At 64.5% G+C, this 115,343-nt stretch carries 91 protein-coding genes and 3 pseudogenes (2 of these 94 only partly in view); 47 read left to right on the forward strand and 47 right to left on the reverse strand.

Going from position 1 to position 115,343, the window contains the following annotated elements; translation table 11 throughout:
* Both GA0061099_RS00770 and GA0061099_RS00775 read left to right on the forward strand, forming a co-directional pair.
* Positions 1 to 1,563, forward strand: the 3' portion of a protein-coding gene (locus tag GA0061099_RS00770) for a glycosyltransferase family 39 protein (protein WP_074447486.1). The gene continues 87 nt to the left of window position 1, outside the view; 1,563 of the gene's 1,650 nt are visible here — the last part of the coding sequence; the start codon falls outside the window, past its left edge; it ends in the stop codon at positions 1,561 to 1,563.
* A gap of 191 nt (positions 1,564 to 1,754) precedes the next feature.
* Positions 1,755 to 2,534, forward strand: coding sequence for a class II aldolase/adducin family protein (locus GA0061099_RS00775; RefSeq protein ID WP_036023172.1), 780 nt, complete (start codon positions 1,755 to 1,757; stop codon positions 2,532 to 2,534).
* Between the two features lie 202 nt (positions 2,535 to 2,736).
* Here GA0061099_RS00775 and GA0061099_RS00780 read toward each other — a convergent pair whose 3' ends face one another.
* From GA0061099_RS00780 to GA0061099_RS00790, 3 genes are all read right to left on the reverse strand, one after another.
* Positions 2,737 to 4,131: a M20/M25/M40 family metallo-hydrolase gene (locus tag GA0061099_RS00780; RefSeq protein ID WP_036023170.1), complete on the reverse strand. Its 1,395-nt coding sequence runs from the start codon at positions 4,129 to 4,131 to the stop codon at positions 2,737 to 2,739.
* Positions 4,132 to 4,148: 17 nt separating this feature from the next.
* Positions 4,149 to 5,483, reverse strand: a complete 1,335-nt coding sequence (locus GA0061099_RS00785) for a glycosyltransferase family 87 protein (protein WP_036023168.1) — start codon at positions 5,481 to 5,483, stop codon at positions 4,149 to 4,151.
* A gap of 170 nt (positions 5,484 to 5,653) precedes the next feature.
* Positions 5,654 to 7,282 carry a helicase HerA-like domain-containing protein gene (locus tag GA0061099_RS00790; RefSeq protein ID WP_074447487.1) on the reverse strand — a complete coding sequence of 543 codons (1,629 nt, stop codon included), beginning with the start codon at positions 7,280 to 7,282 and terminating at the stop codon, positions 5,654 to 5,656.
* Between the two features lie 339 nt (positions 7,283 to 7,621).
* Between GA0061099_RS00790 and GA0061099_RS00795 the strand changes: the two genes are divergently transcribed.
* The 10 genes from GA0061099_RS00795 (at position 7,622) to GA0061099_RS00840 (ending at position 16,104) form a co-directional block, all read left to right on the forward strand.
* Positions 7,622 to 7,987: a hypothetical protein gene (locus GA0061099_RS00795; protein WP_036005983.1), complete on the forward strand. Its 366-nt coding sequence runs from the start codon at positions 7,622 to 7,624 to the stop codon at positions 7,985 to 7,987.
* A 24-nt stretch (positions 7,988 to 8,011) separates the two neighbouring features.
* Positions 8,012 to 8,419 carry a DUF4332 domain-containing protein gene (locus GA0061099_RS00800; RefSeq protein WP_036005985.1) on the forward strand — a complete coding sequence of 136 codons (408 nt, stop codon included), beginning with the start codon at positions 8,012 to 8,014 and terminating at the stop codon, positions 8,417 to 8,419.
* Between the two features lie 238 nt (positions 8,420 to 8,657).
* Positions 8,658 to 9,518: a dihydropteroate synthase gene (folP, locus tag GA0061099_RS00805; RefSeq protein ID WP_036023162.1), complete on the forward strand. Its 861-nt coding sequence runs from the start codon at positions 8,658 to 8,660 to the stop codon at positions 9,516 to 9,518.
* Positions 9,515 to 9,883 (forward strand): dihydroneopterin aldolase, encoded by a 369-nt coding sequence (gene folB, locus GA0061099_RS00810; RefSeq protein WP_036005989.1) that lies wholly within the window; start codon positions 9,515 to 9,517, stop codon positions 9,881 to 9,883. The genes folP and folB overlap by 4 nt, the downstream gene beginning before the upstream one ends.
* Position 9,884: 1 nt before the next feature.
* Positions 9,885 to 10,376 carry a 2-amino-4-hydroxy-6-hydroxymethyldihydropteridine diphosphokinase gene (folK, locus tag GA0061099_RS00815; RefSeq protein ID WP_036023159.1) on the forward strand — a complete coding sequence of 164 codons (492 nt, stop codon included), beginning with the start codon at positions 9,885 to 9,887 and terminating at the stop codon, positions 10,374 to 10,376.
* A gap of 81 nt (positions 10,377 to 10,457) precedes the next feature.
* On the forward strand, positions 10,458 to 12,329 hold the full coding sequence (locus GA0061099_RS00820; RefSeq protein WP_036023157.1) for a methylmalonyl-CoA mutase family protein: 1,872 nt from the start codon (positions 10,458 to 10,460) through the stop codon (positions 12,327 to 12,329).
* Positions 12,326 to 12,790: a GFA family protein gene (locus GA0061099_RS00825; RefSeq protein ID WP_057027174.1), complete on the forward strand. Its 465-nt coding sequence runs from the start codon at positions 12,326 to 12,328 to the stop codon at positions 12,788 to 12,790. The genes GA0061099_RS00820 and GA0061099_RS00825 overlap by 4 nt, the downstream gene beginning before the upstream one ends.
* Positions 12,791 to 12,813: 23 nt before the next feature.
* Positions 12,814 to 14,970: a methylmalonyl-CoA mutase gene (gene scpA / locus GA0061099_RS00830; protein WP_036023153.1), complete on the forward strand. Its 2,157-nt coding sequence runs from the start codon at positions 12,814 to 12,816 to the stop codon at positions 14,968 to 14,970.
* Between the two features lie 35 nt (positions 14,971 to 15,005).
* Positions 15,006 to 15,302 (forward strand): nucleotidyltransferase family protein, encoded by a 297-nt coding sequence (locus tag GA0061099_RS00835; protein WP_074447488.1) that lies wholly within the window; start codon positions 15,006 to 15,008, stop codon positions 15,300 to 15,302.
* Between the two features lie 31 nt (positions 15,303 to 15,333).
* Positions 15,334 to 16,104: an RsiV family protein gene (locus tag GA0061099_RS00840; RefSeq protein WP_085972059.1), complete on the forward strand. Its 771-nt coding sequence runs from the start codon at positions 15,334 to 15,336 to the stop codon at positions 16,102 to 16,104.
* A 7-nt stretch (positions 16,105 to 16,111) separates the two neighbouring features.
* Here the strand turns inward: GA0061099_RS00840 and GA0061099_RS00845 are convergent, their stop codons facing one another.
* Complete coding sequence (locus GA0061099_RS00845; protein WP_036023151.1) at positions 16,112 to 16,591, reverse strand: SRPBCC family protein; 480 nt, start codon at positions 16,589 to 16,591, stop codon at positions 16,112 to 16,114.
* Positions 16,592 to 16,808: 217 nt separating this feature from the next.
* On the opposite strand from GA0061099_RS00845, the gene GA0061099_RS00850 reads away from it, so the two are divergent.
* From GA0061099_RS00850 to GA0061099_RS00885, 8 genes are all read left to right on the forward strand, one after another.
* Positions 16,809 to 17,801 carry a tripartite tricarboxylate transporter substrate binding protein gene (locus GA0061099_RS00850; RefSeq protein ID WP_074447489.1) on the forward strand — a complete coding sequence of 331 codons (993 nt, stop codon included), beginning with the start codon at positions 16,809 to 16,811 and terminating at the stop codon, positions 17,799 to 17,801.
* Positions 17,802 to 17,941: 140 nt separating this feature from the next.
* Entirely contained in the window at positions 17,942 to 18,433 is a 492-nt protein-coding gene (locus tag GA0061099_RS00855) for a tripartite tricarboxylate transporter TctB family protein (protein ID WP_074447490.1), read from the forward strand.
* Between the two features lie 3 nt (positions 18,434 to 18,436).
* Entirely contained in the window at positions 18,437 to 19,948 is a 1,512-nt protein-coding gene (locus tag GA0061099_RS00860) for a tripartite tricarboxylate transporter permease (protein ID WP_036023147.1), read from the forward strand.
* A 94-nt stretch (positions 19,949 to 20,042) separates the two neighbouring features.
* Positions 20,043 to 20,357 carry a nucleotidyltransferase family protein gene (locus tag GA0061099_RS00865; RefSeq protein ID WP_036023146.1) on the forward strand — a complete coding sequence of 105 codons (315 nt, stop codon included), beginning with the start codon at positions 20,043 to 20,045 and terminating at the stop codon, positions 20,355 to 20,357.
* Positions 20,358 to 20,699 carry a HepT-like ribonuclease domain-containing protein gene (locus GA0061099_RS00870; RefSeq protein WP_074447491.1) on the forward strand — a complete coding sequence of 114 codons (342 nt, stop codon included), beginning with the start codon at positions 20,358 to 20,360 and terminating at the stop codon, positions 20,697 to 20,699.
* Positions 20,700 to 20,726: 27 nt separating this feature from the next.
* On the forward strand, positions 20,727 to 21,713 hold the full coding sequence (meaB, locus tag GA0061099_RS00875; RefSeq protein WP_036023142.1) for a methylmalonyl Co-A mutase-associated GTPase MeaB: 987 nt from the start codon (positions 20,727 to 20,729) through the stop codon (positions 21,711 to 21,713).
* Positions 21,710 to 22,357, forward strand: a complete 648-nt coding sequence (locus GA0061099_RS00880) for a pyroglutamyl-peptidase I (protein WP_074447492.1) — start codon at positions 21,710 to 21,712, stop codon at positions 22,355 to 22,357. The genes meaB and GA0061099_RS00880 overlap by 4 nt, the downstream gene beginning before the upstream one ends.
* Before the next feature lie 207 nt (positions 22,358 to 22,564).
* Complete coding sequence (locus tag GA0061099_RS00885) at positions 22,565 to 23,935, forward strand: TIGR03808 family TAT-translocated repetitive protein (RefSeq protein WP_036023139.1); 1,371 nt, start codon at positions 22,565 to 22,567, stop codon at positions 23,933 to 23,935.
* On the opposite strand, the gene GA0061099_RS00890 is transcribed toward GA0061099_RS00885, so the two are convergent.
* From GA0061099_RS00890 to GA0061099_RS00905, 4 genes are all read right to left on the reverse strand, one after another.
* Complete coding sequence (locus GA0061099_RS00890; protein WP_050995884.1) at positions 23,932 to 24,693, reverse strand: TIGR03809 family protein; 762 nt, start codon at positions 24,691 to 24,693, stop codon at positions 23,932 to 23,934. The two genes, GA0061099_RS00885 and GA0061099_RS00890, sit on opposite strands and share 4 nt — an antisense overlap.
* A gap of 546 nt (positions 24,694 to 25,239) precedes the next feature.
* Entirely contained in the window at positions 25,240 to 26,949 is a 1,710-nt protein-coding gene (locus tag GA0061099_RS00895) for a S8 family serine peptidase (RefSeq protein ID WP_036023137.1), read from the reverse strand.
* A 16-nt stretch (positions 26,950 to 26,965) separates the two neighbouring features.
* On the reverse strand, positions 26,966 to 27,661 hold the full coding sequence (locus GA0061099_RS00900; RefSeq protein ID WP_036023136.1) for a hypothetical protein: 696 nt from the start codon (positions 27,659 to 27,661) through the stop codon (positions 26,966 to 26,968).
* Positions 27,658 to 28,227 carry a sigma-70 family RNA polymerase sigma factor gene (locus tag GA0061099_RS00905; RefSeq protein WP_036006024.1) on the reverse strand — a complete coding sequence of 190 codons (570 nt, stop codon included), beginning with the start codon at positions 28,225 to 28,227 and terminating at the stop codon, positions 27,658 to 27,660. Before GA0061099_RS00905 ends, GA0061099_RS00900 begins: the two co-directional genes overlap by 4 nt.
* A gap of 437 nt (positions 28,228 to 28,664) precedes the next feature.
* On the opposite strand from GA0061099_RS00905, the gene GA0061099_RS00910 reads away from it, so the two are divergent.
* Entirely contained in the window at positions 28,665 to 29,822 is a 1,158-nt protein-coding gene (locus tag GA0061099_RS00910; protein ID WP_036023134.1) for a GGDEF domain-containing protein, read from the forward strand.
* A gap of 63 nt (positions 29,823 to 29,885) precedes the next feature.
* Positions 29,886 to 30,989 carry a DUF2336 domain-containing protein gene (locus GA0061099_RS00915; RefSeq protein ID WP_036023133.1) on the forward strand — a complete coding sequence of 368 codons (1,104 nt, stop codon included), beginning with the start codon at positions 29,886 to 29,888 and terminating at the stop codon, positions 30,987 to 30,989.
* A 112-nt stretch (positions 30,990 to 31,101) separates the two neighbouring features.
* Here GA0061099_RS00915 and GA0061099_RS00920 read toward each other — a convergent pair whose 3' ends face one another.
* Both GA0061099_RS00920 and GA0061099_RS00925 read right to left on the reverse strand, forming a co-directional pair.
* Positions 31,102 to 31,740: an NrsF family protein gene (locus GA0061099_RS00920; protein ID WP_036023131.1), complete on the reverse strand. Its 639-nt coding sequence runs from the start codon at positions 31,738 to 31,740 to the stop codon at positions 31,102 to 31,104.
* 2 nt (positions 31,741 to 31,742) lie between these two features.
* Positions 31,743 to 32,288 carry a sigma-70 family RNA polymerase sigma factor gene (locus GA0061099_RS00925; RefSeq protein WP_036006032.1) on the reverse strand — a complete coding sequence of 182 codons (546 nt, stop codon included), beginning with the start codon at positions 32,286 to 32,288 and terminating at the stop codon, positions 31,743 to 31,745.
* Between the two features lie 290 nt (positions 32,289 to 32,578).
* Between GA0061099_RS00925 and GA0061099_RS00930 the strand changes: the two genes are divergently transcribed.
* The 5 genes from GA0061099_RS00930 to GA0061099_RS00950 all read left to right on the forward strand — a co-directional run bounded on the left by GA0061099_RS00930 (position 32,579) and on the right by GA0061099_RS00950 (position 37,340).
* Positions 32,579 to 33,235 (forward strand): hypothetical protein, encoded by a 657-nt coding sequence (locus GA0061099_RS00930; protein WP_036023130.1) that lies wholly within the window; start codon positions 32,579 to 32,581, stop codon positions 33,233 to 33,235.
* A 109-nt stretch (positions 33,236 to 33,344) separates the two neighbouring features.
* Positions 33,345 to 34,124 (forward strand): enoyl-CoA hydratase, encoded by a 780-nt coding sequence (locus GA0061099_RS00935; RefSeq protein ID WP_036006037.1) that lies wholly within the window; start codon positions 33,345 to 33,347, stop codon positions 34,122 to 34,124.
* Positions 34,125 to 34,311: 187 nt separating this feature from the next.
* The gene (locus GA0061099_RS00940) at positions 34,312 to 35,742 is read left to right on the forward strand and encodes a TolC family outer membrane protein (protein ID WP_085972056.1); all 1,431 of its coding nucleotides are present in this window, start codon (positions 34,312 to 34,314) and stop codon (positions 35,740 to 35,742) included.
* 25 nt (positions 35,743 to 35,767) lie between these two features.
* Positions 35,768 to 36,325 (forward strand): P-loop NTPase family protein, encoded by a 558-nt coding sequence (locus tag GA0061099_RS00945; protein WP_036023127.1) that lies wholly within the window; start codon positions 35,768 to 35,770, stop codon positions 36,323 to 36,325.
* A gap of 52 nt (positions 36,326 to 36,377) precedes the next feature.
* Positions 36,378 to 37,340, forward strand: a complete 963-nt coding sequence (locus GA0061099_RS00950) for an amidohydrolase family protein (protein ID WP_036023125.1) — start codon at positions 36,378 to 36,380, stop codon at positions 37,338 to 37,340.
* A 3-nt stretch (positions 37,341 to 37,343) separates the two neighbouring features.
* Here the strand turns inward: GA0061099_RS00950 and GA0061099_RS00955 are convergent, their stop codons facing one another.
* The 3 genes and pseudogenes from GA0061099_RS00955 to GA0061099_RS41990 all read right to left on the reverse strand — a co-directional run.
* Positions 37,344 to 40,460, reverse strand: a complete 3,117-nt coding sequence (locus tag GA0061099_RS00955) for an efflux RND transporter permease subunit (RefSeq protein ID WP_036023123.1) — start codon at positions 40,458 to 40,460, stop codon at positions 37,344 to 37,346.
* Between the two features lie 29 nt (positions 40,461 to 40,489).
* A complete protein-coding gene (locus GA0061099_RS00960) occupies positions 40,490 to 41,740 on the reverse strand; it encodes an efflux RND transporter periplasmic adaptor subunit (RefSeq protein WP_036023122.1) in 1,251 nt (416 codons plus the stop codon).
* A gap of 145 nt (positions 41,741 to 41,885) precedes the next feature.
* A pseudogene (locus GA0061099_RS41990) lies at positions 41,886 to 42,101 on the reverse strand (CoA transferase); the annotation flags it as partial.
* A 90-nt stretch (positions 42,102 to 42,191) separates the two neighbouring features.
* On the opposite strand from GA0061099_RS41990, the gene GA0061099_RS00970 reads away from it, so the two are divergent.
* A complete protein-coding gene (locus GA0061099_RS00970; RefSeq protein WP_036006055.1) occupies positions 42,192 to 42,479 on the forward strand; it encodes a hypothetical protein in 288 nt (95 codons plus the stop codon).
* Positions 42,480 to 42,643: 164 nt separating this feature from the next.
* Positions 42,644 to 43,414, forward strand: a complete 771-nt coding sequence (locus tag GA0061099_RS00975; protein WP_036023120.1) for an SDR family NAD(P)-dependent oxidoreductase — start codon at positions 42,644 to 42,646, stop codon at positions 43,412 to 43,414.
* 165 nt (positions 43,415 to 43,579) lie between these two features.
* On the opposite strand, the gene GA0061099_RS00980 is transcribed toward GA0061099_RS00975, so the two are convergent.
* Genes GA0061099_RS00980 through GA0061099_RS00990 form a run of 3 tightly spaced genes read right to left on the reverse strand, consistent with a single transcriptional unit; the run spans position 43,580 to position 49,321 of the window.
* Entirely contained in the window at positions 43,580 to 47,044 is a 3,465-nt protein-coding gene (locus tag GA0061099_RS00980) for an error-prone DNA polymerase (protein WP_036023119.1), read from the reverse strand.
* Positions 47,041 to 48,636, reverse strand: coding sequence for a Y-family DNA polymerase (locus GA0061099_RS00985; protein ID WP_074447493.1), 1,596 nt, complete (start codon positions 48,634 to 48,636; stop codon positions 47,041 to 47,043). The genes GA0061099_RS00980 and GA0061099_RS00985 overlap by 4 nt, the downstream gene beginning before the upstream one ends.
* Entirely contained in the window at positions 48,533 to 49,321 is a 789-nt protein-coding gene (locus tag GA0061099_RS00990; RefSeq protein ID WP_074447494.1) for an ImuA family protein, read from the reverse strand. Before GA0061099_RS00990 ends, GA0061099_RS00985 begins: the two co-directional genes overlap by 104 nt.
* A 162-nt stretch (positions 49,322 to 49,483) precedes the next feature.
* On the opposite strand from GA0061099_RS00990, the gene GA0061099_RS00995 reads away from it, so the two are divergent.
* Both GA0061099_RS00995 and GA0061099_RS01000 read left to right on the forward strand, forming a co-directional pair.
* Complete coding sequence (locus GA0061099_RS00995; RefSeq protein ID WP_036023108.1) at positions 49,484 to 50,719, forward strand: putative DNA modification/repair radical SAM protein; 1,236 nt, start codon at positions 49,484 to 49,486, stop codon at positions 50,717 to 50,719.
* Positions 50,719 to 52,161 carry a UdgX family uracil-DNA binding protein gene (locus GA0061099_RS01000; protein WP_036023106.1) on the forward strand — a complete coding sequence of 481 codons (1,443 nt, stop codon included), beginning with the start codon at positions 50,719 to 50,721 and terminating at the stop codon, positions 52,159 to 52,161. The genes GA0061099_RS00995 and GA0061099_RS01000 overlap by 1 nt, the downstream gene beginning before the upstream one ends.
* A 104-nt stretch (positions 52,162 to 52,265) precedes the next feature.
* Here the strand turns inward: GA0061099_RS01000 and GA0061099_RS01005 are convergent, their stop codons facing one another.
* Positions 52,266 to 53,438, reverse strand: a complete 1,173-nt coding sequence (locus GA0061099_RS01005) for a M20 aminoacylase family protein (protein ID WP_036023104.1) — start codon at positions 53,436 to 53,438, stop codon at positions 52,266 to 52,268.
* 172 nt (positions 53,439 to 53,610) lie between these two features.
* Between GA0061099_RS01005 and GA0061099_RS01010 the strand changes: the two genes are divergently transcribed.
* Positions 53,611 to 55,230: a GMC family oxidoreductase gene (locus GA0061099_RS01010; RefSeq protein ID WP_036006074.1), complete on the forward strand. Its 1,620-nt coding sequence runs from the start codon at positions 53,611 to 53,613 to the stop codon at positions 55,228 to 55,230.
* Positions 55,231 to 55,243: 13 nt separating this feature from the next.
* On the forward strand, positions 55,244 to 56,125 hold the full coding sequence (locus GA0061099_RS01015) for an alpha/beta fold hydrolase (protein WP_036023102.1): 882 nt from the start codon (positions 55,244 to 55,246) through the stop codon (positions 56,123 to 56,125).
* 38 nt (positions 56,126 to 56,163) lie between these two features.
* On the opposite strand, the gene hpnO is transcribed toward GA0061099_RS01015, so the two are convergent.
* On the reverse strand, positions 56,164 to 57,555 hold the full coding sequence (gene hpnO / locus GA0061099_RS01020) for an aminobacteriohopanetriol synthase HpnO (RefSeq protein ID WP_036006078.1): 1,392 nt from the start codon (positions 57,553 to 57,555) through the stop codon (positions 56,164 to 56,166).
* Positions 57,556 to 57,696: 141 nt separating this feature from the next.
* Here hpnO and GA0061099_RS01025 point away from each other — a divergent pair, with 141 nt between their 5' ends.
* Positions 57,697 to 58,359 (forward strand): DUF2147 domain-containing protein, encoded by a 663-nt coding sequence (locus GA0061099_RS01025; protein ID WP_036006080.1) that lies wholly within the window; start codon positions 57,697 to 57,699, stop codon positions 58,357 to 58,359.
* Here GA0061099_RS01025 and hpnN read toward each other — a convergent pair.
* Positions 58,327 to 60,915 (reverse strand): hopanoid transporter HpnN, encoded by a 2,589-nt coding sequence (hpnN, locus tag GA0061099_RS01030; RefSeq protein WP_036023101.1) that lies wholly within the window; start codon positions 60,913 to 60,915, stop codon positions 58,327 to 58,329. The two genes, GA0061099_RS01025 and hpnN, sit on opposite strands and share 33 nt — an antisense overlap.
* Before the next feature lie 440 nt (positions 60,916 to 61,355).
* Here hpnN and ispH point away from each other — a divergent pair, with 440 nt between their 5' ends.
* Both ispH and hpnH read left to right on the forward strand, forming a co-directional pair.
* Entirely contained in the window at positions 61,356 to 62,282 is a 927-nt protein-coding gene (gene ispH / locus GA0061099_RS01035; protein WP_036023099.1) for a 4-hydroxy-3-methylbut-2-enyl diphosphate reductase, read from the forward strand.
* Between the two features lie 36 nt (positions 62,283 to 62,318).
* On the forward strand, positions 62,319 to 63,479 hold the full coding sequence (hpnH, locus tag GA0061099_RS01040) for an adenosyl-hopene transferase HpnH (RefSeq protein ID WP_036006086.1): 1,161 nt from the start codon (positions 62,319 to 62,321) through the stop codon (positions 63,477 to 63,479).
* A 165-nt stretch (positions 63,480 to 63,644) separates the two neighbouring features.
* On the opposite strand, the gene GA0061099_RS01045 is transcribed toward hpnH, so the two are convergent.
* The 6 genes from GA0061099_RS01045 to GA0061099_RS01070 all read right to left on the reverse strand — a co-directional run bounded on the left by GA0061099_RS01045 (position 63,645) and on the right by GA0061099_RS01070 (position 69,801).
* Positions 63,645 to 64,394 carry a phosphorylase gene (locus GA0061099_RS01045; RefSeq protein ID WP_036006088.1) on the reverse strand — a complete coding sequence of 250 codons (750 nt, stop codon included), beginning with the start codon at positions 64,392 to 64,394 and terminating at the stop codon, positions 63,645 to 63,647.
* Positions 64,391 to 66,343, reverse strand: coding sequence for a squalene--hopene cyclase (shc, locus tag GA0061099_RS01050; protein ID WP_036023097.1), 1,953 nt, complete (start codon positions 66,341 to 66,343; stop codon positions 64,391 to 64,393). The genes GA0061099_RS01045 and shc overlap by 4 nt, the downstream gene beginning before the upstream one ends.
* Positions 66,344 to 66,407: 64 nt before the next feature.
* Positions 66,408 to 67,664: a hydroxysqualene dehydroxylase HpnE gene (gene hpnE, locus GA0061099_RS01055; protein ID WP_036023095.1), complete on the reverse strand. Its 1,257-nt coding sequence runs from the start codon at positions 67,662 to 67,664 to the stop codon at positions 66,408 to 66,410.
* Positions 67,664 to 68,503 (reverse strand): presqualene diphosphate synthase HpnD, encoded by an 840-nt coding sequence (gene hpnD, locus GA0061099_RS01060; protein WP_036023093.1) that lies wholly within the window; start codon positions 68,501 to 68,503, stop codon positions 67,664 to 67,666. Before hpnD ends, hpnE begins: the two co-directional genes overlap by 1 nt.
* Positions 68,493 to 69,377: a squalene synthase HpnC gene (gene hpnC, locus GA0061099_RS01065; RefSeq protein WP_036023092.1), complete on the reverse strand. Its 885-nt coding sequence runs from the start codon at positions 69,375 to 69,377 to the stop codon at positions 68,493 to 68,495. Before hpnC ends, hpnD begins: the two co-directional genes overlap by 11 nt.
* Positions 69,378 to 69,567: 190 nt before the next feature.
* Complete coding sequence (locus tag GA0061099_RS01070; protein ID WP_025035011.1) at positions 69,568 to 69,801, reverse strand: hypothetical protein; 234 nt, start codon at positions 69,799 to 69,801, stop codon at positions 69,568 to 69,570.
* Between the two features lie 458 nt (positions 69,802 to 70,259).
* On the opposite strand from GA0061099_RS01070, the gene GA0061099_RS01080 reads away from it, so the two are divergent.
* Both GA0061099_RS01080 and GA0061099_RS01085 read left to right on the forward strand, forming a co-directional pair.
* The gene (locus GA0061099_RS01080; protein WP_036006098.1) at positions 70,260 to 70,757 is read left to right on the forward strand and encodes a hypothetical protein; all 498 of its coding nucleotides are present in this window, start codon (positions 70,260 to 70,262) and stop codon (positions 70,755 to 70,757) included.
* A 91-nt stretch (positions 70,758 to 70,848) separates the two neighbouring features.
* Complete coding sequence (locus tag GA0061099_RS01085) at positions 70,849 to 71,682, forward strand: hypothetical protein (RefSeq protein WP_036023090.1); 834 nt, start codon at positions 70,849 to 70,851, stop codon at positions 71,680 to 71,682.
* 21 nt (positions 71,683 to 71,703) lie between these two features.
* Here GA0061099_RS01085 and GA0061099_RS01090 read toward each other — a convergent pair whose 3' ends face one another.
* The 4 genes from GA0061099_RS01090 to GA0061099_RS01105 all read right to left on the reverse strand — a co-directional run bounded on the left by GA0061099_RS01090 (position 71,704) and on the right by GA0061099_RS01105 (position 78,188).
* Complete coding sequence (locus tag GA0061099_RS01090; RefSeq protein WP_036023089.1) at positions 71,704 to 74,070, reverse strand: efflux RND transporter permease subunit; 2,367 nt, start codon at positions 74,068 to 74,070, stop codon at positions 71,704 to 71,706.
* Between the two features lie 208 nt (positions 74,071 to 74,278).
* The gene (gene eutC / locus GA0061099_RS01095; RefSeq protein WP_036023087.1) at positions 74,279 to 75,064 is read right to left on the reverse strand and encodes an ethanolamine ammonia-lyase subunit EutC; all 786 of its coding nucleotides are present in this window, start codon (positions 75,062 to 75,064) and stop codon (positions 74,279 to 74,281) included.
* Between the two features lie 6 nt (positions 75,065 to 75,070).
* A complete protein-coding gene (locus tag GA0061099_RS01100; protein WP_036023085.1) occupies positions 75,071 to 76,657 on the reverse strand; it encodes a B12-binding domain-containing radical SAM protein in 1,587 nt (528 codons plus the stop codon).
* 148 nt (positions 76,658 to 76,805) lie between these two features.
* Complete coding sequence (locus GA0061099_RS01105) at positions 76,806 to 78,188, reverse strand: ethanolamine ammonia-lyase subunit EutB (protein ID WP_036023084.1); 1,383 nt, start codon at positions 78,186 to 78,188, stop codon at positions 76,806 to 76,808.
* Positions 78,189 to 78,423: 235 nt separating this feature from the next.
* On the opposite strand from GA0061099_RS01105, the gene GA0061099_RS01110 reads away from it, so the two are divergent.
* Entirely contained in the window at positions 78,424 to 80,163 is a 1,740-nt protein-coding gene (locus tag GA0061099_RS01110; RefSeq protein WP_036023111.1) for a methyl-accepting chemotaxis protein, read from the forward strand.
* Between the two features lie 214 nt (positions 80,164 to 80,377).
* Here the strand turns inward: GA0061099_RS01110 and GA0061099_RS01115 are convergent, their stop codons facing one another.
* Entirely contained in the window at positions 80,378 to 80,671 is a 294-nt protein-coding gene (locus tag GA0061099_RS01115) for a hypothetical protein (RefSeq protein ID WP_225127281.1), read from the reverse strand.
* Positions 80,672 to 80,827: 156 nt separating this feature from the next.
* The gene (locus GA0061099_RS01120) at positions 80,828 to 82,042 is read right to left on the reverse strand and encodes an acyl-CoA dehydrogenase family protein (RefSeq protein WP_036023081.1); all 1,215 of its coding nucleotides are present in this window, start codon (positions 82,040 to 82,042) and stop codon (positions 80,828 to 80,830) included.
* Between the two features lie 537 nt (positions 82,043 to 82,579).
* On the opposite strand from GA0061099_RS01120, the gene GA0061099_RS01125 reads away from it, so the two are divergent.
* Together GA0061099_RS01125 and GA0061099_RS01130 are read left to right on the forward strand one after the other, a co-directional pair.
* On the forward strand, positions 82,580 to 83,536 hold the full coding sequence (locus tag GA0061099_RS01125; RefSeq protein ID WP_141697544.1) for a hypothetical protein: 957 nt from the start codon (positions 82,580 to 82,582) through the stop codon (positions 83,534 to 83,536).
* A gap of 17 nt (positions 83,537 to 83,553) precedes the next feature.
* Entirely contained in the window at positions 83,554 to 84,294 is a 741-nt protein-coding gene (locus GA0061099_RS01130; protein WP_036023078.1) for a hypothetical protein, read from the forward strand.
* Positions 84,295 to 84,323: 29 nt separating this feature from the next.
* On the opposite strand, the gene GA0061099_RS01135 is transcribed toward GA0061099_RS01130, so the two are convergent.
* Together GA0061099_RS01135 and GA0061099_RS41000 are read right to left on the reverse strand one after the other, a co-directional pair.
* Positions 84,324 to 84,998: a DNA methyltransferase gene (locus tag GA0061099_RS01135; RefSeq protein ID WP_225149893.1), complete on the reverse strand. Its 675-nt coding sequence runs from the start codon at positions 84,996 to 84,998 to the stop codon at positions 84,324 to 84,326.
* Entirely contained in the window at positions 84,995 to 85,144 is a 150-nt protein-coding gene (locus GA0061099_RS41000; RefSeq protein ID WP_157785985.1) for a hypothetical protein, read from the reverse strand. Before GA0061099_RS41000 ends, GA0061099_RS01135 begins: the two co-directional genes overlap by 4 nt.
* Before the next feature lie 459 nt (positions 85,145 to 85,603).
* On the opposite strand from GA0061099_RS41000, the gene GA0061099_RS01140 reads away from it, so the two are divergent.
* Positions 85,604 to 86,392 (forward strand): hypothetical protein, encoded by a 789-nt coding sequence (locus GA0061099_RS01140; protein ID WP_141697545.1) that lies wholly within the window; start codon positions 85,604 to 85,606, stop codon positions 86,390 to 86,392.
* A gap of 440 nt (positions 86,393 to 86,832) precedes the next feature.
* Here GA0061099_RS01140 and GA0061099_RS01145 read toward each other — a convergent pair.
* The 6 genes and pseudogenes from GA0061099_RS01145 to GA0061099_RS01170 all read right to left on the reverse strand — a co-directional run bounded on the left by GA0061099_RS01145 (position 86,833) and on the right by GA0061099_RS01170 (position 92,751).
* Positions 86,833 to 88,044, reverse strand: a pseudogene (locus GA0061099_RS01145) (ABC transporter substrate-binding protein).
* A gap of 223 nt (positions 88,045 to 88,267) precedes the next feature.
* Positions 88,268 to 88,843 (reverse strand): HdeD family acid-resistance protein, encoded by a 576-nt coding sequence (locus tag GA0061099_RS01150; protein ID WP_036023073.1) that lies wholly within the window; start codon positions 88,841 to 88,843, stop codon positions 88,268 to 88,270.
* 144 nt (positions 88,844 to 88,987) lie between these two features.
* Complete coding sequence (gene folE, locus GA0061099_RS01155; RefSeq protein ID WP_036023070.1) at positions 88,988 to 89,614, reverse strand: GTP cyclohydrolase I FolE; 627 nt, start codon at positions 89,612 to 89,614, stop codon at positions 88,988 to 88,990.
* Positions 89,615 to 89,785: 171 nt separating this feature from the next.
* Entirely contained in the window at positions 89,786 to 90,679 is an 894-nt protein-coding gene (locus GA0061099_RS01160; protein WP_036023109.1) for an alpha/beta fold hydrolase, read from the reverse strand.
* 134 nt (positions 90,680 to 90,813) lie between these two features.
* Positions 90,814 to 91,641, reverse strand: coding sequence for an HD domain-containing protein (locus GA0061099_RS01165; RefSeq protein WP_036023069.1), 828 nt, complete (start codon positions 91,639 to 91,641; stop codon positions 90,814 to 90,816).
* 210 nt (positions 91,642 to 91,851) lie between these two features.
* On the reverse strand, positions 91,852 to 92,751 hold the full coding sequence (locus tag GA0061099_RS01170; protein ID WP_074447495.1) for a LysR family transcriptional regulator: 900 nt from the start codon (positions 92,749 to 92,751) through the stop codon (positions 91,852 to 91,854).
* Between the two features lie 150 nt (positions 92,752 to 92,901).
* Between GA0061099_RS01170 and GA0061099_RS01175 the strand changes: the two genes are divergently transcribed.
* Genes GA0061099_RS01175 through GA0061099_RS01190 form a run of 4 tightly spaced genes read left to right on the forward strand, consistent with a single transcriptional unit; the run spans position 92,902 to position 97,136 of the window.
* On the forward strand, positions 92,902 to 94,053 hold the full coding sequence (locus GA0061099_RS01175; RefSeq protein WP_036023063.1) for an ABC transporter ATP-binding protein: 1,152 nt from the start codon (positions 92,902 to 92,904) through the stop codon (positions 94,051 to 94,053).
* The gene (locus tag GA0061099_RS01180; RefSeq protein ID WP_036006139.1) at positions 94,046 to 94,993 is read left to right on the forward strand and encodes a carbohydrate ABC transporter permease; all 948 of its coding nucleotides are present in this window, start codon (positions 94,046 to 94,048) and stop codon (positions 94,991 to 94,993) included. The genes GA0061099_RS01175 and GA0061099_RS01180 overlap by 8 nt, the downstream gene beginning before the upstream one ends.
* Positions 94,990 to 95,826, forward strand: a complete 837-nt coding sequence (locus tag GA0061099_RS01185) for a carbohydrate ABC transporter permease (RefSeq protein ID WP_036023062.1) — start codon at positions 94,990 to 94,992, stop codon at positions 95,824 to 95,826. Before GA0061099_RS01180 ends, GA0061099_RS01185 begins: the two co-directional genes overlap by 4 nt.
* A 29-nt stretch (positions 95,827 to 95,855) precedes the next feature.
* Positions 95,856 to 97,136, forward strand: coding sequence for an ABC transporter substrate-binding protein (locus GA0061099_RS01190; protein WP_036023061.1), 1,281 nt, complete (start codon positions 95,856 to 95,858; stop codon positions 97,134 to 97,136).
* A gap of 410 nt (positions 97,137 to 97,546) precedes the next feature.
* Here the strand turns inward: GA0061099_RS01190 and GA0061099_RS01195 are convergent, their stop codons facing one another.
* Together GA0061099_RS01195 and GA0061099_RS01200 are read right to left on the reverse strand one after the other, a co-directional pair.
* Entirely contained in the window at positions 97,547 to 103,090 is a 5,544-nt protein-coding gene (locus GA0061099_RS01195) for a DUF4082 domain-containing protein (RefSeq protein WP_225139529.1), read from the reverse strand.
* 486 nt (positions 103,091 to 103,576) lie between these two features.
* Positions 103,577 to 104,806 (reverse strand): GTP-binding protein, encoded by a 1,230-nt coding sequence (locus tag GA0061099_RS01200; RefSeq protein WP_036023058.1) that lies wholly within the window; start codon positions 104,804 to 104,806, stop codon positions 103,577 to 103,579.
* A 253-nt stretch (positions 104,807 to 105,059) separates the two neighbouring features.
* Here GA0061099_RS01200 and GA0061099_RS41995 point away from each other — a divergent pair.
* Positions 105,060 to 105,332: pseudogene (locus tag GA0061099_RS41995) on the forward strand (caspase family protein); the annotation flags it as partial.
* A 158-nt stretch (positions 105,333 to 105,490) separates the two neighbouring features.
* On the opposite strand, the gene GA0061099_RS01210 reads toward GA0061099_RS41995, so the two are convergent.
* The 6 genes from GA0061099_RS01210 to GA0061099_RS01235 form a co-directional block, all read right to left on the reverse strand.
* Positions 105,491 to 106,369, reverse strand: a complete 879-nt coding sequence (locus tag GA0061099_RS01210) for a transglutaminase family protein (RefSeq protein ID WP_036023057.1) — start codon at positions 106,367 to 106,369, stop codon at positions 105,491 to 105,493.
* Positions 106,366 to 108,879: a circularly permuted type 2 ATP-grasp protein gene (locus tag GA0061099_RS01215; RefSeq protein ID WP_036023056.1), complete on the reverse strand. Its 2,514-nt coding sequence runs from the start codon at positions 108,877 to 108,879 to the stop codon at positions 106,366 to 106,368. The genes GA0061099_RS01210 and GA0061099_RS01215 overlap by 4 nt, the downstream gene beginning before the upstream one ends.
* Positions 108,880 to 108,906: 27 nt before the next feature.
* Positions 108,907 to 112,176, reverse strand: coding sequence for a transglutaminase family protein (locus GA0061099_RS01220; protein WP_074447497.1), 3,270 nt, complete (start codon positions 112,174 to 112,176; stop codon positions 108,907 to 108,909).
* Between the two features lie 272 nt (positions 112,177 to 112,448).
* Complete coding sequence (locus GA0061099_RS01225; protein WP_036023048.1) at positions 112,449 to 113,753, reverse strand: methyl-accepting chemotaxis protein; 1,305 nt, start codon at positions 113,751 to 113,753, stop codon at positions 112,449 to 112,451.
* Positions 113,731 to 114,249: a PAS domain-containing protein gene (locus tag GA0061099_RS01230; RefSeq protein WP_036023046.1), complete on the reverse strand. Its 519-nt coding sequence runs from the start codon at positions 114,247 to 114,249 to the stop codon at positions 113,731 to 113,733. Before GA0061099_RS01230 ends, GA0061099_RS01225 begins: the two co-directional genes overlap by 23 nt.
* A 237-nt stretch (positions 114,250 to 114,486) precedes the next feature.
* A protein-coding gene (locus GA0061099_RS01235) for a UxaA family hydrolase (RefSeq protein WP_036023043.1) crosses the window boundary here: on the reverse strand, positions 114,487 to 115,343 show its 3' portion. The gene runs 667 nt beyond the window's last position; the window shows 857 of its 1,524 coding nt (coding positions 668–1,524); its start codon lies off the right edge, out of view; it ends in the stop codon at positions 114,487 to 114,489.

The following is a 115,343-nucleotide window of genomic DNA, read 5'->3' on the forward strand; positions in this document are numbered from 1 at the left end:
GCCGCGGTCGCCGTCATTGCAGGCTTGACCTTCCGCGACTACGGGCTCGGCTGGGACGACTACACCCACGCCGAATATGCCGACCTGCTGCTGCGCATGTTCGGTTCCGGCTTCAAGGACACCGCGGCGCTCTCCTTCGCCAATCTCTACATGTATGGCGGCGGCTTCGACATGGTCGCGGCCCTGCTGCACAAGGTCATTCCGCTCGAGCTGTTCGAGACCCGCCGTCTGGTCGGCGCCATCGTCGGCGTAATCGGGCTTGCCGTGACATGGCGGCTCGGCCGCCGCATCGGCGGACCGCTTGCCGGTCTGGCTTCCCTCCTCCTGCTTGCGCTCTGCCCGACCTTTTACGGCCACATGTTCATGAACCCGAAGGATGCACCCTTCGCGGTCGCCATGGTCGTCCTGATGCTCGGCCTCGTCCGGCTCGCCGAGGAATATCCGCAGCCATCGCCGCGCACGATCCTGATCGTCGGCTTGGGGGCCGGCCTTTCGCTCGGCTGCCGTGTTCTCGGCGGACTCGCGCTGGTCTACGCCGTGGTCGGCTTCGTGCCGCTGTTCCTGGAGGAATTGCGCACCGAAGGTCCGCGCGAATCCGTTCGCCGCTTCGCCCATGTCGTCTATGTGTTGCTGCCAGGCCTCGTGCTCGGCTACCTCGTGATGGGCCTGATCTGGCCGTGGTCGATCATGGAGCCCGGCAATCCCTTGGCGGCGCTGACCTACTTCTCGCATTTCTTCGAGAAGCCGTGGAAGGAGATGTTCGACGGTGCGATCGTGTCGGTGCCCGACATGCCCTGGTCGTATCTGCCGACGCTGTTCGCCCTGCAGCTGCCCGAGGTGATGCTGGTTCTGATGGGCGGTGCGATCGTCAGCACCTTCGCCATGCTGCCGCGGCGCGAGGTTCCGGCACGCCGCAAGACCATCCTCCTGATGCTGACGCTGGCTGCTACCCTGCCGCTCGCGATCGCGATGGTGAAGCGCCCGGCGCTCTACAACGGCATTCGCCATTTCGTCTTCGTGATCCCGCCGATGGCGGTGCTCGGCGGCGTCGCCTTCGCCTGGACCATGGAGCGCCTGCGGGCCAATCACCGCACCTGGCAGCCGGTCGTGCTCGCCACCTTCTGCTTCGGCCTTGCGCTGTCGCTCGCCGAGATGATCCGGCTGCACCCCTATCAATACACGCACTTCAACCACATTGCCGGCACCGTGCGCGGCGCCGACGACCGCTTCATGCTGGACTATTGGGGCCTCGCCTTGAAGCAGGCCTCCGACGGATTGCGCGAGCAGCTCGTCGAGCGCCAGGAAGTGCCGCCCGGCAACCGCAAATGGAAGGTGGCGGTGTGCGGTCCGCAGCGGCCGGCCCAGGTGGCGCTCGGGCCCGACTTCACCATCGGCTGGGATTCCAACGCGGCCGATTTCGCCATGACGCTCGGCGAGTTCTACTGCAAGGGCCTCACCGCCCCGGTCATGGTCGAAATCAAGCGCGACGACGTGGTGTTCGCGCGCGTCTACGACATCCGCGGCCGCGGCATTTCCAGCCTGCTGTCGATCCCGGCGCCGTAGGATTTCTCCGTATCCGTAGCCCGGATGGAGCGAAGCGTAATCCGGGACCTGCCGTGTCGCGCGAGCGGCCCCGCATTCCCTTCGCTCCATGCGGGCTACGCTGAACTGCCGCGCTCCCGACGCGCCTTGCTGCCAGCGGCGAGCGGTACTACGCTCCTCCTCCGCAACAACGAGGTTCGGAGAGATCAGCCATGTCGCCAGCAGAAGCCCGCCTGAGGGAAGTCCCCTCCAACATGACGGAGGCGGAGTGGCAGCAACGGGTCAATCTCGCCGCATGCTATCGCCTGGTCGCGCTGTACGGCTGGGACGATCTGGTCGACACCCACATCTCCGCGCGCGTGCCCGGTCCCGACCATCACTTCCTGATCAATCCCTACGGGCTGATGTTCGAGGAAATCACGGCCTCCAGCCTCGTCAAGGTCGACCTGCACGGCAATCAGCTCTCCGAGAGCGAGTACAGCATCAATCCTGCCGGCTTCACCATCCATTCGGCGATCCACGAGGTGCGCGAGGACGCGATCTGCGTGCTGCATCTCCACACCCTCGACGGAACCGCGGTGTCGAGCAGCGCGGAAGGGCTCTTACCCCTGAACCAGACCGCCCAGCTCGTCACCCACGACCTCGCCTATCACGACTATGAAGGCATCGCGCTCGACCACGAGGAGCGGCCGCGGCTGCAGAAGGATCTCGGCGACCACAACCACATGCTCCTGCGCAATCACGGCACGCTGACGGTCGGCCGCTCGGTCGCCTCCGCGTTCGAGCGCATGTACCATCTCGAGCGCGCCTGCTCGATGCAGGTGCGCACGCGCGCGCTCGGCACGCCGGTCTATCCGGTCGACGATATCGCGATCGAGAAGAACACCGAGCTGCTCGCCAACCGCGACCGCGCCGAGCTGCGCGCAAACAACCTCGTGTGGCCGCCCTTGCTGCGCAAGCTCGACCGCGTCAATCCCGGCTACCGGTCTTGAGATATTCACGAAATTGAGGTAGTGTTTACGTCGAACTACCTCTGCACGTATTGGAATGAAACGCCGCCCAATTCCGGGCGGCGTTTTTGTTTCGTGAACTTCGTAGGGTGGATTAGCGAAGCGTAATCCACCTCTTCTCTTGGTGCAGCCCGCAAGAGTTGGTGGATTACGCCTTCGGCTAATCCACCCTACCGCACCGCGCCTATTTCACCTCCGCCAGCGCGGCGAGGATCCTTGCCCAGGAGCGGATGCCCTTCTGGAAGCTCTGCAGGTCGTATTTCTCGTTCGGCGAGTGGATGTTGTCGTCGTCGAGGCCAAACCCCACCAGCAGCGAGTCGAGGCCGAGCGTGCGCTTGAAGTCGGCGACGATCGGGATCGAGGCGCCCGAGCCCATCAGCACGGTCTCCTTGCCCCATTCCTCCGCGAGCGCCTTGCTGGCGGCGGCGAGCGGCTTCATGGTCCAGTCGAGCGCGACTGCGGGCGCGGCGGAATGGTCGCCGAACTCGACCTTGCAGTCGCCGGGAATGCGCGCCGTCACGTAATCACGGAAGGCCTTGCGGATCTTTTGCGGGTCCTGGCCCTGAACCAGGCGGAACGAGACCTTGGCCGAGGCATGCGAGGGGATCACGGTCTTTGAGCCCTCGCCGATATAGCCGCCCCAGATGCCGTTGACGTCGCAGGTCGGGCGCGTCGAGGCCTGCTCGACCAGCAGCCTGCCCTTCTCGCCAGCCGGGAGCGACAGCCCGACCGGCTTGAGAAAGGTCTCGGGCGTGAAATCGAGCTTCTTCCACTGCTCCAGGATATCGGGCGGCGTGTCCTTCACGCCGTCATAGAAGCCGGGGATGGTGATGCGGTTGTCGTCGTCGAACAGGCCACCCAGGATCTTCGTGAGCAGGCGGATCGGGTTCATCGCGGTGCCGCCGAACACGCCGGAATGCAGATCGCGATTGGCGGCGGTGATCTTGAGCTCTTCATAGAGCAGGCCGCGCAGCGAGGTCGTGATCGCCGGCGTGTTGCGGTCCCACATGCTGGTGTCGCACACCAGCACGTAATCGGCCTTGAACTCGTCCTTGTTGGCCTCGATGAAGGGCACGAAGTTCTTCGAGCCGACCTCCTCCTCGCCCTCGATCAGGAAGGTGACGTCGACCGGCAGCGAGCCCGTCACCTTCTTCCAGGCGCGGCAGGCCTCGACGAACGTCATCACCTGCCCTTTGTCGTCCTCGGCGCCGCGCGCGACGATGATCTTGCGGCCGTCGGCATGATCGGTGACGACGGGCTCGAACGGCGGACGGTGCCAGAGATCGAGCGGGTCGACCGGCTGCACATCGTAATGGCCGTAGAACAGCACGTGCGGCCGGCCGCCCGCGCCGGTCTTGCCGACGACGGCGGGATGACCCGCGGTCGGCCTCACCTCGGTGGCAACACCGAGGCTGGCGATGTCCTTGGCGAGATGCTCGGCGGCAGCCTTGCAATCATCGGCGAAGGCGGGATCGGCCGAGATCGACTTGATCCGCAACAACGAGAACAGGCGCTGCAGGCTGTTATCGAAATCCTTGTCGATGTGGTCGAGCACGGATTGGAGCTGCGCGTTGGCCATGATTGCTATCCTGATTGTTAAGTCTCAAGAGGTCCGGGTTTTAGCGCCGGTGCAGCCTTAGGGCTAGCCGCAAGCGGCGGATGCCGGATGTGCCAGGCGAGACACCCTGCGAGGATGGCGGTCGCAGCGAGGTTGTTGCCCCAAGCCTGGAAGGCGAGCGGAAACCACGGCAGCGACAACAGCATGAGGATGCCGGCCACACTGAGGGCAAGCCAGGTTCCCAGGCGCACATGCGCTCGCTCGTCGAAGGCGGCCCGATGTATCAACACCGTCACCGGGAAGTACAGCCACATGAAATAGTATTGCCGGGCCAGAGGCGAGGCGACCGTCATGAGACAGAACAAGATGCCGAGCTCTTCGGCATCCGAGCGCGCCGTCCGCCGCGCTTGCCGCGGCATGACCGCAACGAAGCCGAGCCCGAGCAGCGCCGACAGCGCGAGCACGATCCAGTTCGCCGTCCTGTAGTCGACCTCGATCAGATTCATGGTGCGCGGCGGCTTGCTGGGATCGTCCTGATTGTAGTTGATCGGCCGGACCAGCCGATGCGTGACGGCAATGAGGGACTGGTTGACCCACGACCAGTTCTGCTCGTCACGCTGGCCAAAGCCCTTTTCCGAGCTGGTCCCGACCATGCCCTGGTACCAGGTCGCCAGCTCGGCCGCGTTGCGCTCGAAGCCGCGGATCGGTGCCGGCACGACATAGAGAAGAATGCCGGTGAAGACGATCGCGCTGACCAAGGCCGCCCATTTGCGCCGCCAGGCCAGATAGGGCAGCACGGCGATCGGGAACACCTTGATGGCGGCGGCGAGCGCGAACATGAAGCCGGCCAGCCACGATCGCTGATGCCGCAAGCTCCAGAAGCCGTAGAGCATCATCGCCAGCAGGAGGAGGTTCGGCTGGCCGAGGTCGAACATGTCGAACACGAAGGTCACGGTGGCGACGACCGGCAGCGCCTCGAGCCAACGACCCGGCGCGCGGTCCGAGCCGGTCATGACCTGGGAGAACGCCGCGGTGTACCACCACGCCACGGCGTTCAAGATCGACAGGACGACATAGAGCGGGATCTTGCCGAACCAGCTCGGGATCGCCAGCAGGATTGCCGGCAGCGGTGGATAGATGAAATCGAAATGCTCGACGGCCGTGGCAGGATACAGCGGCCCACCCTCCAGGACCTGCTGTCCGGCCCAGTACCAGAGCGAGTAGTCCTTGGTCTTGCCGCGGCCGAAAATCTCGGGGACGAGCACGTCGGCGATCAGGAGGACGCAGCAGAGCAGAAAAAGCAGATCCAGCGGCGCACCCAGCGACGGGCGTCTGGGTGCGTCAGGCTTGGCCAACGGGGCGGGCGGGGTCACGATGTAGTCCTGAGCGGCGACGACACAGGACCTAGCAGACCGGCGAAGGCTTGCAGAGCCCTTCACCTGAATTTGTGCGCCGTGGTAGCTCGGACGAGCAGATATCAGGCGACGGTCAACGTTCTAGAGCTTCACCGGATACGACGACTGCCTCAAACCGGGCGCTCTGCCTAACGCCGTAGCAATCCGCCGAGCGCGCCGCGGACCAGCGTACGGCCGATCGAGCCGCCGAGCTGGCCGCCGAGCGACTTGCCGATATTGGCGGCCATCCCGCCGATCACCTGGTTGGTGACCGATCGCGTCACGTCGCGGGCAATGACCTGGCCGGTCGACAGACGACCTCGCTTGACGTTGGTGCCGAAGATGGTGCCGACGATCGAGCCGATCTGGCCGAGAACGCCGCCGCCTGCGCCGGCTCCACCATCTTGTGCGTCGGCAGGCGCAGCCGTGCCGGCTACGCGCTTCTGCAGCATCTCATTGGCGGACTCACGATCCACCGCGGTATCGTATTTGCCCTTCACCGGGCTCCTGCTCATGATCGCCTTGCGCTCCTCGGGCGTGATCGGCCCGATCCGCGCCGTCGGCGGCCGGATCATCACCCGCTCCACCATCGAAGGCGTGCCGTTGCCCTCGAGGAAGGACACCAGCGCCTCGCCCTTGCCGAGCTCCGTGATCACCTTGGCGGTGTCGAGCTTCGGGTTGGGCCGGAAGGTCTGCGCCGCAGCGGCGACCGCCTTTTGGTCGCGCGGCGTGAAGGCGCGCAGCGCATGCTGCACGCGACCGCCCAATTGGGCCAACACCTTGTCCGGCACGTCAATCGGATTCTGGGTGACGAAATAGACACCGACGCCCTTGGAGCGGATCAGACGAACCACCTGCTCGATCTTGTCCATCAACGCCTTCGGCGCATCGTTGAACAGCAGATGCGCCTCGTCGAAAAAGAACACCAGTTTTGGCTTCGGCAGGTCGCCGGCTTCCGGCAATTCCTCAAACAACTCCGACAGCAACCACAACAGAAAGGTAGCGTAGAGCCTGGGGCTCTCCATCAGCTTGTCGGCAACCAGGATGTTGACGATGCCGCGACCGTCGCTATCGGTCTTCATGAAATCCTTCAGCTCCAGTGCAGGCTCACCGAAGAATTTCGTTCCGCCCTGGTTTTCCAGCACCAGCAGCTGGCGTTGAATGGTTCCAACCGTCGCCTTGCTCACATTGCCGAAGCTCTGCGCGGCCTTCCGGATCTCGGCTAACGGATCTTCCTCAGCATCCGGTCCCTTCTTGCCGCTGGCGGGCACGATCGCATCCAACAGCGATCGCAGATCCTTCATGTCCAACAATGGCAGGCCGTTCTCGTCCGCGACGCGGAATGCGACGTTGAGAACCCCTTCCTGCACCTCGTTCAGGTCGAGCATCCGCGCCAGCAATAGCGGCCCCATTTCGGTGACGGTCGCGCGCACCGGGTGGCCCTGCTCGCCGAACACGTCCCAGAACACGGTCGAGAACTGGTCCGGCTGAAACTTGAGACCCATTTCGCCGGCGCGCTTGAGGATGAAGTCTTTGGCCTCGCCGACTTCCGAGATGCCGGAGAGGTCGCCCTTGATGTCGGCCGCGAAGACCGGAACACCGGCGCGCGCAAATCCTTCCGCCATCACTTGCAGCGACACGGTCTTGCCGGTTCCCGTTGCACCCGTGACGAGGCCGTGGCGATTGGCCAGCGCAAGCGTCAGCCAAGCCTGCTCGTCTCCCTTGCCGACGAAGATCTTGTCGTCGGTATCGCCGAGCTTGCTGTCCTGTGCGGTCATTATTCTCTCTGATCTTTCTGCCGAGTTTCGCGTCGCGAAACCCCAATGCACCAATTCCGCAGTTTAACGCATCTCGTGCGCCGATTAAATCGGTTCAGCGGCTCCTGCGCATGCGACATTGTCGGAAACAGACGGACAACATCGGCCGAAAGTCGGAATGGGGCGTTCGCATAGCGGCAATTTTTTGCCGATTCGTTCTAGGCTCTTGCACGGCGGCAACACTTTTCGCGCGTTCGCGACGGCGCCTGCGTTCATCGCTTGTATTTCACGTCACACCGGCTCAAGATCATTTTCGAAAGCAATATTCCGGCATGCAAACCGGCTGAGGGGCGGGGTCTTATGGACGAGCTGATCGGACGGCTGGCGACAAACGCCAGCATAGATGGTGCTGTCGCTGAAAAGACCGTCGGCATTGTCCTGGCCTTCCTTCGCAACGAGGGCCCTTCCGACAGTGTGCAGGCCCTGATCGACCAGATCCCCGGAGCGGAAGCTGCGATCGAAGCCTCCAAGAGCGGTGGCGGTCTGTCGCGGCTGATGGGCGGCGGCTTGATGGCCGTCGGCACCCGCCTGATGGGCCTGGGGCTCGGCATGTCCGAGATTCAAAACGTCGCCCGTGAACTTTTCCGCTACGGGCGAGACAAAATCGGAGCGGATCAGATGGGCAAGATCATCGCGGGGACGCCGGGCCTCAGCCAGTTCGCCTGAGCGACGCTTTTCATATCGAGCATCATGACATATCCGATTTCCGAGATTGAGGGCCTGCCGGCCTTTGCCGCCAACAAGTTGAAGGCGCAAGGAATCCGCACCACCGACGCGCTGCTCGAGGCGGCGTCCACCGTGAAGGGCCGCAAGGCGCTTTCGGCCAAGACCGGCATCAGCGAGCAGCAATTGCTGGAATGGGCCAACGTCTCCGACTACATGCGCATCCCCGGCATGGGCAGGGCCAAGGTCGGGCTCGTCCGCGCCGCCGGCGTCACGACGGTGCGGGAGCTCGCCTATCGAAATCCGGCAAGGTTGGCGCAGAGCATGCGCGAGGCCAACGAGAAGAAGAAGCTGGTCCGCGTCCTGCCTTCCGAGAAGTCGGTCGGCGACATCATCGCCAAGGCCAAGAAGCTGCCGCCGAAGATTACGTATTAGCGCTGCGGACCAAGCTGGAGAGGTTGGGGTACCACTGCTCCCAGATCGTCATTGCGAGCGCAGCGAAGCAATCCAGAATCTTGCCGCGGTGACAGTCTGGATTGCTTCGCTGCGCTCGCAATGACGGAGGGTGAGCAAGAACATCGCATCCTCTCGGCCGTCTGCACGCATCGGAATGGCCGCGAATGGCCCCAATCCCGTCTTGACTCCCCCTGCCCGACAGCGCAATGCCACGCGCATGAATGCCTCGCCCTCCCCTTCCGTCCCGCCGGCCGGCTCGGCCGGGATCGGCGCACTGCGGACGCTCGTGGGCCGGCGGCTTCCTGCGGTGATGGGCGTGCTCAACATCACCCCGGATTCCTTCTCCGACGGCGGCGAGTTCATCGCGCCAGCGCGCGCGCTGGAGCGGGCGCGGGCGATGGTCGCCGCCGGCGTCGACATCATCGATATCGGCGCCGAATCCACCCGGCCCTACAAGGGCGCCCGGCCGGTCACGGCGGCGGAAGAGCTCGCGCGGCTGAAGCCGGTGTTATCGGACGTCGTGGCGCTCGGTGTGCCCGTCTCGATCGACAGCATGAAGGCGGAGGTGGTGGCCTTCGCGCTCGACCAGGGCGCGGGGATCGCCAACGACGTCTGGGGCCTGCAAAACGACACCGCCATGGCGCCGCTGATCGCCGCGAGGGGCGTGCCCGTCATCGTCATGCACAACCGCGACAGCGTCGATCCCGCCATCGACATCGTCGCTGATATCAAGACATTCTTCCTGCGCTCACTGGATCTTGCCGCAAAAGCCGGCATTGCGCGCGACAAGATCGTGCTCGATCCCGGGATCGGCTTCGGCAAGACGGCCGAGCAGAGCATGACCGCGCTCGCGCGCTTGCGCGAGCTCGACATGTTCGGCCTGCCGATCCTGGTCGGCGCCTCGCGAAAACGCTTCATCGCCTCGGTGTCGCCGTCGGAACCATCGGAGCGGCTCGCCGGCTCGATCGCCGCGCATCTGATCGCCGCGCAGCGCGGCGCCAAGATCATCCGGACCCACGACGTCGCCGAAACCCTGCAGGCCCTGCGGGTGGCGCAGGCCATCGAGAGCAAGCAATGACCGACACGATCTTCGTCACCGGCCTGTCGATCCATGCCCGCCACGGCGTGATGGATCACGAAACCGAGGTCGGCCAGCGTTTCGTCATCGATCTCGAGCTCTATACCGACCTGTCCGAGCCTGCGCGCAGCGACCGGCTCGCGGACACGGTGTCCTACGCCGATGTCGTGGCGACGACGACGGCGGCGTTCAAGAACACCAATTACAAACTCCTGGAGCGCGCGGCCGGCGCGGTGGCCGATGCCATCCTGTCGCACTTTCCGCGCATCCGCGCCGTGAAGGTCACCGTGCACAAGCCGCACGCGCCGATCGCCGCGATCTTCGACGATGTCGGCATCGTGCTGACGCGCTCGCGGCATCCCTAGCATGGCGAGCGTGCTGATCGCACTCGGCGGCAATGTCGGCGATGTCCGCGCGACGTTCAAGAAGGCGATCGCTCATATCTGCGGCATGGCACAGGCGGCGCTGATCGCGCGCTCGTCCGACTATACGACCCCGCCCTGGGGCGACGAGGACCAGGATCCCTTCATCAATGCCTGCATCGAGATCGAGACCAGCCTCGATCCGCATGCGCTATTGTTCGTGCTGCAGAAAGTCGAGCAGAAGTTCGGCCGCGCGCGAACCAAAGGGCGGCGCTGGGGCCCGCGCACGCTCGATCTCGACATGATCGCCTATGACGACGTCTCCTTGCAGAAGCCCGACCTGACGCTGCCGCATCCGCGCCTGTTCGAGCGCGCCTTCGTGCTGGTGCCGCTGGCCGAAATCGCATCTGACCGCGTGATCTCGGGCATTCGTGTGCGTGACGGGCTCGCCAGCGTCTCGGCGCAAGGCATTGAGCGGCTTCCGGATACCGGTTAACCAAAAACAACCGTTTGCAGGAACGGTCCGCCATGGCAATTTCGCCTGCGAATAACAAGACGTTCGGGAGCCCCGCGCCGCATGACCTCCGTGACTGACGACCTGCCGCTGGCGGCGGATTTTCCCAAGGCCACGCGTGAGGACTGGCGCAAGCTGGTCGACGGCGTGCTGAAGGGCGCGCCGTTCGAGAAGCTGGTCGGCAAGACCTATGACGGCATCAAGATCGAACCGCTCTATCCGCGCGCGAAGGGCGTTGCGCCGGTGATGGGCCGGCCGCCGGCCGCACCGTGGCAGGTCGTGCAGCGGATCGACCATCCCGATGCGGGGATCGCGAATGCGCAGGCACTGCAGGATCTGGAGAACGGTGCGACCGGGCTCGCGCTGGTGTTCGCCGGCGCCAATGGCGCGCGCGGTTTCGGCCTGGAACCGTCGGCCGAGGCGGTGGCAAAGATCCTGAAAGACATTCACCTCGACGCCGGCATCGGCATCGAGCTCGAGATCGGACCGCAATCGCGGATGGCCGCGATCCATGTCGCGGAATATGTGAAGAGCAACGGCCTCGATCCCGGCACCTGCAACATCCGCTTCGGGCTCGATCCGCTCGCGGCGGGCGCGGTGTGGGGCCACAGCCCCTATACCTGGGACGAAATTGCCCCCGCGATTACGGGCGCCATCAAGGGACTCGCCGGGCTCGGCTTCAGGAGGCCGTTCGCCTCCGCCGACGGCCGCGTGATCCATGATGCCGGCGGCTCGGAGGTGCAGGAGCTCGCTTTCGTGCTTGCCTGCGGCGTCGCTTACCTGCGCGCGATCGAAGGCGCGGGCATTCCGCTGAAAGCCGCGCAGGACATGGTCTATGCGCGGCTCGCCGCCGATGCCGACCAATTCCTGACCATGGCCAAGTTCCGCGCCCTGCGGCTGCTATGGGCGCGCATCGAGACCGCTTGCGGGCTGACGCCGAAACCGCTGTTCATCGCGGCCGATACCGCCTGGCGCATGCTGACGCAACGCGATCCCTACGTGAACATGCTGCGCGCGACCATGGCGGCGTTTGCCGCGGGACTGGCCGGTGCCAACGCCATCACCGTGCTGCCGCATACGCTGGCGCTCGGCCTGCCCGATCCGTTCGCGCGGCGCGTGGCGCGTAACACGCAGCTTCTGCTGCTGGAAGAATGCAACCTCGCCAAGGTCAGCGATCCCGCGGCGGGGGCTGGCGGCATCGAGACGCTGACGGCGCAGCTGTGCGATGCCGCGTGGGCCCTGTTCCAGGAGAGCGAGAGCGCCGGTGGCGCGTTCGCGGCGCTTCAGCAGGGTGTGTTCCAAAGCAAGGTCGCGGCCACGCGCAAGGCGCGCGAGGCCAATATCGCGAAGCGCCGGGACATACTGACCGGCGCCAGCGAGTTTCCGAACCTGCACGAGAGCGAAGCCACTGTCCTGAAGGCAGCGCCGATCGCGCTTCCGCCCTACGGCGGAGAGACCTACAAGTTCGAGGCGCTGCCTCCGATCCGTCTCGCGGAACCGTTCGAGGCTCTGCGCGACAAATCCGACGCGAGTTTGAAGGCTCGGGGCGCACGGCCAAAGGTGTTCCTGGCCAATCTCGGCACGCCCGCCGATTTCACCGCGCGCGCGACGTTCGCGAAGAGCTTCTTCGAGGCGGGCGGCATTGAGGCCACAGGCAGCGAGGGCTTTGCCGATCCGGCCAAGCTGGCTGCGGCCTTCAAGGCCTCCGGCGCCGAGCTGGCCTGTCTGTGTTCCAGCGACAAGGTCTATGCGGAACACGCCGAAGCCGCGGCAAAGGCCCTGCAATTGGCCGGCGGACGACATATCTACCTGGCGGGCCGGCCGGCCGAGGCCGAGGCGGCGCTGCGAGCCGCCGGCGTCACGGGCTTTGTCTTCGCCGGAGGCGATGCGCTTGCGGCACTGCAGGACGCCTACCGACGGATGGAACAGCGATGACCGACACCAGCAAACCCGTTCTCACCGGCGGCTGCCAATGCGGCGCCGTGCGATTTGCGGTCATGACGGCGCCGACCAGGATTTCGATCTGCCACTGCCGGATGTGCCAGAAGGCGAGCGGCGCGCCGTTCGCCTCTTTGGCCGACATCAACAAGACCGATTTCGCCTGGACCAAGGGCAAGCCGTCGTTCTTCCGCTCCTCCTCGATCGCCGATCGCGGCTATTGCGCCGCCTGCGGCACGCCGCTGAGCTTCGGCCGCATCGACGGCGATCGCATCGAGATCATGACCGGTACCTTCGATCGCCCTGACCGGGTCGTGCCGACGCGGCAGTTCGGCATCGAATCCCGCCTCGGCTGGGTGGTCGGCATCGCCAATCTGCCGAGCCAGACCACGCAACAGAACTACGGACCGGAGAAGATGGCGACCATCGTCAGCCATCAGCATCCGGATCATGATTGAGCGCTTATGAAATGGTTGAAGCCATGAGCCGCATTCCGAATTTCGCCGACGTCGCCTTCGAGCGGACCGCAACCGCCGCGCCCACTGGCAGCGCCGAGCCGTGGTTGACACCGGAGGGCATCCTGGTGAAGCCCGCTTATGGCGAGGCTGATCTGGCCGGGCTCGATTTCCTCGAGACCTATCCGGGCATCGCGCCGTATCTGCGCGGCCCCTACCCGACCATGTATGTCAACCAGCCCTGGACGGTCAGGCAATATGCCGGCTTCTCCACGGCGGAGGATTCCAACGCGTTCTATCGCCGCAATCTCGCGGCGGGGCAAAAGGGCCTCTCGGTCGCATTCGATCTTGCCACCCATCGCGGCTATGACTCGGATCATCCGCGCGTCGGCGGCGATGTCGGCATGGCCGGCGTTGCCATCGATTCCATCTACGACATGCGCACGCTGTTTGCAGGGATTCCGCTCGACCAGATGAGCGTGTCCATGACCATGAACGGCGCGGTGCTGCCGATCCTCGCGCTCTATGTCGCCGCCGCCGAGGAACAGGGCGTGCCGCCGGAGAAGCTGTCGGGCACCATTCAGAACGACATTCTGAAAGAGTTCATGGTGCGCAACACCTACATCTATCCGCCGGCGCCCTCGATGCGGATCATCTCGGACATCTTCGCCTACACCTCTCAAAAGATGCCGAAGTACAATTCGATCTCGATCTCCGGCTATCACATGCAGGAGGCCGGTGCGACGCAGGATCTCGAGCTCGCCTATACGCTGGCTGACGGCGTCGAATATTTGCGCGCCGGCCTTGCCGCGGGGCTCGACGTCGACCGCTTCGCGCCGCGGCTGTCGTTCTTCTGGGCGATCGGCATGAACTTCTTCATGGAGGTTGCCAAGCTGCGCGCGGCGCGCCTGCTTTGGGCGAAGCTGCTCAAGCCATTCAACCCGAAAGACTCGCGCTCGCTGTCGCTGCGCACGCACAGCCAGACCTCCGGCTGGTCGCTGACCGCGCAGGACGTCTTCAACAACGTGATGCGCACCACGGTCGAGGCGATGGCGGCCACCCAAGGCCACACCCAATCGCTGCACACCAACGCGCTCGACGAAGCGCTGGCGCTGCCGACCGATTTCTCGGCGCGCATCGCCCGCAACACCCAGCTGTTCCTGCAGCAGGAGAGCGGCACCACCCGCATCATCGATCCCTGGGGCGGCTCGTATTATGTGGAGCGGCTTACGCGCGACCTCGCCGCCAAGGCCTGGGGCCATATCCAGGAGATCGAGGAGCTCGGCGGCATGGCGAAGGCGATCGAGGCCGGCGTGCCGAAGCTGCGCATCGAGGAGGCCTCAGCCAAAACGCAGGCGCGGATCGACGCCGGCAAGCAGGCGGTGATCGGCGTCAACAAGTACAAGCCGACCGACGAGGACAAAATCGAGATCCTGAAGGTCGACAACACCAATGTGCGCCGGCTTCAGATCGACAAGCTCAAGCGACTGAAAGCCGAGCGCAACCAGCAGGAGGTCGATGCCGCCCTCGCCGCGCTGACGCGCTCGGCCGGCGAAGGCAACGGCAATCTGCTGGCGCTCGCGATCGATGCGGCCCGCGCCAAGGCGACCGTTGGCGAAATTTCTGACGCAATGGAGAAAGTGTTCGGCCGACATCGCGCCGAGATCAAATCCATCACCGGCGTCTATAAGCGGGAGGCGTCCAGCATGGGCACCCAGGTCGAAAAGGTTCAGGCGCTGATCGACGCCTTCGAGGAGGCCGAGGGCCGCCGCCCGCGCATCCTGGTCGCCAAGATCGGCCAGGACGGCCATGACCGCGGCCAGAAGGTGATCGCCTCGGCGTTCGCCGATATCGGCTTCGACGTCGACATCGGGCCGCTGTTTGCCACCGCCGACGAAGCCGCGCGGCAGGCGGTCGAGAATGACGTGCACATTCTCGGCGTCTCCTCGCTGGCCGCCGCCCATCTGACCGCTGTGCCGGAGCTGAAAGCCGCACTGAAGAAGCAGGGCCGCGACGACATCATGATCATCGTCGGCGGCGTGGTGCCGCCGCAGGATTACGATGCGCTCTATGCCGCCGGCGCCGAGGCGATCTTCCCGCCCGGCACGGTGATCGCGGACGCCGCCGAGGAGCTGATCCGCAAGCTGAACGCCCGGCTGGGGCATAGCGAGGCGGCGGAGTAGATGATAGACTGGCCGTGTGACGGCCAGGTGTGTCCATGACGCGTGACGAAATCGTCGCTGCGATACGCAAGAACGCGGATGCCATCAGAGGCAAGGGCGTAGCAAAGCTTGCCATCTTCGGCTCGCGAGCCGGCAACGATTATCGGCCTGATAGCGATATCGACGTGCTCGTCGAGATTGAGCCGGGCACCTCGTTTTCCCTGCGCAACTTGATCGATGTCGAGCACATCATCGAGGATGCGACCGGCTTGCAAGCACAGGCAACTGTTCGCCGCTCCATCTCTCCCCGCTTTGCGGAGCGGATCGCAGACGATATTGTCGAAATATTCTGACGCTCACGCAGGAGCACTAACCTTGAAGTTCATCGCCGGTTTGAGCGTCGCCCTGGCGCTGAGCGCAACATGTGCGTTTTCCGACCACGCCGCCGATCCCAAACCCGATGCGATCGTCAAGACCAAGAGCATCGAAGCGCGCGTCTTCCTCGGCGACAGGATCAAGGCGGATGCGGCGCTGGCGGCGGACTGCCTCGCGGAGGGCAAGACGTGGCTCGACAAGAATGCCGCGGAAGCCGCTGCCGCGCGCAAAGCGGACCCGCAGTTCTTCAAGGAGGGCGGCTGGGAGTTCGAGCGCAAATATGAAATCCGCTCCGTGGTTGCCGACCGCTATGTCAGCGTCCTGCGCAACGACTACATGAACACACGCGGCGCCCATCCTAATTCGGACGTGAACACGATCCTGTGGGACAAGGCCGCCAACAAGCGCATCTCGATCCGTCCATTCTTCACCGAGACCGCCGATGGCGGCCCCACCATGAAGGCGATGGTGAAGGCCATCATCGCTTCGCTGACGGACGAGAAGAAGAAGCGCGGCGCCGGAGAGACCGCGACCGACGAGTGGTTCAAGTCCGTGGAGCCGCGCCTCCTCAAGATCGGCGCGGTGACGCTCGCGCCCTCCACCGAGGCCGGCAGGAGTTCCGGCCTCAACTTCCACTATCCGCCCTATGCCGTCGGCCCCTACGCTGAGGGCGAGTATGTCGCCTTCGTGCCGTGGGAGACGCTGAAGCCTTACCTCACATCGGAGGGCGCCCGCATCTTCGGCGGCGCGCGGCCCAAGGGCGACGCGGACGAGCCGTGAGCTGAGGCTAACGGGATCGCAAACGGGTCCGGGCCAATGTCCGCGCGAGGGAATCCGTCCAATCGGGAATCCAGGAGGCAAACAGCGCTTTCCAGCGCTCGGCGTCCGCAGGTTCAGTTTCGAGCGCAACCGACCATTCGATGAAGGTGCGGTCGCCTTCGATGATCGGCCGCAGATGCATGGTGCCTTGGTATCGCGTCGGCGCCGGACTCGGGCTAGCGTCGTCTTGCGGATAGGGTATCGCTTCGAGACCGGCATAGGTCAGGCTGTGCTGCAGGTCCGAGTGATCGACCAGGCGCTGGCGGATCCAGTTTCCGAGATAGCAGAAGCGCCTGACGGCGCCGACTTCATCGCCGCGCCTGTTGTCTTCGATCTCGCTCTCGCTCACGCCGTCGATATAAGCGGGGTAGTTGTTGAAATCGCGGATCAGGGACCAGACGTCGTCGAGCGGGTGGTCCAGCACGGCGCTGTAATAGGCTTGGGTCATCGGTGGCTTGCCTTTGGTTTCGTTGCGCGCACAGGTTGGCTAGGCGCGCGGACAAAACCCACCCGATTTCCGACCGCCCATTCGACGGGCCGTCTGCTTCCACACAACATGGCGATTCCAGTTGGTAGCGCTACCTTGCGGCGGCGACGTAAAGCCGACTAGAATGCCGGAGTTGACAAGAGCGCCTGACATCACGGGCGCCGCTGGGAGGCATTCAATGTCCAAGATTTCGCGCCGCAGCTTTGCGGCTTCCACCGCCGCTCTCGCGGCCTCCGCCGCTTTCGGCTTCAGGCCCGCGCTCGCACAAGCCTATCCGGCGCGGCCCGTCACCGTGATCGTGCCCTGGGGCGCCGGCGGCGGCACCGATGCCACCGCGCGCATCGTCGCAGCGCTGCTGGAGAAAGACCTCGGCCAGCCCTTCAACGTGGTCAACCGCACCGGCGGCTCCGGCGTGGTCGGCCATAGCGCGATCGCGACCGCGCAGCCCGACGGCTACACCATCGGCATGCTGACCGTCGAAATCTCGATGATGCACTGGCAGGGCCTCACCGACCTGACGCCGAAGAGCTACACGCCGCTGGCGCTGATGAACGAGGATCCGCCCGGCATCCAGGTCTCCTCCTCCTCGCCCTACAAGACGGTCAAGGAGCTCGCCGATGCGATCAAGGCGGCGCCTCCGGGGAAGTTCAAGGCCTCCGGCACCGGCCAGGGCGGCATCTGGCATCTCGCGCTCGTCGGCTGGATGCAGGCGATGGGCCTGCCCGCCAACCAGGTCGCCTGGGTGCCGTCGAATGGCGCGGCACCCGCAATGCAGGATCTCGCGGCCGGCGGTGTCGACCTCACCACCTGCTCGGTGCCGGAAGCGCGCGCCATCATCGAGGCCGGCAAGGCCAGGAGCCTTGCCATCATGGCGCCCGCGCGCAATCCGGTGTTCAAGGACGTGCCGACGCTGAAGGAGGCCATGGGCATCGACTACGCAACCGGCGCCTGGCGCGGCATTGCGGGGCCGAAAAATCTGCCGCCGGAGATCGCAACCAAGCTCACTGCGGCACTGAAGAAGGTCTACGACTCCGCCGAGTTCAAGGACTTCATGAGCAATCGCGGCTTCGGCACCGTGTGGGGCGATGCGGCCCATTTCGCGGGCTTCATGGACAAGGGCGACGCCCAGATGGGCCAGGCGATGAAGGCCGCGGGCCTGAGCAAGGCGTGATCCGCACCTGCGACGCCGTGATCGGGGTGCGAGGAACTCTCCGCGAGTCCATCTCTCACCTCCCCCGCGGAGACTTCCCCTCACCCCAACCCTCTCCCCGCAAGCGGGGAGAGGGAGCGCACCTCCTGTAGGACTCCCCTATGCGTCTTCCCGACTCCGTCACGGGATCGTTTCTCGTCGCGCTCGGCGCGGCTGCCGCCTACGGCGGCTACATTCTGCCGCCGGTGCCGGGGCAGCCGGTCGGCCCCAATGTATTTCCGCTGGTGATCGGCTGCGGCCTTGCACTGTGCGGGCTCGCGATCGTGTTCGGCATCGGGCGCTCCTTCGAGGAGGAGGAAGAGCTGGTCCCGTTCGAGGACGGCCAGGCGGCTGCCCCGCCACCGCAGGGCAAGCTCTACGGCCTGCGCGCGCTGCTGCCGCCGGCGCTGCTGCTGTTCTACGTTCTTGCCGCCGACCGGCTCGGATTCGTCATCACCGCGGCGATCATGGTCTACGTGACCTCGACCGCGCTCGGGGCGAAATGGAAGCTGGCGCTGCCGCTCGCGGTGCTCTCGCCGTTCGCCATTCATCTCATCTTCGGCAAGCTGCTCCGCGTGCCGCTGCCGGTTGGCCTGCTGCCGACGCCCTGGTGATCGATGTTGAAGACCCTGATTGATGCGTTCGCGCTGATCTCCACCTGGGAGGTCATCATCTCCATGTTCGCAGCCTCCGTGTACGGGCTGGTGATCGGCTCGCTGCCGGGCCTGTCGGCGACGATGGCGACCGCCCTGCTCGTCCCCGTCACCTTCTATCTGTCACCGATCGCGGCGATCGCGACCATCGTCGCGGCCTCCTCGATGGCGATCTTCTCCGGCGATATTCCCGGCGCGCTGCTGCGTATTCCGGGCACGCCCGCATCCGCGGCTTACGCGGATGAAGCCTACGCCATGACGCGCAAGGGCCAGGCCGAGCTCGCGCTAGGGGCCGGCGTCTGGTTCTCCGCGGTCGGCGGCATCGCCGGCGTGCTGTCGCTGATGATCCTGGCGCCGCCGCTGGCCGAAATCGCGCTGTCGTTCTCGACCTTCGAATATTTCTGGTTGGCGCTGCTCGGCCTGATGTGCGCCACCTTGGTGGCGCGTTCCTCGCCCGTGAAGGCGATCGCTGGCATGTTCATCGGCCTGCTCGTCGCCTGCATCGGCATCGAGAATCCCGGCGGCATCCCGCGCTTCACCTTTGGGCTTACGGACCTGTTCGGCGGCATCGAGCCGATCCCGGCCCTCGTTGGCGTGTTCGCGGTGGCGCAGGTGATGCGCGCGATGCTGACGCCCGAACCGCCGCCGCTGCCGCGGCGCAAATTCGGAAGCATCATGGCCGGCCAATGGAAGCTGACCAAGCTCTATCGCTGGCAGATGACGCGCGGGAACATCGTCGGCATCATCATCGGCGTGCTGCCCGGCGCCGGCGCCGACATGGCCGCCTGGGTCTCCTATGCGATGTCGAAGCGTTTCTCCAAGGAGCCGGAAAAGTTCGGCACCGGCCATGTCGAGGGCCTGGTCGAGGCCGGCGCCAGCAACAATGCCAGCATCGCCTCCGGCTGGGTGCCTTCGCTGCTGTTCGGCATCCCCGGCGACACCATCGCCGCGATCGCGATCGGCGTGCTCTACATGAAGGGCCTCAATCCCGGCCCGACGCTGTTCACCGAGAAGGCGTCGAGCATGTATGCGATCTACCTGATGTTCATCATCGCGAATATCTTGATGATCCCGCTCGGCATCGCGATGATCCGCGTCGCCACCTACATCCTGCTGGCACCGCGCTCGGCGATCATGCCGATCATCATGCTGTGCTGCGCGGTTGGCTCGTTCGCGATCGGCAACAACATGTTCGGCGTCGTCACCGTCGCCGCCTTCGGCGTGATCGGCTATGTCATGGAGACGAACGGCTATCCCGTCGCCGCCATGGTGCTCGGCATCGTCATGGGCACCATGGTGGAGCAGGCCTTCGTCACCTCGCTGATCAAGTCGGACGGCAGCATCTTGCCGTTCTTCGAGCGTCCGGTCGCGGCCATCCTCGCCGCGATGGCGATCGGCGCGCTGCTCTGGCCGGTCATGGTGTGGATCTGGCGCAAGGTGAAACAGCCGCAGACCGCCGCGGCTACGACCCGGTGATATCGAACGGGCGGCCCTCGCCTGCCCCGCCGGTGCAGGCCGAGCAGGCCCGCTATCGCTGGGCCGGGCCCTCGCCCTGTGCTAATGTCCGGCCATGACTGAGGTCGCAGAAATTCCACTCCAGACGATTGTCGGGAAGCTCCGAGAGCTTGCTCCCGCCTTGAGGGCTGCGGGCATCAATCACCTGTCCGTGTTTGGGTCCCGAGCGCGCGGCGACGCGCGCCCCGACAGCGACCTCGATGTTTTGGTAGAGACGACTGCGCATGGGGAAGAGCCACGTTTCGATTACTTCAAGGCTGTGAAACTGATCGAGGATCACATCGGCCTCGAAACTCAAATATCGATGCGAAACTTACTAAAGCCCCGCATGGCGGAACGCATCGCCGACGATTTGGTCGAGGTGTTCTGAATGCGGCCCACCGTCGAGGACCGGTTGCGAGACATTCTCGAAGCCATTGTCGAGATCGAGGCGTTGCTTGCGGGCTATGACTTCGCGCGCTTCACCGCCGACAAGACCAGCCGTATGGCCACTGAACGCTATTTGGAAGTCATTTGCGAGGCCGCACGGCGGTTGCCCGACGAGATGAAGAAAGATGCGTCGAGCATAGATTGGCAAGCAATGGTGAATTTCGGGAATCGTTTGCGCCACGCCTATCATGCAACGGATGTTGGGATTGTATGGGCGATCGTTCAAGATCATCTCTTTCCAATGAAATCTTTCGTCGAAGGGCGCATGCGACCGTCCAGTTGACGTGGACTCGCACGCCCATAAGCAACGATGACCAGTCCCAAATCCACCGACATCAAATCCCTCGCCCGTGACCTTCGCGCCGGCAGTCGTGCGGCCCTCGCCCGGGCGATCACGCTGGTGGAGAGCCGGCGCGCCGACCATCAGGCGCTGGCGCGGGAGCTGGTACAGATGCTGCTGCCGGACACCGGCAAGGCGTTTCGCGTCGGCATCACGGGATCGCCGGGCGTCGGCAAGTCGACCACGATCGATGCGCTGGGTACGTATCTGATCGAGCAGGGCCACAAGGTCGCGGTGCTCGCGGTCGATCCGTCCTCGGCGCGCAGCGGCGGCTCGATCCTCGGTGACAAAACGCGGATGGCGCGGCTGTCAGCTTCCGATGCAGCCTTCATCCGTCCCTCGCCGTCCTCGGGCACGCTCGGCGGTGTCGCGGCGAAGACGCGCGAGGCGATGCTGCTGTGCGAGGCCGCCGGCTTCGGCGTCGTGCTGGTGGAAACGGTCGGCATCGGTCAGTCCGAGACCGCCGTCTGCGACATGACCGACTTCTTCCTTGCCCTGATGCTGCCGGGCGGCGGCGACGAGCTGCAGGGCATCAAAAAGGGCCTGGTCGAGCTCGCCGACATGATCGCGATTAACAAGGCCGACGGCGACAATTTGAAGCGCGCCAAGATCACCGCGGCCGATTATCGCGGCGCGCTGCATATTCTGGCGCCGCGGTCCGAGCATTGGCATCCGCCGGTAGAGACCTATTCGGCGCTGACCGGCGACGGCATCGCAAAGATCTGGCAGAAGGTTCTGGATCACCGCAAGGCGATGAACGCCTCCGGCGATTTCGCCGCGCGGCGGCGCGAGCAGCAGGTGAAGTGGATGTGGTCGATGCTGGAGCAGCGCATGCTGGCGCGGCTGCGCAGCGAGGCCTCGGTGCGGAGCAAGGTTCGCAAGATCGAGGCCGAGGTCGCCGATGGCCATCTCACGCCGGGGCTCGCCGCCGAGCAGATGCTGGAGTTGCTGCAATGAGCGACAAGCTCCGCATTCTCCTCACCGGCTTCGGTCCGTTTCCCGGCGCGCCCCATAATCCGACCCAGCCGCTGGTGGCGCGGCTGGCGCAGTTGCGCCGGCCCGCGCTCGACGATGTCGTGCTCTCGAGCCACATTTTTCCGGTCACCTATGCCGCGGTTGACCGCCAACTGCCCGACGTGCTCGCCGCGCAAAAGCCCGACGCGCTGCTGATGTTCGGCCTCGCCGCCCGCACGCCTTACCTGCGCATCGAGACGCGGGCGCGCAACGCCGTCACCATGCTCTGGCCCGACGCCGCCAACACCCGCTCGACCAAGCGCGGCATCGCCGGCCATGCCGACGCGATGATGTTCGGCCCGCACACCGCAAGGCTGCTGCGCGCCGCGCGCCTCACCGGCATCGACGCGCGTCCCTCGCGCGACGCCGGCGCCTATCTCTGCAACTACTTAAGCTGGCGCGCGATCGAGCGCGTGAAGGCGGGCGGACCCAGGCTTGCGGCGTTCATCCACATTCCCCTGCTCGCGCGCAGCGGCGGCGTGCGCCGCAAGGGCGCAGCCCGCATCACGCTGGAGGAGCTGGTGGATGCGGGGGAAGCGATGCTGATGGAGATGGTGCAGTTGGCGCGCAAGGCGCGCGCTTCGTAGGGTGGATTAGCGAAGCGTAATCCACCTCATCTCCATCAACGGTTCCACACTCGCGGTGACATGGTGGGTTGCGCCTACGGCTAACCCACCCTACGCACCGTCTTTTGCGTAAACATTTAACCCTACCGCGAACAATCCTCACGGTCCTCGCCCTGCTGCGCTACGAAACCGCTGCGGACACCTCCCGCGTCCGCCGGAGGACGCGTCATGAACCTCAATCGCCGTCATCTCATCGGGGCTTCGACCGCGGGCATTGCCGGTGCGCTGGCCATGCCGGCCGATGCCGCGCGCGCCGCACCGCTGACGTCGCTGCTCGGCCGCGATGCCACGCAATATGGTGTGCGGCCCGGCAGCAGCGAGGACCAGACCCGCGCGCTGCAGCGTGCCATCGACGATGCCGCGCGGGCGCAATTGCCGCTCGCCTTGCCACCCGGCGTGTACCGGACCGGTCTGTTGCGGCTGCCAAACGGCGCGCAGCTGATTGGCGTGCGCGGCGCGACCAAGCTCGTCTTCACCGGCGGCGCCTCGGCGATCCAGAGCGACGGCTCCGATGCGATCGGCCTCACCGGCATCACCTTCGACGGCGGCGGCATCCCGCTGCCGACACGGCGCGGCCTGATCCACGCCCTCGGCGGGCGCGACGTGCGCATCAGCGAATGCGCTATCACGAGCTCGGGCGGCAGCGGCATCTGGCTCGAGCAGGTCGCGGGCGACATTTCCGGCAATATCTTCACCGACATCGCGGTGACAGCGGTCGTGTCGTTCGACGCCAGGGGCCTCAGCGTCTGCCGCAACACGATTCTCGGCACCAACGACAACGGGATCGAGATCCTGCGCACCGCGATCGGCGATGACGGCACGCTGGTCGCCGACAACCGCATCGAGAACATCAAGGCCGGCCCCGGCGGCTCGGGCCAGTTCGGCAATGCCATCAACGCCTTTCGCGCCAGCAACGTGATCGTGCGCGGCAACCGTATCAGGAATTGCGACTATTCGGCGGTGCGCGGCAACTCGGCTTCGAACATCCACATCAGTGGCAACAGCGTCAGCGACGTGCGCGAGGTCGCGCTCTATTCCGAGTTCGCGTTCGAGGCCGCGGTGATCGCCAACAACATCGTGGACGGCGCGGCCGTCGGCGTCTCGGTCTGCAATTTCAACGAGGGCGGCCGCATCGCGGTGGTCCAGGGCAACATCATCCGCAACCTGATCCCGAAGCGGCCGATCGGCACCGCGCCCGACGATGATGCCGGCGTCGGCATCTACATCGAGGCGGATTCTTCGGTGACCGGCAACGTGATCGAGAACGCACCGTCCTACGGCATCGTCGCCGGCTGGGGCAGATATCTGCGCGACGTCGCGATCACGGGCAACGTGATCCGCAAGGCGCTGGCCGGCGTCGGCGTCTCCGTGCTGCCGGGCGCCGGCACCGCGCTCGTCAACAACAACATGATCTCCGAGACGCCGCGCGGCGCCGTGGTCGGCCTCGATCACGCCCGCGCGGTGACGTCGGATCTATCCGCCGACGGCGCACAACGTTTTGCGCAGCTGGTGGTCGGCGGCAATGCGGTGCGGCGCTAGAAGGCGTTCCGCAGCAGCGGGTACTTCGCTTCCAGGCCGTCGAGGCTGAAAGTGAATTCGACGACGCGCTCGGGGGCGGCGACGATTTCCTCGGCGGGCGGGGCGAACTGCGGCAGGAGCGCCGCCATTGCTGCAGGCGCGGTCTTCGGCGGCTTCGCGGCAGGCACCGGCGGCCTCACTTCCGGCGCGGCGAATGGCCGTGTTGCGGCCGGCTCCGCGAGCGGCGATCTCTCGGCAGGCGCAGTGAACGGTGCCTTCGCAGCGGGTGCCCTCAGCGGCGGCATCTCGGCAGGCGCGGTGAACGACGGCCAAGCTACGGGCATAGCAAGCGGCGCGATCGGGGCTTCGGTGATCTCCGCGAGCACGTCGGGCTTCGGATCGAGCCTCACCGGCATGACGGTCTCGGGAGCGATGTGAACGGCCTTGGGCTGCATCGTTTGCGCCTGCTGCTCGCGCGGCGCCATGCGAGGCATCGTCGCCGGCGACCAACCGAATGCCGGCGTCACGCTCGCAGCCGCCTCGGCGACGTCCGCCCCCGTCGCAAGGGCGCGCCAAGTCTGGACGGCGCGCTTGGCTTCCTGGATGTTTTCGAGGAAGGCGATCTCGGAATGATAGCGGCGCCAGCGGCCGGTCTCAAACATCTCGGAGAGATGTTGCAGGCGCTGCTCGGCGAGAGCGCACCAGCGTGCCGCGATTTGGCGGCTGCCGGCCGCGTCGCGAACGAACTCTTCGCGAGCAAATTCTTGGCGATGTGTCATGAACCAGCCCGTCAGGAGAAAACACGGACGCGGGGGACGCAACGCACACGAATCAATTTAGACGCGACATGAATATTTTGTGGAAAAGTTTTGACTTGTCCAGCAACGACGCGGCATTCGTCGTCAAACACCGTAGTCGTGCGGTGATTTTCCGTGTTTTCGAGTCAAGCTTCGCACAAGCATGACGGAGTTGCGGCGGGACTCGCTCGCGACGGCGACCGAAGCCACGGCGACCTTCAACTGCAAGCTGAACGGATGCGAAGCTTCGAAAAATCGGACGCCAGAATCTTGTCTTGACGCGTTTTCTTCACGCGAACCGGCACCCACTTCGCTCGAAAACGCTCTGAAAAGAAGAGACCCGTCCGGGGGGACAACCGGACGGGTCGAGCCATATGGGCGCTTGGGGTGGATGGGCGCTCGCGCCTGATATGACTGATGGGGAGGGATGACCGCTCCCACATCAGTTGGTCGGGGCAGCGGGCTGAACGTTCAAATGCGCGGTTTGATTTTTTACCCTTTGGCGTGAGCGTAAAGTTGTCGCAGCGACTATCGCGCCGGCGGCCTATCTGCCTGAGAAACCGCGGATTTATCCTCCGCGCTCGACAGCGAGGTTTGCTCGATCGCGCGTGCGCCGGGCTCCTCGCGACGCTTCGGAGCATCTTCACGTTTTGTTGTACCGGGGGCAGCAGCGACCGGCGTCGCGCTGTCGGCAGGAACAGCCATGACGGCGGCAAACGCGTCGGCCTGGCCGTCGCCGAAGAGGTCGTCGCGCCCGGGAGAGCCGAGGTCGCGTGCGGTCTTGACCAGCGTCATGCGCAGCGCTTCCGGCTTGAGTGTGTGGTTGCGCTCGAGCAGCAGCGCCGCGACGCCTGAGACATAGGCGGCCGAGAACGAGGTTCCCGACGTCACCTGGTATTTGCCGTCGGGTGCCGGCAGGAAGATGTCGACGCCGGGGGCCGCGACGGCGATGTAGTTGCCGCGGTTGGAGGCGGAGAACAGCCTGTCCTGCCGATCCGTCGCACTGACCGCAATCACGTTGGGGTTGGCCGCCGGATACAGCGGCGGCGATTTCGCCCCGGCATTGCCGGCGGCGGCGATCAGAATGAGACCACGCGCGGCCGTCGCCGCGATCGCGCGCTCGATCACCGCGTCCTTCGGACCGGCAAAGCTCATGTTGACGATCTGCGCGCCGTGCTCGGCGGCGTAATTCAGGGAACGCAGGATGATATAGGACGAGCTCTCTGCACCGCCATTGGCACCGCCGAAGGCGCGGATGGCGATGATGCGGGCCTCGGGTGCGCTGCCCATCAGACGGGCATGGGCCGCGATCGCCCCGGCGATGCCGGTGCCATGGACGTGCGGCCCTTCGGCACTGCCGAGCGCGTCGAAATTGTCGGCGATGGAATTGGCGAGCTCGGGATGCCGGGCGTCGATGCCGGAATCGATTACCGCGATCGTGACGTTGGCCCCATGCGCCAACGTATGCGCCTGCGGCAGGCGCAGCTTTGCCAGCGCGTATTGCGCAGGATCGCCCTCGGTGGCGGCCGACGATTTCTGGTCCTGGAGCACGTAGCGGAAGTTCGGCTGCAGCGAGCGCACGCTGCCGTCGGCCGCGAATTCGCGCCGCACGGTCTCATAGGGCCGGCCGTCGGCGATGCGGAACAGGCCGAACGTGGCTCCGATCAGCGGGAAATTCTCGGAAGCGAGGCGGGTCAGGCCGTGGCGACGCGCCAGCTCGTCGGCCTCGGCCGTCGACAGCGCGCCGTCGATCTCGGCGACGAATTCGCCTGCGAAGCTGCGCGAGGTCAGCACCACCGGCGTGTTGTTCCCACGCCCTTTGCCGGCGCTCTTCTTGCCGGATTTTCCGGTGCCCTCGCCGCCCGCGTTCGGCTGCGCCAGACATTCGCCGTCGGCACTGCGATAGGCTGCGGTGCAGGCCGGATAGAGATTCGGCGAGTAACGCGCATGGGGCAGCACCGGCGTCGTCGGCCGGATGCGCGACGTCGTGGGAATGCTCGCCATCGTCCGCGGGCCGCGGCCAACGCTCACCGCGCGCGCAGCGATGTTCGGGCTGACCCGCGGGGTGATGTTTGGAGAGACGGTCGGCGTGCGCGAGGGAACGCTGATCGTCGGCGTGCGCATGATCGCCTGCGCCTGCGCAAGCTCCACGCCGAAACAGAAGGCGACCAGAAGCGCAACGCCGACGGATGAAGCGCGGGCCCCAGTGCGCACCCTGCTCTCGGATTTGCCCGTCATTGGCTCGGCGGCGCGCCTAGGGCGCCGCGACGGCGAGGTTGACGAACTTCTCGCGCTGCATCCTGCCGAGCAGCGAAGCGAGTTCGTCCTGGCCCATCGCCTTGTCGAACTGGAGGCGGAACATGCCGCCCTTGGCATCGCCGATGATCGAAGCCTGGTAGCTGTCGAGCAGCGCGGTGATGTCGGCGACGCGCGCCTCAGGGGTGAAGCGCACCAGCGCGCGCGCCGGCGCGGCGGCGCTACCAAGCTCGCGCGTGATCGGTGCGCTGGTCGAGAGCGAAGCGGTTTGGAAGGTCGCCGGCTGGTTCTTCATCAGCACGGCGCCGATGATGCCGGCCTGCAGCACGAGCGCGACGGCACCGAGGCTCGCCGACCACGCCAGCGTGCGCGGCGACAAGCTCGCGAAGAAGGTCGAGATACGCGCCGACAGCGGCAGCGAGCCGCTCGCCCTCGCCGGCTCGGCATCGATCGCGGCGAACAGCTTCTGCATCGCGCGCGCCGACGGAGCGCCCAGGCTCTCGTTCAGATGAATGGTCTCTTCGTACTCGCCGCGGATCGCCGCATATTGCTTCGCCAGGTCCGGATCGCGCGCCAGCGCTTCCTCGACACGGCGCGCATCGCGCGCGTTCAGCGTGCCGGCAGCGTGCCAGGGCAGCAGCAGTTCAATTTCACTGGGCTCTTGCTCCAGCATCTTCTTGCTCAAAGCCATCATGGCCAGCCTCGCTCGACGCCGGCTGCCTTCAGCAGTTCGGCCAGTTTCTTGCGCGCATAGAACAAGCGCGTCTTCACAGTGTTCTCTGGTATCCCGACGATTTCGGCCACCTCTTCCACGGACTTCTCGTGGTAGTAGACGAGATCGACGATTTCCCGATGATCCGGCGAGAGGCCCGTCAGACACTCCCGCAACGCCTCACTGGTATCCTTCTTCTGCACCACCGTTTCCGGATCGTCGGACGTATCCTCGATCGCGTTGGCGGCGTCTTCGTCCAGCTCGAAATCCTTCCTGCGCCGGAGCGCAGACAGGGCCTTGAATCGGGTGATTGCCAGCAGCCAGGTGGAAACGGCAGATCGGCCCTCGAATTTGCCCGCTTGACGCCAGACGTCGAGAAACACCTCGCTGATGAGGTCTTCCGCCGCCTGCTCGTCCCGCACGAGCCTCAGCCCGAACCGGTAAACCCTGACATGGTGCCGCCCGTACAGCACCTGCATGGCGAGCCGGTCACCTTGAGCGATCCTGGCGATCAGGATCTCGTCTGAAGCCGCCTGTGTCGCGCTCAATGGCCGTCTCGCAAGGTTGGTCGGGTCGATGCGGTGGCCGGTTCGATGTGGGGGGCAAAATTGTTGAACCTACCGCAGTCATACGGGGGCTTGTGTGAGCTACCCCACATCCGGGCATTTTTCTTGTCCCACCCGTGGTGGTCAGCGTCGCTCATCCGAATCGGTACCATAATACTGCGATATTCCCTGCGGAATGCCTGCCCGGACATAGGCAGCCCGGCCTCATCCGGTTCCATAGTAGCCCCGCACCACCTTTGTCGCGCCAAGCCTCGCTTCGGCTCGACCGCAGCGCACACGATGCGTGATCATCGGTAAAATTCTCACGCTAGACGATCGCCTTGTTCCCTGCTGCACGGTTCGGATTCGATTTCAAAGGATACCAAACCTAAAGGCTTGCCACGTAGGTTTTTACGCTGACATCCACCATTGGCGGGACCATGGGTACGGCCGCGACGTCCTTTCCAGAGAGGAATGCCGCAGAGGTCGCGGATCTCGTCCTTGCGCCCGAGACGACGGCGCCCGAGGTCAGGGCGCGCCGCGTCTGGCAGCGTCGCCAGATGTATATCGGCCAGGTCGCGAGCTACTCGCTGGGCGGCGCGGTCCTGCTGCTCTGCGCCTATGACGGCGCGGTCTCCATGGCCGTTCCGACGCTGTTCTGGCTCGGCGGCCTTCTGATCATCGGGACTTTCACGGTGCTGTCGGAGGCCGGTTTCGGCGACCGTTTCGACGATCATTACCTCACCGTCTATCAGATCTCGCTGCATATGGCGCTGCAACTGGTGTTCCTGCTCGCGGTGCCCACCATCGGGGTCGCGTTCCTTGCCGTATTGTTTCTGATCTTCGCGTTCGGCACGCTGCGGATGACGTCGAGCCAGGCCATGCTCACCTGGGGCCTCGCCACCTGCGGGCTCACCGTGGTTTTCCTGGGATCGGACCTGCCGATCGGACTGCCGGTCGCGACCCGGCTGCAGCGGACCGCCTCGATGCTCTGCTTCGTGCTGGTGATCGGGCAGTGCGCCTTCCTCGGCCTGTTCGGCGCCACGTTACGCAAGATCCTGTACAAGCGCAGCATCGAATTGAAGGCCGCCTATCGACGCATCGAGGAACTGGCCGAGCTCGACGAGCTCACCGGCTCCTACAACCGCCGCTGCATCATGCGGCTTCTCGACACCGAGATCGAAAAGTCGCGGCGGGCATCCACGCCCTTCGCGATCGCGCTGATCGATCTCGACTGGTTCAAGCGCATCAACGACGCTTACGGCCATCCCATTGGCGATGAGGTGCTGCGCACCTTCGCGATCACCATTTTCGCCAACATCCGCCCGGCCGACAGTTTCGGCCGCTACGGCGGCGAGGAATTCCTGCTGCTGCTGCCGGATACGTCGGGCGACGTCGCGCTCCGCACGCTCGAGCGCCTGCGCGGCATCGTCGCCGATCTCGACTGGGGCGCGTTCTCCCCCAGCATGCGGGTGACCATTTCCGCGGGCGTCGTGACGCTGCGCGACGTCGATACTGCCGACACGTTTCTCGCGCGCGCCGACAGCGCGCTCTATTCCGCCAAGGCGCGAGGGCGCAACTGCATTGCAACGAGCTGACCGATCCATTTTCCTCCGGTGCGACGGAAGCCGCTGCCGGGCCGACCGCTCCAGGACAGAGCAATGAGATCCAATTCCGCAAGACCATCCGAAAGCCTGCTCGAGGAATTGCAGGCCGCCCTCTCGCACGGCACCGTCGCGCGCCGGTTGGAGACGCTCCGCCGCGTCACCGATCTCTTCGTGGGCAACGCGGTCGACTATTCCGACGACCATATCCGCGTGTTCGACGACGTGTTCCAGTGCCTGATCGAGCAGATCGAGACGTCGGCCAAGGCGCTGCTCGCCGAGCGGCTCGCGCCGATCGCAGCTGCGCCGCCGCAGATCATCCGCACGCTCGCGCTCGACGAGGTGATCGAGGTCTCCGGCCCCGTGCTGTCGAAGTCGGAGCGGCTGGATGAGGCAACATTGGTCGAGATTGCGCGCACCAGGAGCCAGGCGCATCTCAAGGCGATCTCGCTGCGGCGGACGCTGTCGGAAGCGCTGACCGACGTGCTGGTGGCGCGGGGCAATGAGGACGTGGTGCAGTCGACGGTCGGCAATCCGGGCGCGCGGTTCTCGGAGGAGTGTCTCGCCGACCTCGTCGTCCGCGCCGAGCGCGACGACGACCTCGCCGGCTGCATCGGCCTGCGGCCCGACCTGCCGCGCCATCACTATCTGAGGCTGGTCGCCAAGGCATCCTCGAGCGTGCGCACGAAGCTCGCGGCTGCGCATCCCAAGCTCGCGGACGAGGTGTCGAGGGCCGTCGAGGAAGCGGCCCAACGGGTTCGCGCCGTCGCCAGGACGAAACAGACGGAGATGGCTCGCGCGCTGGTGAAGTCGCTGCACGAGGACGGCCGCCTCAACGAGCTCCAGGTCGCCACCTTCGCCGAGCAGGGCAAGTTCGACGAGACGAACGCGGCGCTGGCCGCACTCGCAGGGATCGCGGTCGAGACCGCCGAGACCATGATGATCGAGAGCCGCACCGAAGGCGTGATGATCCTCGCCAAGGCCGCGGGCATGCAATGGTCGAGCGTGCGCGCCATCATCGCCTTGCGCGAGAAGCTCTCCGGCGGGTCGCAGACCGACATGCTGAAGCTGCGCGACACCTATGAGGCGCTGCGCCCATCGACCGCGCAACAGGCGCTGCGCTTCCACCGCATGCAGTTGCACGCGACGCCGGCGGCATGAAGCCGGCGCGACTAAAGCGCGATGAGATTTCGATGGATCGTCATCGCGCTTTAGGTTGTTGGTTGCGCATGATCTTTCCGGAAAACCGCTTCGCACTTTTCCGGATCATGCCTTAATACCGCAAGACCCTCGATCCGACCGCCGCGCCGATCGCCGTCACCAGCGCGGTTGCGAGCGTGTACCAGGTCGCGACGAACAGCGGGGAATCGTCGGTGCAGTGCGAGGCATAGAGGGTCGCCGCAAGTCCCGCCGACACCAGCCCTGCGAGCGCTCCGGCGAGCGCGGGACTAGACGGCGCGCCGTGGCGCAGGCCGAACAGCGCCCCCGCAAGCAGCGGCAGCGCCATTGCGGGGATCGCGACCATGCAGACCCTGGAGTTCTTACCCACCAGGCGCATCGTCATCGGCATCGCCGGCGCCATCATCGCCTCGCTGCCAATCGCCACGGCGAGCAGCCCGACGGGAAGCAGCAGCAGCCAGCCCCAGCCGCGCAGCAGGGCTTCGGGACGCGACAAATGAAGGCTGACGATGATGGCGGGGATCGCGAGCGACAACGTCACCGCGAACTTCATGTCGAAGAACGGGTTGCGCATGGCGCTCATGACGTCGGCGCGCACGCCGAAGAACGTCACAAAGATCAGGATCGACAGCGGCGCAGCCACCAGCAGCGCCATGCTCAGCACGGCGCCGACGCGGGGCGCGCGATGCGGATTGTCGGCGGCGAGCGAGCGAATGAGTTGATCGGTGTCCATGATCAATGGTCCCGCAATTTGGCGGTCAGCGCCGCAAGTCCGCGATGCAGCGCGACCCGGACCGCACCCTCGCTCATCGACAACCTTGCCGCCGTATCCTTGATCGAGGCGGCCTCGACCGCGATCGATTGCAGCACGTCGCGCTGACGCTGCGGCAGGGTTCCGAGCTGGGCGGCGACCTCGCCGGCTGAAGCGGTGTCCTGCGGCGCCTCGCCCGGCAGCGTCTCGGCGAAATCGTCGATGTTGACGAACACGCGCCTGCCGCGCCGCCGGAGCGCATCGATCAGCTTGTTGCGGCCGATCGCAAACAGCCAGGGCGCGAAGGGGGCTTCGCTGTCCCAGGTATGCCGCTTCAGATGTACCGCCAACAGAATCTCCTGCACGATATCCTCGGCCTGGTCGGGCGGCTGACCCGCCCGCGCCAAGCCACGCCTCGCGGCGGCCCGCAGCACCGGCGCGACTGCCTTCAACAGACGATGATACGCCGCATCATCGCCAGCCATGGCCGACCGCATCAGGCCGGTCCACTCGTCCTCACGTCCGCGCACGCGCGCCCCTCACCATGCAATTCGGCCGCTCTTTCAATTTGTTACGCGGGCGCCAAACATATCACGAATTCGTGATCAAGATCCGGGCCGCGCGACCGATGCGGCCGCAAACATCTGCGACGGCTCTTAACACCGATCGGTGCGTCCTGCATCGGGCGGGCGGCTGCGGGAGGGGTCTGCCGCGTTTTTGCCCGGTGTAGCCCGAAGATTCCCATTTTCTGCCCCGCTGTCGTCACGCCCCGGGGTCTCTGTTCGCTGCCGGGACGGGCGGAATTGGGGAGATCGTCGACATGATGAAAACCAGCGCGCGCGCGGCCCTGATCGTTTTGGCCGGGCTTGTCTTGCTATCCGGGGGCCTCGCACAGGCGGCGCCGAACTCGGCCGCGGGCAACAAATCGGAGAGCGCCGACAAAGGGGCCGATACGGCCAAGCACCGGCGCCAAGACTCGCGCCGCACCGATAGCAGGAAGACGGGGCAGAAATCCGAGGACAAGGCCGACAAGAAGGACACGGCGGCCAAGCCCGACGAAGCCAAGAACGACAAGGCCGACAGTCAGGTCCCGGCCTCGAGCCAGCTGGCTCCGGAGGTCGCCAACGCCAATGCGCAGCTCGCCGCCGACACGCCGACTGCCGCGGCAGCCTCCGCGATGACGAACCGCGCCAACGACAACGTCCAGGCAGCCGCCGATAATACCAGCACCGAGAACCCTCAAAGCCAGGTCGTCGCGCCCGATCAACTCAACGACATCGATCGGGCCTTGCAGGAGACCCCGCCGCCGCAGAAGGCGGTGATCGCCGCAACCGAGGCGCAGCCGCGGCCGGCGCCGGTGATGGCCAGCAGCCAGCAGAGCTCGGCCTGGGACCAGAGCTCCCTGATCGGCAAGATCTTCATCGGCGTCGGCACATTGCTGACCCTGGCCTCCGCCGCGCGCATGTTCATGGCCTGATGGCCGGTTCCGCCGGGACGCGACCCCGCGCGCGTCCCGCGTCCGGCCCCCTTGAAGGCATCCGCGCCAGCGGGCACATTGCCCGCTCAATCGAAAGCGTGGGTGGAGCATGAGCACGTTCGAACACATCATCGTCGAGAGCGTCGGCGCGGTCGGCATCGTCAAGCTGAACCGGCCGAAGATGCTCAACGCGCTCTCGTTCGGCGTCTTCCGCGAGATCGCAGCTGCGGTCGACGATCTCGAGGCCGATGACGCCATCGGCTGCATCGTCGTGACCGGCAACGAGAAGGCCTTTGCCGCCGGCGCCGACATCAAGGAGATGCAGCCCAAGGGCTTCATCGACATGTTCTCCGAGGATTTCGCCGCGATCGGGGGCGACCGCATCGCGCGCTGTCGCAAGCCAACCATCGCCGCGGTCGCCGGCTACGCGCTCGGCGGCGGCTGCGAGCTCGCCATGATGTGCGATTTCATCATCGCCGCCGACACCGCGAAGTTCGGCCAGCCCGAGATCACGCTCGGCACCATTCCCGGCATCGGCGGCACCCAGCGGTTGACGCGCGCGATCGGCAAGTCCAAGGCCATGGACCTCTGCCTCACCGGCCGGATGATGGACGCCGCCGAAGCCGAGCGCTCCGGCCTGGTCAGCCGTATCGTACCCGCCGACAAGCTGATGGACGAGGTCATGGCGGCCGCCGAGAAGATCGCCGCGATGTCGCGCCCTGCGGCCGCGATGGCCAAGGAAGCGGTGAACCGCGCCTTCGAGACCACGCTCTCCGAAGGCATGAGCGTCGAACGCAACCTGTTCCATTCGACCTTCGCGCTCGAGGACCGCTCGGAGGGCATGGCGGCGTTCATCGAGAAGCGCAAGCCTGTGAACAAGAACCGGTAGCGCACGAGCCGGTCAGGCCGGTGTAAGGCTCTGGCGCTTTCCCGCGCACAGCCTGTGACGCGCCTGCAACAAGCACGGAATACATGGGAGTTTTGCCCGCGGCAGTTTGCCTGCGGGACCTCGGCTGGCTAAACAGTTAAGAGGCCATCGTCGGCGGGGGCGGACAGCCGGGGTTAAGCGAGATTACATGATTGGGCGTACCGCCAGAGCTGGTCGCGGGGTGACGCGACGTCGATCGAGCGCGGGTCATGCGCTTGCGACATGGACCACGCTGGCGTTCTCGTGCGCCCTTCCCTCCGCGGCATGGGCCGAAGCACTGCCGGACGCCTTGGCAAAAGCGTATCAGACCAATCCGCAGCTCAATGCCGAGCGTGCGCGCCAGCGCGCCACCGACGAGAACGTGCCGCAGGCGCTGGCCGGCTACCGGCCGCAGATCGTGGCGAGCCTCAGCGCCGGCCTGCAATCGGTGCGCAATCTGTTGCCGGACAACACCATCCAGACCGGCAATCTGAAGCCCTGGATCATCGGCGTCACCGTGACGCAGAGCCTGTTCAACGGCTTCCGCACCGCCAACGGCGTGCGGGCCGCCGAGCTCCAGGTGCAGTCGGGCCGCGAAGCGCTCCGCAATGTCGGCCAGGGCGTGCTGCTCGATGCGGTCACCGCCTACACCAATGTTCTCGCCAACCAGTCGCTGGTCGAGGCGCAGCGCTCCAACGTCGCCTTCCTGCGCGAGACGCTCTCCGTCACCCAGCGCAGGCTCAATGCCGGCGACGTCACGCCGACCGACACCGCGCAGGCCGAGGCCCGCCTCAATCGTGGCCTTGCCGATCTCAACGCGGCCGAGGTCGCGCTTGCGGTCAGCCAGGCCACCTATGCGCAGGTGATCGGCAATGCGCCCTCGCAGCTCAGGCCTGCCGAGGCCGTCGACCGCTATCTGCCGAAGAGCCGCGAGGATGCCATGACGATGGCGATCCGCCAGCATCCGGCGGTGATGGCCGCCAGCTTCGACGTCGATGTCGCCTCCACCAACATCCGCATCGCCGAAGGGACGCTGCTGCCGAGCGCGACGATCCAGGGCAGCGCCAGCAAAAGCCGCAACAACGACCCGGCGCTCAGCACCCTCGCCGAGGACCAGGCTTCGATCGTCGCCAATGTCACCGCGCCGATCTACGACGGCGGCCAGGCCGCGGCGCAGACCCGGCAGGCCAAGGAGATCACGGCGCAGAGCCGGCTCGTGCTCGACCAGGTGCGCAATCAAGCGCGGACGGCGGCGGTCAGCGCCTGGGTTGCCAACGAAGGCGCCAAGATCACGGTCTCGGCCTCGGAGTCCGAGGTGAAGGCGGCCACCGTCGCGCTGCAGGGCGTGCAGCGCGAGGCCGCCGGCGGCCAGCGCACGACGGTGGACGTCTTGAACTCGCAGGCCGACCTGATCCAGGCCAAGGCCCGCCTGATCGGCGCGCAACGCGACCGCGTGATCGCCTCCTACACGCTGCTCAGCGCCATCGGCCATCTCGACGTCAAGACGCTTAACCTGAACACGCCGGATTATCTGCCCGAGGTGCACTACCACCAGGTCCGCGACGCTTGGCACGGCCTGCGCACGCCGTCGGGGCAGTAGCCTCAAATCTCTCTGGTGGAGGCCGATGAAAAGCCGCCGCATCCATCTGATGGGAGCCTCGGGCTGCGGCGTGACCACGATCGGTCGTGCGCTCGCCGGGCAGCTTGCGCTGCCGCATCACGACAGCGACGACTATTTCTGGCTGCCCACCGTGCCGCCCTTTCGGACGACCCGCCCGGCCGCCGACCGCCTGCGCCTGATGCACGAGATGTTCTTGCCGCGTCTCGACTGGGTGCTGAGCGGGTCCGTCACCGGCTGGGGCGAAGAGCTCGTTTCGTACTTCGACCTGGTCGTCTTCGTGAGCGTGCCGCGCGAGATCCGGATGATGCGACTGCGCGCCCGCGAGGCCGCCCATTTCGGCGCTGATGCCGTCGCGCCGGGCGGCTGGCGCCATGGCGAGACCGAAGACTTCGTCGAATGGGCCTCCCATTACGAAGCCGGCGATCGCGAAGGCCGCAGTCTCGCCAAGCACGAAGCGTGGCTCTCGGGCCTGCCCTGCCCGGTCGTGCGCGTGGACGGCTCACGTCCGCTTGCGGAGCTTGTCGAGCAGCTATGCAGCGAAGCGGAGCGGTTGCCCGGTTGATGTGATATTCTCCTCCCACTCGCCGATAAAAAAACAAACCGGGAGAGAAACCGTGCTCAGCCGACGCAGCGTCCTGCTTGCCTCCCTTGCGGCCGGAGTAGCCATGACCAGCAAAGCCCATGCCCGCGCGGCGCAGCCTGCGACGCCGATCAATTTCGATGTGCCGGCGCATGCCTGCGACTGCCACACCCACATTCATGGCGATGTCGAAAAGTTTCCGTTCTTCACGGGCCGCGTCTATACGCCGGAGCCGGCTTCGCCGGAAGAAATGGCGGCGCTGCACAAGGCGCTGCATATCGAGCGCGTGGTGATCGTGACGCCGAGCGTCTACGGCACCGACAATTCCTCCACACTGTTCGGCATGAAGGCGCGCGGCGAGACCGCGCGCGGCGTCGCCGTAATCGACGACAAGACGCCGGAGAGCGCGCTCGATACGATGCACCAGGACGGCTTCCGCGGCATCCGCCTCAATCTGGCGACCGGCGGCGTCAACGACCCCAATGTCGGCCGGCCGCGCTTCTCCGCCGCCGTCGAGCGCATGAAGGCGCGCGGCTGGCACGTGCAGCTCTACACCACGCTGGCCATGATCTCCGCGATCAAGGACCTCGTCGAGACGGCGCCGGTGCCGGTCGTGTTCGACCATTTCGGCGGCCTTCACGCTTCGCTCGGGCTGGAGCAGCCGGGCTTCTCCGACCTCGTCGCGCTGGTGAAGTCCGGCAAGGCCTATGTGAAGATCTCGGGCGCCTATCGCTCGTCGAAGCTGGCGCCCGACTATCAGGACATGGTGCCCTATGCCCGCGCGCTGATCGCGGCCAATGCGGACCGCATCGTCTGGGGCACCGACTGGCCGCATCCGGATTCGAGCCGCGTCGAGGGCCGCAAGCCCACCGACATCGCGCCGCTCTATCAGATCGACGACGGTCGCCTGCTCAACCAACTTCCGGTGTGGGCGCCGGATGCCGAGGTGCGCAAGAAGATCCTGGTCGACAATCCGGCGCGGCTCTACGGGTTCTGACGGTCAGCGCGCGCGGCGGGAGAAGAAGGAGATCAGCACCGGCAAGGTCACCAGGATCACGACCGGCGCCAGCATCATGCCGGTGACGACGACAACCGCGAGCGGCTTCTGCACCTGCGAGCCGATGCCTTCCGACAGCGCTGCCGGCAGGAGGCCGACGCCCGCGACCACACAGGTCATCAGCACGGGCCGGAGCTGCAGCTCGCCGGTGCGCACCACCGCGCTCATGCGGTCCATGCCCTCTTCGATCAGCTGGTTGAACTGCGACAGGATGATGATGCCGTCCATCACCGCGATGCCGAACAGCGCGATGAAGCCGATCGCCGCGGAGACGCTGAACGCGGTGCCCGAGATCAAGAGGCCGAGCACGCCGCCGAAGATCGCCATCGGAATCACGCTCATCGCGAGCAGTGTGTCGGTCATCGAGCCGAAATTAAACCAGAGCAGCACGCCGATCAGCGCCAGCGAGATCGGCACCACGATCGAGAGCCGCCGGATCGCGTCCTGGAGGTTGCCGAACTCGCCGACCCATTCCATGTGCGAGCCCGGCGGCAGCTGCACCTGCGCGGCGATTTTGTCCTGCGCCTCGCGGATCGCGCTGCCGAGATCGCGTTCGCGCACCGAGAACTTGATCGGCAGATAACGCTCCTGCTGCTCGCGATAGATGTAGGCCGCACCCGAGACGAGGCTGATGGTCGCGACCTCGCTTAAGGGGATCTGCGTGACGGAGCCGTTCGGCCCAGGCGCACCGATCCGCAAATTCTGGATCGCCTCGGCGCTGCGGCGGTATTCCGGCGCGAGGCGCACGATGATCGGGAAGTGGCGGTCGCTCCCGGGCTCATAGAGGTCGCCGGCGGTGTCGCCGCCGATCGCGACCTTGATGGTCGCGTTGATGTCGCCCGGTGCAAGGCCGTAGCGCGCCGCCTTGGCGCGGTCGATGTCGATCTGAACGGTCGGCTGGCCCAGCGAGGTGAACACCGCAAGGTCGGTGACGCCCTGCACGGTCGACAGCACCTGCTTGATCTTGTTGGCGGTGTCGGTGAGCGCCTGAAGGTCGCTGCCGAACAGCTTGATCGAGTTCTCGCCCTTCACGCCGGAGACGGCTTCGGAGACGTTGTCCTGGAGATATTGCGAGAAGTTGAACTCGACGCCGGGGAAGCGATCGTCGAGCTGCTTGAGCAGCTGCGCGGTCAGCTCTTCCTTGTCGCGGGTACCGGGCCACTGGCTCACGGGCTTCAGCGGCGCGAAGAACTCGGCGTTGAAGAAGCCGGCGGCGTCGGTACCGTCGTCGGGACGGCCGTGTTGCGAGACGACGGATTCGACCTCGGGCCGGGCGCGGATCACCTTGCGCATCTCATTGACGTAGCTGTTGCCTTCCTGAAGCGAGATGGTCGGCGGCAGCGTGGCGCGGATCCAGAGGTTGCCCTCCTCCAGCTTCGGCAGGAATTCGAGGCCGAGCAGCCGGGCGAGCGCGACCGTCATCAACACCAGACCGACCGCGGCGCCGAGGACGATGTTGCGGTTAGCGACCGCCCAGTTCAGCACAGGCATGTAGAGCCGGTGCAGGATCAGCATCACCTTCGTCTCGGTCTCCTCGACATGCGTCGGCAGGATGATCGCGGACAGCGCGGGAGTCACGGTGAAGGTGGCAAGCAGGCCGCCGGCCAGCGCATAGGCATAGGTCCGCGCCATCGGTCCGAAGATGTTGCCCTCGACGCCCGAGAGTGTGAACAGCGGCAGGAACGCCGCGATGATGATCGCCGCGGCAAAGAAGATCGATCGGGAGACGTCGGCGGCCGCGCTGAGGATGGCATGGCTCTTCATGCCGAACAGCGTCTCGGGCGACATATGCTCTGATTCCGACATCGGTGTCGTTTGCGTCAGGCGGCGGAAGATCGCCTCCACCATGATCACGGTGGCATCGACAATGAGACCGAAATCGATCGCACCGACCGACAGGAGGTTGGCCGATTCCCCGCGCAGCACCAGGATGATGACCGCGAAAAACAGCGCGAACGGGATGGTGGCGCCGACGATCAGCGCGCTGCGGAGATCGCCGAGGAAGATCCACTGCAACAGCACGATCAGCAGGATGCCCACCACCATGTTGTGCAGCACGGTGTGGGTGGTGAGCTCGATCAGGTCGCCGCGGTCGTAGATGCGCTCGATGCGCACGCCGGGCGGCAGGATGCTGGAGTTGTTGATGGATTGAACGAGCTCGTGGACGCGCCTGATGGTCGGCGAGCTCTGCTCGCCGCGCCGCATCAGGACGATGCCCTGCACGATGTCGTCGGAATCGTCGAGGCCGGCAATGCCGAGACGTGGCTTCTGACCGACGGTGACGGTGGCGACGTCCTTCACCAGCACCGGATTGCCGCCGGTCTGCGCCACCATGGTGTTGGCGAGGTCGTCGATCGAGCGGATCAGGCCGACGCCGCGCACCACCGCCGATTGCTGGCCGATATCAACGGTGTTACCGCCGACATTGACGTTGGAATTGCCGACCGCCTGCAGCAGTTGCGGCAACGTCAACCCGTTAGCGACCAGCTTGTTGAAGTCGACCTGGATCTCGTAGGTCTTGCTCTTGCCGCCCCAGCCGGTGACGTCGATGACTCCCGGCACGGCGCGGAAGCGGCGCTGCAGGATCCAGTCCTGAATGGTCTTGAGGTCGAGCACGCTGTAGTTCGGCGGCCCGACGAGACGGTAGCGGAATATCTCGCCGATCGGGCTGAGCGGCGAGATCTGCGGCTGCACGTTGCCGGGCAGCGGCGCAAGCTGAGCCAGGCGGTTCAAGACCTGCTGCAACGCCTCGTCATAGGTGTAGGCGAAGGAGAACTGGATCTTGACGTCGGAGAGGCCGTAGAGCGAGATGGTACGGATGGTCGTGACGTTCTTCAGACCGGCAACCTGGGTCTCGATCGGGATCGTGATGTAGCGCTCGATCTCTTCCGCCGACAGGCCCGGGCTCTGCGTCACGATGTCGACCATCGGCGGAGTCGGATCGGGATAGGCTTCGATGTTGAGCCGGTTGAACGCGATCAAGCCGCCGATCAGCACGGCGACGAACATGCCGACCATCAGGAAACGCCGGTTGACGGCAAGGGCAACGAGACGATCCATTCAGGTCTTCAATTTTCTTGGGTCGTCGATCAGCTGCCGGACGCCGCGCGGTCGATGAACAAACTGCCTTTGGTGACGATCTGCTCGCCGGGTTTCAGATTGCTGGTGACCTCGACGAGGTTGCCGTTGATGAGACCGATCTTGATCTGGCGCAGCTCGACCGACTTGTCCTCGCGCGCGACCCAGAGGCGGACCTTGTCGGCCTCGTAGATCAGCGCATGCTTCGGCACCGCCGGCGCGGCGCGGTCGCCGGCCGAATAGATCGTGACGTTCGCGAACATTTCCGGCTTGAGCAGCCCGTCCTTGTTGTCGATCGTGGCGCGGACCTGCAGGCGGCGGGTGGCGGGGTCGATCGCGGCAGCAACGTAGTTGATCTTGGCGCTGAACGGACGGCCCGGCAGCGCCATCACATTGACGGTGATGTCCTGCCCGATGCACACCGCGGCCGCATCGCTCTCGCGCACGAAGGCGGTGAGCCAGACCGTGGAGAGGTCGCCGACCACGAAGACCGGATCGCTAGCGCCGGAATTGACGTATTGCCCCGGGCCGATCTTGCGTTGCACGACCGTGCCGGAGATCGGCGAGTAGATCGTGATCTCCCGATCGATGACGCCCTTTTCCTGGAACGTCTTGATGGCCTCGTCGGTGAAGCCGAGGATGCGCAGCTTGTTGCGCGCGGCTTCCAGCGCCGCCACCGAGGAGCGCATGTCGTTTTGCGCCTGCACCTGGGCCGCTTCCGCCTGCTGGTAATCCTTGAGCGGAATGGCATGGCCCTCGTAGAGGTCCTTGGCGCGCTTGAACTGGATGTCGGAAAGCTCGAGCGCCGACTTCGCCTTGTTCTGCGAGGTCATCGCCGCGATGAAATCGTTCTGGGCCTGCACGGTGTCGGCGGCCTCGATCGTAAACAGCGGTTGACCTTGCTTCAGCGTCTCGCCGGGCTTGGCGAGCAGCTTGGTGACACGGCCTGCATAGGGCGAGAACACCGGCGTCGAACGATCCTCGTCGACCGCGACCTTACCCTCGGTGACATACTCGGCCCGGAAGCTCCTGGCGGCGACCGGTTCAATCGTCAGCGTCGCCCATTCGGACGGTGTCGGCGTGAAGGTTTGCGCGTTCCTGCGCGACTGGCTGGAGATCTCGGAGTGCTTCTTTGCCTTCGGGCCCGAAGAGAACAAGCCGTACGCTCCGACACCGGCGCCGGCGACAGCTAGTAAGACTACGGATGCGATCACCCGTTGTTTTGCAATCACGTGCAATCGCTTGGTAATCTCAACTGCCATGGGGCCCGGTCGTGTCTGCGACGATCTCGGCAAATGATTGCCGCATCGGTCGCGCTAATAGTGCCGAATTGGGATTTCAAACAACCTAAAAAACGCGTCGGCCCTTTCCGTCTGCGTTAAAATTTTGCGACATGTCAGCTTCATGTCAGCTTCGGCCCGGCCATTGTGCCGGATGACTGCCGAGCAGCATCGCCGGACGACTCCATTGCGCCGGCGTCTTCGACAGCCAAACGGAATGCTGCACCGCCTTCAACGTGCCGAAGCCAGATTGCATGTGCTCTATGAACGCAGAATGTACGGCCTCTCCCGTAACATCCGGGGTATTCAATCCGCCCTCGAGCCAACCGAGATTCCGCAGCCAGAATGCCGGCGGGGCTTTGCATGGCTGCTTCTCTCCCCGCTCATTTGCTGTACTTTTCGCGACCGTGTCATGATCGCAGAAAGGATTGCAATGGCCGCCATCGATCCCCTCATCGCAGGTGCCGTGTTCATCGCGACGGCGGCCACCGACGCCGTCTATGTCATGTTCACCTCGGCCGTGATCGCGCGCAAGCGCATCCCGGCGGCGAACTGGAGCGCGGTCTGGTACCTGCTCTCCTCTTACGCCGTGATCAGCTACACCGAGAACGTCTTCTACGTTGCCTTTGCCGCAATCGGCTCCTGGGCCGGCGCCTATGCCTCGTTGACCTTTCTGCACCGCCCGCCCGGCGGCCCACCGGTGGGAGCGGCGCCGGAGTGAAGTCTCTCCGCGTCATTGCGAGGAGCCCTTGCGACGAAGCAATCCAGGATCCTTCCGCGGATGCATTTCTGGATTGCTTCGCTGCGCTCGCAATGACGACATGGAGGCTTCTGGGCGTCGCTCGAAACAGCTACAGTCCCCGCGACCAACAAAAAGGAGCAACAATGGATCTCGGTCTCAAAGGCAAGAACGCCGTCGTGCTCGGCGGCACGCGCGGCATCGGGCGGGCGATTGCGGCGACGCTGGCCGGCGAAGGTGCCAATGTCGCGGTGTGCGCGCGCAACGCCGATCAGGTTGCGGCCACCGTCGGGGAGTTGAAGGCGAGCGGCATCCGCGCCACCGGCGGCGCGGTCGACGTCACCGACGGCGCGGCGCTCAAAAGCTGGATCGAGGCTGCAGCAAAAGAGCTCGGCGGCATCGACCTGCTATTCTCCAATGCCGGCGCAATGGCGCAAGGGCACGATCCGGCGTCCTGGGAGCAGAATTTCCGCCTCGACCTGCTCGGCGCCGTGCATGCCTTCGACGCCGCCCGGCCATTCCTCGAGACAAGCGGCGCCGGCAGCGGCGGTGCGGCTTTCGTGATCATCTCGTCGATCTCCGCGGCGCAGGCGGACACGGCCAGCTCCTACGGCCCGATCAAGGCCGCACTGATCCACATGGCCAAGGGACTGGCGCGGCAATACGCGAAGAAGAAGATCCGGATCAACGTGGTCTCGCCCGGCACCGTCTATTTCAAGGGCGGCGTCTGGGAGATGATCGAGAAGAACATGCCGGAGCGGTACCAGGACGCGATGAAGCGCAACCCGACCGGCCGCATGGCGACGCCGCAGGAGATCGCGAGCGCGGCGGTGTTTCTGGCGAGCCCGGTGTCGGGGTTCACCACGGGATCGAATCTGGTCGTGGATGGCGCCATCTCGAACCGGGTGAATTTTTGAGGGCAGCTTGCCGAGCTCTCTCCTCCGTCATGGCCAGGCTTGACCCGGCCATCCACGCACTGCTGCGCACTCCGAAAGACGTGGATGCCCGGGTCAAGCCCGGGCATGACGACTGAGAATGAGGCGCAATCATCGCAACAAACGTCGGCAGTAGCCCGCGCTCGCTCAATGAAAATCCCGCGAGGGCGGCAGGATACGGACGTTGCGGGGGTGACGGATTTTTTGCGCGGGCATGTCCGTAAGCGCGCGAGGGTCTTCGTTCAGCGGTTCGACCACGGTGGCGCCTGCGGGCAGCGGATGCTTGCGGCCGAGCGCATCGTTGGCCAATCCGACCAGATCGTGCGAGCGATCGATCATGCGCTGGGCGATGAGATGCGTCACCTTCTCCGGGCTGCTCTGGATGTAGCCTTCGACCAGGATGAGGCGCGCGCCCATCACTTCTTTCCGGTACTGCTCCATGATCTTGGGCCAGACCACGACATTGGCGATGCCGGTTTCGTCCTCCAGCGTCATGAACACGACGCCGCTGGCGCTGCCCGGCCGCTGCCGCACCAGGACCACACCGGCGCAACGGACGCGGCGCCGCTCGTTCTCATGGCTGATCTCCTTGCAGGCCACGATGCGCTCGCGCGTAAACATCTCGCGCAGGAATTCCATCGGATGGCCCTTCAGCGACAGGCGGATGGTCTGGTAGTCCGCGACCACCTGCTCGGCGCGCGGCATCGCCGGCAGCGGTTTTGCGCCTTCGTCCGGCTGCTCGCGCGCGGTCGCCGCCTCGAACAGCGGTAGCGGCACGTCGTCGGGCAGCCGCCGCACCTGCCACAGCGCTTCGCGGCGGTCGAGCCCGAGCGAGCGGAACGCATCGGCATCCGCCAAGAGGATCAGCGCGCGCTTGGGCAGACCGGTGTCGCGGGCGAAATCCTCCAGCGAGGTGAAGGGACGGCGGTTGCGCGCGGCAATGATGCGGTCGGCCCAGTCCTGGGCTTTCTCGACACCGTCATTCCGGGGCGACGCGTCAGCGTCGAGCCCGGAATCCATTCCTCCGCCAGGCGTATGCGGCGCGATGGATTCCGGGTTCGCGCTACGCGCGCCCCGGAATGACGACTGAGAGCGCTTCAGGCGCTCCTCATCCTCGTCCAGCCAGTGGAATCCATCGATCTGGCGAAAGCCGAGGCGCACGGCGCAATACTGACCGCTCCCCTCCTCCAGCGTGTTCTGTGCAAAGCTGTAGGACACGTCGATGTCGCGCACCTCGACGCCGTTCTTGCGGGCGTCGCTGACGATCTGCGCCGGCGCATAAAAGCCCATCGGCTGCGAATTCAACAGACCGCAGCAGAAGGCGTCGGGATGATAGTGCTTCAGCCACGACGAAATGTAGACCAGCTGTGCAAAGCTCGCGGCATGGCTCTCCGGAAAGCCGTAGGATCCAAATCCCTTGATCTGGTCAAAGCAGCTTTTGGCGAAGTTGGGATCGTAGCCGCGCGCCACCATGTTGCCGATCAGCTTCTCCTCATATTGGCCGATGGTGCCGACATTGCGGAAGGTCGCCATCGAGCGGCGCAGGCCGTTGGCTTCCTCGGAGGTGAAATGCGCGGCCTCGATCGCAATGCGCATCGCCTGCTCCTGGAACAGCGGGACACCGAGCGTCTTGTGCAGCACCTTGTAGAGTTCGTCCTTGTCGCCATGCTCTGGCGACGGAGACGGATAGCTCACCTTTTCCAGCCCGTTCCGCCGCCGCAAATAAGGATGCACCATGTCGCCCTGGATCGGCCCGGGGCGCACGATCGCGACCTCGATGACGAGATCGTAGAAGGTGCGCGGCTTCAGCCGCGGCAGCATGTTCATCTGGGCGCGGCTCTCGACCTGGAACACGCCGAGCGATTCCCCGCGGCACAGCATGTCGTAAACCCTGGGGTCGTCCTGCGGGACGCTCGCCAGCATAAAACGCTCGCCCTTGTGCTGGTCGATCAGATCGAAACATTTCCTGATGCAGGTCAGCATGCCCAGCGCCAGCACGTCGACCTTCATCATGCTCAGTGCATCGACGTCATCTTTGTCCCATTCGATGAAGGTGCGGTCGTCCATCGCGGCATTGCCGATCGGCACATAGGTGTCGAGCCGGTCCTGGGTCAGCACATAGCCGCCGACATGCTGGGACAGATGGCGCGGGAATTCGATCAACTCGGTCGCAAGCTCGACCGCGAGGTTGATCATGGGATTGTTCGGATCGAGCCCGGCCTGCCGGACCTGCATGTCGTTGAGGCCCTTGCCCCAGCTGCCCCAAACGGTGTCGGCGAGCGCGGCAGTGACGTCCTCGGTCAGGCCGAGCGCCTTGCCGACGTCGCGGATGGCGCTGCGCGGGCGGTAGTGGATGACGGTGGCGATGATCGCGGCGCGGTGGCGGCCGTAGCGGCGATAGACATATTGCATCACCTCCTCACGGCGCGAATGCTCGAAATCGACGTCGATATCGGGCGGCTCCAGCCGCTCCTTGGAGATGAAGCGCTCGAACAAGAGGTCCACCTTGGTCGGATCGACCGAGGTGATGCCGAGCACGTAGCACACGGCCGAGTTCGCCGCCGAGCCGCGGCCCTGGCACAAAATGTTCTGGCTGCGCGCGTAGTGGACGATATCGTGCACGGTGAGAAAGTAATGCGCGTATTTCAGCTCGGCGATCAGCGCGAGCTCCTTCTTCAGGGTCGCGCGCAGCTTGTCGTCGATCTTGCCGCCGAAATATTTGTCGACGCCCGCCCAGGTCAGGTCCTCCAGATGCCCCTGCGCGGTCTTGCCCGGCGGTACCGGCTCGTCGGGATATTGATACTTGAGCTGATCGAGCGAGAACTCGATTGCGTCCGCAAAGCGCATGGTCTGCGCAATCGCCTCGGGAAAATCGCGGAACAGCCGCGCCATTTCGCGCGGCGTCTTCAGGAAGCGCTCGGCATTGGCCTCTAACTTCCGCCCAATCGCCTCGATCGTGGTCTTTTCCCGAATGCAGGTCAGCACGTCCTGGAGCGGACGGCGGCCGGGATCGTGATACAGCACCTCGTTGGTCGCGAGCAGCGGCACCTTGGCCTTTGCGGCGAGATCATCGAGCCGCAAGAGGCGACGCTTGTCGTCGCCGCGATAGAGCAGGCTCGCCGCCAGCCACACGCCCTCGGCACGGCTCGCCTTCAGCTTTGCGAGGACATCCAGCGCCCGCGCCAGCTCGAAACGATGCGGCAGCGTCAACACCAGGAGCTGGCCTTCCGAGAATTCCAGGAGATCGTCAAGCCTGAGATGACACTCGCCCTTTTCGATCCGCGTGATGTCATCGCCACGCTTGCCCCTTGTCAGGAGCTGGCACAGCCGGCCATAGGCCGCGCGATCGCGTGGATAGACCAGGATGTCGGGCGTGCCGTCAATGAAGACGATGCGAGCGCCGATCAACAGTTTCGGCTTGTGCAGCACCTCGTCATTGTCAAGCTCCTGGTAGGCGCGCACCACGCCGGCAAGCGTGTTGTGGTCGGCAATGCCGATCGCGGGAATCCCGAGCTTGCTCGCCTGATGCACATAGGCGCGCGGATCCGAGCCGCCGCGCAGGAAGGAGAAGTTTGTGGTGATGCCGATCTCGGCATAGCTAAGGGTATTCATGCGAAGAGACCGTGCACATACCAGCCGGGAGACGCCGGCTTGCCGTCACCGTCGAACACCTCGCCTTCATAGAGACCGTCGCGAAAGATCCAGAAGCGCAGGCCCTCGGCATCCTCGATGCGGAAATAATCCCGTGTCAGCTGCTTGCCGTCCTGCCGCCACCATTCCATCGCGATGCGCTCGGGCCCCTCTACCCGCACCACCGCATGCAGCGCGCGCCGCCAGGTGAATTGATGCGGCGGACCGTCTGGCACGGTCGCGAACGGCACCTTGATCGGCTCCGGCTTGTCGAACAGCCGCAAGGGACGCAGCGGCGGCTCGCTCGCGACGCGCGCCGGCCATTCGGCCTGCATGGCAGCAGCGAGATGATGCTGCGCCGATGCGGCCAGCACCGCGCTTTCGGGGATGTGGGTATCCTGCGGCAGGTGCACGACGACACGCCTGCCGCCGATCCGCGCGGCGATGCGGTCGATCAGCGCCGCGAGCTCGTCATTGTCGTGGACATGGGCATCGAGATCGCGCTGCTCCTGCACCACGATCTCGGTGCGGCTCGCCGACAACCGCACCATGTCGAAGCCGAAACCGGGATCGAGGGGATCGGCGAGGGCATCGAGCCGCTCGCGGAACAAGCGGTCGACCACGGCGCTTCGCGTCACCGGACGCCCGGTCTCGACCGTAATCGTACGCACCACGCCGTCGGTGCGGAAGAACGCGGCTTCAAGCCGCCGCGCGCCTTTGCCCTGCTTCTCCATGGACGCGATCAACGTGTCGGCGAGCCGCGACAGCGTCATCGCGATCATGGTGTCGGTCGCGATCGGCTCGGCAAAGCGTTTTTCCACGATGTAGTCGGGCGGCGGTTTGCGCGGGCTGATCGGCGCATCGCCCTGCCCCAGCGCATGGGCGAGCAGCGTGGAGAAGCGCGCGCCGAACCGCGCCGTGATCTCGGAGGCGCTGCGCGAGGCGACGTCGCCGATGGACTTCAGCCCGGCGCGGCGCAGGCCGGTGGTGATGGCTTCACCCGCACCGAGAGCGGAGACTGGAAACGACCTGATCGCCTCCGCCTCGCCGCCATCGGCCACAATGGTGCCGGATACCTGCCGCGTCAGCGTGCGGGCGCAGACCGAGGTGCCCGCGATCGCCGCGCTGACGGCAAAGCCTTGCCGGTCGAGCGCCCGGACCAATGTCCGCAACAGCGCGGCCTCGCCGCCGAACAGATGCGCGCAACCGGTGATGTCCAGGAACAGCCCGTGCGGTGGATCGAGCGCCACCAGCGGCGTGAAGCGGTCGCACCAATCGGCGATGTCGCTGATCGTCTTCGTATCGGCCACGGTATCGGCGTCGAACACACGCAAATCCGGGCACATCGCCCGCGCATTGGCCAGCGGTTGGCCGATATACAGGCCGAGGCGCTCGGCGGCCTCGTCCAGCGCATGGATCACCAGCGCATTGTTGTCCTTGATGACGACAATGCTCGGCTCATGGTTGGTTTTACCCAGCCCGGCGCTGCTGAAGAACCGCTGGATCCTGTCGATGGGCAGGCGCGGCAGCCACAGGCTGAGGATACGTCGACGGTTCACTGAACTGGCACTCATCACAATTCCATTCCATGATCCACCGGCCGCAGGGGCCATGACGATTGCGCAAGAGCTCGGCATCGAACACCGGCGCGCCCCAGGCACTCCACACCGAGCCCGGCGGCGAAGGCGCCGCACGCAGCATCCATCGTGTCTCCGCGGTCGAGGGCAGCGGCTGCGCGGCCATCCGCAGCAAGAGGCCGGTCACGCCCGAGCCTTGCGCGGCCAGCGTCAGCTTGCGGCTCGCCACCAGATCGAACTGCCTGGTCTCGCCCCAGAGCTCGAGCACGACGGCGCCCAGCGCATCGCAGGCGAGCGCGTCGGCCGAGGTGCGTAGCGCGCTCTCGACATCGGCGGCGCGCACCATCACCACACAGCGCGGATCGAGGCCGAGCTCGGATAGCCCGCTCATCGACAGCGCGCCGGTTTCGAGCTCCGAAAAATCCTGCCGCACCCACAATAGCGGCCGGCGTGCGCTCACGCGTCCCGCAAGGCCCATGACAAACCCCGTCGCGGCCGCGCCCTGTCGCCCCTCGCAAAACACCTCGTGGATCGCCGCGCGCGCGAGCCCGCCCTTCAGCGCGGCGTCGGCCGCGCCATGGCCGAGTACGATGCGATCGCGCGGATGCACGACTTCCGCCGTCTCGATGCGCTCGATCTGGCCGCGCAGGATCGCAAGCGCGCTCATACGTGCGCCGCTCATGCTCGCCGCTCCTCAGAGGTGATTGCCGATGGCTCTCAAAAAGAGAACCAGCGGCTGGCTCATTTGTTCATGATATGTTCTAATATAAAGCTAACGGCGCCGGCAGAGTCAATCGAATTGGCGCATCCAAAGATTCATGAGCGGAATCAAAGAGATTCAAACATGGACGTACAACGCAAGCTGGAGATTCTGGCGGATGCCGCCAAATACGACGCATCCTGCGCCTCCAGCGGTACCGAGAAGCGGGATTCCAGCGACGGCAAGGGCATGGGCTCGACCGCGCCGGGCATGGGCATCTGCCATTCCTACGCGCCGGACGGACGCTGCATCTCCCTGCTCAAGGTGCTGCTGACCAACGCCTGCAATTACGATTGCCTTTATTGCGTCAACCGCGCCTCCTCGAATGTCCCACGCGCCCGCTTCACCATCGACGAATTGGTCAGGCTCACGCTCGACTTCTACCGGCGCAATTACATCGAGGGCCTGTTTCTCTCCTCCGGCATCATCCGCAGCCCTGATTACACGATGGAGCAAGTGGTGAGCGTCGCGCGAAAACTGCGCGAGGAGCATCATTTCCGCGGCTACATCCATCTGAAGACCATTCCCGAGGCCGACGACGCGCTGATCGCCGAGGCCGGCAAATATGCCGACCGCCTTTCGATCAACATCGAGATGCCTGAGGAGACGAGCCTGCAGCAATTCGCGCCGGAGAAGGACGTGCGCGCGATCCGCCGCACCATGGGCCGGCTGCGGCTGAAGCTGGACGAGGCCGAGGAGAGCCGCAGCGCCAAGACGAAGGCCAAACCGCAGCGCTTCGCGCCCGCCGGACAAAGCACGCAGATGATCGTCGGCGCAGATAGCGCCTCCGATCACACCATTCTCCACACCAGCGCCAATCTCTACGGCGCCTACCGGCTGCGGCGCGTCTATTACTCCGCCTTCAGCCCGATCCCCGATGCCAGCCGCGCGCTACCCCTGCGCGCGCCGCCGCTGCTGCGCGAGCACCGGCTCTACCAGGCCGACTGGCTGATGCGGTTCTACGGCTTCGATGTCGGCGAGATCGTCGACGACAGCGCGATGCTGCCGCTCGACATCGATCCCAAGCTGGCCTGGGCGCTGCGCCACCGCGACCGCTTCCCGCTCGACGTCAACCGCGCCAGCCGCGAGGAGCTGCTGCGCGTTCCGGGCTTCGGCACCAGGACGGTCGAACGCATCCTCGCGACGCGGCGCACCACCACGATCCGCCTCGCCGATCTCGCGCGGCTGCATGTGCCCCGCAACAAGGCGCTGCCGTTCATCGTCCTCAGCGATCACCGTCCCTCACCGCATCGTCTCGATGCCGCCGGGTTGATCGAACGGTTCAAGCCGAAAGCAACGCAACTGGGATTTGGCTTCTGATGCAGTACATCATGCTCGACACCGAAACCGATTTCGACGGCTGGCGCAAAGCCGCGCGCAGCCTCGTGCTCCATCACGTGCCGCCCGGCGCGGTCACCTGGACCGTGCAGGGCCACGAAGCCGAGCTGTTCGCACCGTCCTCGCCGTCTCCAATCCTCGAGGTGAACGACGGCACGTTCACCGTCTCGGCAAAATTCGTCGAGCTTGCCAAGGCGGCGATCCTGCATCGCGACGGCGAGCGCTTTGCGATCCTATATCGCCTGCTGTTCCGGCTGAAGGACAATCACGATCTCATTGAGGTCGCGACCGACCCCGATGTCGCGCTTGTCACGGCCATGGCGAAAGCGGTCTATCGCGACGAGCACAAGATGCATGCCTTCGTGCGCTTCCGCGAGATCGGCCGGGAACGCCAGGCGCACTACGTCGCCTGGTTCGAGCCGGAGCATCACGTCGTCGAGCTCGCCGCGCCGTTCTTCGCCAAGCGCTTTGCCGACATGCCCTGGTCGATCCTGACGCCGGACCTCTGCGCGCATTGGGACGGCCATGCGCTCTCGTTCACGCCGGGCGTCAGCAAGAGCGAGGCGCCGGGCGAAGACCGGCTGGAGGAAACCTGGCGGCGCTACTATGCCAGCATCTTCAATCCGGCCCGGCTCAAGGTGAAGGCGATGCAGGCCGAGATGCCGAAGAAATATTGGAGGAACCTGCCCGAGGCTTCGATCATTAAGCCCTTGATCGAGGACGCCGAGCGCATGACCGGCGCCATGATCGCCAATGCCGCAACCGATCCGCACAAGCCTCAGAAGCGGCCGGAGGCTCCGATGAAACGCAAGTCAGCTGCCGACGATCTCGAAACGCTCCGCGAGGAGGCCGCGCATTGCCGCGCCTGCCATCTCTACAAGGACGCGACACAGACCGTGTTCGGCGAAGGGCCGAAGAATGCCAACATCATGCTGGTCGGCGAGCAGCCCGGCGACAAGGAAGACCTCGCCGGCCATCCCTTCGTCGGCCCGGCCGGGCAAATGCTCGATCGCGCACTGGAGGAGGCCGGCGTCGACCGCAAGAAGGTCTATGTCACCAACGCGGTGAAGCACTTCAAATTCGTGCCGCGCGGAAAGATCCGCCTGCACCAGAAGCCGAACACACCTGAGATCCGGGCGTGCCGGCAATGGTATGAGCGGGAAGTTTCGACAATCCAGCCCGATCTCATCGTGGCAATGGGCGCCACTGCCGCGCAGAGCGTGTTCGGCAAGATCACCCCCATCGGCAAGAACCGCGGCCGGCTGATCGAGCTTCCCGAAGGCCGCAAGGCGCTGGTGACCGTGCACCCGTCCTATTTGCTGCGACTGCCTGATCCCGAAGCCAAGGTTCTGGAATATCGGCGCTTCGTCGAAGATCTGAAGATCGCCGCCGGCCTGCAGAAGAAGGCCGCACGGGCTGCGTGAATACAGTGGGAAATGGCTTCACGCCGTTGTCGACGATCCGATTTCTCAAATAGACAAGGACCCGTGGAATGCACGGGCCCTTCATCTGTGCTTCGGACCCGGTCCTACGACGCCGCGAGCTGCTCCTCGACCAGCTTCACCCAATAGGACGTGCCGTAGACGATCGCCTCGTCGTTGAAATTGTAGGCGGGATGATGCAGGCCGGCGCTGTCGCCGTTGCCGCAGAAGATGAAGGCGCCGGGCCGCGCTTCCAGCATGTAGGCGAAATCCTCGCCGCCCATCAGCGGCGCCATCTCGTGGACATGGGCCTCGCCCGCGACCTGCGTGGCGATGCGCCGTGCCACTTCGGTCTCCGCCGCATGATTGTTCACGACCGGATAATTGCGCTTGTAGTGCAGGTCGATCTTGGCGCCGGTGATCTGCGCCATGCCCGCCACGACTTCATGCACGCGCTTCTCGACCAGCTTGCGCACCTCCGGCGACAGCGTGCGGATGGTGCCTCTCAGGGTCGCAGTCTGCGGAATGACGTTGCGGGCGTTGCCGGCGTGGAATTCGCAAATCGATACGACCGCCGATTCCAGGGGATCGACGCTACGCGAGACGATCGACTGCAGGGCCGTGATCACCTGCGCGCCGACCAGCACGGAATCGACGCATTTGTGCGGACGCGCGGCGTGGCCGCCGACACCCTCGATCATGATGTCGACTTCGTCGGTCGCCGCCATGATCGGGCCCGGCCTGATCGCGAACGAGCCGACCGGGATGCCCGGGCCGTTGTGCATGCCGTAGACCTGCTCGATGCCGAACCGCTCCATCAGGCCGTCCTTGACCATGGCCGCGCCGCCGGCGCCACCCTCCTCGGCGGGCTGGAAGATCACCACGGCATCGCCGGCGAAATTGCGCGTCTCGGCGAGATAGCGGGCCGCCCCGAGCAGCATCGCGGTGTGGCCGTCATGGCCGCAGGCGTGCATCTTGCCGGGAATCTTGGAGGCGTAAGGCAGATTAGTCTGCTCCTCGACCGGCAGCGCGTCCATGTCGGCACGCATGCCGATCACCTTGAGCCCCTCGCCGGTGGGCTTGTTGCCCTTGATCACGCCGACGACGCCGGTCTGGCCGAGACCGGTCACGACTTCGTCGCAGCCGAACTCCCGCAACCGGTCCGCAACGAATGCTGCGGTGCGGTGGACATCATACAGCAGCTCGGGGTGCTGATGGATGTCCCGCCGCCAGGCCTGGATATCGGGTTGAAGGTCGGCGACGCGGTTCACGATGGGCATGGAAGGTCTCGAGCTGTTGGAAATGCAGGTCTGTCTACCATGCAAGCGTCGGTCCACCCAACCCGCCGGCAATCGGGGTCTAGCCCTGTTCACCCGGCATGGCCGGGCTTGTCCAGGTCGGCTGCGTCTGCCTATTAACGGAAAGCAAAGAGACCATCCGGGTGGAAGCAGAATGCCGAGGCGGCTTGAAGGTGAGTTTGACTACATTGTCGTCGGAGCCGGCACCGCGGGCTGCATCGTCGCCAACCGGCTGTCGGCTGTCCCAGGCAACCGCGTTCTCATCCTTGAAGCCGGCGGCGACGACAACTGGATCTGGTTCCATATCCCGGTCGGCTATCTCTTCGCCATCGGCAATCCGCGTTCGGACTGGATGTTCAAGACCGAGGCCGAGCCCGGCCTGAACGGCCGCTCGCTGGCCTATCCGCGCGGCAAGGTGATCGGCGGCTGCTCGGCAATCAACGCCATGATCTCGATGCGCGGACAGGCTGCCGACTACGATCATTGGCGCCAGCTTGGCCTGACCGGCTGGGGCTATGACGACGTGCTGCCGTTGTTCAAGCGCCTCGAGGACCACTTCCTCGGCGCCAGCGAGCATCACGGCGCCGGCGGTGGCTGGCGCATCGAGGCACCGCGGCTGTCATGGGCCATTCTCGACGCGGTCGGTGACGCCGCCGAGGAGATGGGCATCAAGCGCATCCCGGATTTCAACACCGGCGACAACGAAGGCACCAGCTATTTCCACGTCAACCAGAAGCGCGGCCGGCGCTGGTCCTCGGCGCGCGGCTTCCTCAAGCCGGCCTTGAGGCGCCCCAATCTGCGGCTCGAGAAGCACGTGCTGGTCGACCGCCTCATCATCGAGCAGGGCCGCGCCGTCGGCGTGCGCTTCATCCAGAACGGCGAGATCATCGAGGCGCGCGCAAAGCGCGAGGTGGTGCTCTCGGCAGGCTCGATCGGCTCGGTGCAGGTGCTGCATCGCTCCGGCATTGGACCGGCCGACTGGCTGTCGCCGCTCGGCATCGACATCGTCATGGACAAGCCCGGCGTCGGGCGCAATCTGCAGGATCACCTGCAGCAGCGCGCGATCTACAAGGTCGAGGGCGTGCGCACGCTGAACGAGACCTATTACAATCTGTTGCGCCGCGGCCTGATGGGGCTCGACTACGCTGTCCGCCGCCGCGGCCCGCTCACCATGGCGCCGTCGCAGCTCGGCATCTTCACGCGCTCCGATGCGACGCGCGCCCGCGCCAACATCCAATTCCACGTGCAGCCGCTCTCGCTCGACAAGTTCGGCGATCCCCTGCACCGTTTCCCTGCGATCACGGTGAGCGCGTGCAATCTGCAACCGACCTCGCGCGGCACTGTGCGGTTGCGCGCGACAACGCCTGACGAGAAGCCGATCATCGCGCCAAATTACCTGTCGACCGACGACGACCGCCAGGTCGCCGCCGACGCCATTCGCACCACGCGGCGCCTGATGCAGCAGAAAGCGCTGGCCAAATATCGCCCCAGCGAATATCTGCCCGGCCCCTCCGTCGGCGACGACGATGCCTCCCTCGCAAAAGCCGCCGGCGACATCGGCACCACCATCTTCCATCCCGTCGGCACCGCGAAGATGGGCACGGCGAACGATCCAATGGCGGTGGTGGACGAGCGGTTGCGATTCTACGGCCTCGACGGCCTGCGCATCGTCGATGCCTCGATCATGCCGACGATCACCTCGGGCAACACCAACACGCCGACCGCGATGATCGCTGAGAAGGGCGCCACGATGATTCTGGAGGATGCGAAGTAGCATCCCATCGCTCATGATCGATCCGCACCGTTTCTCAATCGGTCCCGCCGACGCAGAGATCGCCATGCTGCAATGGGGCGACAGCGGCAAGCCGCCTGCCCTGCTCGTACACGGCACCGGCTTCGTCGCCGACGTCTGGCACGAGGTCGCGCGCGAGCTCGCATCGACCTACACCGTCTATGCCCTCGACCGACGCGGTCATGGCGCAAGCCACAAACCCGGCGCCTATCACTTCCTTGATTACGCCGACGACATCTGCCGGGTGGTCGATACGCTCGATCTCCGCGACATCTACGGGATCGGCCACAGCGCGGGTGCGACCGATCTCCTTCTCGCGGCGAAACTCCTGCCCGGTCGCTTCGCACGCCTGTTCGTGATGGAGCCGACCGTCATGGACCCGCGCGCGGCGCGCTCCGGAGGATTGAGCGAAGAATCGCTCGCCCGCGTGCAGGGCACGCTACGCCGACGCGCCGAGTTCGACAGTCCCGACGCAGTGTTCGAACGTTACCGCGCAGCACCGGCGTTTGCGGATTGGACCGAAACCTCACTACGGACGTATGTGCGCCACGGCTTCGCGCCCCTGGATGACGGCCGCGTCCGGCTCTGCTGCACGCCCAAAATCGAAGCCGCGATCTTGCTTCCCATCTACGAGGCGATGGAGCAGGTCTACATTGGGGATGCCCGCGGCAATCCGTTCGCGATGCTCAGCGAGATCGACTGCCCGGTGCGCGTCACGACAGCGGCGAAGTCGGGTCCAATCTACAAGGAGATGGCGCGACGCGCTGTGTCGCTGATCCCGGGTGTGACCACACGGGTTTTCGAGAATGCCGGCCACTGCGTCGCGCAGGAAGTGCCGGAGCACGTGGTGGAAGCCGTGCGCGAGTTTGCCAAATAAGGTTCGGCCGCGGACCGAGGCGGCCTGAGCGAACGTCTCTAAGCCGACCTGCGCACCGCGTTGTCCACCAGCGTCTTGCCGAGCGACCAGATCGCACCGGGGACCTTGTGGCTGCCGGCGATGACGTCGTCGAAGGCGCGCTCGATCCAGGCGCAGTCTTCCTCGGTGATCGTGAGCGGCGGCAAGAGCTTGATGGTGTGGCTGCCGTGGCCGGCGACTTGCGTGAGGATCTTGTGATCCTTGAACAGCGGCACGGTGATGAGCTGGCAGAACAAGCCCTTGTTGGCGGTCTCCAGCACGTTCCAGGAGGCCCGCAGGCGCAGCGACTTCGGGGGGCCGAATTCGATACCGATCATCAAGCCCTTGCCGCGGACTTCCTTGAGCAGCTCGTAGCCTGGCACCATGCGCGTCAGCGCGAGGCGCAGCTCGGCGCCGCGCTTGGCGGCCGCATCGATCAGCTTCTCCGATTCCATGACGTCGAGCGTGGCTATGCCCGCGGCCATCGCGAGGTCGTTCTTGGAGAAGGTGGAGCCGTGCACCACCGCGCGGTCCATCTGGTTGAAGATCTTGTCGAAGATGCTCTTGCGCGTCAGCACGGCGCCGACCGGCACGTGGCCGCCCGACAGCGACTTCGATAGCAGCACCATGTCGGGCTCGACGTTCCAGTGCTCGACCGCGAGGAAGCGGCCGGTGCGGCCCATGCCGGTCTGGATCTCGTCGGCGACGAACAGCGTGCCGTATTTCTTGCAGAGCGCGGCCGCGCCGGGCAGGAACTCGTCGGTGGGCATGTTGACGCCCTTGCCTTGGATCGGCTCGACCACGAAGGCTGCGACCTCGCGCGAGGCCAGCGCCTTTTCCAGCGCCGCCAGGTCGTTGAACGGGATCGCGGTGCAGCCCGGCAGCAGCGGCTCGAAGCCGGTGCGGAAATTGGCATCGCCGGTCAGCGACAGCGCGCCGTAGGTCAGTCCGTGATAGCCGTGCGCGCAATAGACGATGCCGGGACGCCCCGTCGCGCCGCGCGCGAACTTGATCGCGGCCTCGACGCATTCGGCGCCGGAATTGGCGAAGAACGCCTTGTCGAGATAGGGAACGTATTTCAGGAGGCGCTCAGCCAGCACACCTGCGAGCGTCGAGACGTCGAATTGGACGAGGTTGGGCAGGTCGGCATCGAGCACGCTCTTGAGCGCCTCGCGCATGACCGGATGATTGCGCCCGATCGCAAACACGCCGAAGCCGGACAACAGGTCGAGATAGCGCGCGCCCTCACGGTCGTAGAGATACTGCCCATGCCCCTTCTGAAAGCCGACATCGTAGCCGATGGTCTTGAGAACCCGGACGAACTGCTCGTTCAGATACCGGTTATGCAGGGTGCTGCGCTGGGCCTGACGGTCCGCGAATAGCTGAGACATGTCTGGATTTGGGCTGTGCATCCGCTACATACTTCGGTTGAGGGCCGTCTCGTCAACTGAAAACGGACCGTTACTGAAAACGGTCTGTGCGGCCTTTTGCCCTTTTTCGGACCATCTTCGCAAGCACAGCTTTAGACCATGTTGCACTGCCAAGGAACACACATGCGTTTGGCCCTTTACACCGGACTAATACTGGCTGGCGGTTACGCCGGCCTGACGCCCGCGCTCGCCGCGGATCCGACCGGCGACTGGCGGGTCGCCGACGGCGTTGCCAACATTCGCGTCGCCCAATGCTATGGCAGCATGTGGGGCGCGGTTTCCTGGGAAAAACAGCCCGGCGGACGCGACGAGAACAATCCGGACGCCTCGAAAAAGAACAGGCCGACGCTCGGCATGGCAACCCTGATCGACATGAAGAAGAAGCCCGGCGTCGATCAGTGGGAAGGACAGGTCTACAACGCCAAGGACGGCCAGCTCTACAGCGCGACCATCACGCCGGCCGGTCCCGACCAGCTCGAGATCAAGGGCTGCGTCATGGGCTTCCTCTGCGGCGGCGAAACCTGGACCCGGGTCGGCCCGCCGATCCCTTCGAGCCCTGCCAACGCAATGGCCAAGGGCGCAGCGAAATCCAGCGGCACTGCGCCGAAGCCCCAAGGGGGGCAAGCGGGGCAAGGGGCCCAAGCAGCCCAAGCCGGGAGCGGCACCACCACGCCTGCGCCCGCAGCTCCCAAGGCCGCCGGCGCAGCCAAGCCCGGTCAGAAGGGCGCCGCCGACCCGGTCGGCGACATCTGCCTACTCGCTGAGATTGCGGGGTTTGCCCATTAGGGCCGGCTGGAACAGCAGCACGGCGGCGAGCGTCGTCACCAGCGACAGTGCCAGCAGCTTGCCCATGCTGGACGTGCCGGGATGGCTCGACAGCCACAGGCTGCCGAACGCGGTCGCGGTCGTCAGCGCGCTGAAAAAGATCGCGCGCGTCAGGCTGGTCTGGAGCAGGTTCGTCCTGCCCGAGCGCCAGGCCACGACATAATAGATCTTGAAGGCGACGCCGACGCCGAGCAGCAGCGGAAGCGCGACGATGTTGGCGAAGTTGAGCGGCAGGCCGATCAACACGCAGATCTCGAGCGTCACCGCGCCGGCAACCAGCAGCGGCACCAGCGTCATCAGCACGTCGACGAAGCGGCGCAGCGTGATCCACAGCAGCAGCCCGATCACCAGCAGCGCATAGATGCCGGCGTGGATGAACGCCTTCACAACGGTGTCACCGGATTTCAGGATCGAGACCGGACCGCCGATCGCAGTCGGCTCGGCCTGGAGAACCGCCGCCGCGAATTTGCGCAGCGTATCGTTGTCGTTGGGATCGCCCTTGGGCAGCGCCTCGACGCGGATGATGCCGTCCTTGCTCTTCCAGGCGCTGACGAGATCGGGCGGCAGCGAGCTCAGGGTGACGGGACCTGCCTGCATCGCGTTCCTGAGCTGGTCGAACACGATCTTCAATGGCGCGACGAACACGTCCTGCGCCTTGTTGCGCGTGGCCTCGTCGCCGTTGGCGAGCTTCTCGAGCGCGTCGGCAAGACGGCGCGAGGCAACAGCGCCCGGGCCCTTCGCGTCGCCCGCGGTCCGGCGCAGATTGTCGACCGACGATTTCAGCGATTCGACATTCTCCTGGTCCGTCGGCGCCGCGTCGATCTGATCGGGGTTGAGCGCCGGATTCAGCACCTTGGCGCCCTGCGCGATGAGCTTCAGCTTCGGCGGCTGGTCCTGCGGCACGAAGCTGTCGAGCGACATCACCCTCAGCACCTCGGGCACCTTCTCCAGCTTCGCCTCGACCTGCCTTGCCTGCTCCTCGGACGTGGTCATCACGTTGATGGCATTGGCACCAGTATTGGGGTCCTTGCGCAGATCGAGGAAGGTGGCGATCGACTCGGCGTGCGGATTGCGCAGGTTCATCGGGTTGAAGTCGAACTTCATGAAGTAGAGCAGCGGCAGGCCGCCGAGCGCGAGCAGCAGCGTGCCGCCGACGATCAGCACCCGATGCTTTTCCAGGAAGTGATCGAGCGGCGCCAGGAAGGCGTACCCGACAGGCTCCGGCTCGCCGGGCGGGTTCAAAAGCTTGAGCAGCGCCGGCAGCACGGTGATCGACGAGATGAACGCCACCAGCATGCCGACGCCGGCGATCTGGCCGAGCTCTGCGATGCCCTTGTAGTCGGTCGGCATGAAGCAAAGGAAGCCCGCGGCCGTCGCCATCGCCGCCAGCGACAGCGGCACCGCGGAGCGCTTGGCTGCCAGCACCAGCGCGCCCGCGAGATCATCGTGCTTGTAGCGCTCCGAGCGGTAGCGGACGCTGTACTGGATGCCGAAGTCGACCCCTAAGCCGACGAACAGCACCGCGAACGCGATCGACAGCAGGTTGAACGATCCGACCATCATCAGGCCGGCCGCTGTCGTGATCGCCAGGCCGACGAACAGATTGACGAACACCGCGAAGATGATCTTCGACGAATGCAGCGCGAGCCATAGGATGACCAGCACGACGAGAATCGTGCCGACGGCGTTGACGACCGCGCCCTCCTGAACGGTCGCGTATTCCTCGTTGGCGATCGGCACCGGACCGGTCAGCCGCACCCGCGCCTGGTACTTGCCAGCAAAATCCAGATCCGCTGCGGCCTTGCGGATCGCGTCGGTCGCATCCTTGCCGGGCTCCAGCGCGTTGTAGTCGAGGATTGGCTTGAACTCGATGAAGGCACGCTTGTCGGAATCCTTGAGCGGCTCGTCGCTGACGAGTTCGCGCCAGGAGAAGCTGGCATTGCCCTTGTTGAGCACGGTCTCGACCGTCTGCGCGATCAGGTTGAAGGGCCGCTCGGTGTTGTCGAGCTTGACCTGGCCGCGCTTGACACCGGCGAGTCCGGTTTCCAGCGCGCCGGTCAGGCCGCGGATCGAGGGATCGCCGGCCATGATCTCGATCAGCGGCGCAGCGGCTTCGAACTGGCTGGTGATCTTGGCGACCTCCTCGGTCGGCAGGAACAACAGGCCGTTCCGCTCGAAGAACTCGCCGCTGCCGAGCTGCTGCATGGAGTGGAAGTTGGTCTTGTCGTCCTTCAGCCTGGCATAGAGCGCGTCTGCCGCCGCGCTCGCCATTTCCGGCGTCCGGGCCTCGACTACAGCGAGGATCGTTTCGTTCTGATCGAACGCCTTGTCGAATTGCTGGTCACGCTTCCGCCAGTCCAGATTCTGGGCAATCAGCGAGTTGATATCGGTGTTGATGGCGAAGTGGCGAGCGGCGTAATAGCCCGCGGCCACCGAGAGCAGCAGCCCGAGAACGACGACGAGGGAGGCAAACCGGGTGCAGGCCCTGACGATGGCAACGACGACGCTTTGCAGCACTTCTTTTCTTTCTGCGGTTATCAGCTTGCCGGAAACGCCCGCTGTTTATCGGAGTTCCCGGGCGAAACCTATTGCTGTTTGGGTTGTTCTCGCCGCGCGAAGGTTCGAGGTAAACGGCGGGAGACCATGGCAAAATCATGCGGGCGGCCGGTATAGCCCGGGAGTTGAGGCGGGAAAGTGACCATTCCCAATGCACAAATATCGCGCACTTAAGAACATCTAAACCCTACTAAAATACCTCTCCCCGTGAGCTGTAAAGGTTCCGAGCTTTCCTTATTGCCGATTTTTTGACACAAAGTGTTGCGCCTCCATGGTGTACGGGTGCGCGGCTACCGCATGTGCGAACCAATGGTGCGGATATTGCAACTCATTGGGCAGTATTAGGGTGCCGCTTGGGGACAGACGAAGCGGATTGGTGCAACTTGCGTGATGGGCGTCCCATGGAAGTTTATCTGGCGCAGCCGCGCGGCTTCTGCGCGGGCGTGGTGCGTGCGATCGAGATCGTGGAACGAGCGCTGGAGAGGTACGGCGCGCCTGTCTACGTGCGCCACGAGATCGTGCATAACAAATACGTCGTCGAAAGCCTGAAGAACAAGGGCGCGATCTTTGTCGAGGAACTCTCCGAGGTTCCGCCGAAGGCCGTCACGGTCTTCAGCGCCCACGGCGTCGCCCGCAGCGTCGAGGAAGAGGCCGCCGCGCGCGACCTTCCGGTGCTCAATGCCACCTGCCCCCTGGTCACGAAAGTTCACAATCAGGGGAAGCGCTACATCGCCAGGGGCCGGACCCTGATCCTGATCGGCCATGCCGGCCACCCCGAGGTCGAGGGCACGATGGGCCAGATACCGGGGCCGGTGCAACTTGTTCAAAGCGTTGAAGAGGTTAAGGCCCTCACGCTGCCGCCGGATACGCCAGTGGCCTACATCACCCAGACGACCCTGTCGGTCGACGACACCAAGGACATCATCGCTGCCCTTCAGGCCCGCTTTACAGATATTCAAGGCCCGGATATCCGGGATATCTGCTATGCGACACAGAACCGCCAATCTGCGGTAAGGGACTTGAGCCGGCTGGTCGACGTGATCTTGGTGGTGGGCGCTGCCAACAGCTCGAACTCGAACCGGCTCCGCGAAATCGGCACTGAGGCCGGCGTCGCGAGCTATTTGATTGCGGACGGTAGCGAGCTCGATCCGGAGTGGTTGAAGGATGCCAAAACCGTCGGCGTCACGGCGGGCGCTTCGGCGCCCGAGGTACTCGTGGATGACGTGATCGAAGCGATGCGGCGGATCGGACCAGTGAAGGTCTCGGTGCTGCCGGGCCGCGAGGAAAACATCGAATTCCGGCTTCCGGCCCAACTGGCCGCAAGCTGACTCACCCGAATTGAAAAGCCCAGAAAGAAACTTGTAATGGCTATCCCGTTCTTCAAGGAAATGCGTATCGGCGGCTATTTGCTCAAGCAGAAACTGCTTGGCCGCAAACGCTATCCGCTCGTGCTGATGCTGGAGCCGCTGTTTCGCTGCAATCTCGCCTGCGTCGGCTGCGGCAAGATCGACTACCCGGACGCGATCCTCAACCGCCGCATGACGGCGCAGGAGTGCTGGGACGCGGCCGACGAGTGCGGCGCGCCGATGGTCGCCATTCCCGGCGGCGAGCCGCTGATCCACAAGGAGATCGGCGAGATCGTGCGCGGCCTCGTCGCGCGCAAGAAGTTCGTCTCGCTCTGCACCAACGCGCTGCTGCTGGAGAAGAAGCTCGATCTGTTCGAGCCCTCGCCCTATCTGTTCTTCTCGGTGCATCTCGACGGCCTGCGCGACCACCACGACAAGGCCGTGTCGCAGAAGGGCGTGTTCGACCGCGCGGTGTCGGCGATCAAGGCGGCCAAGGCGCGCGGCTTCACCGTCAACGTCAACGCCACCATCTTCGACGGCCACCCGGCCGAGGAGATCGCCAAATTCCTCGACCTCACCACCGAGCTCGGCGTCGGCGTCTCGATGTCCCCGGGCTACGCCTATGAGCGCGCGCCGGACCAGGAGCACTTCCTCAACCGCACCAAGACCAAGAAGCTATTCCGCGACGTCTTTGCGATGGGCAAGGGCAAGAAGTGGAATTTCATGCATTCCGGACTGTTCCTGGACTTCCTCGCCGGCAACCAGGAATACGAATGCACCCCGTGGGGCATGCCCGCGCGCAACATCTTCGGCTGGCAGAAGCCCTGCTACCTGCTCGGTGAAGGCTACGCGAAGACCTTCAAGGAGCTGATGGAGACCACCGACTGGGATTCCTACGGCACCGGCAAGTACGAGAAGTGTGCCGACTGCATGGCCCATTGCGGCTACGAGCCCACGGCTGCGACCGCAGCGCTCAACAACCCGCTGAAGGCGATGTGGGTGGCGCTGCGCGGCGTGCGGACGAGCGGCCCGATGGCGCCGGAGATCGACCTCTCCAAGCAGCGCCCGGCGCAGTACATCTTCTCCGAGCAGGTCCAGAAGAAGCTGTCGGAGATCCGCAAGGACGAAGCCGCTGCCGCACAGGCAAAGGCCGCGCAAAAGGCTTCGACGGCGGCGTAAAGCGCAGAGCCCGTAGCCCGGATGGAGCGCAAGCGAAATCCGGGATGGTCTCTCCAAGGCCCCGGATTACGCTTCGCTCCGTCCGGGCTACGAACGTCGAAACAAAAAGGCCCGGACGCCAATGGCGACCGGGCCCTTTCTTTATTCTCAGATCGAAGCCCCCGCTCACGCCGCCTTCGACACCAAGGCCTCGCTCTCGACGAACTCCGTCCCGATCAGATAATCGCGGCAGCCGCGCAACGACCGCAGGGCGCGGTTGAAGTCGATGCCGGTCGAGACCAGGGCATGCAGCGTTGCCGGATTGCGCACGATGCCGCGCAGCACGGCTCCGAGGTCGATCTGGCCGTTCGGCTTGATCGCGGCGCGGGCCAGCGCCGGCAGCGCGCGGTGGGCGGGGTCGCTGATGACGCGGACGGCGGCGAAGGGCAGCCCGGCGTCGGCGGCGTAGGCCGCGGCGATGTGGCTTTCCATGTCGACCGCGGCGGCCCCCGTCTCGGAGTGCAGGGCCGCCTTGCAGGAGCGCTTCGTGACCACTTCCTCGGCACCGGCGAGACTACCGCGCACGACGCGGCGGCGGCCGGACGTCAGGCGATCGATCAGATCGTCGCCGAGCGACAGGCCGGCGGCCCAGCGGGTGTCGCCGGAGAGCACCTCGGTCGCCAGCACGACGTCGCCGGAGCGCAAGCTCGGGTCGAGCCCGCCGGCCACGCCGAACGAGATCACACCGCGAATCGTCTCAGGATCCACCACCGTCAGAAGCGCCCGCAACTGGGTCGGGCTGCTGGATGAACAGATGACCGCCATTCCGGGCCCAGCCGCGATGCGGGCCTCCTGAACCAATCCGGTCACGATCAGTATCGGCCGCGGGTCGATGGCCTGACCCGCGGTAACATAGTCCCCCGTCCCCAAAGTCACATTCCGACCCCTACCACCCTGCTGTTGGTGTTCCGTAAGTTCCGATACCGCGCCAACGCCCACAGCGGAAAGAACTTTGGGTAACCATGATAACGTAGATAGAACACGCGGGGGAAGCCTGTGGCGGTGTACCGCTGCTCGTCCCACAGTCCTTTTTTGTCTTGTGTTGCAATCAGGTACTCCACCCCGCGGGCAACGGCCGGGTGATCAACCTCGCCTGCCGCCATCAGGGCAAGCAAGGCCCATGCCGTTTGCGAGGCGGTCGAGGGAGCGGCCTCCCAGCCCTTGTAGTCGAGGCGGTAGCTGACGGCGTCCTCGCCCCAGCCGCCGTCGTCGTTCTGGATCGAGGTCAGCCAGGCCGCCGCCTTGCGGATCATGGGGTCCTTGTGGTCGACCCCGGCCATGTTGAGGGCGCACAGCACCGACCAGGTTCCATAAATGAAGTTCATACCCCAGCGGCCGTACCAGGACCCCTCCGGGTGCTGGGTCTTCCGCAGATAGGCGACCCCGGCGGCCACCTGCTTGCTGGTCTTGGCGGTCTCACCGAGCTGGGCCAGCATCGAGATGCATCGCGCCGTGACGTCCTCAGTCGGCGGATCGAGCAGCGCGCCATGGTCCGAGAACGGGATGTTGTTGAGGTAATATTCGAGGTTGTTGACGTCGAAGGCGGCCCAGCCACCGTCGTCGCTCTGCATGCCCTCGATCCACTCCCGGCCGCGGGCGATCGCGTCGTCATAGCCGGCCGCACCGTGCTCCCGGCGCATGCGGTCCATCGACATCACCACGACGGCGGTGTCGTCGAGATCGGGGTAATGGGCATTGTTGTATTGGAAGGCCCAGCCGCCCGGGCGCACGTCGGGCCGCTTCACCGCCCAGTCGCCCTTCACCTCGAGCTCCTGCCTCGGGATCAGCCAGTCGAGGCCCTGCTTGGCGGCCGGCACCGCCTTGTCACCGCCGGCCTCCAGCAGCGCATGCGCGGTGAGCGTCGTGTCCCACACCGGAGAGACGCAGGGCTGGCAATAAGCTTCGTCGTCCTTGATGACGAGCAACTTGTCGATGCCCCGGCGCGTGATCGCGCGTGGCGGGAAGTTCTCGTCCTTGCCGAGGGCGTCGTACATCATGACGATGTTGGCCATGGGCGGGTAGATCGCGCCCATGCCGTCCTCGCCGTTGAGCCGTTCCTCGGTGAAGGCGAGCGCGGCGTCGATCGCGCGCTTGCGCAGACTCTTCGGAAACAGCGGCTCGATCACGCGCAGGATCGCATCGAGCGAACGAAACAACAGAAACCAGGCCATGCTCTGGTGCGGCGCCTTGGCGGTCATGCCGATCGAGCGCGGATCCTGCAGGAACAATTCGTCGATGCCGACGCCCTTCGGATTCCTCGCGCGCGGCTTCAGCGCGGCGATCACCATCAGCGGCACCATCGTGGTGCGCGCCCAGTAGGAGATCTTGTTGAGGTGGAACGGCGACCAGAACGGCAGCAATACGATCTCGATCGGCAGCACCGGCACCGCGCGCCAGGTCACGACACCGAAGGTCGCGAGAAGGAAGCGGGTGAAGACGTTGCTGTTGATCGCGCCGCCGCGGGCATGGATTGCCTCGCGCGCCCGCACCATATGCGGCGCGTCGATGGAGTCGCCGATCATCTTCAGCGCGAAGTACGCCTTCACGCTGGCGCTCATGTCGAACTCGCCGTCATGCACCAGCGGCCAGCCGCCATGGGTACCCTGGATGCGGCGCAGATAGTTGCCGATCTTGGCCTCGAGCACGGTGTCGACGGGCTCGGCGAGATAATGGCGCAGCAGAACGTATTCGGCCGGAATCGTGCAGTCGGCCTCGAGCTCGAACACCCAATGGCCGTCGGCTTGCTGGAAGCCGAGGAGGCCCTGGGTGGCCGACGCAATGCTCGATTCCAAAGCTTCGCGGCTGGTCGCGGTCACGGAATCCATGTCGCTCGATTGCTCCGATAGTCGATTGAAAGTTGACCGGGAGAATTGCCCGTCGGGCCGCCTTTCAGGATCCTTTGGCGGCCAGAACCAGATCGGCGGCGCGGTCACCCGACCGGACCGATCCCTCGATGGTTGCTGGCAATCCCGTAGCAGTCCAGTCGCCGGCGAGGAACAGGTTTTTCAGCGCAGTGACCGGCCCGGGACGCAGGGCGTTCTGGGCCGGCGTCGCCGCAAATGTGGCGCGGCGCTCGCGCACGATCTGCCAAGGAGGCAGCTCACCGGATACACCGCCCGCCTGGCAGACCTCGTTCCAGATCGTCTGCGCCAGTTCCTCGCGCGGCATATCGACCAGGCGGTCGCCATTGCTGATGGTCACCGAGAGCCGGTTCGGGAACGCGAACAGCCATTCCACCACGCCGCCGATCACGCCGAGGATGGGCGCCGAGCCCGGCGGCGGCTCAAAGCGGAAATGCGCGTTCACAATGGCGCGGAATTCGGTCGGCGTCTTCAGCCCCGGCAGCAGGTTGGCTGCCGCGCGCGGCGGCACCGCCATCACGACGACATCGCCCGCGCCGAGCTGGATCAAATCCTCGCTGCCGAAATTCAGTGCGGTCACCTTGCCGTCCGTGCTGACGAACGAGCGCAGCTCATGGCCGAGCTGAACGGTGTGGCCACGCTCTTGCAGAAACTTCACGGCGGGCTCGATCAGAACCGCGCTGAGACCATCGCGCGCAATCAGCGGACGGCAGGCCTGCCCGCCCGCAAGCAGCGTCTCCCGCACGATCGCGCCGGCGAGCCCGGCCGAGCCCTCGGGCGGATCGACGTTGAGAGCTGCCAGCAGCAGCGGCTGCACCAGGCGCTGATAGAGGATGCCCTCGGTCGGAATCGACTTGCCGACCAGCGTCTCCTCCGACGCCCAGATCAGTGGCGCCAGCTTGAGATAATCGGAAAGGCCGGTGTCGGGCACGCGGCGGCTTTCGTCGAGCATCCAGGTCGGCCACCGGCCATCGCCGAGATCGATCTGCCAGCGCTGCCCGGTCTTGACATCGACGAACGGAAATTGCGCCCGCTCGGGGCCGACCAGGCCCGCCTCGGTGCCGATCGCGCGCGCATAGGCGCGCGCATGGCTGTTGCCCGACAGCAGCAGATGATTGCCGTTGTCGATGGTGAGATTGGTGGCGCCGTCGAAATAGGACCGGCAGCGGCCGCCGGCCTGGTGCGTCGCCTCGTGCACGGCGACCTTGAAGCCGGCATTGGCGAGCCGCACGGCGGCGGAGAGGCCGGAAATTCCAGCGCCGATGATGTGAGCTGTGTTTTGCATCAGATGAAAGCGTAACGGAGCAGGATCAGGATGCGCGTGATCTTCGACACACGCACCGGCTCGCGCGGCGCGGTGAAGCCGCGCGCGATCAGGAGGTCCAGAATGGAATGGTAGTATTTTGACATGATCCGCGGCGCGCGCACGGCGCGGCGCCTGTTGCGGTTCATGATCTCGTCCGACTTCTCGAAGTGCACCTTGGCGCGCTGCGCCAGCGGCATGCAGACCTTCGGCAGCGCGCGCTCGGCGATCACGCGGTTCGGATCATCAGAGGTGATGCCGGCATGCAGCAGCGCCTCGCGCGGCAGATAGAGCCGGCCAAGGCCGGCGTCCTCGTCGATGTCGCGCAGGATGTTGGTGAGCTGCAGCGCGCGGCCGAGGTGGTGCGCGAGCAGGATGCCGTCTTCCTCGGGCATGCCGAACACGCGCACCGACAGCCGCCCCACGGCGCTGGCGACACGGTCGCAATACAGATCCAGCGTCGCCATGTCGGGCGCACGGATGTCCTGCGGCACGTCCATCTCCATGCCGTCGACGATGGCGAGGAAATCCTCGCGCTTGAGCCCGAAGGTCTTCACCGAGACGACATAGTCCTTCAGCCGCGGCGGCGGATGGCCCTGATAGAGCGCGTCGATATCGTTGCGCCATTCCTGAAGTGCGGCGAGCCGCTCGTCGCGCGGGCCGTCGGAATCGGCGATGTCGTCGACCTGGCGGCAGAAGCTGTAGATCTGAAACATCGCTTCGCGCTGATCACGCGGCAGGATGCGCATCGCGGCATAGAACGAGCTGCCGGATGCGGTCGAGCCGTAATTGGCGCCGGGCGTGGTCGCCTCAAGCGTCATGGGCAGTCCCCGGTCTGGAAATGGCCTTGCGACGGATCGCACGGCGGCCAACTTCGCCGATGATCCCGGCGAGGCTGAAGGCGAGCAGCTCGAATTTGTTCAGATGCACGCGCTCCCGCAAGGGATCGCGTACCTTGAGCAAGCGCACGATGCGGTCGGCATAGGCCTGGATGACGGAGACGTCGACGCCGAGACGGAAATCCCGGATCTCGGCTGCGAGCGACCTGCCCTCTCCGAGCAGCGCCTCGTTGCGTGCGGCGAGGGACTGCAGGCAGGCCAGCATCGCCGGCGGCGACTGCGCGAGACCGAGCTGCTCGACGGTGGCGCCGTGTGCTGCCAGCGCATCGCGCGGCAGATAGACGCGGTTGAGCTCGCGATAATCCTTGCCGCAATCCTGCAGGTGATTGTTGATCTGAAGGCCCGCGCAGAGCGCGTCCGAGGCGGCCCATGTCGAGGTGCTCTCGCCGTGAACGTCGAGCATGAAGCGGCCGACCGGCATCGCCGAGTAGCGGCAATAATGGATGACCTCGTCCCAGGTCTCATAGCGCAGCTTGGTCACGTCCATGCGGAAGGCGATCAGCACGTCGAGCGCATGACGTGGCGCCATGCCGCGCTCGGCCAGCGCGCGGCGCAAGCTGACGGCCTCAGGCTGGGTGTCACCCTTGCCGAGCAGTTCCGCCTCGAGCAGATCGAGATAAGCGAGCTTCTGGTCGGGGGGGAGCGTGGCGTGATCGGCGATGTCGTCCGCGGTGCGGACGAAATTGTAATAGGCCAGGATCAGGGCGCGATGACGCGGATGAATGATCCAGGACGCGACGGGAAAATTCTCGTCGCGGTCACCCTTGCCGGATCGCAATTCGCTCGCAGAGGTCATCGAGGGCTGGTTTACAATCGTTTGGACAGGAAGGGCTTTTTCGCTCGGGCGGGCTCACGCCGGCGACGCCGCCGCGGCCCCCATATAGGGGAATACGGCCGCAAAACCAATCCTGTCCGTCGATGGCTGCCCCTTCGAATTGGGCCCGGAAAAGCGGCCGAGGGCCGCCTTTCTAGGCCAATGGCCGAGTTTATTGATTGTGGTTCTTCAGCACCTGGTCGCAGGCCTGCGAGATCTTGGCCCGGTTCTCCTTGAGGCAGGCCAGGATGGTGAAATCGCCCTGGTCGATGACCGGGCGGCAGAACTTCTGCACATCGCGGGTGCAGGCCTTCTGCTCGGCGTCCGTGCCACGCCCTTGTTGGGCGAACGCTGCCGTCGAAAGGGAGGCCGACAGCAGGGTGAGAGCGACGAGAAGATTGCGCATTGTATTCCTTCATTCTGACGGCAGAATCGCACCGATCCCGGACTGCGCAGGGCGGATGGCCGGAACGGATTGGTTCTGATGGCAAGTCGCCGCTTGTAGCGGCCTCAGGGAAGGCACAAGCACTGGCAAATGCGGCCAAATTGGCGCCGCCCCCGCCGAATCAGGTCTTCCCCGCGCCTTCATTGACAGATGTAAGGGATTGATACTACATCATAATTCGGGAGCATTGCGTTTTAATGCAGACCTGTTGCCGCGCTGCATCTCTTCGCCCGTCCTCGGCTGCCGGAAACATGACGAAGCGCGGCAAATCGCGGCCCCTGGAAGCACGGCGCGGTCGCGTGAACCGCCGTCTCTGGCCGCAGGGCTTTGAACCTGCGACTTGCTCGGAGCACTAAACTTTCGATGTGGCGAGACGTTCTCGATCGAAGCGAACGTCATTCCAAAGCGGGATATTCGAGATGACATTCTTTTGGCGATCTGGACTGGCAATCAGGGCGGCCGGCATCGGGGTGGCGCTGCTCTTCTCGGCATCGGCAAGCCACGCGCAGTCGTCCGGACCGTTTGCCGGTTTCGACGGCGCGTGGACCGGAACCGGCACGGTGTCGCTGTCCGACGGCTCCACCGAGCGCATTCGCTGCAAAGCGGACTATAAGGTCGCCGGCAGCGGCCTCAACCTGAAGCAGGCGCTGAGCTGCGCCTCCGACAGCTACAAGTTCAACCTCACCAGCGACGTGACGAGCCAGGGCGACCGCATCTCCGGCAACTGGAGCGAGTCCAGCCGCAACATCTTCGGCAATCTCCAGGGCACCGCCGGCGGCGGCCAGATCGAGGTCTTCGTCGAGGCCAACGGCTTTGCCGCCAACCTGTCGCTGCGCACCAACGGCACCAAGCAGACGGTGCAGATCTCGTCCAAGGGCGAGATCCGCGGCGTCAACATCACGATGACGAAGGGCTGAAGGCCTTTCGCACGCAATGAGGAACATGCCCCCGGTTCTCGCGAGCCGGGGGCTTTTTGCTGACACGAACTGACCGGCTGGATTTGCTGAGATGGACCCGATCCGCAGACATCTGCTGAAGGCCGCCGGGCTCTTCGTGGCCAGCCGCGCCTTCGCCAGCGATCGGCAGGGAGCGAACATGCAGCCTTCGTCCGTGAAGCCGCGTCACGTGCTCTGCTTCCTCGGCAAGAATGAAAGCCTGCTGCATCCGCCCAAGGCGGTGGCGAAGACGATCGCCGATTTCGGCTTCGAGATCGACCGCACCTATTCGCAAGCCAAACCCGATCCGCACATGGAGCGCTCTTTCGGTGTGTGCTGGGACCGCGTCTTTCCGAAAGCGTGGTCCGAGGCGGACGAAATGGCCGTACTCAATCACAAAGCGGTCCTCTACGTGCTGAGCCCGCCGATGGAGCAGCACAAGACGGTCGCCTATTCAGCTGCCGCCTTGCGAATTGTCGAGGAGATGATCGAGGCCGGCGCCACGGCCGTGAAAGGAGAAAGCGCGGGCGTTGCCCACGGCCTGGCGCGATGGCGGCAACTGGCCCAGGAGTGCAAGGCCGCCGCGAACCCGAGCCAGGGCCTTGCCGTCACGGCAGCCATGGCCCGGACCTGCCGCCTCGCCTTCGCCAAGCGTCCGCTTGCCGGCGACACCTACAACGAAAGCGTCGGCTTCCACCTCGTCGGACTGCCGGATATCTATGTCGCGCGATCGCGCGGCAGCGACCGGAACGCAGCGAATCTGATGGACGAAATCGCGGACGCAATGGCCGAGCGCGGCATCGAGGCAACGCTGCGCGACCGCAAGCTCGCGCTGTCGCGGGAGCAGGACTACGCCGAGGGCGACTTCAAGTTCAATCCGTACGGGATCGTTCGTATCGGCGCGTGAGGGCGGTCCGGCGCCGGCCCCTCAGATCGCCTGCTTGTCCGCGCCATGCAGCTTGGCGTGCAGATTGATCAGCCACATCGCCGTCGGCCGGAGGATGAAGAGATCAGCGACCAATGCCATCACCATCGAGAAGGCGCTGAGCCAGCCGAACAGCCGCAGCGACGGCAGGTCGGAGAACACGGTGACGACGAGGCCGCAGGCCAGCACCACCGTGGTCAGGATCAGCGCAGGTCCCACCAGCACGGTGGCCCGCTCCACCGCGAGCGCCGAGCCGACACCCGGCTTGTTCTCCAGCCGCAGGCGGTTGAGGAAGTGGATGGTAGCGGAAAGGCCGAGGCCGAACGAGACCGTGAGCGCAACGACGCTGGCGAATTGCAGCCCCTCGCCCATCGCCCACAGCACCGTGCCCGACATCACCACCGGGAAGATGCCCGGCAGAATGCAGGCGAGCGTCACCACCCAGGAGCGGAAGGCGAGGCCGATGAAGATCGCGACCAGCGCGAATTCGATCGTGAGGCCGTGGTTCAGCTTCTCGATCATGTTGGCCGAGTTGCGCGCGGCGATGGCGGCGAGACCCGTCACGGCGATCTCATAGCCCGGATGCTTCTTGCGGACGGCGTCGAGCTCCGAATCGAGCTTGTCGACGATCGGCAGGAGCTGGCTGGAATCCTTGTCCGGCACGCGGCCGGCCACCACGACAGCGTCCTGCTCGGCGTCGATGAAGCGGCGCACCAGGTGCTCGGGGATGACGCTGACATATTCCTTCAGCGTCGCGACGTCGGCACTGCCGGCCTTTTCCGCCAGCCAGCGGCGCAGCGTCTCCAGCGACCACACGTTGCCGACCCCTGCGGATTTCTCGACTGTCGCGTGCACCTCGGCGATCGTCTGGAGCGTCTGCGGCGAATAAAGCGATTCACCCTTCGGGAACACGATCAGCACGTTGACGGGATTGGCGCCGGTCAGCTTGGCGTCTAACCGGTCGCTGGCGGCAACCGCCTGGCGCTTGTCCGGCACCTGGTCGGCGAGCCGGTAGCGCGGCTCCAGATTGGCATAGATGACGCCGAGGCCGCCGACGAACAGCACCGCCAGCAGGCTGAACAGGCCGGGCCGGCCGACCATGCGCACCGCAATCCAATAGCAGAAATTGCGCAGCGCCTGTACGCCGGCATCAGCGCCCTGGAACTTGACTGCAAAGACCTTCTCGTTGCGCACGAACAGCACGCCGAAGACAGGCACCAGCGACAGCACCGCGACCAGCGCGATGATGGTGGCGGCAAGGCCCGCCTCGCCGAACTTGCGGATCAGGTCGGAGTCGGAGAATTGCAGCGCGATGAAGGAGATGCCGGCGGTGCCATGCGTCAGCACGCAGGCCGGGCCCACCACCAGCACCGCGTTCTTGAACGCGGTGAACTTGTCCTGGCCCGCGATCAGCCGGTCGCGCGCGGCGAAGGTCAGCTGCATCGAGTCCGAGAAGCTGATGACCATGATGAGCGGCGTCATCACGTTCAGGAACATGTTGAGGTTGAAATTGGCCCAGCCGAGCGCGCCGAGCGCCAGCAGAATCGCGATCATCGGCGGGAATGCCGCCGCGATCATGAACGAGATCTTGCGGAAGAAGATGATGGCGATGATGCAGCCGGCGAGGATGCCGAGGATGTTGTAGGTCAGCCCGTCGCGCTCGACCGCGTTGCGGATCTCGAGCTGCATCACCGGGACGCCGGAGAGCTGCACGTTGAGGCCGGTGTCCCCGAGCGTCTCCTTCATCAGCGCACGGATGTCGGCGACGGTCTTGGTCAACTTGTTGGAAGCGACCACCTCCGGATCGAGCGACAGCACGACCAGCGCCAATGTGCCGTCCTCCGACAGCAGCTTGCCGCGGATGATCTCGTTGTTCTTGACGGTCTCGATGAACTTGTCATAGGCCGCGCCCTCCGGTAGCTCGGGCGGGAACAGGGCCGCCGGCAGCTTGCCGGGGGCCGGCGCCTGGCGCGCCGAGAACAGCGAGACCAGCCCGCGCGTGCCTTCGACCAGCTGCAGGTCGGTGACGAAGTCGCGCAGCTTCTCGAGGTTGCTGCGTTCCAGGAGGGTCTTGCCCTCGACCACGACGAGGACGTCGAACTCCTCCGCCGGGAATTTCTTGGTGACCTCTTCGTACTGGCGGAACTCGCGGGTGTCGGAGCGGAACAGCTGCGACAGCGAATCGTCGATCTTGATCCGGTAGATGCCGAACACCGCGCCGACGATCAGCGCGAGCAGGACGATGCAGGAGACGATCGGGGCCCGAACGGCGATCAGCCCGAGACGCTCCAGCCCGAAGGCGATGGAGGACGTAGATCCCTGCTCGACCTTGTCGACATGAACCTCACTCTCGCTGTGCTTTTCGAGCATGCCTTGTCCAGTTCCTAAATCGGCTCGGGCTGTGAGCTTATCGCGCCGCGCGAACGGCTTGAAAACGCCATACCAATGGGAGGCTTGCCCTTTGAAAATGCGCGGAAAATCGCCGGCAGCGGTTTAGCAGGTCAACAGGTCTTTTCGCAAGCAGGCCCGGCGCGGCCGAATCGATCAGAAAAGTGGCGATCCGGGCGTGGAATGACCGTCATCCCGGCGAGGATGTGCCAATCTGGCGCGGCGCGCGGTCCGCACTCTCGTCCTTCAGCGCCACGCCGGTGATCTCCCGGGCCAGCCCCTCGCGGACCAGCCAGGCGATCTTGAACGCCGCCTCCTCGTGGCTCAACCCGGCGTGGTGGATGTTGGAGACGCAATTGCGCTCGGCATCGGTGCGGCCGGGCCTCGGCGCAAAGGTCAGATAGGCGCCGAGGCTGTCGGGCGCGGACAGGCCGGGCCGCTCGCCGATCAGCATCATGACCATGCGCGCGCCGAGAATGGCGCCGATCTCGTCGCCGAGCGCGACGCGCGCGCCCGAGGCGACGACGACATGGCCGATCGCGACGGCATCCCCCTGCGCAAGCGATTGCAACAGGCGCCTTACCACGATCGCCGCATGGCTATGGACCGCCGCCGCGGACAGGCCGTCTCCGATCACGACCGCGAGCTGGCACGGCGCCGAGATGCTTCGTGCCAGACGCTGAGCCGAGCCCGGGTCGAGCTGTCGTCCCAGATCCGGCCGCCGCAGATAGTCGCCGCGATCGACCGCCCGGCTCCTGACCTCGGTCACCGCAACACCGAGTGCGTCGAGATCGGCGATGAGACGCGGCGTGTCGAAGGCCGCATGCACAGCATCGCGCGCGCGGGCATGGTCCAGCGTGAAATCGAGCAACGCTCTCGTCGGCAGGCTCGCGCCGCTGCGCCCCAGCGCGACGCGCGCAGGCGTAAACGAGCGCAAATCGAGGGTCGGACGGCGCGGCAGGGCCGGGTCAGACATGTGGCATCATTCGGCGGGCACGGCGGCCTCGCGCAGCCGGATCGAATAGTTCGAGGCGTTCTGCTTGCCGCTGGAGGCCGCGCGCGCAAAGGTGATGAGATGGTGCGCGACCAGCGTGCAGCCGATCAGGCCTTCGATGTCGCCGCGCTTGATGCGGCCCAGCGCGAACTTCCAGAACACGCGCCTATAGTCGCCGAGCACGCCGACCTTCCAGAAGATGTTGCGCAGTATGACGAGGCCGCGCCGGATGCTGCGCCAGGTCTTCATCTCGTCCGGCACCGGTACCTTGAGCCGGTTCACATAGACGTGGTCGCATTGGTGCTGATAGCGCGCGTAGACCTTGTCGGGCGCGTAAGCGACTGCCATGGCGTGCTTCCAGGACGCGACGACCTCGTCATAGGGCAGCAGGAAGTCGACGTTGGAATCGCGGCCATCGTCCTCGACCAGCCGCCCCTCGCGCTCAAGCCGGTCCCATAGCGGTGTCTTCGGCAGCGCCTGCAGCAGATTGATGGTGAGCAGCGGAATCCGGGACTCCTCGACGAAGGCGAGCAGCGCCTCCGAGGTGTTCGGCTTGTCGGTGTCGAGCCCCATGATGATGCCCGAGACCACCTCCATGCCATAGGAATTAATGGTGCGCACGCCCTCCAGGATCGGGACCATCATGTTGTGGTCCTTCTGCATCGCCTTCAACGCGTCGGGATCCGGCGTCTCGATGCCGCAGAAGATGGTGATGAAATAGGCCTCGCGCATCTTCTCGAGGATCTCGGGGCGCTTGGCGATGTTGAGCGTCGCCTCGCAAGCGAGCCGCACCACGTAGCCGGTCCGCTTCTGCCACTCGATCAGGTGCGGCAGCAGGTCCATGGCCGCCTTGCGGTTGCCGATGAAATTGTCGTCGACGAAATAGACCGTGTCGGTCATGCCGCATTCGCGCAGGCGGTCGAGCTCGGCGATGATCTGCTGCGGCGTCTTGATGCGCGGATTGCGGCCGTAAAGGCCGGGGATGTCGCAGAACTCGCACTGGTAGGGACAGCCGCTGGAATATTGGATGCTGCCGAGGAAGTACTTCTTCACGTCGGCGAGCTCGTAGGCCGGGATCGGAAACTCCGTCATCGGCACGCGGTCCTTGGTCGTGAGCACGACCTGCTGTTCGGGCCGCGAGGTGCCGCGCGACAGGATCTCGATCAGCTGGTTGGTGGCATCGCCGAGCTCGCCGACATGCAGATAATCGAAGGACGGGTAATAGTCGGGACAGGCGCTGACAGAAGGCCCGCCGAGCGCGACCGGCAGATCGAACTCATGGGCGCGGCGGCAGATGTCGTTCATCTGCTGGCGCTGGATGTGCATGCCGCTGACGAAGACGGCTTCCGCCCATTCGAACTCCTCCCTCGTCGTGCGGCGCAGGTTCTCGTCGACGAATTTGACCTGCCATTCCTTCGGAAGATAGGCGGAGATCAGCAGCAGCCCTTGCGGCGGCATGAAGGCGCGGACGCCATCGGTCAGGGGATAGGAATGCTCGAACGTGCCGAAGGACGAGGTGTAGCGCGGAAACACGCAGAGAATCCGCCGGGACGTTCCGTTACTTTCAGCTCGCATCAAAGCTCCCCCGCCACACTCAACCGATGGTGCGGAAATTGCCAGCCCGACACATAGCGTAATGCTGTCGGCGGAATTTCTCAATATTGTGGCGTAAGCATAATTCCGAGAGGCGCCGATGGTTTCCCAACCGAGTTGACCTTCCGCCTCATGCGATCAGCCGCGCGGCAAAATCGGGCAGCAGGCCTGCATCGCCGGCAATCCGGAAATCGGCACCTGCAATGCCCGAGCGCGCCAGCCAGTCGTCGAATTCCGGCGCGCGGCGCAGCGCGAAGACGTCCCTGACATAGAGCGCGTCGTGAAAAGACGTCGACTGGTAGTTCAGCATGACGTCGTCGGCACCGGGAACACCCATGATGAAGGTGACGCCGGCGGCGGCGAGCAGCGTCAGGAGATTGTCCATGTCGTCCTGATCTGCCTCGGCGTGGTTGGTGTAGCAGATGTCGACCCCGAGCGGCAGGCCGAGCAGCTTGCCACAGAAATGATCCTCCAGCCCCGCGCGGATGATTTCCTTGCCGTCATAGAGATATTCCGGGCCGATGAAGCCGACCACGCTGTTGACCAGCAGCGGAGCGAAGGCGCGGGCGACCGCATAGGCGCGCGCCTCGCAGGTCTGCTGGTCGACGCCGTGATGGGCGCCCGCCGACAGCGCCGAGCCCTGGCCGGTCTCGAAATACATCAGGTTCCGCCCGACCGTGCCGCGCGACTGTGACAGCCCGGCCTCTTGCGCCTCCTTCAACAGTGCGAGGTCGATGCCGAAGCTGCGGTTGGCGGCCTCGGTGCCCGCGACCGACTGGAAGACGAGGTCGACCGGCACGCCCTGCCCGATCAGCGACAGCGTCGTCGTGACATGGGTCAGGACGCAGCCTTGCGTCGGGATCTGCAGCCGCGCGATGATCTCGTCGAGCAGCCGCAGCAATTGCGCGATGACGGCGGGGTCGTCGCTGGCGGGATTGATGCCGATGCAGGCATCGCCCGCCCCCAGCAGGATGCCGTCGAGGATTGAGGCGGTGATGCCCCTTGCATCGTCGAAGGGATGGTTCGGCTGCAGGCGTGTGCTCATCCGCCCCCTCAGGCCGATAGTGTTGCGAAAGGCGGTGGTGACCTCGCATTTCCGCGCCGCCAGGATCAGATCCTGGTTGCGCATCAGCTTCGACACCGCGGCCGCCATCTCCGGCGTGATGCCGGGCGCCAGCTTGCGCAGGATCTCGGGCGTTGCGGCGTCCGACAGCAGCCAGTCGCGGAAGGCGCCGACCGTCAGCGATGCCACCGGCGCGAACGCCCTAGCGTCATGGCTGTCGATGACGAGGCGGGTGACCTCGTCGGCCTCGTAGGGAACGACGGCTTCCTGCAGGAACTGGCCGAGCGGCACATTGGCGAGCGCCATCCGCGCGGCGATCATCTGCTCGGAGCTGGCAGCGGCAATGCCGGCCAGCCGGTCGCCGGAGCGCGGGGGTGTCGCCTTGGCGAGCAGGTCGCGCAGGTCAGGGAAGCTGTAGGTCGTGGCGTCGATGCTGTGGCGGTAGACCAAGGGTCTCTCCGGGGTTGCTCGGCCAACGGCCGACTCCAAGACTATCCCAAAAGACTATCCTGAAACTAAACCTTCGGATCAAGACGCTGAAATGACTTACCTTTCCTTCGACCAAGGACGGAGGCGGCCAGGCCGCGCGTTAACGAGGCGTCCATCTTCGTTCTGCATAGTTTTGCAACAATTTGCCTGACCCCGTTCACCGGCCGGTCAGGCCAATCCGGGCTCCTTGAACATCATGACATCCGACCGATCTGGGAATGCCGCCAAGCCGGCAGGCCGCTTCACGCTTGCCAGCAAGCTCTATGCGATCTTCGCGCTGTTCGCGCTGCTCACGGGAGCGATCGCGATCTTGTCCGACTACAACAGCCGCCGCAGCGCGGACCTCGCAGTCGCGATTGAGACGGCCAATGCCGCCGCGCTGAACGTCGAGCGGGTCAACTCCCTCGTCTATGCGGTGGTGATGGAATCGCGCGGCATCTACATGTCGACCGAGCCGGCCGTGGTGAAGAAATACGGCGACGGCCTGCTCAAGTTCAACTCCCAGATCCTCGACGTCGTGAAGCGCTGGGAGACCATCGTCAAGGCCGACGATGCCGAGCAGTTCGCGACCTTCAAGAAGCGCATCGAGCAGTTCGTCGAGTTCCGCAAGGAGCTGGTGCGGCGCGGCGTCGAGATCAACGCGGCAGCGGGCCGCGAATGGGGCGACAACGACGCCAACCGCAGCGTCCGCTCGGCGCTGAACAAGGACCTCGAGGCGCTGTCCAAGGTCTATGCCGAGCGCGGCAGGCAGATCGCGCAGCAGACCGAGACCGCCCGCACATTGTCGTTCATCCTCACCTGCCTCGGCGGCGTGGCGCTGGCCCTAGTCGTCGCTGGCATCGTCATCATTGCCCGCTCGATCGCCCGGCCGCTCGCCGCGATCACCGCCACCATCAAGCAGGTCGCCGACGGCGCCGACGATGTCGTGGTGCCGCACTCCGACCGCGCCGACGAGATCGGCGCGCTGGCCCGCGCCATCCAGGTGTTCCAGGACTCGATGGGGCGCAACCGCAACCTCGCCTCGCAAGTGTCGCAAGACGCCGCCGCGCGCGAGGAGCGCGCCCGTCACGTCGAGCGGTCCGTCGAGCAATTTCGCGAGGCGATCGGCGCGATCATGCGCGGCCTCAGCGACAACGCCTCCGTCATGCGCGAGACCGCGCAGACCATCACGCGTGTCACAGCGGATGCGAGCAGCCGCGCCGGCACCGCGGCGAACGCCACCGAGCAGGCCTCGCACAACGTCACCGCGGTGGCGGGCGCGGCCGAGGAGCTTTCGGCCTCGGTGGTGGAGATCGGCCGCCAGGTGCGGCAGAGCGCCGGCGCGGTCGAGCAGACCGGCCAGCGCACCGAGAAGTCGATCTCCGAGATCGAGAGCCTCGCTGCAGCCACGCAACGCATCGACGGCGTGCTCAACCTGATCCAGGCGATCGCCGAGCAGACCAACCTGCTCGCGCTGAACGCCACCATCGAGGCGGCGCGCGCCGGCGATGCTGGCCGCGGCTTTGCCGTCGTCGCCCACGAGGTGAAGGCGCTCGCGGGCCAGACCGCCAAGGCCACGGCCGAGATCAGCGAGAACGTCGCGATGATCCAGGCCTCGACGCGGAACGCCGTCGACGCCGTGCGCGAGATCGGCGGGGCGGTGCGCGAGATCAACGAGGTCACGTCCGCGATTGCCGGCGCCGTCAGTCAGCAGGACCAGGCCACGCGCGAGATCTCCTCCAACGCGCAAAGCGCTGCCCAAGGCAACGAGACGCTGGTGGCGAACATCACCTCGCTGCGCGATGCCATCGGCGAGACCGATACCGCGGCGGCTTCGGTGTTCACCGCAGCCAGCAGCCTGACCGAGACGGCGCAGACGCTGTCGCGGGAGGTGGAGACGTTCTTCCAGAATCTGCGCGCGGGGTCGGCGGACGGTCGCATCGCCAAGGCGGGGTAGCGGCCCGCCTGGCGCCGCGAAAACGGTCGCTCCAGCAAAAACGGAAAAACAACCCCATGCACAGTAGACGGGGGTCAGCTTTTTCAATGGCTTGGCGGCCCGGCGCGAAGCCCTGCTGTTTTTACGGACCGATTTTGACTCGTCGGGCAAAACAGGGGCATGATGTCAGCATGCCGAGCGTGGCGCCTGTGCCGCGGCTGGCAACCGAACGGGGTTACCGCTCCGAACCCGATCGAGCGACCAAGATCCGGACGCGGCCGCCGGCATCCTCGAGCTCGCGGTAACGACTTAGTTCGGCCTGGAGCTCCGGATCGGACCTTGCCCAGGCCAGCCAGTCGAACGGGACCGCGCTGAGCAGCCGGGTATCCACGAGGATCACATCCGGACGACCGGCGCGCAGGTCCGCGAGCAAGTGCCGCCGCTCGAAATCGATGATGCTGTCCAGTCTTGCGCGCTCGCCTTCGGCATCGGACGTTTTCTCGCGCAAAAGCGATCTGTGCTCTTTCACCTGGGTGAACCCGCCATGGCGTGCAGGGTCACTCTCGGTCAGCAGTTACTATCGTACTACACTGATCTGAGGCCATACTGCATCGCGGCCAAAAGACTTGCCCGTCGCGGCGCTTCGAAGCGCCGCCGATGCGCAATCCGGCCAAGGGCCACGGCGCTACCCCATCACCCCGCCGCGCCTGATCAGCTCCTTCCCGACGGCCGCGAGATGCACTTGGTCCGGCCCGTCGCCGATGCGGATGAAGCGGGCGTAGACGTAAGCCCGCGCGAGGAACGTGTCCTGCGAGACACCGGCGGCGCCGTGAATCTGGATGGCGCGGTCGATGACGCGGGCGGCCATGCTGGGGACCACGATCTTGGCCGCGGCGATCAGGTCGCGCGCGGCCTTGTTGCCCTCGCGGTCCATCTTGTCGGCGGCCTGCAAGGTAAGCAGGCGGGCTTGCGCGATCTCGCAGAAGGAATGCGCGATGTCCTCGCGCACCGAGCCCTGCTCTGCGAGCGGCTTACCGAAGGCGACGCGCGAGACCGCGCGCTGGCACATCAGTTCGAGCGCACGCTGGGCGCAGCCGATCAGGCGCATGCAATGGTGGATGCGGCCGGGGCCGAGCCGGCCTTGCGCGATCTCGAAGCCGCGGCCCTCGCCGAGCAAAATGTTCTCGGCGGGCACGCGGACGTTGTCGTAGACGATCTCGGGATGGCCGACCGGCGCATCGTCATAGCCGTAGGTGAGCATGTCGCGGACGATGCGCACCCCACGCGTATTCTTCGGCACCAGGATCATGGATTGCTGGCGATGGCGGTCGGGATGGTCGGGTGCGGTCTTGCCCATCACGATCAGGATCTCGCAATCCTCGTTCATCGCGCCCGAGGTGAACCATTTGCGGCCGTTGATCACGTAGTCGTCGCCGTCACGCCGGATCTCGCACTGGATGTTGGTGGCGTCGCTGGAGGCGACCTGCGGCTCCGTCATCGAGAAGCCGGAGCGGATGCGCCCCTCGAGGAGCGGCTTCAGCCAGCGCTCCTGCTGCGCCTTGGTGCCGTAGTTTGCGAGCACCTCCATGTTGCCGACATCGGGCGCGGAGCAGTTGAAGACCTCGGGCGCCCAGAGGATGCGGCCCATGATCTCCTTCACCGGCGCGTATTCGAGATTGGTCAGACCCGGCCCGTGCTCGCCGGACAGGAACAGGTTCCAGAGCCCCTGCTCGCGCGCCCGCCGCTTCAGATCCTGAAGGATTTGCGGAGTCTTGTAGCGTGAAGCTTCCGGCTTGACCTGCTCGTAGTAGAGCTCCTCGACCGGCTCGACATGGGCCTGCATGAACTGGCGAACGCGCGCCTGGAGCTCCAAGGAACGGGCGGAGTGCTGAAAGTCCATGGTGGTCTCCTTTTCCCTTCTCCCCTTGTTGTGGGAGAAGGTGGCTATCGCGACGTTAACGTCACGGGCGATTAGCATAATCTGGAGTTCGGGCTCGTTCATGGCGCCCTCTCGCGTGCACTAACGCACGCGGCTTAAAAGCGCATGATGAGCCCCCCTAGCGTCGGTGTTCGGTCGAAGTCCCCAAAGGGGAGGCTATTGCTCCATTAGCGCATCATCAACGTCGGACCCACAATCATGGATTCGATCTGGCACCTCCCCGTTCTGCCAAGATGTCACACGCTAGACGCGCAAACCATCTTGACCGGCCAACAACTCGCGCTAAGGTAGAGGGTAATAATTTCCTATAACGCTCTCAAATTTTTAGACGTACGACGGGGAGAAAGCCCGACGCGATTGTTGCGTCCAAAATTCTTCGAGTATCCATCTACTTCAACATGACTGACTAAAGAATTTTCAGCGCCATCGATGTGCGGTGGGCATTCGCATGCCCGCGCCGCCCCGAAATTTCAGTATGCCATGCAAGGAGTGTTTGTGATGTCAGACGAAAACCCCTGTGCCACTCATCAAGATGCCCTGCTTGCGAGGGCAACCGACCTCAGCAAGAACCTCAAGGATAGGATCAAGTCGATCACCGGAAAGTATGAGCAAGAGTTCGAAAGATTGCGGGAAGAAGGCCCAGACCCTGACAACCCGATAGAAGGTTGGATCGGTATTGATATCGATGTGTCCTGGGAGGTCGTGACGATCAAGCTGGACTTGCCTGAAGTGACTATGAAGCTTCAGGATTGGAGTTTTGATATACCGCAGACCGAGTTGGTACAGAGAGAGATCATCTTCCACACTCCCTCCGTCAGAATGGAAACCCGCAAGGTTGGACAGTATCCAGAATTTCACGGCTTTACGGTGAGATGGAAGGATATCCTTATCGATGTACCAGTGCCCTTCATGCAAGAGCAAAAGATCATCATGGGCGTTCCGGAGTTCCGTATGGGGCGCGTCGGCGTGAAGTTACATATCCCTGAGTTCGCCATGAGAACGCAGGAGATCAAGTTGAACCTTCCGCAGTTCACGGTGAAGAATATTCGAGCGGAAGTGCGGACAGTTGAGGAGCGGTCTCAACAGCTGCAGGCAGCGATGAAGGCAGAAGTGGCAGCTGGGCGCAAGGAAGTAGCCAATAGCGCCGGGACCGATATCTCAAAGGCCGCAAACACGTTGTTCACGTGCCTGCGCACGAACATACAGGTCAAGAAAGATCAAACCCTCGCGGTTCTAGAGCCCTCGATCGTCATGTTCCGTGATACCGCCTCAAAGCTGCGGAGTATTAACTCCACTGAAACGTCGGCGAGAGCAGCCGAGATGGAAGGTCAGCTTTCGGCGCTCCTGGAGCGTAAAGCCCAGATTGCCAAGGACTTCGAGAAGCAGATCGATGATCTGATCGAGCAGGAAAAGAAGACTGTCGAGGCTATCCTCGGCGGACTACGGGCCGCCTAAGCATTGCGGAGGAAGCCATGTCGGAATCCAACCCACCCGAGGCGAAGCCTTTTAAGGATCGCCTCGCTTGGACAGTGTTTCTGTGTTCGTTCTTCGGTGCAATATTTATAGCGACACTATTAATCAATAAGACCAACACCGAAGCCCAAATAGATAAAGTGTTCTCAGCCCTGTTACCATTGTTTGGTACTTGGGCTGGGACCATACTCGCCTTTTACTTTGCCCGAGAGAACTTTGACAGCGCAAACCAAAGCGTGCAGCGGATGGTCAACCGACTGACTCCAGACCAACAACTCGCGCAAGTGTCCGTTCGGCAAGCCATGAAGCCGTTTAAAAGGATAGAGGCGCTGAGCGATCCCGCCCCGGAGACAAAGTTCAGTGTGCGTGAATTGAAAGAAAAGGTTGAGGAGGGCAACACGCGCGTGCCGATTTTTGCGGACCAGAAAGCCCTCTGTGTTGTTCATGAAGGCACACTGAACAAATATCTTGTATCCAAGCTATCGTCGGGTTCTCCTGTCGCCGACCTTAGCAAGATCAAGTTGAGCGAATTTCTTTCTCACAAGCTTGGAAATGAAGAAATCCGGTCCATCGTGACAAAGTTCGCCGTCGTCAAAATGGATGCCTCCTTGGCGGATGCGCGAGACGAAATGCTTAAGATCAAGGGCGCTCAAGACGTATTCGTGACTGCGAGCGGCTCGCCGTCGGAAAAAGTTGAGGGGTGGCTTACGAACTCGGATATCACCCGAGACCTGAATTAGGTAGATCAACTGAGCGACGTGCGGCTGCCTTAGTTGCACGCCGCTGCGTCGCTGAATATGAAATGTAGTCGCAGGGCTGCTGTTTGCCAGTGCCCGGCATCTAATTCAATGCCAACAGCCGAATGTCCGGCGTGCCTTGCTGCGGCCAGCGTCGATCCGGACCCGCAGAACGGGTCCAATACGATACCGTCATCGGAACAGAACGCTTCAATAAGCGGACGTAAGACCTTGATCGGCTTCTGTCGGATGCAGCCGATTACCCGTGTAGCTCCAGTCGATGACGTCAGGCACCGGCCGGGCGGGTAGGGCGGCGTAGCCCTTGGCAAGCAGGTAGGCCCGCGCGTGCTCGGATCGCATGTAGCTGACTGAGAAGCGTAGCGCTTCCTGAAGACTGTATGTCCGACAATGCGGAAGCCAGCCTTGCGCCAAGCACCGATAAACTTATCAGCTGCATGCCAGCCGTAGACGCTGACGCAGAATGCACCAGGCTTCAGAACGCGGTACATTTCGCTGAACGCTGGCTCAAGCCAGCCAACGCGGTCATCGTTGGCAATGGTCTGCCCATCGCGCGATTTGTAGCGGCAGAGGTAGGGCGGATCGGTGAGCATGAAGTCCACGCTTGCGGCTTCCATTCGGCGCATCACCGCAACACAGTCTCCGTTGACGACTGTATTGCGGAGCTGCCGCGAGGCAGCGGGGCTCATCGCCCCGCCTCCTCAGCCTTCGGCTCGCGGACGATGAGACGCAGGGGCATACAGCTGAGCTGGATGTTGAAGCCCTTGCCGTCCCGGTGCGGCCATGCGGCGCCGATCTTGGTCCAGAAGGCACTGTCGCCTTCATCCTCGACCACATAAAACGCATGTGGCGCCTGGATCTTCTGATTGCTTTCATTTGACTATCTCCCATTTGGTCTTACCAGCTGCTGCGCCAATCGCGGCCGGACGGGAAACGAGGAGTTAGCGGACGCGCAACGGAGGGGCCGGCCGAGGGCTCCCTTCAGGGATACGGTTGGATGCCTTGCTCGTACGCGCCTCGGCACCATCTTCCCTGTCCAACTGGCCGTGCATTGGGGATAGACGCACGACTGGTGATGGCCTTGAGACGCAATAGGACTGCGCCAGAATAGTTTATCGGTCGTGAGGAGGATCTGTACAATGGGTCGCCTAACGCTTGGCGGAGCTAGGCATTCATTTGCAGATAATCTTGATCAAACGGATCCTGGCGCACTGGACGAGACAACCGATGGATGTATACTTCCGGAATTACCTAAAGAGATTTTCTGCGCATTGGGGGCAGTGCGATGAGGCGAGTGCTTTCTGTCGCGGGGGTTTTGTTGTCAGTTTTTTTGGGCAGCTGCGGGTCCACCCTGCCGGTCATGCGACTTAGTTATGCCAGCGACAATGATTTCCGTAATTTTGTCAAAGGCATCGCTGAGCATGTGAGGTGCGAGCTTTATAATGCTGTAGCCCGCGAGTACGGGCCTAACGACCCTAAGCGGGCGATGCTCTACAGTTGGGCTGCGAAGATCGCGCTTACGATTCGAGCGTTGGACAAAAGCACAATCAGCCCCGGCCTCACGGCGGATGCTCCACCAACTGTTTTCACGATCGCGGCTGGCGCCAGCGGCTCTACGGCTGGGACACGCGAAATGACGATGACCTACTTTCTGCCCTTTAAAGAACTATTGGATGGAAAGAAGATTTCATTTCGTGAGCGCCCGCCGCAATACTGCGATGTCATTACGAACGAGACTGGAGTTCGCGAGCCTATTGCTGGCAATCTCGGTATCCATCAAACGCTGAAGGCCGCACTTGAGACTTGGGACTCGTCACGAACTCTTTCCGAGAGGATTAAGAACGGTCCGTTCGAGACTATAACGCATCACGTAACCTTCGAGGTCGTAGCCGGGGGAGATATCACGCCCACCTGGCACTTCGTCAACGTTATCGCAAATCCCAACGCGCCGTTCCTTAGCGGAAGTAGAACGACGACCGACGAACTCCTGATCACCATTGGACCAGACGCGCTCGGAGATCACAAAGAGCTAGATAGGTCATTTGAGATTGAGCGCCTTCGGAGCGCTGTGCGACGACCATAGGAGAAAGATCAATGCGAACCATTTTATTTCTGCTCGCAACTGCAGCGTTCACGGGTACAGCTCAAGCGCAAGCGATGAAATGCGTAAAAAGCCAGAACGTTAACGAGAAGAGACTGGTCCCCGCGCGGGTAGCCTGCGGCGGAGTATCGACCAACGCCGCAGCTTTACTGTTTTTTCAACCATTCCAGGTGCCGGACGTCTCTGATAGGGGGGATTCTACGCCTGGCGCGTTCCGTCTCGCCTACTTTTATCCCGATCGAACTGACGCTTTCTATACGAGTTGTTCAGGCGCTGGCCTAGCGACGATCCAGCGCTCGGTTCCCATCCAGCCTTGTCGATAGCAGAGCGGATAGGTTGTTGCGGGCACTTAGTCGGCGGTGCACCCTCTCCCGCAAGGGGAGAGGGTGCACCGTCTACGCCGCCGCTACATCGGCCGTCCCTCACGTTCCGCGCAACAGCTCGCTCGCGATAACCCAGTCGTTGCCGTCGAACTGGAGCATGTAGCCGTCCTTGATCGGGCGGAAATCCTGCGGCGTGGTGTTGAGGGTGATGCCGGGCATCAGGAGCGACAGCGGCACGTTCTTCAGATTCGCGGCCTGCGCCATGATGTTCTCGCGCGTCAGATTGTCCTTGCACTGCTTCAGCAGCGCCACCAGCGCCTCGGCGACGGTGTAGCCATAGAGGCCGGCGACGTTGTTGATGTCGGCATTGGGCAGGCGCTTCTTCATGAAGTCGATATAGGCCGTCATCGCCGGATCGTCCTTCGGCGCCTCGACGAACGGCTTGAGCGCGCCGAGCGACAGCACACCCTTGCCGGCCTCCAGGCCAGCGGGCGCCATCACGGTAGCCTTGTTGGCGCAGCCGGAGGCCAGAAAGCGCGTCGGCTGCCAGCCGACTTCGTGCGCCTTGCGGATCGCCTGCGCGCAGGCGCGCGGCGTCACCGAATAGATCATGAAGACGTCGGCCTTGGTATTGGCGAGCGTCAGGACCTGGGAATCGACGGTGGGATCGGCGACCTCGAAGCTCGAGGCCATCGCGATCGCCTTGTCGGCGTCGGCACCGAGCGCCTCCTTGACGCCGCGAAGATATTCCTTGCCGGCGTCGTCGTTCTGGTAGAGCACCGCAAAGCGCGCATTCGGGTTCCTGGCGCGGGCATAGGCGACGTCGATCGCAGCCTCGCTGGTGTAGTTCGGCGCCCAGGGCAGCGCGATCGACCAAGGCATGTTGGCGGGATCGTTCCACTTCGAGGCCGAGCTGATCAGGAAGATCTGCGGCACCTTGTTGCTGTTGAGCTATTTTGCGATCGCCGAGCTCGGCGCCGTGCCCATGGTGGCGAAGATGAAGGCGACGCCGTCGCCTTCGACGAGGCGCCGCGCGGCTTCCATGGTCTTGGGCGGCGAGAAGGCATCGTCGAGCGAGATCAGGTTGAGCTTGCGGCCGCCAACGCCGCCCTTCTCGTTGATCTCGTCGAAATAGGCGGAGATCACCCGTCCCGTGATGCTGAGCGGCGATGCCGGGCCGCTATAGGGCATAGTGTTGCCGATCTTGATCTCGGTGTCGCTAACTCCAGGACCGTAGGATTTTTGCGCGGAGACAGGAGCGGACAAGCAGGCGGCAGCCAGCGCTGCGGCCAGGGCCAAAGCGGCTTTCATGGTTTCTCCCCAATGATTGTCGCCGCGGCGAAACGACCGCGCGGCGCGCTGCTTCTTGTCAGCGCGTCAGATCAGCGGAGTTCATCAAGATGGTCTTGCGTCGAGTTGCTGATGGCATCGCCTGAAGCGCGACGAGATTTTGATGAATCGTCATCGTGCGTCAGGTTGTTCTTGACGCATGAGCTTTCCGGAAAACCGCTTCGGCACTTTTCCGGATCATGCTTTAGCCGCGCCGCTTCAAGGCGAAGCCCAAGCTGACCCATCCGGCACCGGCCATGATCAGGTCGATGCCGAGGAACAGGCCGAGGATGTAGACGCTGTTCACCGGCCAGCGCACCAGGATCAGCAGCCCGAGCAGCAGCGTGACGACGGCCGACACCGCCACCCAGCCCCACGGGCTTTCGCGCTTCATGCTGAAGGCGAGAAACAGCCTGACCGCGCCGGAGGCCAGCAGCGAGGCGCCGAGGAACAGCGTGAGCAGAACCGCGGCGAAGAGCGGGTTCGCGAAGGTGAGGAAGCCGGCAACGATGTAGAGCACACCGAGCAAGGCCCAGATCAGGAACTTTCCCCAGCTCTTCATCTGGAATGCGCCGATCACCTCGGTGACGCCGGCGACGATCATCATTGCGCCGACCACGATCACGCTCGCCACCGTCGCCATCACCATGCTGCCGAGCGCGACGAAGCCGGCAATCAGGTAGACGACGCCGAGCGCGACGATCCAGCCCCATTTGGCGTGTAGCGCAGCCATTCCCCAGCCGAGACCGGACGGATGAGACGTATCTGACGCAGTTGTCATGGGCCACTCCTGCATGCGAAGCCCCCGGGCACACGCCATGATAGCACGCACCCGACCGAGACAACACCCAGCAGAGCAGACCTCGCCTGCCGCAACCTTGACGCAAATCAAGATCGAATGCGGCGGGTCAGCGCCGAGCGCAGGTCAATCGTCCGAACTGGCGAGCCCCAGCAGTTCCTGGCGCGTCAGCGCATTGTCGCGGAACACACCCAGCATACGGCTGGTGACGAGATCGGTCCCGGGCTTGTGCGCGCCGCGCGTGGTCATGCAGTGATGCGTCGCCTTGATAATGACCCCGACGCCTTCAGGCTTGAGCACATCGTTGATGGTATTGGCGATTTGCGCGGTCATCTTCTCCTGGATCTGGAGCCGTTTTGCGTAGACGTCCACCACGCGTGCGAGCTTGGAGATGCCGACCACGCGCCCTTGCGGAATATAGGCGACCCAGGCGCGGCCGACGATCGGCGCCATGTGGTGCTCGCAATGGCTCTCGAAGCGAACGCCGCGCAGCACGATCATCTCGTCATAGCCTTCGATTTCCTCGAAAGTCTTCTGCAGAATTTCCGTCGGGTCCTGCGCGTACCCCGAAAAATACTCCTCGAAAGCGCGTGCGACGCGATCAGGTGTCTCGCGCAGACCGTCGCGCGCGGGATCATCGCCGGCCCAGCGGATCATGGTCCGGATCGCCTGTTCGACCTCCGCCCTCTCAGGCCGATCGGACGGCGCCTGCGCCACCGCGACACGTTCCAGCTTGCGCACTTGTGACTTCATCAAGCTTCTCCCCTGCAACGAGCCCGCATATGGAAGCGGGCCACAGCTTGGACGGCCGCAATCGGAAAAGGTTCCCGAAAGTCGGGGAAATTTGGGGGAACGGGTGGAGGGCCTAGTGCCGACCCGCCAATCCCCTCATGATGAGGTGCGCCGAGGGCGCCTCGGGGCCGCCTATGACGCAGCCGCTTTCCGCACGTCGATCACGGCCTGCGCCCATTCGGCCGGCCGCTCCTGCGGCAAATTGTGACCGGCATCGGTGAAGACGCGCCGCTCGAAAAATCCCTCGAACTTGCGCGCGTGGTGGGCGGTGCCGGGGTTGACGCCGTCGCTGTCGCCGTCGATCGCGATCGAGGGGACACGGATCGGCGGCTGCGCGGCGAGCTTTGCCTCGATCCCCGCATAGGCGGGATCGCCCGCCACCAGCGCGTAGCGATGGCGGTAGGAATGGATCACGACGTCGACGAAGTCAGGGTTGTCGAATGACACGGCGCTTGTCTCGAACGTCGCGTCATCGAAGGCCCATTTCGGCGACCACATCGTCCAGAGCTGACGGGCAAAGCCGCGGCGGTTGCGCTCCAAGGCGCGGCGGCCGCGCTCATTGTGGAAGAGATACTGATACCAGAACGCCGCCTCCTCCGGCGGCGAGGCCGGCTCCATGGCGAGGGCGATGTTCTGGATGTTGTAGGAATTGCCGGAGACGAGACCGATCACGCGCTCCGGATGGAGCGCCGAAACCACGCAGGCGGCGCGCCCGCCCCAATCATAGCCGCCGACGATGGCCCGCTTGATCCCGAGCGCATCCATGAAGGCCAGGAGATCGGCGCCGAGCGCCGCCTGCTCGCCGGAGCGCAGCGTCTCGGCGAAGCGGAACCGCGTCGGCCCGTAACCGCGCAGCCAGGGCACCAGCACGCGGGCGCCGGCCTCGGCGAGGATCGGCGCGGTCTCGGCATAGGCGTTCGCGTCATAGGGAAAGCCATGTCCCATGATGCAGGGCCAGCCGTCCGGCGCACCGTATTCGCGATAAGCGATGTCGAGGATATCAGTGATGATGGTTTTTTGTTGCATGATTTGCTCACGGATGATCTCGTTGCGCAGAGCTCGTGTAGCCCGCATGGAGCGAAGCGCAATGCGGGGACGCCTGTATCCGCGAATCCCGGATTTCGCTTACGCTCCATCCGGGCTACGAGGCTACAAGGGGCCTATTTCTGCGGACCGGACAGCGAGATGTCGCGCTCGGCGCGGAACACGTTGCTGTAGAGGTTGGCGATCCATTGCCGGCCGATCTCGGTCTTGTTGAGATAGCCGATCTCGGTCTGGATGTGCGGAGCAACGCTGTTCCAATAGAATTGCGGGTAGCGGTTCACGATGTCGGCGGGCGAGTCGTAGCCGAGCTGGCGGTTGATGCCGACCTCCTCGAACTCGTAATAGAGCGCGTTGGCCTTGCGCAGATAGTTGGGATCGCCGAGCTGGCCGATGAAGTCGGCCGCACGCAGGATCGAGGCTTCGTCGTCGTATTCCTGGCCTTCACGGGCGGGAAAGCGCGTCCCCTCGATGGCGCGGGCAACGCGCTCCGGATCGACTCCCGGGATATGGCGGAGCCGCCGCGTCACGTACAGCTTCGAACGGTCGACGTGATACATCATCAGGCTCGCGTCCGACGCGCCGCGCGGCAACGAGATCTTGTTGTCGGCGGCGTCGATGACGAAGCCGTCGGCGTCATCCTCCTCGAACAGGCCGCGGACATAGCCGATGTCGTGGGCGAGGCAGGCGATCAGGACATGAACGTAATCTTCCGCCGAAAGATGGGTATGAAGGCTTCGGCCGCGGAGGATCGCCTGGGCGGCCAGGGTCACCAGCATCGTATGCTCGATATTGTGGTAGAGCGCATCGCTGTTGCCGATGCATTCCATCGCGGTACGGGTTGCGCTTGCAACGATGCTTGCGGAAGTCTCATCGTACCGGCGGCGCATGAAGTTGCCGAGGAACTGCTCCAGCGATTCAGCTGCCAGTCTGGGTAAGGTTATCATGGACGCAGCCCCGTCCGCCGCTGGTATCCCATGCCATCTCCCGACGTCTCATTCTTGTCGTCGACGCAGCGGGGAGCATAGCCCATCTTGGGCCGGGTAACCAAACTTCGGGGACGGAAAATACGCAAATACCTTACCGTCCCGCTGCGCAACATCACGGTTGCCGTCACAGTTCAGCACAACCCAAAGCGGCGGGAAGGCGGCCGCCGCTCAGGGCGCGGCCAGGATATCGGCGCCGTCGGCCGGGCGCGAAAGGCTTCGGGCCAGGTAGAACAGCTCGACCAGCTTGCCGCGCTTGCCCGCCAGCGAGAAGATGTATTCGGGCGACTCCGCCTCGATTTCCGCGATCGCCACCTTCGCGATCCGGTCGATGCGGCTCGAGCCGTGCTCCCAGACGAAGCCGACACCAAGCCGGTTGGCGACCGCCTCCAGCATCCCCTCGCGCGTATTGACGATGATCGCCGGACTGGCGCGCAGGTTGAGGGCGCGAAACGCCCGGTCGACGGCGCGCTGGGTCGCGGAATCCCGGGTCCGGAACACCAGCGGATATTGCATGAGGCCGGCGATGGACACGCGCGACTGGCGGCTGAGGTCGTGAACGGGATGGCAGATCGCAACGACGCGTTGCTGCACGCAGGGCTCGCGCCGGAAGCGGTTGTCCTGCGGCACCTCCGGCAATACGGCGACGTCGACGCGCTGGTCGACCACCGCGGCCATGATCGCCGACCAGCTGCCGATCTCGATGTTGATCTGGATCTTCGGATAGAGGTTGCGGAACGCCGCGATCAACGCCATGCCGGGCATAGCGTTGCCGAGCCCGATGCGAAGCTCACCTCCCGTGAGCTCATCGCGCTGCTGCAGGATGGCGAGCGCATCGGCTTCGACCGCCTGCATGCGGCTCGTCGCGGCATAGAGCCGCCGGCACAGCGATGTCGCGATCAGGGTCTGGCCCTGCCGGTCGAACAGCGCCACCCCGAACTCGGCCTCCAGATCCCGCACCAGCTGCGCAACGGCCGGCTGCGACACCCCGAGCCGCCTTGCCGCAGCGGCAAAGCTGCCGGTCTCGAACACCGCATTGACCGCCCGGACACGCGACGACGTCAACGCCACGACAACAACCCCAAGATGATATTCCCCGTCGGACCGGGCGAAAGCAAAACCTGGGATGACCATAAGGAAGGCCATTGACCGTTATGTGAATGTCAGACGCGCTTCCTACTCCTCATGCGCCGCAAACGGGCCAGCAGGGGATCAGCGCGCATGGCGCAAATCGAACTTTCCGCAATCCGCAAGTCCTTTGACGGCACCGACGTCCTGAAAGGCATCGATTTCCGCATCGCCGACGGCGAGTTCATCTCGCTGGTCGGCCCGTCCGGCTGCGGCAAGTCGACCCTGCTTCGCATCATTGCCGGGCTCGAGCCGCAAGATTCCGGCGAGGTCCACATCGACGGCCGCCCCGTGGACGGCATTCGCCCGAGCGCGCGAAACCTCGCGATGGTGTTCCAATCCTATGCGCTTTATCCGCATTTGAGCGCCTTCGACAATATCGCGGTGCCGCTGCGGATGCGGCGCCTCTCCGCGATCGAGCGACTGCCACTGCTGGGTGCGCTGCTGCCGGGCCGGCGCGCCAAGGAACGGCACATTCGCGCCGACATCGAAGGCATCGCCGAGCAGCTCGACATCAGCCCATTGCTGCGGCGCAAGCCCGGACAATTGTCCGGCGGACAGCGGCAACGCGTCGCGGTCGGACGCGCCATGGTGCGCGAGCCGGTGGCCTTCCTGTTCGACGAACCGCTCTCCAATCTCGACGCCAAGCTGCGCGTCCACATGCGCGCAGAGCTCGCCGAGCTGCATCGCCGCCTCAAGGCAACGTTCGTCTACGTCACGCACGACCAGGCCGAGGCGATGACGATGTCGAGCCGGATCGCCGTCATGATGGGCGGTGAGCTGATCCAGGCCGGCACGCCGGCCGAGATCTACAACGAGCCCGGCGACATCCGCGTTGCCGAATTCATCGGCAGCCCCAAGATCAACGTTCTCCCCGGCCGGATCCGAAAGGACGGCGGCGTCGATGTGCTGGGGACCGCCTTGAAACTTACGTGCAATGCGGCGGCCGGCGATTGCCGCATCGGGGTCCGTCCGGAGCGGATCGAGCTCGGCACCGGGCCGTTCTCCGGAACCGTCGTCCATCTGGAGAATCTCGGCGCCGAGGCCTTCGTGCATCTGGCGGTCGAAGGCATCGGGTCGCGCCTGATCGCGCGGCTCGCGGACGTCAAGCATTTGCCGGCGATGGCAAGCTCCGTCGCCTTCGGCTTCGCACCAGACGCGGTGCGGATGTTCGATCCGGCCGGGAAACGGATCGAGCTCAGAATGGAGCAGGCCGAGCGCATCCGTGAGCCCGCCCATGTCTGACGGCTCCATCACCATCGGGGCGACTGTTGCTCCCGCGGGCACGACGAGGCGCACGCTGCCGGCCCATGGCAGCAGGCGGAGCCATGCCGCCTACGCGCTGGTGACGCCGGCCGCCGCGCTCATGCTGGTCATGCTGCTCGGTCCGCTCGCCGGCGTGATCGCCCTCTCCTTCACCGACTATCAGCTCGGCGCGCCGCATTTCTCCTGGATCGGGCTCGCCAACTACCAGGACCTGTTCGCCGACAAGGTGTTCTGGACCGCGCTGCGCAACACGCTGACTTACGTCGTGATCGTGGTGCCCGGCGCCGTGATCGCCGGCCTTGCGATCGCGCTTTTGATCCAGAGCGGCACCAGCCTGCGCAGCCTCTACCGGACGATCTATTTCCTGCCCGTCATGGCGACCCTGATCGCGATGGCGGTGGTGTGGGAATTCATGCTGCATCCGCAGTTCGGCCTGGTGAACGGGCTGTTGCGCGGCGCCGGCCTGCCGGCCTTCGCCTGGCTGCAGGACCGCAGCACGGCGCTCTATGCGCTGTGCGCGATCGGCATCTGGCAGGCCGTCGGCTTCAACATGGTGCTGTTCCTGGCCGGCCTCGTCTCCATCCCCAAGCAGCTCTACGAGGCGGCCGAAATCGACGGCGCCTCGAGCGGCTGGGCGCGCTTCCGCCTCGTGACCTGGCCAATGCTGGGGCCGGTCACGACCTTCGTCGTCGTGATCTCCGGCATTCGCTCGTTCCAGGTGTTCGACACCGTGCACGTCTTGACCAAGGGCGGCCCGTCGAAATCCACCGAGGTCCTGATCCACACGATGTACACGGAAGGATTCGAGTTCTTCCGCTCGGGCTACGCCGCGGCGATCACCGTGGTCTTCCTGGTCTTCGTCCTCGCGCTCACCCTGATCAAGTCGAGGCTCGCCGATCGCGGCGTGCACTACACATGACCAACGCGCATCCCATCCCATTCCGGGCGATCCTCCGCCACGTGCTGCTGATCGCGGGCGCCGCGCTCATGCTGGCCCCCTTCATCTGGATGATCTCGACCGCGTCCAAGCCGCAGACCGAGATCTTCTCCAGCGAATTGCACCTGATCCCGCACCAGTTCGCGCTTGTCGAGAATCTGCGCGAGGCCTTCGCCAAGGCCAATCTGCTGCGCTTCCTGCTCAACGGAATCATCGTCACGGTCTCGATCTTCGTGCTGCAGGTGATGGTGGCGCTGCCGGCGGCCTACGCGCTGGCAAAACTCCGCTTCCTCGGTCGCGAGACGCTGTTCGCCCTGGTGCTGTTCGGAATCCTGATCCCGCCGCAGGCGACCGCGATCCCGGTCTTCCTGCTGCTGCACAAGATCGGTCTGCTCGACAGCTATGCCGCGCTGGTGCTGCCCTTCACGATCTCGGTGTTCGGCATCTTCCTGATGCGCCAGTTCTTCAAGACCGTGCCCGACGATCTCGTCGACGCCGCGCGCATGGACGGCATCTCCGAATTCGGCATCGTCTGGCGGGTGATGCTGCCGGCCGCGATTCCCGCAGTGACCGCCTTCGGCATCTTCTCCGTGGTCGCGCATTGGAACGATTATTTCTGGCCACTGATCGTGCTCAACAGCGAGCACTTGCGCACGCCGCCGCTCGCGGTCGCCCATTTCCGCAACAGCGAGGCCGGCACCAGCTACGGCCCGCTGATGGCCGCCGCGATGGTGATCATCGCGCCGCTCGTCATCGCTTTCCTCTTTGCCCAGCGCCGCTTCATCGAAGGCATCACCCTCACCGGGATCAAGTAACCGCGTCACCTCAAACAGGGAGTCTATCCATGCTGAAGTCCATCATCGCCGCAGCGGCTCTGTCGCTCGTGGCCGGATCTGCGCTCGCGCAGGCCCAGACCGAGATCGTGATGCAATATCCCTATCCGGAGCTGTTCACCGAGACACACAAGCGCATCGCCGAGGAGTTCGCCAAGGTGCGCCCGGAGATCAAGGTCACCATGCGGGCGCCTTACGAATCCTACGAGGACGGCACCCAGAAGGTGCTGCGCGAGGCCGTGACCAACCAGATGCCGGACGTGTCCTTCCAGGGCCTGAACCGCATCCGCGTCCTGGTCGACAAGAACATCCCGGCCGAGCTCGACGGCTACATCGCTGCCGAAAAGGATTTCGACAAGCAGGGCTTCCACCAGGCGATGTTCGACATCGGCACCGCCAGCGGCAAGGTCTACGCCCTGCCCTTCGCGATCTCGCTGCCGATCGTCTACGTCAATCTTGACCTGGTGAAGCAGGCCGGCGGCGACGTGAACAATTTGCCGAAGACATGGGACGAGCTGATCGCGCTGGCCAAGAAGATCAAGGCGCTCGGCAATGACAACAACGGCGTCACCTATGCCTGGGACATCACCGGCAACTGGCTGTGGCAGGCGCCGGTGTTCGCGCGCGGCGGCACCATGCTCAATGCCGACGAGACCAAGGTCGCCTTCGACGGAGCCGAGGGCAAGTTCGCCATCAACACGATCGCGCGGCTCGTCAACGAGGCCGGCATGCCCAATCTCGACCAGCCGTCGATGCGCGCCGCGTTCGCGGCCGGCAAGACTGGCTTCCACGTCACCTCGACCTCGGACCTCAACAAGGTCACACAGATGACCGGCGGCAAGTTCGCGCTGAAGACAATTTCGTTCCCGGACGTCGCCTCCCCGAAGGGCAGGTTGCCGGCCGGCGGCAACGTCGTGCTGATCCTCGCCAAGGACAAGGCCAAGCGCGACGCCGCCTGGGAGGTGGTGAAGTTCTGGACCGGCCCAAAGGGCGCTGCGATCATGGCGGAGACGACCGGCTACATGCCGCCGAACAAGGTCGCCAACGAGGTCTATCTGAAGGATTTCTACGTCAAGAACCCCAACAACTACACCGCGGTCAGCCAACTCGCGCTGCTCACCAAATGGTACGCCTTCCCCGGCGACAACGGCCTGAAGATCACCGACGTGATCAAGGATCATCTCAATTCGATCATCTCGGGCGCGCGCGCCAAGGAGTCGGAGGCCGTTCTCGCCGACATGACGGCTGACGTGCAGAAGCTGCTGCCGAAGACGACCGGCGCGGCGCGCTGACCATCCTCACATCCCCCGGCACGGGACGCACCAGCGCCCCGTGCCGCCGTATTGACGCGGCTGTCAGGCATGGATCGCGAGACCATGGTGCGGTGACCGGCGGGCGCCGACCATTTCCTGCGGTTCTTCACCTTGATCCAGAACTTTTGCCGTCCGCCGGGTAAGGCCGATCGCGATGCTTGGGCAGGAGACCTGATTTCAAAATCTGCAAAAACAACCCGATGCAGTAGCCGACACGAGCTCAGGCGACCCTTGCGGCACCAACCGCAACCCGCGCTCTAGTAGAGACACGGTGGGAGGAATTTCGGATAAGCTAGTGTAATGATTCATCGACTGAAGTCATGGAGCGTACTCCGCATTGCGTCCTTGCCATCTGACCGTAGTCGCTACGCAAACGGGCGCTGCCCCCGTTAGCCAGTCAGTTGCTGGCGGAACAGAACGTCCACACCGTAGCTCGTTGAGTTGTAAGTGTCGGTTGGGAAGAGGCTGTTTGATCCATATGCATACACTCCATTGCCTCCGCTCGAAGCCGAGGATGGCGCAGTCAGCGGTCCGTTGCTAACCGCCGAGCTAAACAAGTTGGGATCGGCGGAGTAGTTTCCCGACGTATGATAGGATGCAACATACGTCTGCCCTGGCGTGATCGTCACCGGTGTGGCGAAGTTGACTTGCTGCCAGCCGCTCGCCGTCTCGTTGGTGAAGGTGGCGGTGGCCAGCAGGGTGCCGGTGCTGCTCCAGAGATTGGCGGTGTGAGTGCCGGTGTTCGACGGGCCCTTGTAGAAGCGTAGCCCGGTGACATCGCCGGCGCTCGACGCCCGGAATTTGAACCCAAGCTCCACCGAATTCGGATCATTGACCGATACCACACTCGGCGTCGGATTATTGCTGAACAGACTTACGATGCTCGCAGATGCTGCGTTGACGTTGAGAGAGGCGGACGCGCTTGCCGTCCCACCTCGACCGTCAGAGATTGCATAAGTGAATGACGCCGGTCCCGTATATCCGGAGTTCGGGGTGAAAGTGACGGTGCTGGTCTGCGCGTTGTAGCTCGCGACGCCGCCGGCGCCGTTGCTGACGCCCGTGATGGTCAGGGCATCGCCGTCGGGATCGGTGTCGTTGGCCAACAATGCCGAAGCCGGGATCGAGATCGCAGTGTTCTGAGTAGCGCTGAACCCGGAGTCATTCGCCGCGACTGGTGGCCGGTTGACGCCGCTCGCGGGGCTATACATCACGTCCACCCAGTAGTTGGTGGCCCCGAAGGTGCTGGTTGGGAACAGATTGCCGGTGCCGTAGGTGTAGACGCCATTGTTGCCGGCGGGCGCTGTGAGCGGACCATTGACGCGCGGGGCCGTAAAGTAGTTGCTCGTGGACGTGTAGTGCCCGTTGCTGTGGTAGCTTGCCACATAGGTCGTGCCGGCGGCGATCGAAACCGGATTGTTGAAGATGACGGTCTGCCATCCACTGCTGGTTTCGTTCGTGAACGTCGCGGTCGCGAGCAGCGTGCCCGTGCTGCTCCATAATGACCCCGTATGGGTGCCGGTGTCGCCGGTACCCTTGTAGTACTTGATGCCGCTGATGGTGCCGGCCGCGGATGACGTGAAACGCACCCCGAGATTGACCTGGGCCGCGTCAGGATCCGAGAGAATGGCCGGCGTGTCGGAACTTGAAAACAGGCTCACTGTCGGCGGGGTCACTGTCAAATTAGCCGTTGCAGTTGCGGTGCCGCCGCGACCATCCGAGATGGCATAGCTGAAGGATGCAGCGCCGGTGTAGCCGGTGGTCGGCGTGAAGGTGACGCGATTGGTCTGGGCATTGAAGCTGACGGTACCGTTGACGCCGCCGCTCACGCCCGTGATCGTCAGCGGGTCGCCATTCGGATCGGTGTCGTTCGCAAGCAGGGCCGACGCGGCAATCGTGAGAGCCGTGTCCCGCGTGGTGCTGTAGCCGCTGTCGTTGCTAGCTACCGGCGGCTGGTTCGTTGCGGTATTTACCGTCAGGCTGACCGTGGCAGTTGCGGTTCCGCCCTGTCCGTCGGCAATGGCATAGCTGAAGGATGCCGCACCGGTATAGCCGGTAGTCGGCGTGAAGGTAACTACATTGGTTTGGCTGTTGAAGCTGACGGTGCCGTTGACGGCGCCGCTCACGCCGGTGATTGTGAGAGTGCCGCCATTGGGATCGGAGTCGTTGGCGAGCAGCGCGCTGCCCGCAATCGTCAGTGCGGTATTCTGGGTGGTGGTGTAGCCGCTATCGTTGTTGGCAACCGGTGGCTGGTTGCCGCCGCCGGACGGCGCGAACACAACATCGACCCAGTAGTTGGCGGCGTTATAGGTACTGGTCGGGAAGATGCCGGACGTGCTGGTGCCGCCATAGGAATAGACGCCGTTGCCGCCGGCCGTCGTAGTCGAAAGCGCGGTCAATGGGCCGTTGGTGACAGCCGTGGTGAAGTAGTTGCTGGTGGCCACATAGGAGCCGGTGGTGTGATAAGAAGCAACATAGGTCGTGTTGGCGGCGATCGAAATTGGGGACGGCAGGGTAACGGTCTGCCACCCGCTGACCGACGTATTGGTGAAGGTGGCGGTAGCAAGTCGGGTGCCCGTTGACGTCCAGAGATCAAGCACGTCGGGACCAGTGTCGCCGGCGCTGCGGTAGAATTTGAGAGCCGTGATCTGGCCGGCGACGGAGGACGTGAACTTCATCCCGACTTCAAGCTGCGATCCGTCATTGAGGTTGGTCTGCGCTGGTATATTTGACGCGCTGAACAGGCTGACGGGAGCCGCACCGGGCGGTACCACCGTGAGGCTGACACTGGCAGTGGCCGTACCGCCGCGCCCGTCCGAAATCGTGTAGCTGAAGCTGGCCGGACCGGTATAGCCGGCGGCGGGCGTGAATGTGATGTTGTTATTCTGCGGATTGGGTTGCGTGTTGAGGACCACGGTGCCGTTTGTCGCTGCGCTTACTCCGCTTATGGTTAGGGCGTCCCCATTGGGGTCGCTGTCGTTGGCGATCAGCGACGCCGCAGTGATCGTCATGGGCGTATTTTGCGTCACGGTCGGCCCGGTATCGTTCGTAGCCACCGGCGCGGAATTGGTGGTGGAAGGGTTGAACATGACGTCAACCCAGAAATTTGTCGATTGGAACGTGGTGGTCGGGAATGCCCTGTTGCTGCTGTAGGTATAGACGCCGTTACCATTGGCGAGGGCGGTCAGCGGACCGCTGGTCACATTGCTCGTGAAGTAGTTCACGCTGGAGGAGTAGTGGCCTACGTTCGTGTGATAAGACGCGACATAGGTGGTGCCTGCCGTCAGCGGGACCGGGTTGGAGAAGGTCACGCTCTGCCAACCGCTTGTCGTTTCGTTTGTAAACGTGGCGGTTGCCAGCAAGGTGCCGGTGCTGGTCCAGAGTTCACCCGTGTGGGTGCCTGTATCCTGGCTGCTCTTGTAGAAGCGGATTCCGCTTACGGTGCCGGCAGTCGACGTCTGAAACCTCACACCGAGCTCGACGGCGCTGGCATCTATGGTGTTGACTGTGGCGGGGGTCGCCGAGCCAGGAAAGAGCGAGATGAAGGACGGCGCGCTCACGGTCACCGTGCGGCCCGCCGAAGGCGTTTCCAGATTGATGCTGTCGTCCACCGCGCGTGATTTGATCGTGTAGGTCCCGGCAACTTGCGGCGCCCAGGTATAAGTCCACGTCTCATCGCCAATCGCGTTCTGCCAGCTCAGCCCACCATCGGTCGAGACCTCCACGCCGGCGATCACGCCGCCGCCCACATCGGCTGCCGTGCCGGAAATCGTGACCGTATTTCCGGCACTGAAATTTGCCAGGGCGTTGATGGTGGAGGTCGGAGCTGTCGAGTCCGTCGAGCCGGTACCCGCGACCATCCCCGGTTGGAGCGTTCCCGGTTGAATCCCCATGTCGGCGAGCAGATTGATCATAGCCTGTTGCACGCGCGGATCGGTCGGCGTCGGCGCTAGGTCGTGATTGTCGCTCAGGCCCCATGCCCAGTAGACCGTACCGGCGCCGAAGACTAATGCGCCGCTCGGAGCGCGATAGAGGGTCAGGTTATGGGTTGAAACGCCACTTCCGGTCGTGTTGCCATAGTCAAGCAGATAGGTATTGACCGGAATGGTTGTCGAGGAAAGCCGAACCAGGCCGGCTGGATCGAATCCGTTGTCAGGCGCTTCATCCCACTCATAGCCAAGATAGTTCTTGGTCAGCGTTGCCGTTTGCCCGGGCTGAAGATTGGCAACGCTGGTATTGCGCCAGAAGCGCAGGTTAGCGTCGTCATAGGGAATTGTGATTGACTGGAGGCCGCTGCCTTGGCCGACATCATCGACCTGGAACATCTGTCCGATCAGGGCATTTTCCGGGATTCCCCCGCCGACCGCCGGCGGGCTGAGGCGCGGATCACGGAACGTTCCTGTCCACTGGTCGCTTGGATCAATCGACGCTCCTGGTGAAAAAGTCTCCTTATAGGAGATCAAGGTGCGGTAGGCGGTGGCGTCGCTGCTTATGCTGTTACCCCAGCGCGTGCGCCAATACATCTCGTTGCCGCTCCAGAACGCAAGATTCACGCCGGCATCGCGGGCCGCCTGGACATTGGCGCGTTGCTGCCCTGACCAATACTCGTCGTGACCAACGTCGAGATAGAGCTGGTGGTTGAGGAGGAGACTGCCGTAACGATCGGCATCGACTCCCGACATGTAGGAGACGTCGTAACCATTCTGCTCCAGCCAGTAGATCGCAGAATACTCAGCGCCGAACAAATAGTCCTGCGGGCCGGCATAGGTCCCGACGTTGCCGCGGGTGGCGATCGGCCGGTTGTAGCTCACCGCGTAGGCGCGCCCGGCGCCTTGACCGGTCGCGGGACCGTTGCCGCCATAGAAATTTGCACCACCCCAGCCGTTATAGGCCTGCCAGGTTGTATCCGAGGTCTGGAAGATCACATCGCTGGTGCTGCTGTCGTCTCGAACGATGAAGGGGATGTGATTGGCGCCGGCAGTTCCGTCCTGGCGCACGAGCTTTGCAATATAGACGCCGGACACGGCATCGGCGGGAATATCCCAGGAGGCTGAGATGGACCAATTGCCGGCATCGACCAGGCCGGTCGCCGCGTCGCGCAGCGGCGTAGGCTGGTTCTGCACGCCCGTGTGCTGGATGGTGGCGACCTTTCGCGCTCCCATGCCGCCATAGTAGCCGAGGCGGTAGATGTCGATCCGGTAGTTTGATGAATTCGTATTGATCTTGAAGTCGACCCGGTTACCCCGATTGACGCTGATGTCGGTGGCGAAACCTTCGATATTCGAACTGCCCGCGCCAACGATATCCCATTCGCTTTGTGGGTTTCCCGGCTTCTGGTTCTCGAGAACAATTGGGTTTGTGGAAGTCGCTGCAGCCGCGAGACTGCTGGTGGACTCCGTTGTGGCGGCCTGCCGGCCGGCTGGGGGAGCCTTTGCGGTTGTCACCGAGCCGGACAGAATTCCAATTGGGCTGGTTGCCGTCCCGGTACCGGTCTCTCCTCCACCTGGCAGCGCGTTCCAGTTGATAAGAGGCGTAACCTGCTGCAATGGCATGTCGGCACTGGTGGAGGCTCCCATGATTCCGGTCTGGCCGGTCAGCACGAAGTCCGCTCCACCAGATAAACGATTACCTTGCAACTGCCCGATGTGGGCTGCACTTTGATCGAGCAATCGTGTTGGAGCAATGAAGTAGCCGCAACCACAAACCTGCGCGGCCGCTGGAATCCCCGACGATCCAACGATACTCGGAGCCAAGGCCGCCGAGGGAATCCGACCAAGAATGACGACCGGATTTGAGGTCGTTTGGTCGGCTGCCGCAGAGGTTGGCGTTCGCCATCCTGCGGTTACCCTCGGCAATTCGGCGCTCGAAGCCAAATTGGATAAAGATAGTGCAGTGGCATCTGAGGCGCGCAGGTCCGTTTCAAGCGGATTGCGCACGGGGTGCGTTGGCAGCAGCTCGTCCTTAGCCTCTGGATCTGACGCCCAAATGCTCCTCCGGTGCAGGGTCCGTGGCCAAGTCCGCAATCCGAAAGCCAACTGGCTCAAGCCAGACTTTTCGTACAAGGACCTCATGACATCCTCGCGAGAGATGTGAGAGTGTGAATGAAAGATTCTGATGCCCGTCACCTAGACGATGACGTGGATGTCGGAGGGACATCCCCAATGTTCGCGAACGAGCCAATTTTGGACTGACAGGCGGGGCTCTGAACCAGTAGGCGAGCGGGAAGCCGCACTGCTCGATCTGCCTTTCGGCTGCGGTTGCACCGTTACTGGTAGCGGCTGCCATGATTGCCCAAAATTCAATTCCGCCGAATTAAAGCGCACATTTTAACTTATTAAATATTAAATATCAAGATTTTTCATATCACATACTCGCCATCTGGCCGTCTTGATGTAGCTAAAATGCAAAGCGCCCGGCGCCGCCTAGCTTACGTGATCAGGATATTGCCAGGGCGGAAAGGGATCGCTGAGATTGCGCCAACTCTGGGGATCGAACCCATTCTCCGAATCGGCAAGGCAGGCATCCAGCGAAGCTCGGATGGACACTTCGTCCATGCCTGAACCGATGAACACAAGCTCCTGGCGGCGATCGCCCCAGGTGTTGTCCCATTGGTGATCGAGATGTTGTTGGACCTGAGGATGGCTTGGCCACGTCGACTTCGGGACCGTCGCCCACCAATGTCCCATGGGCTCGCATCGACGCTGCATCCCTGCGACGGAGAGAACACCCACCCAATCCGGGCGGGTCGCAAGCCAAAAATGTCCTTTGGCGCGCAATACGCCTGGCCAGGGTTTATTGAGAAAGGACAAGAGACTGACGGGATCGAACGGACGTCTTTCCAAGTAGACGAAACTGGATATGCCGTACTCCTCGGTCTCCGGCACATGGCAAGCGGGATTGTACAGCTCCTTGTTCCAGAGAGGATGTGTCGCAGCCTTGGCTTCATTGAAGAGGCCGGTGTTAAGAATTGTGTGGAGAGGAACGTCGCCAAAGTCGGTCTCGATTGTGCGTGCCCGGGGATTGAGCGCGGCAACCACCTTGCGCACGTCCGCTCGCGTCGCCTCGGTCACTTCTGACACCTTGTTGATGACGACTACATCAGCGAATTCGATCTGCTCAACTAGGAGATCGACGACCGTACGAACGTCGGAGGCATCACGTAGCTCGCCGTGGTCGCGCAAAAGATCGCGACTGCTATACTTGGCGAGCAAGTCCGTCGCGTCCACGACGGTCACCATCGTGTCGAGTTTCGCAAGATCGGAGAGCGAGACGCCGGCTTCGTCGCGAAAGGAGAAAGTTGCCGCGACAGGGAGAGGTTCAGAAATCCCGGTCCCTTCAATCAGAAGATAGTCAAAGCGCCGCTCCTCGGCCAACCGCCTGACCTCCACCAGGAGATCGTCGCGCAGCGTGCAGCATATGCAACCATTGCTGAGCTCCACGAGTGTTTCGGTGGTATGCGATAGGTTCGCGCCACTGTTGCGAACCAGATCCGCATCTACGTTCAACTGACTCATGTCATTGACGATGACTGCAACTCGGAGGCCCCCGCGATTCCTCAGCACGTGGTTGAGCAATGTCGTCTTCCCCGAACCCAGAAATCCACTGAGCACGGTGACCGGTAGCCGATTGGCGGCGCTTGCTCTCTCTTGCATAAGTCTCCCCGGCCGATGACGTCCCAACTAAACAACGTTGACGGAGGCAAGTAGTGCTGCTGCAGGCGCGCATCGCAACTATTTAGACCTATCTGTCTCTTCCGAGTCTGCCAGTTATTAGTATAATGACAATATTAATAACAGGTCTAACAATTAAATCAGCGAATCGCCGCCGGCAGAAGTTCGTCCGTGTTCCCGACACGGCGCTAGGGCCTGCTTCGGCTAATCGCCTTATTGATATTGTGCAGTCTGGTTGGGCTATAGCTCCGCACACGCTGAAAAGCGCGGCGCGCTGGTGATCGGTAACTCGGCGCGAAGCTGGCGAACCCCACGAACGATGCCGCATTAGTCGCCGGCATGCAGGAGGGCCGGGTTCGATAATGTTAACATCAAGCTCGAACTCAATGTTTCGGAGATGCGCAGGACGCTGCGCGACTTTGGCAGTAAGGCGCGCGATGCCGAGGTCGCGGTGGTCTATTACGCCGGGCATGGCACCGAACTGGACTGCATCAACTATCTGATCCCGGGCTGCCGGCTGGTAAGGTCCGGTTGTCGGACAGAAGGCACTGTCGTACGAGTACGCGGTGGGAGGGCACAGCGGAAGTGTGTGATTGAGCCGCGCGGCCGCACAGCTCACGTCAACTTCCGCAACGGGGTCATAAGCCGACTCTTTGAGTACCCACCCTACTCCACCAGCAGCACGTCGACGGCGACGCCGAGCTTCTGCTTGGGCGAGCCGACGATGATGCCGTCGACCGGCGAGACGTCGGAAAAATCGCGTCCCATTGCGAGCACGATGTGATCGTTGCCGACGAGGAGATCGTTGGTCGGATCGAGATCGATCCAGCCAAGCTCGGCCCCGCACCAGAGCGACACCCAGGCATGGGTGGCGTCGGCACCTTGCAGCCGCGGCTGGCCCGGCGGCGGAATGGTGCGCAGATAGCCGCTGACATAGGCGGCCGGCAGGCCGAGCCCGCGCAGCCCGGCAATCATCACATGGGCAAAGTCCTGGCAGACGCCGTGACGCTTGTCGAAGACTTCCTCGAGCGGTGTCGAGATCACGGTCGCCTTCGGATCGTAGCGGAACTCGCCGCGGGTGCGTCGCATCAGGTCGACGGCGCCGGCGAGGATGCCCGCGCCGGGCGGAAAGCTCATCCCCGCATAGGCGCTGACCGGGCGCAGCACCGGCACCAGGGGGCTGGCAAAGACATAACCGACCGGCGAGGACGGCCCGAGGCTGGTGGCTTCGAACGCGGTGTCGCGGACGCTCTCCCAGGGCGGGCTGACCGCATCTCGCGCCGGCGGTTTGCGCGACACCGAGACACGCGAGCGCGAGTCGATGCGCAGATTGCGATGCGCGGCTTCGATCGTCACGCTCTCGGTCAACGTGCCGAAGAAGTCGCGCCGCACATTGCGCTCGGCCGGGCGCGGATGGATCTCGACCTCGTGCGAGATCAGTTCCTGGCCGCCGCCGCTTCTGGGCTCCAGCCGCAGCGTGCAGCGGGCGAAGCTGACGGGATTCTCGTACTCGTAGGTGGTGACGTGACGGATGTCGTAGATCACGCCAGCCCCGTCAGCTTTTCCGGCCGGCTGGCATTGGGACCGTGCGGGAAGTAGTGCTGCCCGATCGCCTCGCCGAGGCTGAGCAGATCCTGCTCCAGGGCGAACAGCGTCTTGACCTCGAGCTTCTCGGCCTCGGCGGTCGCGAGCATCGCCTGCATCGCCACGGCGAGACGCTGCGGTTTCTCGATCAGGCCATGCTCCTTCAGGCTCGGCAGCGCCGCAATGTGCTCGTTCAGCGTCGTGACCTGAAACGCCACCGAACGCGGATTGTAGCCGTCGAGCACCGCGAGGTCGCGCACCGGGGCCAGAATGGGCGCCAGCAGATAACGCGAGCGGTAGGTGATCTGGCAATCCACCAGCGTCAGCAGGATGTCGAGATCCTCGTCGCCGGCCTCGTCATAGGCGAACTGACGGGTGAAGCGCGTGGTGTTGATGGCGCGCTCGATGCGGCGGCCGATGTCGAGGAAGCGCCAGCCGGCGGCGCGGTTCATGTTCTCCTGCGCGAGGCCTGCGAAGCTCGCCAGCTCCTGCAAGGTCAGCTCGGCGGCGCTCAGCACGCTGTCGTCGTCCTCCACCTCGATGGCGAGGCGCTCGGCCATCTCGGTGATCACCTGCCAGGCATCGGGCGACAGCCGCTCGCGCAAGGAGGTCGCCGTGCGCTGCGCCGCCCTCACCAGCGACAGGGCCGAGCCGAAACGCTCCGCGCCCTGCAGCGCTTCGGCGACGATACGCCCCGCGGCCGTGCGCGAGGATTGCGAGACCGCGCCCCAGGCGACAAGGAGGCGCTGGATGCGTTCGGCCGATTGCACCGAGGCCGCCGTGCCCTTGTTCGGCCCGCTCGGCGAGCCCAAGGCGCGCAGCAGCCGCAGCGTCGCCTCGGCGCGCTCGAGATAGCGGCCGAGCCAGAACAGATTGTCGGCGGCGCGGCTGGGCAGCACGCCAGCGATGCGGCGGATGCGCACCTTGTCGGTCGCCGGCAGGAGCGTCGCGGTCGCGACCTGCTTGTCGGAGACGACCCAGACGTCGGCGGCGCGCGCGCCGTCGCCCATCGACACCGCGCGCGCGTCCGGCTGCTCGGCGATGCGGCAGAAGCCGCCGGGCATGATGGCCCAGCCGTCCGGCGTGGCGGCGGCGAACACGCGCAGCACGAAGGGGCGCGGCGTGAGCTGCCCGTGCTCCCACACCGGCATGGTCGAGAGCCGCACCACCTCCTGGCCGACATAGTCCATGCCGCGCGCGCTGATCGCATCGATCAAGCGCTGCCGGGCGCTGACGTCGAGCTCGCTCGCGAGCACCGGACCATTGCTGTCGAAACCGGGAACGCCGCGTCGATAGGCGCCTTCGATCGCGACCTCCTCGAGCCGCGCCAGCACCTCGTCGCGCGCCACGCGCTGGCCGCACCACCAGGTCGCGATGTGCGGCATCTTCAGGTCTTCGCCGAGCAGGCGGCGGCTCAGCGCCGGCAGGAAGCCGAGCAGCGCCCGCGCCTCCAAAACGCCCGAGCCTGGCATGTTGGCGACGACGACGCCGTCCTTGCGCAGCACGTCGATCAGGCCGGGCACACCGAGCCGCGAGGAGGCATCGAGCTCGAGCGGGTCGAGCGAGTTGGAATCGACCCGGCGCAACAGCACATCCAGCCGCTTCAGGCCGGCGACGGTGCGAATGTGGACGCGGTCGTCGCTGACCGCGAGGTCGTCGCCCTCGACCAGGAGGAAGCCGAGATAGCGCGCCAGCGTCGCGTGCTCGAAATAGGTCTCGCTGAAGCTGCCGGGGGTGAGCACGCCGATCCTGGGCTCGTCGCGATCGGCGCGCGCGCGCAAGCTGTCGCGGAACGCCTCGAAGAACGGCGCGACGCGCGGCACGTTCATCGACTTGTAGAGATCGGAGAAGGCGCGCGACAGCACCAGGCGGTTCTCCAGCGCGTAGCCCGCACCCGATGGCGCCTGGGTGCGGTCGCCGAGCACCCACCAGCGGCCGTCGGGCCCGCGGCCGACATCGGCGGCATAGATCGAGAGATAACGTCCGCCGGGCGGCGGCACGCCGCAGACCGGACGGAGATATTCGGGACTGCCGGCGATCGCCGCGGCCGGGAGCGCGCCTTCGGCCACGAGGCGCCCCTCGCCATAAATGTCGCGCAGCACGCGCTCGAGCAGCTCGGCGCGCTGGGTGATGCCGGCGCAAAGCTGCTGCCAGTCGGCCTCGTCGATCAAAAGCGGCAGATGGCTGATCGACCAGGGCCGGTCGGCGCTATCGCCGGGCGCGCGGTAGGTGACGCCGGCCTCGCGGAGATGGCGATCGGCCATGCCGAAGCGGCGCTCGATCTCGTCGGGCGCCAGCGCGCCGAAGGCGTCGAAGAAGCGGCTCCAGACCGCGCGCGGCGCACCGTCGGGCCCCAGGAACTCGTCGGGGATGCCGGGCAGGCGGCTATAGTCGCGGACCCACTGCGCAATCCGCTGCTGGGCATTTGCCCTGCCCGCCTGGTCGTTGTCTTCGGCTGCGCCCTCGCCCATGGGCCTTTCCCTCCCCCACCATCATACTCATTGCAGGAGCGGGGTCCGCAAGTCGAGGGTCAGCGGAAATTCATTTGTGCGTTCCTCGGGCGGCGGCTGCATCGGACCCGGGGTGTGGCCGTGGTCCTGGAAGCGCGCCAGCCGCCGGGCCTCGGCCTCGTAGGTATTGACCGGCTTGGTGTCGTAGTTGCGCCCGCCAGGATGGGCGACGTGGTAGACGCAGCCGCCGAGCGAGCGGCCGTTCCAGGTATCGATCAGGTCAAAGGTCAGCGGCGCGTGCACGGGGATGGTCGGGTGCAGGCCGGAGGCCGGCTGCCAGGCCTTGAAGCGGACGGCAGCCACAGCCTCGCCGGAGCGGCCGGTCGGGGTCATCGGCAGGCGGCGGCCGTTGCAGGTGACGACATGGCGGCCCTCGACGAAGCCTTCGGCCTTGACCTGGAGCCGCTCGACCGAGCTATCGACATAGCGCACGGTGCCGCCGGCCGAGCCCTCCTCACCGAGCACGTGCCAGGGCTCCAGCGCCTGCCGCAGCTCCAGCGTCACGCCGCCATGGTGGATGCGGCCGAAAGCGGGAAAGCGGAATTCGAGCTGGGCCAGATACCATTCCGGCTCGAACGGATAGCCCGATTGCTTGAGCTCGCCGAGCACATCGAGAAAATCTTCCCAGATGAAATGCGGCAGCATGAAGCGGTCGTGCAGCGCGGTGCCCCAGCGCACGAACTTGCCGCTCAGCGGCTCACGCCAGAACTTTGCGATCAGCGCGCGGATCAGGAGCTGCTGCGCCAGCGACATGCGTGGATCCGGCGGCATTTCGAGCGCGCGGAATTCGACGAGGCCGAGCCGGCCCGTCGTTCCTTCCGGCGAATAGAGCTTGTCGATGCAGATCTCGGCGCGGTGGGTGTTGCCGGTGATGTCGACCAATAGATGCCGGAACAGCCGGTCCACCAGCCAGAGCGGCGTCTGGTAGCTGGGCGGCGGCACGTGCGAGAGCGCGATCTCGAGCTCGTAGATGCTGTCGTGGCGCGCCTCGTCGATGCGCGGCGCCTGGCTGGTCGGGCCGATAAAAAGACCGGAGAAGAAATAGGACAGCGCCGGATGGCGCTGCCAATACAGCACCAGGCTCTTCAGAAGATCGGGCCGGCGCAGGAACGGCGAGTCCTGCGGTGAGGAGCCGCCGACCACGACGTGATTGCCGCCCCCGGTGCCGGTGTGACGGCCGTCGACCAAGAAACGGTTGGCGCCGAGGCGGACCTTGGCCGCATCCTCGTAGAGGCCGGTGGTGATCTCGACCGCATCGCGCCAACTCTTGGCCGGCTGGATGTTGATCTCGATGACACCGGGGTCGGGCGTCACCTTGATCACCTCGATGCGCGGGTCGAACGGCGGCGGGTAACCCTCGATATGGACCGGAAGCTGCATCTCCTCGGCGGTGTCTTCCAGCGCCGAGATCAGCTCGAGATAATCCTCGATGCGCTCGACCGGCGGCATGAAGGCGCAGATCAGGCCGTCGCGGATCTCCACGGCCATCGCCGTGCGCACGGGTATAGCGGTGTTGAGATGCTCGGGGGCCGTACGCGGCGGCGATGGCGGACGCGCCATGCGGGTGAATACCGGCAGCCTGCCCCGCGGCTCCATCGGGTCCTGCTCGACGATGTAGGGATATTGGTTGGGCGGGACGTGACCGAGCGAGCCGATCGGCAGGCGCAGGCCGAGCGGTGAATCGCCCGGCGTCAGGAACAGATGATTGCGCCGCAGCGGCCAGCGTTCGCTGCGCCAGCGCGGAGGTGCATTCCAGCGCTGGATCGGCAGCACGAAGCCGCGCGGCGTATTCAGGCCCTGGTCGAACACCCGCGCCATGCGTGCGCGCGCTTCGGGATCGGACAGCTTGGAATCGGTGGGATCGACATTGACCGGAAGCTCCGCTTCCTTCTGCAGCCAATAGGCGGGATCCTCATAGGCCGGCATGATGTAGCCGAGGTCGACGCCGAGTCGCGCCGCCGTGCCTTCCATGAAGGCCGCGGCATCCTTGACCTCCGGTCTCCTGGGATTCTCGATCCTGGCGATGAGGTCGGCGTTCTTCCAGATCGGCACGCCGTCCTTGCGCCAATAGAGGCCGAAGGCCCAGCGCGGCAGGCTCTCGCCCGGATACCATTTGCCCTGGCCGTAATGCAGCAGCCCGCCCGGCGCGAAGCGCGTGCGCAGGCGGCGGATCAGATCGTCGCCGAGCGTGCGCTTGGTCGGACCGACGGCCTCCGTGTTCCACTCGCCGGCCTCGAGATCGTCGACCGAGACGAAGGTCGGCTCGCCGCCCATGGTGAGGCGCACGTCCTCGCTGGCGAGATCGCCATCGACCTGCTCGCCGAGATCGTTGAGGCGCGCCCAGGATTCGTCGGAGAACGGCTTTGTGATGCGCGGCGCCTCGCGGATGCGCCTCACGCTCATGTCGAAGGAGAACTCGACCTCGGCAAAGCCGGCCCCGCCGGAGATCGGCGCCGCCGAACGGTAGTGCGGCGTGGCTGCGACCGGGATGTGCCCCTCGCCTGCGAGCATGCCCGAGGTCGCGTCGAATCCGATCCACCCCGCGCCGGGCAGATAGACCTCGGCCCAGGCGTGCAGATCGGTAAAATCGTTCTCGACTTCCGGCGGCCCCTCGATCGGATCGATGTCGGGACGGATCTGGACCAGATAGCCCGAGACGAAGCGGGCGGCGAGCCCGAGATGGCGCAAGGTCTGGATCAAGAGCCAGGCGGAGTCGCGGCATGAGCCTGCGCCGGAGACAAGCGTCTCCTCCGGCGTCTGCACGCCCGGCTCCATGCGGATGATGTAGCGGACCTTCTTCTGGATCTCGCGATTGAGGTCGACCAGGAAATTGACCGTGTTCGGGGCTTCGTGCGGGATCGAATCGAGGAACTTGGCGAACAGGCGATCGGGCTTGATGGTCTCGAGATACGGCGCGAGCTCCGTCTTCAGATCCTTGGGATAGTCGAACGGGAAGCTGTCGGCATAGGGCTCGACGAAGAAGTCGAACGGGTTGACCACCGTCATCTGCGCCGTGAAGTCGACCTCGAATTTCAGCTCGGTGGTCTTCTCCGGAAAGACGTAGCGCGCCAGCCAGTTGCCCTGCGGGTCCTGCTGCCAGTTCACGAAATGATTGGAAGGCGTGACCTTGAGCGAATAGCTCAGGATCGGCGTGCGCGTATGCGGCGCCGGCCGCAGCCGTATCGTCTGCGGGCCAAGGTCGATCGGGCGGTCGTATTTGTAGTGCGTGACGTGGTGTAGCGCGACGTAGATCGACACGGGATGCGGTGCTCCAGCAGCTTTTTTGAGCAGAACACCTGAGGTCAACGCGATCAAGCACTAACAACGGGCACGGGGTGCCTAGGTAAGATGCGGAGCGGGGGATGGTGGGACGCTTTCTTCCTTCTCCCCTTGCGGGAGAAGGTGGCGCGAAGCGCCGGATGAGGGGTCTCTCTCAACCCGCAAAACCGCTCGTAAGGATAGAGACCCCTCACCCGGCTTCGCTTTCAGCGAAGCCACCCTCTCCCACAAGGGGAGAGGGTTTGAAAGCCCTACGCCGCCGAGGTCAGCCTTTGCAGGAATTGGGTCACTTCGCGGCGGAGCGTCTCGACTTCGCCGTGGACGCGTTCGGAGGCGTGGTTGACGCGTGCAGCGACGCGGCCGGTGTCGGCGGCGGCCTCGCTGATGCCCGTCACGTTGGAGGAGACCTGCGAGGTGCCGGCGGAGGCTTCGTGAACGTTGCGGGCGATCTCGCGCGTCGCCGCGCCCTGCTGCTCGATCGAGGCGGCAATCGAGGCAGTGATGCCGTTGATCTCGGCGATGGTCTGCGCGATCGCCTCGACGGCCGCGACCGAATTGGTGGTCGATTGCTGCATCTCGCCGACCTTGGCGCTGATCTCTTCGGTCGCCTTGGCGGTCTGGTTGGCGAGGCTCTTGACCTCGGAGGCCACCACCGCGAAACCGCGGCCGGCGTCCCCTGCCCGCGCCGCCTCGATGGTGGCGTTGAGCGCGAGCAGGTTGGTCTGCGAGGCGATCTCGCTGATAAGCTTGACGACGTCGCCGATCTGCATCGCGGCGTCCGCAAGGCTCCGGATCTCGCTGCCGGCGCGATTGGCTTCGTTCACCGCCCGTCCCGTGCTCGCGGTCGAGCCGGCCACCTGGCGATTGATCTCGGCGATCGACGATGCGAGCTGCTCGGCGGCGCTGGCGACAGTGGCGACGTTGCGCGAGGCCTGGTCGGACGCGGAGAGCACGCCGGAGGTTTGCAGGCTGGTCTTCTCCGCCGCCGCCGCCATCTGGCCGGCATCGGATTCGAGATCGGTCGCGGCGCCCATCAGCGTGCCCGCAACCTGATCGAGATGCGTGCCGAACCGCCTGGCGAGGTCCGCGATCTCGACGACCCGGCGGCCGAGACTGTCGGTGCCGGCATTGATGACGGTCGCCGAGCGGCGGAACGAGCCGGGCAATCCGCGCGCCAGGATCTTGCGGAAATACTTGCCGCGGCTGGCATACTCCATCGATGCCGAAGCTTCCCGCTGGAACGCATCGGTAATGTCGAGCATGTCGTTGACTGATCTCTGGATGGCGCCGATGCGCCCGGCCTGCCGCTCACTGAGGATGCGCGCCTCGAGATCGCCGCCCGCCGCCTTGCGGCACACAGCGGCGACCTCGTCGACGGCAACCGCGGTGCGGTGCTGGCACCAGACGGCATAGCCGGAGAGCGCGATCGTCGCGCCGAGAGAAGCGGCACTCGCGATCCCGGTCATGCCGAGAAGCGAGAGAACGAACGCAAGGACGGCAAGACCACACGCGAGCGCGGTTGCTCCCTGCGCCTTAGAGAGAGAGCACAAATTCATCGTAACCGACACCCTGTTGCTTGAGCAGCCCGACCATCGCCTCGAAGCTCGCCTGCATGCCCTCCTTGGCATTGGCATGCCGCGCCTCCTCAGTGCACAGCGTCTTGTAGATCGGCTTGATGCGCTCGATCTGCGCGGGATCCGGCTTGCGACGGTTGGAGTGATAGCCGACGATGTTGCCGCGCTCGTCGAATGTCGGCGTGACGTGGGCGAATACCCAATAGTGACTGCCGTCCTTCGCCAGGTTGACGACGTAGGCGAAGATCTCCTGCTTGGACTGCAGCGTGTCCCAGAGCAGCTTGAAGACGGCGCGCGGCATGTCGGGATGGCGGATCAGGCTGTGGGGCGCGCCCATCAGCTCCTTCCACGAGTACTTCGCCATGCGGATGAAGACGTCGTTGGCGTAGGTGATGCGGCCTTTGAGATCGGTCTTCGATACGATCAGCTCCTCCTCACCGAGGAGATTTTCCACCCCAGTGGGACGCATCGCTTGCATCGGCTGGATCCTCAAATCACGCCGGCCCCACCACGCTGTGAAGCCGCATCGCCTCCTGTCTACGGCAACAGTGTTAACCAGGTGTAAGCCGGGAACTTCTCACGGGAGGCGCCCACCTCCGTATCATTACTTAGCGAACGGCCGTTGCATTTCGGATCGCCACACGCGCTCCGATTCCGGTTGCGATCATCGGATACCGGCGGCGCTTGATTGGGTTGCGCGGCGATGCTCGCGCGACTACATCGTCGCGCCGAGCACCCAGGGCGCGAACTCGGCGCCGCCGAAATCGAAGCTCTCGCTCTTGGTCGGCTGGCCCGAGGCGGTCTTGAGGATGAGATCGAAGATGCGCTGGCCGCATTGTTCGACGCTCTCCTCGCCTTCGAGGATGGTGCCGCAATTGACGTCCATGTCCTCTTCCATGCGCCTGTACATGGGCGTGTTGGTGGCGAGCTTGATCGACGGCGCCGGCTTGCAGCCGAACACACTGCCGCGGCCCGTGGTGAAGCAGACGAGGTTGGCACCTCCTGCGACCTGCCCGGTCGCGGCCACGGGGTCGTAGCCGGGCGTGTCCATGAACACGAACCCCTTCTTGGTGACGGGCTCGGCGTAGCGCAGCACCTCGACGAGGTTGGTGGTGCCGGCCTTGGCCATCGCGCCGAGCGACTTCTCCAGGATGGTGGTGAGGCCGCCGGCCTTGTTGCCGGGGCTGGGATTGGCGTTCATCTCGGCGCCTTCGCGCGTCGTGTATTCGTCCCACCAACGCATCAGGTCGACCAGCTTCTCGCCGACCTCGCGGCTGACCGCGCGGCGCGTCAGCAGGTGCTCGGCGCCGTAGGTCTCCGGCGTCTCCGACAGGATCACGGTGCCGCCGTGACGCACGATGAGGTCGCTAGCTGCGCCGAGCGCAGGATTGGCCGATACGCCGGAATAGCCGTCCGAGCCGCCGCATTGCAGCGCCACGGTGAGCTCGCTTGCCGGCACCGTCTCGCGCTTGACCTTGTTGGCGTCAGTCAGCGCCTCGCGCACGAAGGCGATGCCGGCTTCGACCGTCTTGCGGGTGCCGCCGACCTCCTGGATGTCCATCGCGCGCAGGC

The sequence above is a fragment of the Bradyrhizobium yuanmingense genome, assembly GCF_900094575.1.
Lineage (GTDB): Bacteria > Pseudomonadota > Alphaproteobacteria > Rhizobiales > Xanthobacteraceae > Bradyrhizobium > Bradyrhizobium yuanmingense.

Coding starts and splice junctions, on each gene's coding strand:
- GA0061099_RS00780 (WP_036023170.1), bottom strand. CDS start 4,131: ATGGCCAACGCGCAGCTCCAATCCGTGCTCGACCACATCGACAAGGAT.
- GA0061099_RS01085 (WP_036023090.1), top strand. CDS start 70,849: ATGGACCCGATCCGCAGACATCTGCTGAAGGCCGCCGGGCTCTTCGTG.
- GA0061099_RS00970 (WP_036006055.1), top strand. CDS start 42,192: ATGGCCGCCATCGATCCCCTCATCGCAGGTGCCGTGTTCATCGCGACG.
- GA0061099_RS00835 (WP_074447488.1), top strand. CDS start 15,006: ATGACGCGTGACGAAATCGTCGCTGCGATACGCAAGAACGCGGATGCC.
- eutC (WP_036023087.1), bottom strand. CDS start 75,064: ATGTCTGACCCGGCCCTGCCGCGCCGTCCGACCCTCGATTTGCGCTCG.
- GA0061099_RS01180 (WP_036006139.1), top strand. CDS start 94,046: ATGTCTGACGGCTCCATCACCATCGGGGCGACTGTTGCTCCCGCGGGC.
- GA0061099_RS00915 (WP_036023133.1), top strand. CDS start 29,886: ATGAGATCCAATTCCGCAAGACCATCCGAAAGCCTGCTCGAGGAATTG.
- hpnC (WP_036023092.1), bottom strand. CDS start 69,377: ATGACCTCTGCGAGCGAATTGCGATCCGGCAAGGGTGACCGCGACGAG.
- GA0061099_RS01025 (WP_036006080.1), top strand. CDS start 57,697: ATGCGTTTGGCCCTTTACACCGGACTAATACTGGCTGGCGGTTACGCC.
- GA0061099_RS00920 (WP_036023131.1), bottom strand. CDS start 31,740: ATGGACACCGATCAACTCATTCGCTCGCTCGCCGCCGACAATCCGCAT.
- GA0061099_RS01225 (WP_036023048.1), bottom strand. CDS start 113,753: ATGAATTTGTGCTCTCTCTCTAAGGCGCAGGGAGCAACCGCGCTCGCG.
- GA0061099_RS00895 (WP_036023137.1), bottom strand. CDS start 26,949: ATGACGGGCAAATCCGAGAGCAGGGTGCGCACTGGGGCCCGCGCTTCA.
- folB (WP_036005989.1), top strand. CDS start 9,515: ATGACCGACACGATCTTCGTCACCGGCCTGTCGATCCATGCCCGCCAC.
- GA0061099_RS00975 (WP_036023120.1), top strand. CDS start 42,644: ATGGATCTCGGTCTCAAAGGCAAGAACGCCGTCGTGCTCGGCGGCACG.
- folE (WP_036023070.1), bottom strand. CDS start 89,614: ATGAAGTCACAAGTGCGCAAGCTGGAACGTGTCGCGGTGGCGCAGGCG.
- shc (WP_036023097.1), bottom strand. CDS start 66,343: ATGGATTCCGTGACCGCGACCAGCCGCGAAGCTTTGGAATCGAGCATT.
- GA0061099_RS01135 (WP_225149893.1), bottom strand. CDS start 84,998: ATGAGCCCCGCTGCCTCGCGGCAGCTCCGCAATACAGTCGTCAACGGA.
- GA0061099_RS00935 (WP_036006037.1), top strand. CDS start 33,345: ATGAGCACGTTCGAACACATCATCGTCGAGAGCGTCGGCGCGGTCGGC.
- GA0061099_RS01000 (WP_036023106.1), top strand. CDS start 50,719: ATGCAGTACATCATGCTCGACACCGAAACCGATTTCGACGGCTGGCGC.
- GA0061099_RS00945 (WP_036023127.1), top strand. CDS start 35,768: ATGAAAAGCCGCCGCATCCATCTGATGGGAGCCTCGGGCTGCGGCGTG.
- GA0061099_RS00930 (WP_036023130.1), top strand. CDS start 32,579: ATGATGAAAACCAGCGCGCGCGCGGCCCTGATCGTTTTGGCCGGGCTT.
- GA0061099_RS01200 (WP_036023058.1), bottom strand. CDS start 104,806: ATGCAAGAGAGAGCAAGCGCCGCCAATCGGCTACCGGTCACCGTGCTC.
- GA0061099_RS01100 (WP_036023085.1), bottom strand. CDS start 76,657: ATGCGAGCTGAAAGTAACGGAACGTCCCGGCGGATTCTCTGCGTGTTT.
- GA0061099_RS00845 (WP_036023151.1), bottom strand. CDS start 16,591: ATGACCCAAGCCTATTACAGCGCCGTGCTGGACCACCCGCTCGACGAC.
- GA0061099_RS00790 (WP_074447487.1), bottom strand. CDS start 7,282: ATGACCGCACAGGACAGCAAGCTCGGCGATACCGACGACAAGATCTTC.
- GA0061099_RS00890 (WP_050995884.1), bottom strand. CDS start 24,693: ATGACACATCGCCAAGAATTTGCTCGCGAAGAGTTCGTTCGCGACGCG.
- GA0061099_RS01080 (WP_036006098.1), top strand. CDS start 70,260: ATGACATTCTTTTGGCGATCTGGACTGGCAATCAGGGCGGCCGGCATC.
- GA0061099_RS01070 (WP_025035011.1), bottom strand. CDS start 69,801: ATGCGCAATCTTCTCGTCGCTCTCACCCTGCTGTCGGCCTCCCTTTCG.
- hpnE (WP_036023095.1), bottom strand. CDS start 67,664: ATGCAAAACACAGCTCACATCATCGGCGCTGGAATTTCCGGCCTCTCC.
- GA0061099_RS01130 (WP_036023078.1), top strand. CDS start 83,554: ATGTCGGAATCCAACCCACCCGAGGCGAAGCCTTTTAAGGATCGCCTC.
- GA0061099_RS00885 (WP_036023139.1), top strand. CDS start 22,565: ATGAACCTCAATCGCCGTCATCTCATCGGGGCTTCGACCGCGGGCATT.
- GA0061099_RS01125 (WP_141697544.1), top strand. CDS start 82,580: ATGTCAGACGAAAACCCCTGTGCCACTCATCAAGATGCCCTGCTTGCG.
- GA0061099_RS00850 (WP_074447489.1), top strand. CDS start 16,809: ATGTCCAAGATTTCGCGCCGCAGCTTTGCGGCTTCCACCGCCGCTCTC.
- GA0061099_RS00980 (WP_036023119.1), bottom strand. CDS start 47,044: ATGAATACCCTTAGCTATGCCGAGATCGGCATCACCACAAACTTCTCC.
- GA0061099_RS01005 (WP_036023104.1), bottom strand. CDS start 53,438: ATGCCCATCGTGAACCGCGTCGCCGACCTTCAACCCGATATCCAGGCC.
- GA0061099_RS00960 (WP_036023122.1), bottom strand. CDS start 41,740: ATGGCAGTTGAGATTACCAAGCGATTGCACGTGATTGCAAAACAACGG.
- GA0061099_RS01110 (WP_036023111.1), top strand. CDS start 78,424: ATGACATCCGACCGATCTGGGAATGCCGCCAAGCCGGCAGGCCGCTTC.
- GA0061099_RS00955 (WP_036023123.1), bottom strand. CDS start 40,460: ATGGATCGTCTCGTTGCCCTTGCCGTCAACCGGCGTTTCCTGATGGTC.
- GA0061099_RS00985 (WP_074447493.1), bottom strand. CDS start 48,636: ATGAGTGCCAGTTCAGTGAACCGTCGACGTATCCTCAGCCTGTGGCTG.
- GA0061099_RS01185 (WP_036023062.1), top strand. CDS start 94,990: ATGACCAACGCGCATCCCATCCCATTCCGGGCGATCCTCCGCCACGTG.
- meaB (WP_036023142.1), top strand. CDS start 20,727: ATGACCAGTCCCAAATCCACCGACATCAAATCCCTCGCCCGTGACCTT.
- GA0061099_RS00775 (WP_036023172.1), top strand. CDS start 1,755: ATGTCGCCAGCAGAAGCCCGCCTGAGGGAAGTCCCCTCCAACATGACG.
- GA0061099_RS00995 (WP_036023108.1), top strand. CDS start 49,484: ATGGACGTACAACGCAAGCTGGAGATTCTGGCGGATGCCGCCAAATAC.
- GA0061099_RS00825 (WP_057027174.1), top strand. CDS start 12,326: ATGACCGACACCAGCAAACCCGTTCTCACCGGCGGCTGCCAATGCGGC.
- folK (WP_036023159.1), top strand. CDS start 9,885: ATGGCGAGCGTGCTGATCGCACTCGGCGGCAATGTCGGCGATGTCCGC.
- GA0061099_RS01015 (WP_036023102.1), top strand. CDS start 55,244: ATGATCGATCCGCACCGTTTCTCAATCGGTCCCGCCGACGCAGAGATC.
- GA0061099_RS01190 (WP_036023061.1), top strand. CDS start 95,856: ATGCTGAAGTCCATCATCGCCGCAGCGGCTCTGTCGCTCGTGGCCGGA.
- hpnD (WP_036023093.1), bottom strand. CDS start 68,503: ATGACGCTTGAGGCGACCACGCCCGGCGCCAATTACGGCTCGACCGCA.
- GA0061099_RS01120 (WP_036023081.1), bottom strand. CDS start 82,042: ATGGACTTTCAGCACTCCGCCCGTTCCTTGGAGCTCCAGGCGCGCGTT.
- GA0061099_RS00990 (WP_074447494.1), bottom strand. CDS start 49,321: ATGAGCGGCGCACGTATGAGCGCGCTTGCGATCCTGCGCGGCCAGATC.
- GA0061099_RS01090 (WP_036023089.1), bottom strand. CDS start 74,070: ATGCTCGAAAAGCACAGCGAGAGTGAGGTTCATGTCGACAAGGTCGAG.
- GA0061099_RS00940 (WP_085972056.1), top strand. CDS start 34,312: ATGATTGGGCGTACCGCCAGAGCTGGTCGCGGGGTGACGCGACGTCGA.
- GA0061099_RS00855 (WP_074447490.1), top strand. CDS start 17,942: ATGCGTCTTCCCGACTCCGTCACGGGATCGTTTCTCGTCGCGCTCGGC.
- GA0061099_RS01165 (WP_036023069.1), bottom strand. CDS start 91,641: ATGATAACCTTACCCAGACTGGCAGCTGAATCGCTGGAGCAGTTCCTC.
- hpnH (WP_036006086.1), top strand. CDS start 62,319: ATGGCTATCCCGTTCTTCAAGGAAATGCGTATCGGCGGCTATTTGCTC.
- GA0061099_RS01150 (WP_036023073.1), bottom strand. CDS start 88,843: ATGACAACTGCGTCAGATACGTCTCATCCGTCCGGTCTCGGCTGGGGA.
- GA0061099_RS01230 (WP_036023046.1), bottom strand. CDS start 114,249: ATGCAAGCGATGCGTCCCACTGGGGTGGAAAATCTCCTCGGTGAGGAG.
- ispH (WP_036023099.1), top strand. CDS start 61,356: ATGGAAGTTTATCTGGCGCAGCCGCGCGGCTTCTGCGCGGGCGTGGTG.
- GA0061099_RS01175 (WP_036023063.1), top strand. CDS start 92,902: ATGGCGCAAATCGAACTTTCCGCAATCCGCAAGTCCTTTGACGGCACC.
- GA0061099_RS00880 (WP_074447492.1), top strand. CDS start 21,710: ATGAGCGACAAGCTCCGCATTCTCCTCACCGGCTTCGGTCCGTTTCCC.
- GA0061099_RS01215 (WP_036023056.1), bottom strand. CDS start 108,879: ATGGGCGAGGGCGCAGCCGAAGACAACGACCAGGCGGGCAGGGCAAAT.
- folP (WP_036023162.1), top strand. CDS start 8,658: ATGAATGCCTCGCCCTCCCCTTCCGTCCCGCCGGCCGGCTCGGCCGGG.
- GA0061099_RS00860 (WP_036023147.1), top strand. CDS start 18,437: ATGTTGAAGACCCTGATTGATGCGTTCGCGCTGATCTCCACCTGGGAG.
- GA0061099_RS00865 (WP_036023146.1), top strand. CDS start 20,043: ATGACTGAGGTCGCAGAAATTCCACTCCAGACGATTGTCGGGAAGCTC.
- GA0061099_RS01160 (WP_036023109.1), bottom strand. CDS start 90,679: ATGCAACAAAAAACCATCATCACTGATATCCTCGACATCGCTTATCGC.
- hpnO (WP_036006078.1), bottom strand. CDS start 57,555: ATGCACAGCCCAAATCCAGACATGTCTCAGCTATTCGCGGACCGTCAG.
- GA0061099_RS00910 (WP_036023134.1), top strand. CDS start 28,665: ATGGGTACGGCCGCGACGTCCTTTCCAGAGAGGAATGCCGCAGAGGTC.
- GA0061099_RS00795 (WP_036005983.1), top strand. CDS start 7,622: ATGGACGAGCTGATCGGACGGCTGGCGACAAACGCCAGCATAGATGGT.
- GA0061099_RS01010 (WP_036006074.1), top strand. CDS start 53,611: ATGCCGAGGCGGCTTGAAGGTGAGTTTGACTACATTGTCGTCGGAGCC.
- GA0061099_RS00820 (WP_036023157.1), top strand. CDS start 10,458: ATGACCTCCGTGACTGACGACCTGCCGCTGGCGGCGGATTTTCCCAAG.
- GA0061099_RS00870 (WP_074447491.1), top strand. CDS start 20,358: ATGCGGCCCACCGTCGAGGACCGGTTGCGAGACATTCTCGAAGCCATT.
- GA0061099_RS00900 (WP_036023136.1), bottom strand. CDS start 27,661: ATGATGGCTTTGAGCAAGAAGATGCTGGAGCAAGAGCCCAGTGAAATT.
- scpA (WP_036023153.1), top strand. CDS start 12,814: ATGAGCCGCATTCCGAATTTCGCCGACGTCGCCTTCGAGCGGACCGCA.
- GA0061099_RS00800 (WP_036005985.1), top strand. CDS start 8,012: ATGACATATCCGATTTCCGAGATTGAGGGCCTGCCGGCCTTTGCCGCC.